Origin of the sequence: Amycolatopsis silviterrae (assembly GCF_042684085.1) — a bacterium.
GTDB classification, from domain to species: Bacteria; Actinomycetota; Actinomycetes; order Mycobacteriales; family Pseudonocardiaceae; genus Amycolatopsis; species Amycolatopsis silviterrae.
The window spans coordinates 242,906-355,163 of record NZ_JBHUKS010000008.1; the positions used below are offsets into that span (position 1 = coordinate 242,906).

Here is a 112,258-nt window from a genome sequence, read left to right on the forward strand (position 1 = left end):
GAAAGATCGAAATACTCCAGCACCGCGCCGGTCAGATCAAGGTCGGGACCCGGTCCGTCCACATCGGACGGCGGCAGCAGATCCCGGATCAGCCGCTGCGCGGTGAGCCGCACCTGCAGCTCACGCTCCTCTTCCGGCGTGCCATCGTGCCGGGAACCGCCGTAGCGGCCATGCGTGAACGGCCGCCGCAGATAAGAACACAGCACGTCCAGCACGGTCTGCCGATACTCCGGCCGCGTGCGCGCCAGCCCGGCCAGCGCGTGCAACGCCCCCACCCGCACCTGATCGGCCTCGTGCCCGAGCAATTCCACCGACTTCGCGAACCGCTCGTCGGAGATCCGCTCGCGGTCGACGTCGTGCCGCTGCTGCTCGATCGTCTGCCGCGCCTCCTCGACGCGGCGGCGGCGGTCGTTGAGCCACAACGCGTACAGCGCGACCACCGCGCCACCGGCGAGACCGGCGGTTTTGAGCGCTTCGCTGCGGCTCGTCGCGGGGTCGGTGAGCAGCCAGCCACCGACCCCGCACAGCAGTACCGCGGACGCGATCAACGTCCACAGCAGCGGCGAGCGCACTGGCTCAGAAGGCCAGGATCAGGTAAAGCCCCACGCAGTAGTTGCCGCCGCGCTTCATGATGACCATCGTGCCGCTGGCGTCCTTGCCCGACAGCGAGCCGGTGACCCGGGCGCTCGTCGTGGCGCTGCCCTGGGTGACCTTGCCCAGCGAGAGCTGCGGGTCGCCGCCGGTGGTCTCGTCGATGCTGCGCTTCGACATGCTCTCGGTGCCCTGGCAGGCCAGCGCGGTGGCACCCGCGGCGTCCTTGGCGTTGAGCTTCGCGAGGAAGTTGTCGATGACCTGCTTCGCCTCGCCCGAGGCCCCGCCGGAGCCAGGGTCCTCGCTCGAATCAGTGGACGGCGACGACGAGTCGCTCGGCATCGGCGCGTCCGAAGACTGCGACGGAGCCGGTGCGGGCGGCTGCGCCTGCGTGGTGCCCTTGTCGTCCTTGCTCAGGAAGAATCCCGGCGCGACGAACCCGGTGATGCCCAGCGCGACCACCACGACGACCGCGACGGCGATGCCGATCCACAGCCCGGTCTTGTTGCCCTTCGGCGGCTGGCCGCCCGGTCCGCCCGGTCCGCCCGGGTATTGCCCCTGCTGGTCCCAGCCCTGCTGCGGGAACTGCTGGGTACCGCCGTAGGGCTGCTGCTGATACCCCGGGTACTGCTGCTGCTGAGCGTTCGGGTCCCACCCTGGCTGCGGCTGGGCCTGGGCGTTCGGGTCCCAGCCCTGCTGCGGCTGGGCCTGGTTGGGGTCCCACCCCGGCTGCTGCGGCACCCCGCCGGAGCCGGGCTGCTGCCAGCCCTGGCCGTAGGGGTCCCCGCCCTGTCCGGGCTGCGGTGGGTAAGTCATGGTTCCGCCTTCCTGCTGCACCGACTCGCGCCGCGGTCTGACGCCCCGCCGGCTCAGGCGGTTCCGTCTCCGCCCCAGGTCTGCATTGTGCAAGGCGGGCAGACCGTGCACAAAAGCGGCTCCCGGCCGCCCCGCCCGGCAGGAGGAGGGGAGAACCGGGAGCCGCGTCTGTGCGCGCCCGTCAGGTCAGCCGTTGGCGAGTGCCTGCAGCCGGTCGTAGGCGCCGTTGAACGTGTCCTGGTCCAGCGGGCTCGAGGTGTACTGCCACACGGTGTAGACGCCCCAGTTGTACGGCAGCGTTCCGGGGGAGGACGCGTACCGCGCGACCCACAGCGGAGCGGTGCTGGAGAAATCGCCGCTGACGCACTGGTTCCACCAGCTCGTCGACGTGTAAATCACCGGCCAGCGGCCCGTCTTGGCGTGATAGGTGTCGTGGAAGTCCTTGATCCACGCCGTCATCGACGCCTTGCTCAGTCCGTAACAGGTCGCGCCGTAGGGGTTGTACTCCATGTCCAGCGCGCCGGGCAGGGTCTTGCCGTCCTTCGACCAGCCACCGCCGTGCGCGACGAAGTAGGTCGCCTGCGCCGCGCCGCTGGAGGTGTTCGGGGTGGCGAAGTGGTAGGCGCCCCGGATGAATCCCTGGTTGTAGGAACCGTTGTACTGCTGGGCGAAGTACGGGTTCGTGTAGTTCGTGCTCTCGGTCGCCTTGGTCCAGACGAATCGCTTGCCCTGGCTCCACCAGCTGGCCCAGTTGACGTTGCCCTGATAGCTGGCGACGTCCATGCCCGCGACGGTCGCGGCCACCTGGTTCGGAAGCGCGTACGCGGGCTGCGGCTGTTGCGCGGCCTTGATCGTCTCGGGGGTGGACTGATCCCCCTCGACGCGCCGGATCTGCGACCCCATGGCGTGGTTGTTCGCCTGGATGTCGGCGTTGACGGCGTTGATCTCCCGCGTGGAAAGCGGGGAAGCCGCCGGGGCGGCCATCGCCTCTGTCGAAGCGCCGAGCAGGAGCGCTACTACAGGGACGGTGAGTGCGGACAGCAGCGTGATACGCCGTCCTCTTCGGGAAGTGGACATCGTCGATCCCTTCACAGATACCCTCGCGGAGGGCGGCTATGTGCAGGTAGCCGCCACGGGGGAGATTCTTGAGGACGAATCGGCGTTTGTCATCAAGTTCCGTGAAGATGAATGGGCGAGTGGGTGATTTTCATCGGGCGGTGATGACTAATTCGTGACAACGTCACGAATGTTCACCCGAATGCCAGATTGCGTAGCGCCGCTTGGGTTCCGTTGAGCCAGTTCTGGTCTCCCGGCAGTGTCCCGCTGTTCGAGAACTGCCAGATGGCGTGCTGTCCCCAGCCCGCGGGCAGTTCGCCGATGAAGGAGTTGTAGCGCGCGATCCAGAGTGGATTCCCTCCGAAAGAAGGGTTGTTTCCGGTGCAGCGTTTCCACCAACTGGTCGAGGTATAGATCGTCGGCAGCCGTCCGGTGCGGGCGCGATAGGTGTCGGAGAACGCGCGGATCCACGCGACCATCCCGTTCGCGTCCTTGCCGTAACACGTTTCGCCGTAGGGGTTGTATTCCATGTCGAGTGCGCCGGGAAGAGTCTTGCCGTCGGCCGACCAGCCGCCGCCGTGGGAGAGGAAGTAGCGGCCCTGCGCGGCCCCGTCGGACACGTCCGGGCGCGCGAAGTGATAGGCCCCGCGGACGATCCCGGCTTGGTAGGAACCGTTGTACTGCTGGGCGAACTGCCCGCTGACGAACCCGGTGCCCTCGGTCGCTTTCACATACACGAATTTCGCGCCCGTTCGCGCCGCGGCCGGCCAGTCGACCGGGCCCTGGTGTCCGCTGACGTCGTGCCCGAGGTACTGGTCTTCCGTCGTGTACGAGATGTTCGGCGATCCCAGCACGCCTTCGTGCTTCGCGACTTGCGAACCGGCGTAGTTGTCCTCGGCCCCGGCGTAGCTCGGCGCCGCCTCCGCCGTCGCGCACAAGGACGTGCCGGTGACCCCGGCGAAGAGAACCGCGCTCCAGCGCAGCAGCAGACGACGCTTCACCCAGGGCTCCTCACCGGACGCGTGTACTCCTACTGCGTCACGATGCCCCGGTCGCGGGATTTCGGCGAATCATGATCACTCGGCAGAGTGGTCTGCCCAGGTCAGCGGCGTTCTTCGGCCAGCGCCTTCATCAGGTGCTCGGCGGGCACCACCGCGGTGATCAGGTCGTGCGGGTTGATCGCGAGCGGATGCCCGGCGAGCAGCCCGACGATGTCGCGGCCGAGTACCGCGCGGGCGTGCGGCCATTCGCGCGGTACCAACGACTTCGCCGTGTACGCCGGGACCATCACGCGGCCGTCGGTGTTGTGGAAGCCGATGACCGTGCGCTGCACCGGGGACAGGGCGTACACCAGCAGCGTCGAGTCGAGGATGACGCGCGGCAGGTCTTCGGCGGGCCGGTGCTCGGTCCGGACCATCTGCAGCAGCCGCTCGAGTTCGTTGCGCGGCTCGGGAAAACCGAGCGCCTTCGGCGAGGGCCGGTAACGGTCGTTGGGATGGAAGTCCTCGACGACCTCGCCCGTGCCGTTCACCGGATACGCGCCGACGACCGCCCACGACGGCACCGGCCCACGAGCGTCGAAGGCCTCGTCGATGACATACAGCCAGCTGTTCGGGTTGGTCCGCGCGTTGGCCCGCATCTCGGGAGTGATCTCAGGTTTTCCCTGCGGACCGCGGCGGGGATACGCGTTCCGGCGCGCGCGTTTGCCCGCCGGGGTCCGGGAAACCATCCGATCTGCCTCGTCCCGCTGCGCCATCGCCGTCCCTCGGTGCCGGGTGCCTGAAAGTCCGTCCGCGGCCACTCTACTGTTGTCGCATGGCCTCTTCGCGTTCGGTCGATCCCGCTCAGTTACGGGCGGCGGTGCTGGCCGTTTCGGACTGGTTGCGTGGTGCCGGACCGGATCCGGCGCGTCCCGAGCTGGCCGCCGCGGTGCGCGCGACTCTGCGCACCCTCGCCCAAGACGCTCCCGGGCACACCGTCGAGGTCCGGGTACCGCCCTACGCCGCGGTGCAGTGCATCGAAGGCCCGCGGCACACCCGGGGCACGCCGCCGAACGTCGTCGAGACCGACGCGCGGACGTGGCTCGAACTGGCCACCGGCCTTCTGGACTGGGACGACGCGCTCCGCGACGCCCGGGTAACCGCCTCCGGCAGCCGCGCGGACCTCGCGCACTGGCTCCCGGTCGTGCGGATCTGAATTTCCGCCGCGATTGTTCTCTCAGGAGTGTCATCTGAGGCACACACTCCGTAGAATCCCCTGAGCCGAGGCTGTGCCACGCTGTCCGGGGCAGTGCCTTGCGTGTACTTTGGGTAGTCGATTTCGATTCCCCGGGACGAACGAGCGGCGATGGAAGGGCCCTGGTCATGAACGCGGTAGGCGTGTCCGCCGGCGAGCAGAGCCTCGGCCCGACAGCGCGCCGCATGATCCTCGGCTCCCAGCTTCGCCGACTGCGCGAGGAAGCCGGGATCACGCGTCAGCAAGCGGGCTACAACATCCGCGGCTCGGAATCCAAGATCTCCCGGCTGGAACTCGGCCGCGTCGGCTTCAAGGAACGCGACGTCGCCGACCTGCTCACCATGTACGGCGTCTCCGACGAGGAAGAGCGCAAAGCCTTCCTCGACATGGTCAAGCAGTCCAACGAAGCGGGCTGGTGGCGCAAGTTCGGGGAAACGGTGCCCGCGTGGTTCACCGACCTCGTCGGACTTGAGGAAGCGGCGTCGCGGATCCAGATCTGGGAGCCGCTGTTCGTGTCCGGCCTGCTGCAGATCGAGCCGTACGCACGAGCGATCTTCAGCCACGGCCGTCCGGAAATGGCCGACGAGCGCGTGGACCAGCTGGTCGCGCTGCGCATGCGGCGGCAGAAGATGCTGGCCCGCCCCGACGCGCCGCGGATCTGGGCGGTGCTCGACGAATCGGTGCTGCACCGGCCGATCGGCGGGCCGAAGGTGTTCAAGCAGCAGCTGGAGTACCTGCTCGAGGTCACGACCCTGCCGCACGTGTCGGTGCAGATCCTGCCGTTCTGCCGCAGCGGTCTGTCGGCGGAGCACGCGTTCTCGCTGCTGCGCTTCGCGGAGGCGGAACTGCCGAACATCGTCTACGTCGAGTACCTGACCGGCGCGCACTACCTGGACAAGCGCGACGAGATCGAGAAGTACGGCCGCGCGCTGGACCTGCTCGCCGTCGACGCGGAGACCCCGGAACGAAGCCGTTCGCTGATCGCCAAGTACAAGGCAGACATCTGAGCGAGGCTCTGTCCCTCCCCGCCGGCGCACTCCGCTCGCCTGCGAATTTCCCCGCACCGAGAATTCCCGCCCGACCGTCCGAGCGACGAGTAACCGAATAGGGAACACGCCCGCCCGATTCCCATCACCGAGCGTGCATATCTCCGGAAACCCCTTTCCGCTGACCCGGTTCGTGGCCTTCCCGGTGCCTCGCCGGCCATCACGGTAAGTGTCCGACATTCACCCGCTGCGCCCGTCGGCGGCGACTCACGAACGCACTGCGTTATCAGGATGCCAATATAGTGACCGAAGGTAATAATTACCCCGTTCGGGTAGTGCTCGAATCACCTATCCGGGAACTTCTACTGAACCGTGTCGTCACGCAGTGAGAAATTTGCAGAAAATTCTGCACGTGCATTTACCGCTGCATGCGCGCGTGCTAGCGTCGAAGTCGCAGGCAGATGCACGTGCAGATTCCTGAGCTTTTCATCGTCCTTCTGGAAGGTGGCATCATGGCTGAACGGTTCGAGAACGGTATTCCGGCCGACCGGCTGACCGGCGCGCAGTGGCGCAAGGCGAGCTACAGCGGTGCGGTGGGCAACTGTGTAGAGGTGGCCCCGCTGACCTCGGGCGAGATCGCGATGCGGAACTCCCGTTTCCCGGAGGGTCCGGCGCTCGTCTACACGCGTGCGGAGATGGCGGCCTTCCTGGCCGGCGCGAAGGACGGCGAATTCGACGATGTCCTCGGCTGAGACAGACGTCGTCGGATCCGGCTTCGACATCGAGCAGGGCCTGCAACAGCTGATTGAGCGCGGCTACCAGTTCGTCCACCCGACGGACGGAGCCGGCGAGGTGCAGGCCGTGGTCGGAGTCCGAGTCCACGACAACGTGGTCGACGTCGTCCGGCTCAACGCCGAGGACGACGTGGAGGCAAGCCGCCTCCCCGGCAGCGAGCAGAACATCTTCGCCCCCGCGTCGACGCTGTGGCGCGCACGCGGCGAGGCAAGCGAGGTGTTGGGCGAAGTACTCGCGCTGCCCGATCGGCAACCAGCCGCCGCCGCCCCCGCGAACGGCTGCTGGGTCCCCGGCCGAGGCGGCCGCTCGAAGTGGCTAGCCGCTCGCTGACCCGCTCCACCAGCGCCTCCCCCGAGGCGCTCCCCGATTTCAGGCTCCGCACGAAGTGGCCCAATCCATTTCGTGCGGGGCCTGGCTCATTTCTGCCGCCCCCGTTGCCTGCGCAGCGTCCGTGAGGGCCACCTTCACAGCCCCTGATTCCCCCAGGGTTCCCCTCACGACCGCCAACCGTCCGTGAAGGGCTCCTTCCAGGACTTAGATTCCCTCAAGGAGTCCTTCACGACCCACCAGCCCAACCGGCACCCACGCGCCCAACCCACCCGGGCACCCAGATCCGGCCCTGCACCCCGATACGAAGCCTCCCTGCGGTTCGGTGGTGCTTGTCAAGGCATCTTTCCCGCCTTGACAAGCACCACCGAACCGTCAGCACAATCAGGCTTCGGGGTGCCCCACCGCAACGGCCGCCCAACGGACCCAACCCAAGACCCCCGCTCCCAACAGAGAGCACCGCTCACCAAAACCTCCCCCGTAGTGGTCAGAACCACGCCACAGACCGGTGACCCCCGCGGTCCAGCCCTTACACTTGGAGTCGGCCCGCCCGCGTCTTCCTGGGAGCTTCCCGGTGGTTTCCGACCCCTCCGCCAGTCCTGCTCAGCCCGAAGATCGACCCGAAGATCAACCCGAACCGGAACCCCGTGAGGAGTGCGGCGTCTTCGGCGTCTGGGCTCCCGGGGAAGAAGTCGCCAAGCTCACCTACTACGGCCTCTACGCCCTGCAGCACCGCGGGCAGGAGGCAGCGGGCATTTCCGTCTCGGACGGCTCGCAGATCGTCGTCTTCAAGGACCTCGGCCTCGTCAGCCAGGTCTTCGACGAGCAGGTCCTGCAGTCGCTGCAGGGGCACATCGCCGTCGGGCACTGCCGGTACTCCACGACCGGAGCCACGATCTGGGAGAACGCCCAGCCGATCTTCCGCACCACGGCCACCGGCAGCGGCCTGTCCTTCGCGCACAACGGCAACCTGGTCAACACCGCCGAGCTGCGGGACCGCACGGTCGAGGCCGGGCTGAAGCCGCACGCCGGGCTCACCGGGTCCTCCAGCGACTCCGACCTCGTCTGCGGACTGCTCGCCGCGAACGCCGCGGACAAGGGCATCGAGGCCGCCGCGCTGGAGCTGCTGCCGACCCTCAAGGGCGCGTTCTGCCTGGTCTTCGCCGACGAGAACACCCTGTACGCGGCCCGCGACCCGCACGGCGTGCACCCGCTGGTGCTCGGGCGGCTGGAGCGCGGCTGGGTCGTGGCGAGCGAGACCGCCGCGCTCGACATCTGCGGCGCGTCGTTCGTGCGCGAGGTCGAGCCGGGCGAGCTGATCGCCATCGACGCCGAGGGGCTGCGTTCGTCGCGGTTCGCGAACCCGGAGCCCAAGGGCTGCGTCTTCGAGTACGTCTACCTCGCCCGTCCGGACACGTCGATCGCCGGCCGCAGCGTGCACGCCACGCGCGTCGAGATCGGCCGCAAGCTGGCTGTCGAGCATCCGGTCGACGCCGATCTCGTGATGCCGGTGCCGGAGTCCGGCACCCCGGCCGCGATCGGGTACGCGCAGGGCTCCGGCCTGCCGTACGGCACCGGTCTGGTCAAGAACGCCTACGTCGGGCGCACCTTCATCCAGCCGTCGCAGACGATCCGGCAGCTCGGCATCCGGCTGAAGCTGAACCCGCTGCGCGACGTCATCCGCGGCAAGCGCCTGGTGGTGGTGGACGACTCGATCGTCCGCGGCAACACCCAGCGCGCGCTCGTGCGGATGCTGCGCGAGGCCGGTGCGCTCGAGGTGCACGTGCGGATCGCGTCGCCGCCGGTGCGGTGGCCGTGCTTCTACGGCATCGACTTCGCCTCGCGTGCGGAACTCGTTGCCAACGGCGTCGACCTGGACGGCATCCGCCGCTCGATCGGGGCCGATTCGCTCGGCTACATTTCGCTGGACGGCCTGGTCGCGGCGTCGGAACAGCCGAAGTCGCGGCTGTGCACGGCCTGCTTCTCCGGCGAGTACCCGATTCCGCTGCCCGAGGACGCGCTCATCGGCAAGCACCTGCTCGAAAGCATGGACGCGGCCGGTGGCGCGGCGACTCCCGTCAGCGCGGCCGGGTACGGTGCCGAAGACGCCGTCCGGCGTCCGTGAACCAAGCATGTCCAGTAGGGAGTCCGCTTCCGTGAGCGAGTCCACGAGCGCCACGTACGCAGCCGCCGGTGTCAGCATCGACGCCGGTGACCAGGCCGTTGAGCTGCTCAAGCCACACGCCGAGCGCGCCACCAGGCCCGAGGTGCGCGGCGGGGTCGGCGGTTTCGCCGGGCTCTTCTCGCTGAAGCTCGACAAGTGGAAAGAGCCGATCCTCGCGTCGTCCACCGACGGCGTCGGCACCAAAATCGCGGTCGCGCAGGCGCTCGACAAGCACGACACGGTCGGCATCGACCTGGTCGCGATGGTCGTCGACGACCTCGTCGTGACCGGGGCCGAGCCGCTGTTCCTGCAGGACTACATCGCGGTCGGCAAGGTGGTGCCGGAGAAGATCGCGGCGCTGGTCGGCGGGATCGCCGAGGGCTGTGTCCAGGCGGGCTGCGCGCTGCTCGGCGGCGAGACGGCCGAGCACCCGGGCCTGATGGGCGAGCACGACTACGACCTGTCGGCCACTGGCGTCGGCGCGGTCGAGGCATCCGCGCTGCTGTCGCCGGAGAAGGTCCGCCCTGGTGACGTCGTGCTGGCCATGGGCTCGTCCGGCCTGCACTCCAACGGCTACTCGCTGGCCCGGCACGTGCTGCTCGACATCGCGCGGATGCCGCTGGACGGGCACGTCGAGGAGTTCGGCCGCACCCTCGGCGAGGAGCTGCTCGAACCCACCAAGATCTACGCGAAGGACTGCCTCGCGCTGGTCGCCGAGACCGAGGTGCGCACGTTCGCGCACATCACCGGCGGCGGCCTCGAAGCGAACCTCGCGCGCGTGATGCCGCGCGGTCTGGTCGCGAAGCTCGAACGCGGCACATGGACGCCGGCTCCGGTGTTCGCCCTGATCGGGCAGCGCGGCAAGGTCGAGCGCGCGGAGCTGGAGAAGACGTTCAACATGGGCGTCGGCATGGTCGCGATCGTGTCCGCCGAGGACGTCGACCGGGCGCTGGCGGTCCTCACCGCGCGGCACGTGCCCGCGTGGATCCTCGGTGACGTCCAGCCCGCGGAAGACCCGGACGGCCCGCGCGCGGTGCTGTCGGGCGACCACCCGCGGTTCTGAAAGCCGCTTGCTCTGTCTTGAGACACTGAGGACATGGCGGAGGACGTACGCGTCGGCGCCCGGTTCGTGATCCCGGGCGCCGAACTGCGAGAGCGGTTCTCCCGGTCGTCCGGACCGGGCGGACAGGGCGTGAACACGACGGACTCGCGCGTCGAGCTGTCGTTCGACGTCGCGGGCTCCGCCGTGATCCCGCCCGCGCTGAAGGAACGCATCACGACCCGGCTGGGCACCCGCCTGGTCGACGGCGTGCTGACGATCGCGGCCAGCGAATACCGCTCACAGCTGATGAACCGCGACGCGGCGCGGGAACGGCTGGCCGACGTGCTGACGAAAGCGTCCGCGCCGCCGCCGGCCAAACGGCGTCCCACCAAGCCTTCGCGAGGCTCGAAGGAACGCCGGTTGGCCGCGAAGAAACGCCGCAGCGACGTGAAACGCGGGCGCGGCGGGCGGTTCGACGATTAGTTGTTGATCACTGCGGGTGATAGACGCACCTCGCGATATCGCTGAGGTGCCTTCTTGTGAATTCTTTTCCGTCTTCGCTATTTCTGGAGAGTGACGCGATCTCCTGAACGGCGAGTTCCCGCCGAAGTCGATTTCGACCACCTCGATCCTGCCGTCGCTGAGGATGTTTACGCACGTCTCGGAGCTATCCGGCGGGTCTGCCCGGTGGCGAAAAGCTCGGCACACGGCGGGTTCCACCTGGCGACCAGCTATGACGCGATCCGGGCAGTGGCCGGCGATGGCGAGGTATACAGTTCGTACGTATCCGGCCTTGGTGCTGCGGATGTCGTAGCTGAAGATGCTGGATCCGACGATAATCCGCCGCCGAGAGCGCCATTGTTCGAATTCGATGGACATTCGCACCGCACTTGGCGGCGCATTCTCCAGCCCTATTTCACGCCGGCCGCGGCGAAGGGGCACGAGTCACTCATCCGGCGGTTGTGCCGAGAGGCGATCGCCGGATTCGTCAACGAAGGTCGAGCTGACCTGGTTAGTGCTTACACGCAAGTGGTTCCGCCGCTTGTCGTCGCGGCGTTGCTCGGTATTCCGGAAAGCGGGCGGGAGTTGCTGGCGGACCAGGCTAAGCGACTGGTTGCCGCCGAAAGCCGGGAGGAGGCCGAGGAACGCGGTCGCGAGTACGCGAAGCTCCTGCTTAGTCACATCCGGGAACGTGCTGCCATGCCGCGAGACGACATGCTGTCTGACGTGGTTCACGCCGAAGTCGGCGAAGCGGCTAGCGAACGGCAGGTGCTGCGCTTCGCGTCACTGATGGTCGCCGCAGGGCAGCTGACCACCACCGACGCGGCAGCCACGATGGCACTGCTGCTGGCTGAAAATCCGGACTTGCGGGATCGGGTACGTGCCAGCCAAAAGGAGTTGGACGAGTTCATCGAGGAGGCCGTCCGGTACGAGCCGGCGGTGGCGGCGACCGGGCGGGCGGTCACCCAGCCGACCACTTTGGCCGGAGTGCTGCTCGACGTTGGCGATCGGGTGTTGATCACCTGGGGAAGCGCCAACCGCGACGAACGGTATTTCAGCGACGGCGACGTCTTCCGGATGGGGCGCGGGCGGACACGACCGGCGCACCTCGGCTGGGGTGCCGGCGCGCACCGGTGTCTCGGCCGGCACCTCGCCCGTCTCGAATTGCGCGTCATGCTGCAGGAACTGCTCACGGCGCTGCCGGGGATGCGGTTGCAGGCGGGCGCTCGGCCTCGACGTACGTACGGAGTGATCCGCGGGGTGCGGGAGGTACCGGTCGAGTGGTAACGGTTCCTTGCCGCCGCGACCGGCAGTGCGTCGCGGCGGCAAGGAACGAGCCATCAGCTCAGCGACAGGTGCACACACTCGCCGGCAACGCGGTACCCAGCCCGGCGATACACCGTCCCGATCCCCACATCTCCCGGCGTAAGGAACGCCAACCGCGCGCCGCGTTCGTGGGCGAGGCGGGTCAGGTGTGCGGTGATTGCCGCCGCGAGGCCTTGGCCGCGGTGTTCGGTGGCGACTGCGATGCCGACGATTTCCGTTGTGCCGGAAACGATGTCGAGCGCGATCCCGCCGCCCACAATGGTTTCGCCGTGTTCGGCTAGGACGGTCAGGTGTTTGCGGTTGCGTTTGACATCGCCGTCGGACACCTCTGGTGGCTCGCCGAAAGCGACGTTCTGCACGGACCGCAGGCGGCGGAATTCGTCGTCGGACGACGGTTCGCGCAGCTGAATGTGTTCCGGTGCAACGCAATCGACGCGGTCTTCGGTGCCGCAGGTCATCACGGGTACCCGACGTTCCAGAGTGAATCCCTCGGCGACGAGGGCTGCCTCGGCGTCCGGTGCGGCTTCAGTGAAGAACTCCAGCCGGGGCAGGAGGTTTCGTTGCTGGTAGGCGGAAATCAGGCGAGCGATGTCGGCGGACGAGGGCTGCGCGCCGTCGTCGGGGATGGCGTAGTTCTCCATCGGATGAGCGCTGTCCTGGGCGAAAGTCGCCAGGAACGGGCCGATTCGCTCGGTGTCGCGGCCGAGTGGCGCGGTCGCGCGGACGTATGCCTGAAGGGCGGACATCTCTGGTGGAAGCCTTTCGAGAGGAAGGAAGGTGCCGCCGTATCAGGGCAGCACAAAAACCGGGCAGGGCAACCCCACGCCGCAGGCCGAACAGCTCAGACCAGGCCGGAGTGGGCCGTGGCGGAGCACATAGGCATTCCTTCGTCCGAAACGAAACTTCCGCTCATCGTGTCAGACCGGGCAAGCGAATTAGCGAAGAGCGGCGCGTGCCTGGTCCACGATCCGCGCCAGGTGCACGCCCCGGCGGACGTCGCACGGGTGCGTGATCGTTCCGCACGACACCATCGCGGCGAAATCGTCCAGCAGCGCGGTGTACGCGTCGTTCGCGGTGCCGGTGCGGCCGAGAGTGCGCAGGCCGTGGTCGCCGAATACCGAGTACTCGACCACCGTCGGCTGCACCGGCAGGCGCAGGCTGAGCGTCGCGGTGCTCGTGATGCCGCCTTCGTGTTCGAGCAGCAGTTGCCACAGGTCGTCGGGGCCGCGGTGGGTGGCGAGGACGTCGGTGATCGGGCCGAGGGCCGCGTCGAGCAGGTCGAATGCGTGCGGGCCGATGTCGGCGAGTGCCCCGCCGGCTGGGTCCTGTCGCCACGTCGAGGACGCGTATTTGCCGCCGAGCAGGGCACCGGACAGCCAGCGCACGCTGCCGCCGCGCCAACCGCCAGCGGCGGTGACGCCCTCCAGCCAATCGCGCGTCTGCTGGGCGAACCGCAGCGTGAGCATCACCAGCGAGGCGACGCCTGCGGACGTCACGGCGTCGGCGAGACGTTGCGCGGAGGCCAGGTCCGGCGCGATCGGTTTCTCCAGGATCAGGTGCTTGCCCGCCTCGGCAGCGCGGGTGGCCAGTTCGGCCTGGACGGCCGGCGGTACGGCGAAGGCGAGCGCGTCGACCTGCTCGAACAGTTCGTCCAGATCGCTGGTGGGCACGGCGTCGTACGCCTGCGCCAGCGCGGAAGCCGCCTCCGGCCGACGGCTCCACACGGCACTGAGCACGGTTCCTGGATGATCCGCGAGCCCGGGGGCGTGCACCGTGGTTGCCCACGGTCCGGTTCCGACGAGGCCGACGCGCAACTGGTCCTGTCCCACGTCCGGAAGTGTAGGTGTGGTCGCGGTCGCTTCCGGCGGGGCCTGCGGTGCGTTAACGTCGACAAGTTCTTCGCCACGAACGGGGGAAGCCGGTGGGAATCCGGCGCTGGCCCGCAACCGTGAGCGGCCCCGCGAGGGACCGCGAGCCGGATCGCCCGTCGTGGTCCGATCGATGCGAGGTACATCTGACATGCGATTCGTGCACGCGCGGCACTGGGGGCGAGTCCTCGCCGGCTGCGCTCTTCTCGTCGCCACCGGTTTAGGCGGAGCCGCTTCCGCCTCGGCGACCACGCCCGGCAAGGGCGTCGCGGGGTACTGCCAGGACGACAACGGCGTCACGGTAATCGTCGATTTCCAAGGCCTTGGCGGCGAAACCCTGATCCGGTGCGCTCCTGGCAAACAGGAAAACGGCGTCACCGCCCTGCAGAACGCCGGGTTCGACCTCGCTGGCACCGGCAAGTACGGCCTGTCGGTGATGTGCAAGATCGAGGGCAAGCCCGCCGATCAGGCCTGCACGGACATGCCGCCGGAGAAGGCGTCGTGGAGCTTCTGGACCGCCACGAACGGCGGCAAGTGGGCCTCGGCGCAGGTCGGCGCGCAGAGCTGGAAGCCACCGGCCGGCGCGTTCGAGGGCTGGTCCTTCGCGATCGGCAAGGCGTACGCCGAGTATCCGCCGCCGCGCACCGAGCCGGTGCGCAAAGCCACTGCACCCGCGCAGACTCCGGCTCCCGCGTCCACTTCGGACAGTGGCTTCCCGTGGAGCCTGGTGATCGGCATCGTGGTCGTCGTGCTGCTCGTGGTGGCCGGGACGGTCGTCGCGGTGCGCCGCAGGCGTGCGGCGGAGTAGTCCGCGAGCGCTCCATCCCGGCGCGTGGTGGGTGTGGGCGCTCGCGCTCGCCGTCGCCGCGAGCCGGACCACGAACCCGCTCCTGCTCGCGCTGGTGATCGCGGTGGCCGGGTTCGTCGTGGTGCTCCGCCGCGGCGACGCGCCGTGGGCGCTCGCGTTCCGGATGTACGCCTGGGTCGCTGGCGTGATCCTGCTGTCACGCGTGCTTTTCCGGATCCTGATCGGCGGCGAGGACGGCGGGCACGTCCTGTTCACGCTGCCGACCATCCAGCTGCCGAGCATCGCCGCCGGCATTCAGCTCCTCGGCCCCACTTCGGCCGAGGAGTTGCTTGGCGGGCTGTACGACGGACTCCGGCTGGCCACGATCGTCCTCTGCGTCGGGGCCGCGAACGCGCTGGCGAACCCGAAACGCCTGCTCAAGGCGGTACCCGGGGCGCTGTATGAGGTCGGCACGGCGGTCACCGTCGCGTTGTCGGTGGCACCGCAGCTGGTCGAGAGCGTGCAGCGGGTGCGCCGTGCACGTCGGCTGCGGGCGGGCCGGACGCGTGGCCTGCGGTTCGTGAAGGGGATCTTCGTGCCGGTGCTGGCCGACGCCATGGACCGGTCGCTGCAGCTCGCGGCGGCGATGGATTCCCGCGGCTACGGACGGCGCGGCTACCTCTCGCCGCGGGTCCGGATGGTGATCGCGACCTGCGTCCTGGCCGGACTGGTCGGCGTCGCGGTCGGGGTCTACGGCGTGCTCGACGGGTCCGCGTCGTGGCTCGGCGTGCCGATGCTCGTCGCCGGTCTGGTGCTGGCCACCGCCGGATTCATCCTTGGCGGACGGCAGATCCGCCGCACGACCTACCGGCCGGACCCGTGGCGGCTGCCGGAGACGCTGGTCGCGCTGTGCGGCGTCGCGAGCGCGGTGCTCGTGCTGCTCGCCGACCCGGTTTCGCTCACCACCCCGGCCAGCCCGCCGACCTGGCCGGAGCTGCCGTTGCTGCCGGCCGTCGCGGTGCTGATCGGCATGCTGCCCGCTTGGTTCGCGCCACGCCCGGCGCTGGTGTCGGAGGTCGCCCGATGATCGAGTTTTCGCAGGTCAGCGTCACTTACGCCGGGGCTGACCGGCCCGTGCTCAAGGGCGTCGACGTGGCGATCGAGGAGGGCGAACTCTGCCTTGTCGCCGGACGTACTGGAGTCGGCAAGTCGACATTTCTGGGTGCGATCAACGGTCTCGTCCCGCACTTCACCGGCGGCGTGCTGAGCGGACGCGTCGAGGTCGGCGGGCTCGACACGGCGACGCATCCGCCGCGTGAACTGGCGTCGGTGGTCGGCGTGGTCGGGCAGGATCCGCTGGCCGGCTTCGTCACCGACACTGTCGAGGAAGAACTGGCTTACGCGATGGAGCAGCTCGCCGTCGCGCCGGAGGTGATGCGCAAGCGCGTCGAGGAAACCCTTGACCTGCTGGGCATCGCCGAACTCCGTGACCGTCCACTTCGGACGCTCTCGGGCGGGCAGCAGCAACGCGTCGCGATCGGCGCGGTGCTCACGGCGCATCCGAGCGTGCTGGTGCTGGACGAGCCGACGTCGGCGCTCGACCCGACCGCGGCCGAGGAGGTGCTGGCCGCGATCACCCGGCTGGTGCACGACTTGGGGACCACGGTCGTCGTCGCCGAGCATCGGATGGAGCGCGTCGCGCAGTACGCCGATCGCCTGCTCTACCTGCCCGGCGACGGCACCGTGGTGTCCGGCCCGCCCGCGGAGGTTTTCGCCCAGACCGACGTCGCGCCGCCGATCGTCGAGCTGGGCAGGCTCGCGGGTTGGTCGCCGCTGCCGCTCTCGGTCCGCGACGCCCGCCGCCTCGCTCGTCCGCTCCGGGAACGCCTGGCCGAGCGCCGCCCCAATGTGGCATTGGGTGCGTCAGATGCACCGAACGCCACATTGGGTGCGTCGCATGCACCCAATGCCACATTGGGGCGCTCTGGGGAGGCGGTGCTTAAGGCGAAGGACGTGCGGGTTCGCTACGGCGGCGTGAACGCTGTGCGCGGCGTTGACCTGCGGCTGAACCGCGGTGAGGTCGTCGCGCTGATGGGCCGGAACGGCTCCGGCAAGTCCTCGCTGCTGTGGGCGTTGCAGGGCAGCGGACCCCGGTCCGACGGCACGGTCGACATCCTCGGCGCGGACCCGAAGACACTCCGCACCCGAGCCGCCCGCACCCGGGTCGGGCTGGTTCCGCAGACCCCGTCTGACCTGCTGTATCTCGATTCGGTCGGGGCGGAATGCCGGCAGGCCGACGTCGAGTCAGGCGTCGACGCGGGCACTGCCCGGAAGCTGCTCGACCGCCTCGTGCCCGGCATCGAAGACGACACCAACCCGCGTGACCTGTCCGAAGGTCAGCGGCTGGCCTTGGTGCTGGCTGTCCAGCTGGCCGCCGCCCCGCCGGTCGTGCTGCTGGACGAGCCGACGCGCGGCCTGGACTACCCGGCGAAACGGCACTTCGCGACCATCCTCACCGACTTGGCCGCCGACGGACACGGAGTGCTGCTGGCCACCCACGACGTCGAGTTCGTCGCCTCCGCCGCGCACCGCGTCGTGGTCCTCGCTGAGGGCGAAGTGGTCGCGGACGGCCCGACCGCGGACGTCGTCGTGGCCTCGCCCGCCTTCGCCCCGCAGGTCGCGAAGATCCTCGCGCCCGAACCGTGGCTGACCGTGGACGCAGTGGCGAAGGCGCTGGCGTGACCGACTTCCTGGGCCCAGCCGTCCGCATCCGCCGTCGCACGGCGGTGGTGCTGACGGTGGCTGTCGTGGTCGGCCTGGCGATGTTCTGCTGGCCGTTGCTCGCCCGCGGCAGCGTCGGCACCTCAGCACACGTGGTCGACGCGCCGTTCGTTTTCCTCGCGACGCTGCCGGTGCTGATCCTGATCGTGCTGGCCGAGCTGTCCAGCGGCGGGCTCGACGCGAAGGCGCTCGCGCTGCTCGGCGTGCTGTCCGCGGTGAACGCCGCGCTGCGTCCGCTCAGCGCGGGCACCGGCGGGATCGAGCTGGTGTTCTTCCTCCTCATCCTCGCCGGGCGGGTGTTCGGACCGGGCTTCGGGTTCGTGCTCGGCTCGACGTCGCTGTTCGCGTCCGCGCTGCTCACCGGCGGGGTCGGGCCGTGGCTGCCGTTCCAGATGCTCGCGTCCGCGCTGGTCGGACTGGGGGCCGGGCTGCTCCCGCGCCGGGTCAAGGGCCGGTGGGAGATCGCGCTGCTGGCGGTCTACGGCGTGGTCGCCGCCTACTTCTACGGCCTCGCGATGAGCCTGTTCACCTGGCCGTTCCTGGCGAGCCACACCGCGCTGGACTTCATCCCGGGCGGCTCGCTCGGCGACAACCTGCACCGGTTCCTGGTGTTCACCGTGTTCACGTCCACGCTGGGCTGGGACACCGGCCGCGCGCTCACGAACCTGGTCGCGATCCTCGTGCTGGGCCCGGCGATCCTGACGGTGCTGCGCCGGGCCGCACGACGAGCGGCGTTCAGCTGACCGACTGGCCGACCTTGTCCAGCACCTCGACGAACTGGGCCATCCCGGCCGCGTTCGGGAAGTGCGAGGTGTCGATGTCGTGCACCTCGAACCGCGTGCCGGGCGTGCGCGCGTCGGCCTCGGCGATCATCCGGTCCTGCAGGGCGAGCGGCACCAGGTGGTCTTGGAGATGCCGGACGTAGTACCGCGGGACGCGCCCCCACCGTTCCGCCGTGCCGCGCGAGTCGGTCGCGCTGCGGCCGATGAGGTCGTCCGGGGCCATCGCGTTGAGCAGGGCGTAGAACTCGCCGTCGGTGGCGTCCGCGCAGAGCGCCGCTTTCGCCGCCGTCAACGCCTCAGCCGACGAGGACCGCCAGTTGAAGCGCATCGCGCCGATCACCGCCGGGTCGGCGGCGATGAACCCGAGCATCGCTCCGACCTGCGACGTCGCCGCCTCGGGCGTGGCCAGGTACTCCTCCGGGGTCGACAGATCGACGCAGCAGAAGGCCGCGTCGTAAACCAGCGCCGACACCAGCTCCGGGACCTCCTCGGCGACGAGCGTGACCAGCGCGCCACCGATGCTCGAACCGACCAGCACGACCGGACCCAGCGCGGCAGCCCGGCGGACGACGTCCACAGTGGTCGCGACCTGGTCGGCCACGGTCACGCCGGCCAGCGCGGACGGTTCCGTGGCGAACGCGCCAAGGTCCTGCGGAGCCTGGTACGACCGCCGGAACTGCTGCTCCGGCTGCGGCACCCCGACCCCGCGATACCCGCGCAGCACGAGTTCCGGCGGGGCGGCGGACACGCCGTTGGCGCCGGCGGCGAAGACGAACGTCGAAGTCATGCCGCACAGTCAAGCGGCCCGCCCGGGCTCGCACAGCGGGGAAAAGTTGATCAGACCCGCAACTAAAGTCAGGAGTACGAGTAGAACCCGCGGCCGGTCTTCTTGCCGAGCAGCCCGGCGTCGACCATGCGCAGCAGCAGCGGCGGCGACGAGTACAGCGGCTCCTTGAACTCGGCGTACATCGAGTCCGCGATGGCCTTGATGGTGTCGAGGCCGATCAGGTCGGACAGCCGCAGCGGACCCATCGGATGCGCCGTGCCCAGCTCCATCCCGCGGTCGATGTCCTCGGCCGAGGCGAAGCCCGACTCGATCATCCGGATCGCCGACAGCAGGTACGGCACGAGCAGCGAGTTCACGATGAACCCGGCCCGGTCCTGCGACCGGATCACCGTCTTGCCCAGCGCCCCGGTGGCGTGCTCCTCGGCGCGGCGGGCGGTCTCCTCGCTGGTCAGCAGCGACGGGACCAGCTCGACCAGCGGCAGTACCGGCACCGGGTTGAAGAAGTGGATGCCGACGACCTGCTGCGGACGGCCGGTGGCCATGCCGAGCTTCATGATCGGGATCGACGACGTGTTGGACGCGAACACCGCGTCCTCGCGCTCGACGATCTTGTCCAGCTGCCGGAACACGTCGACCTTGGCCTGCTCCTGTTCCAGGATGGCCTCGACGACGAGATCGCGGTCGGCGAACTCGGCGATGTCCGTGGTGAACCGCAGCCGCCCGAGCGCCGCTTCGGCTTCCTCAGCGGCCAGCTTGCCGTTGCGGACGCCGCGTTGCAGCGACTTCTCGATGCGTGCCTTGCCCGCATCGAGGGCGGGCTGGTTCACCTCGGTGACCAGCACGTCCAATCCGGACCTGGCGTGCACCTCGGCGATGCCGGAGCCCATCAGCCCGGCTCCGACCACACCTACTCGTGCGATGTCGCTCACCCGTCCAACTCCTTCGTCACCTCACCGGCAGCAGCAGAAAACGGGCAGCACACAACGCACGAGGGCGTCTCGGACCTCAGTCCGATTCCGCCCTCGCGTGTCGTGTGCCTGCGTCAACGGCGGCGGTACTCGTCGTACCCGTCGTCGTACGGGTCCTCGTACCGCTTGTCGTCCTCGTGGTTGTCCGAGGAACTACTCGACAGCTCGCGCTGCAAAGCATCGAAATCGGTGTCGTGGGAGCTGTACTTGAGCTCGCGCGCCACCTTCGTCTGCTTGGCCTTAGCCCGGCCGCGCCCCATGGCTCGACCCCCTCGCACAGGGGCGGGGCGGCCGGGGGAATCGGCGGCCCCGCATCGTCTCGACAGTTCTTTCCTGCTGACACCGTACCGTGTCCCGGGGGTTGGATGCGACGTGGCACGGTGTGCTCGTCACGACAGTGTCCGCCGGACGCCGGTTACCGGCACGTCGATGCCGATCGGCGCTGGTCGGCGTGCCACGATGCTCGGGTGCTCCGACCCTTCGTGGCCTATCTGCGGGTGTACGAACCTCTGCGCGCGCTGGGCGATCCCCCCGCGCAACAGCTGGTCGAGGCCGTTTCCGCGGGCGGGCTCAGCCGGGTCGCGATCGGCGAACGCGAACAGCGGATGTGGCTCAAGTCACAGGCGGCCGCGCCGGTGCGGCTGCTGCCCGCGCAGCTGCGCGACGGACGGCCCGCGCCGAGCCTCGTCACCGACGTGCTCGTGCTCGACCCGGCCGACCTCCCCGCCGGGCACTCGGCCGAGGGGCCGTTCGCGTGCCCGCTCGAACTGCGCGCCCGCTCCGCCGCGGCGTTGAGCACCTTCCTCGCCGACGCCGAGCCGGCGTTGCGGACCGCGGTCCTCGACTCCGGCGGCGTCACCGCGGATCGCGCCCGCGCGCAGACCAAAGCCGCGATGACCGACCTGACGGCCACCGCCGCGCACACCCTCACCACGACCTGGACCGTGCCGCTGCCCTGGTTCTCGCTGGTCGACCCGGACGAACGCAAGCTCGTGCTCGGCTCCGGCCCGGCCGACCCGGCGCGGGAAGCGTCCTGGCGGACGTCGATGTCGGCCGCGCTGCGCCGCGCGTCCGACGCGGGCGAGCTGATCGAGACGACCTTCGGCGACTCCGGCCCCGGCCGGGTGCTGTCGCAGACCCGGCAGTGGCTGGAGAGCTTCGACCCGGACTCGGTCGTCGAGCTGGACTACGGCGGCCTCGTGCAGCTGTTCGCCGACTCGCTGCTGGACGCCGACTCCACCGCGGAGGAGGTCCACGACATCCTCGACGCGCTGCGCACCGGGAACGTCGAGGAGCTGGCCGAGCTGTTTTCGCAGCTCCGTGAGTTCTGGGGCGACCTCGCGGCTAAGGAGCACTCCAACTGACCCGCAGCTCGCCGACTGGCTGACCGCCGCCGAGCACCGGTGGATTGACCAGGTCGGCCAGCTCTTCCGGGGCCGCGATGCCCAGCCGAGCGAGCACGGCCATGGCCAGCGGCGCGCACCCACGCTTATTGCCGTCTGCGATCTTGATCGCGCACGCGGTGCCGTCGCCCAGCGTGAACGCCAGAACACCTTCCGCGCCACTCTTCGACAGCAGCCCGGGCACGGCCTGCATCAGCCGGGTGTCCTCCCGGCCGGTGCCCGCGACCAGCCACGGGTGCCCTCGCATCGCGTCGGCCACTCGGCGCTCGTCGGAGCCCGGCTCGGCTTGCGCGAGCCGGCCGAACGACCGGGCGAGGCCGATCGGCGAGAACGCGAACAGCGGTGCGCTGCAGCCGTCGACCCCGACCGCGGCGATGGTTTCGCCGGTCAGCTCCTCGACCGTCTTGGCGAGCTGGACCTGCAGCGGATGATCCGGCAGCTGGTAGCCCTCGGTCGGCCAGCCGTTCGCGACGCACGTGGCGAGCATCGCGGCGTGCTTGCCCGAGCAGTTCATCGTGATCTGCCGCGGCTCGTCGGCCGCGTGCCGGGCGTCCTCGCCGATCGGCAGCTCGGCGGGGCAGGCAAGCGCCGACGGGTCGAGCCCGGCCCCGGACAGCATCGCCGCGACCCGCTCGACGTGTCCGGTTTCGCCGGAATGCGAGGCGCAGCCGAGCGCCAGGTCCGCGCCGTCGTAGCCGAGCCCGGCGCGGAGCATCCCGACGCCCTGCAGCGGCTTGTTCGCCGACCGGGGGAAGAACGGGCTGGTCACGTCGCCCGCGGAGAACTGGACGGAGCCGTCCGGGGCGGTGACGACGAGGCATCCGTGGTGGACGCTCTCGACGAATCCGTTCCGGACGACCTCGACGAGGATCGGCTGGCCGGTCATTCCTCGACGCGCCCCAGTTCGCTGTCCAGCAGTTGGTCCACAGTGGCCGCTCCGCTGCTGTAGCGCGCGGCGATCTCGGCGTTGAGCGTGTCCATCACGCCCTGGACCTGGCGGCGAAAGGAGGACACGGACGCTTCCTCGGCCGCGTACGTGTCCAGCGCGGCGGCGAGTTTGTCGTCCGAGAGCGAACCGACGTCGGTGAGCCCGGTGTCGCCGATCAGTGCCTCCGCGTGCCTGCGGTGCTCGCCGGCGCGGGACGGTTCGAGCTGCTGATGCCTGCCCGAACCGGCGGCCGGGCCGAGCGCGTTGTCGGCGAGGATCGACGCGAGCCGGTCGACGATGCTGCTCTGCCCGCCGGACGACCTGCGTTCCTGTTCGGCGCGCACGATGTCGATGCGGGCGTGCAGGAGCCGGCGCAGGTAGGACAGGTCTGTCTCTTCCTGCGCGGCTTCGTCGCGCCGCTCGCGCAGCACCGGGAGCGGCAAGTCGCCTAATCCGGTGAGATATCCCGGGCCGAGGACGCGGTCGATCCGTCGTCGCCCGCCGGGACGCACTTCGATCACGGGCACATCCTGCTCCACATTCCGCGACGACGCTACCGTCGAGTTCACTTCAGCCCCGCAGTCTCTGCGCTGCTTCCCGTCCGGGCGCCGCGTGCTCGCCCGGCACCGAGTCCGGATCGACAGTGGCCTGGACCACTCGGTCCTCGTCGCCTGCCAGCAGCTCCGCCCCGCCTGGCACCGAGCGCTTGACCAGCGCGAGCGCGATCGGGCCGAGTTCGTGGTGCTGCGCGACCGTGCCGATCCGGCCGACCACGCGTTCGCCGAGCTTCACCGGGTCGCCGGTCTCCGGCGTGATCTCCGGCGAACCGTCGAGGTGCAGCAGCGCGAGATAGCGCGGGGGACGGCCGACGTTGTGCACCTTCGAGACGGTCTCCTGACCGCGGTAGCAGCCCTTCGCGACGTGCGCGGCCGAGCCGATCCAGCCGACCTCGTGCGGAATGGCCCGCTCGTCGGTGTCGACGCCGAGCCGCGGATGCCGCGATTCCACCCGCAGCGCGTCGAAGGTCCACGAACCGGCCGGACGCGCGCCGGCGTCGGTGAGCCGTTGCCACCATTGAGTGAGCTGCGCGCGCGGCACCACGAGGTCCGCGCCCGCTCGCGTCGGCCACGGCATCCGGCGGGCGAAACCGCCCTCGGGCAGCGCGGCCACCGAGTACGGCTCGGCGCCAAGCTCGACCCCGAGCACGCTGTCGGTCTCCGGGCCGAGCACCGAAAGAACGGCCAGTTCTTCCGTCGCGTCGCGGATTTCGACCTTGGACCAGAACTTCATCGCTTCGAGGTAGTCACGCAGGGTTTGCTTGCCGCCCTTGGGCAACGCGCTCGTGGCGACCGGATCGGGGTCGCTGTCGAGGTACACCGTTTCGCCGGTGTGCGCGAGGACGAAATGGGCGTCGACGTGGCCTTGGCTGTCGAGGACGAGGGCTTCGGTGCCGGTGCCCTCGGCGAGTTCGGTGACGTGTTGCGAGATCACCAAATGCAACCAGGACAAGCGTTCCGGTCCGGTGACGGCGAGGATTTCGCGGTGGGAGCGGTCGATCACGACCACTCCCCGGGCGGCGGTGCGCTGCTCGGCGAACGGATCGCCCCAGTGCCACGGAACTCCGGCTTCCGGGTGGCCCTCGGGCGCGGCGACCGCGCGGGGGATTTCGAGCAGCGGCGAGCGGTACGGCATAGCTCTAAGGGTAACTCCGCCTTCCTCCCCACCCCCGCCCTCAACGGAGTGGCTGCGCCACACAGTGTTCGTACTACCTTGTGGGGATGCGCGTTCTCGCCTTCCTCGACGGTTCACTGGCCGACCCCGAAGCCGCTCACCTCCGGGTGGACGACCTCGGCCTGCTGCGCGGAGACGGGGTGTTCGAAACGATCCTCGTGGCGGTGAAAAAGCCGCGGGAAATGCGTCCGCACCTCGACCGGCTCGCCCGTTCCGCGGCGATGCTGGACCTGCCCGCCCCGGACCTGGACGGCTTCGCGCGCGCCGCGCAGGCGGTCGTCGACGCGTGGCGGGGCGGGCCGGAGATTGCCCTGAAACTCGTGTACACGCGGGGTGTCGACGGTGATCCGGAAGGAAAGCCGACGGCGTTCGCGATGGGCCTGGAGGTCGACGAGAAGGTGCTGCGGGCGCGCACCGAGGGCGTCTCCGTGGTGACCCTGGAACGCGGTTTCGGCCCCGAACTCGCCGAGCGCGCACCGTGGCTTTTGCTCGGCGCGAAAACGGTTTCCTACGCGATGAACATGGCCGCCCTGCGCGAGGCGGCTCGCCGTGGAGCGCAAGATGTGATCTTCACCGCTACCGACGATTCGGTGCTCGAAGGACCCACCTCGACGGTGGTACTGGCGAAGGACCGGACGCTCTACACGCCGCCGTCCACGGTTGGCATCCTGCCAGGAACGACGCAGTACGCGTTGTTCCGCGGCGCGGAGAAGGCTGGCTGGTCGGTGAAGGTGGAGCAGCTGTCGGTGGCTGACTTGCTGCAGGGGGACGGGGTTTTCCTGACGTCGTCGGTGCGGAAGGTGACCCGGGTGCACACGCTGAACGGGACCGCGCTGCCGGACGCGACGGCGCTGCACGGGGAGCTGGTGGCGGCTTACGAGGGCGAGTACTGAGGGCCTCGTGAGTGTTTGTGCCGGTTAGAACCGGCACAAACACTCACGACCCGCTGATCAGCACCACCGACGGCGTGACCCCCTCCGCCCGATACGCGCTGATCTTGTGGTGTCCGTCCAGCAGAAACGCCTGCGTACCGGACAAAACCACCGCTACCGGCCGGTGTCCGGAGCGGATCGCCGTGCGGTAGTACGTGACCCGGGCATCGTCGTCGTCCGGCCAGGGGCTCGCGGGGACCAGGTCGAGCGCATCGAGCCGTTGCGGGCCGCTGATCCGGTACTGGCCGTCGACGAGCAGGGCCAGCAGGTCGCGCAGGGTTTCCGCCAGCGGGAGGCGTACCTGGCCGGTCGCGAGCGCGATGCGCAGCGACTGCGGCAGCTCCGCTCGCCCTCCGGTGTTCAGCTCCAGGAAACCCGCGCCGCCGGTGATCGTTACCCGTTCCACGCTCAGAAGGACGCGTGGAACCGCACCAAGGTTCCGGGGAGTGCTTGCGCGAGTGCGCCGAGTGACTCCCGTCTCACGACCGCGACCACTGGATAACCGCCCGTGGTCGGATGGTCGGCGAGGAACACCAGCGGCAATCCGTTCGGCGGGACCTGGATCGCTCCGGTGAGCACGCCCTCGCTGGGTAACTCCGAAGTGGACACTCGGCGTAGCGGCGGCCCGTCGAGGCGGACCCCCACCCGGTTGGATTCCGCGGTGACTGTCCACTGTGTGTTGAGCGCGGTCGCGGCGTCGGCGAACCAGTCGTCGCGGGGGCCCAGCAGGACGGGCACCGTCAGCCGCGAGGGCACGGGCGCGGCGGCGACCACGTCGGCACCGGACGGAACACCGGTGACCGGGCCGAGCGGGACCGTTTCGCCGTCGCTCAACGGCGCGGGGCCGAGTCCGGAAAGGACATCAGTGGAACGGCTGCCCAGCACCGGTGGCACGGCGATTCCGCCGGACACCGTCAGGTAGCAGCGCAGTCCGGTGACCGGTCGGCCGATCCTCAGTTTTTGGCCTGGCCGCAGCGAAATCGGGGTATGCGAGCCGGTTTCCCGGCCGTCCACGAACACCGAGACCGGCGGTCCGGTCACCGCCGCGGTGCACGACGCGGCGGCCCGGATGGTCAGCCCGCCGAGCAGGGTTTCGATCCCGGCGGCGTCCTCGTTGTTGCCGACCAGTCGGTTGCCCAGCCGCAGCGCCGCGGCGTCGAGAGCACCCGACGGTGGGACCCCCAGATGTGCGTAGCCAGGGCGGCCGAGGTCTTGCACCAGCGCCTGCGGGCCGGTCGAGACGATCTCCACCGCGCGCATCAGACGCTCCGGAATCGCACGCGCAGACCAGGCGCGAACAGCGCTGGTTGCGCAGCGGAGGGGTCGAAGAGCGTCGCCTCGGTGTGTCCGATCAAGCGCCAGCCACCGGGGGATTCTCGTGGGTAGACGCCGGTGTACTCGTCGGCGATGGCCACGGCACCGGCGGGAACGCGGGTTCGCGGGGAGGCAAGGCGGGGTTGCTGCAGCTTGGCGGGAAGCCCGGCGAGATAGCCGAAGCCGGGGGCAAAACCGGTGAACGCCACCGTGTAGGTCGCGTTGGTGTGGAGGGTGACGACCTCGTCCACGCTGAGGCCAGCGTCCTCCGCGACCAGCGAGAGGTCTTCGCCGGAGTAGTGCACGTCCAAGACGACTTCGCGAGGCGGCCCGGCCGGTGGATGCGCCAGATCGGCCGAGGCCAGCAAAGACCGCGCGGCTTCCAGCGCGCCGGAGCCGGGCGTCGCGACCACCAGCAGAGTGCGGGCCCCGGGAACGATCTCCGCGACGCCGTCGAGCGCGGCTTCGGTGAGCGTCGCCCGGGCCGCGCTCATCTCGTCGAGCGAGGCACAGTCGAGCAGGGCGGCGTGTTCGCCGTACCGCCGCCAGCGCACGGCGTCTCCCGGAGCCTCAGCCCACCACGCGGCGCAGCAGCGCGGAGGCGTGCGGCTGCATTTCCTGGCCGACCATCGCGCGTTCCTCGACGTACCCGAGGTCGCCGTTCACCAGGCCGTACAGCCGCTGCGCGCCGGTGACCTCCTTGGCCGTCGCGGTGCGGATGACCGCGTCGGTGCCGAGTTCCCAGGACGTCTGGCTGCGCGGCTTCCCGTAGTACAGCTCGACGATGCCGGAACTGTGCGTGAGCAGCAGCTCCAGGGTGTCGTCCTCCTGCGGCCGCCAGAACCCGGTTTCGCGGGCGGCCGGCCGCAGCACGCTGCCGTCCTCGTTCAGCAGCCACGAGCGTGCCTCGTGGAACAGGAACGGGCGGCCGTCGTGCGAGACAGTGAGCTGCTGCGCGAACTTGATCGGCCCGTCGATCGTCGGGTAGTCGATCTCGCCCTCGCCGCGCCAGACGCCGACGAGCGGCAGCAGTGCCAGGCACGCGTCGTTCAGGTTCGGGCCCTCGCGCAGGTTCGCCGTGTCGTTCGGGATCGGCAGGTCGTCCCACAACGGCAGGTTGCGGTCGCGCGTGCTGGCGGCCCGCTCCTCAGCTGCTGCGATGGCCTCGTCGCCACTCGTCATGCTGATCAGCGCTGGTCGGCGTACAGCCGGTAGACGACGTAGACCGCGAACCACACGGTGGCCACGCCCGCGATGATCAACAGGGTCGTAAACAAGGTCTCCACAGCGAGGACAATAGTCCGCCCCGGCTCATCCGGCCCTGCGCAGGGTCACGGCGGTGAGGACGGTCACCGCCAGCAGCGCCGCGCCGCCCACCGCCATCGCGGTCCGCAGCCCGGTCGAGAGCGTGCTGCCGTGGTCGAGAAGCGCCCCGAGCGCGGCGATGCCGAGCGCCATCCCGACCTGCCGCGCGGCGTTGACCGTGCCGGCCGCGGTGCCGGTGCGCTGCGCTGGAAGCCCGGCGAGACCGACGACGTTGGTCGGGGTGATGCTCAGCCCCAGCCCGACGCCGGACAACGTGAGCGGGACGCAGAGCAGCCAGTACGGCATCGCGGTGTCGACCAGCAGGAAGGCGAAGCTGCCCGCGGTGGTGATGACCAGTCCGATCGGCAGCACGCGTTCCGCGGTGAAGCGAGCGGAGAGCTGGCCGGAGAAGAACGCGAGAACCGCGTTGGTGATCACGTACGGCAGCATCTGCACCCCTGCGGTCGAGGCGGTGCTGCCCCAAGCCTGCTGCAGGTACACGGCGATCAGGACCGGCAGCGGGTAGCACGCGAAGCCGATCACGAACGAGGTCAGGATCGAGGTGGCGAAGCGGAGTTTGCCGAACAGCCGGATCGGCAGCATCGGATGCGGGGCCCGCAGTTCCACGACGATGAACGCGGCCAGCCCGAGCGCGCCGACCACGGCGACGACCGCGTCGGACGCGATCACGGCGTAGGTGAACGACCCGATCCACAACGCGCCGAGCACCTGTCCCGGCAGGTCCAGCGCCCCGTGCGCGGGATCGGACGACTCGCCGAGACCCCGGTAGCTGGCGAACACCGCGAAGGCACCGATGGGCAGGTTGATCAGGAAGATCGCGGGCCAGCCGAACGCGTCGGTGATCGGACCGCCGACAAGCGGGCCGATGACCAGCGCACATCCGGCTACGCAGCCCCACGCGCCCATCATCCGGGCCCGTTCCCGCGGCTCCGGGTACGCGTGGGCGAGGAGCGCGATGCCGCCAGGGATGACCGCGGCGGCCGCGATTCCTTGCACCACGCGTGCGGCGATCAGCAGCCCGAGCGTCGGGGCGAGGCCGCACGCCAGCGAGGCGATCGTGAACACGGCGAGCCCGCCGAGGTAGATCCGCTTGCGGCCGTACCGGTCGCCGAGGATGCCGCCGGTGAGGATCACCGCGGCGAGCGCGACGGTGTATCCGTCGACAATCCATTGCAGGTCAGTGAATTCGGCGTGCAGTTCGCGCTGGATGGTCGGCAGCGCGACGCTCACCACGCTCGCGTCGAGCAACGCCATGAAGCTGCCGACGAACACGGCGACCGCCAGCAGCGGGCTACGGACAACGGTTTTCGTTTGGGACACGTCCGCGAGCTTGGGTCCTCAAGCCGCCTTGAGGTCAAGATTTTCGTGCCCCGGATACCGATGCCGGGGACTTAAGCTGCATGGCTCCATGGCTGCGGACCATCCACAAAGGACGCCAGGACCGACGATTTGCCCGATTGGCACCGGTGTGACCATTTTCGAAGGTCCGTGAGGGGAACCCTGAGGGAATCAGCGTCTGTGAAGGTTCCCTTCACGGACGACCCAGCCCCGCTCCCGCCGTCAACCTGGCACCGCCTGAAGGTCCCGGCATTGCCCCGGACACGAGGAAGGGCCCCTCGGAAACCGAGGGGCCCTCCTGGGAAAAGCGTTGTCAGGCAACCGAAATTGCCAGCTGATGCAGGCCCGGGCCTTCCGCGGTGACGTTGGCCTCGCCGTTGCCCGTGCGGTGCAGTGCGCGCACCGTCCAGGACCCGGCGGCCGCGTAGAAGCGGAAGTCGCCGTCGGCCGAGGAAACGACCTCGCCCGCGAAGTCGCCGCCGCCGTCGAGCAGCCGGACGAACGCGCCGCCGACCGGACCGCCGGTGCCGGTGACCTTGCCCGCCAGCACGACCTGGCCGTTGGTGTCGAAGTCCGCCGGGGTCGCTTCCTGCGCCGGTGCGCTGCAGCCGTCTGCCATTACTTAGCTCCCAACTCGACCGGAACGCCGACCAGCGAACCGTATTCCGTCCACGAACCGTCGTAGTTCTTCACGTCCGCCTGGCCGAGCAGCTCGTGCAGGGCGAACCAGGCGATCGAGGAACGCTCGCCGATGCGGCAGTAGGCGATGGTCGCCTTGCCCTCGTCGTAGCCGGCCTCGGCGTAGAGGTCCTTGATCTCCTGCTCGGACTTGAAGGTGCCGTCCTCGTTGGCGACCTTTGCCCACGGCACGTTCAGCGCGCCCGGGATGTGGCCCGGCACCTGCGACTGCTCCTGCGGCAGGTGCGCCGGGGCGAGCAGCTTGCCGGAGAACTCGTCCGGCGAGCGCACGTCGATGTAGTTCTTCGCGCCGATCGACTGGACGACCTCGTCGCGGAAGGCACGCAGCGACAGGTCCTGGTCCTTGGCCTTGTACGTGGTGGCCTCGCGCTTGACCTCGTCGGAGTTCAGCTCACGGCCGTCGAGTTCCCACTTCTTGCGGCCGCCGTCGAGCAGCTGCACGTTCTCGTGGCCGTAGAGCTTGAAGTACCAGTACGCGTAGGCGGCGAACCAGTTGTTGTTGCCGCCGTAGAGGATCACGCGGTCGTCGTTCGAGATGCCCTTCTCCGACAGGAGCTTCTCGAAGCCTTCCTTGTTGACGAAGTCGCGGCGGACGCCGTCCTGGAGGTCGTTGCGCCAGTCGAGCTTCACCGCGCCGCGGATGTGCCCGTTGTCGTAGGCGGTCGTGTCCTCGTCGACCTCGGCGAACACCACGCCCGGGGTGTCCAGGTTTTCCTCGGCCCACTGGGTGGTGACCAGGACGTCTTCTCGGCTCATGGAGCGAACTCTCTTTCTTGGTTGGGTTTACGAGGACGCCCGCGCGGGGCTGAAACGCTTGATCAGCAGGTACACCTGGCACCCGAGGCAGTAGTTGAAAGCCGCGTTGAGGAACGCGGCGAAGAGCGCGAACGCGGTCGCGACGATGCCGAGCGGCGTGACGCCGAAGGCGAAGCCGAGCGTGCCGACGAGCGCGAACACGAACCCGACCGCTTGGGCGAACCGCAACGGGGCGGCGTCCTCGCGTTCGGTCGGCGGCCCGAGTCGTGGGGCGACCACGAGCCGGTACAGCACCGAGTACGGCGCGGGCTTGAGCCCGACGAACGCACCGATCGCGAAGACCACGGTCTGCAGTGCGAGCAGCGGCCACCACTGCGTGATCAGCACGACGGCGAGCACCACCGTGGTCACGATCGCGGCGAACCTGGGACCTCGCGGGTCTACGGCCGGTCCGGCGGACATGGGTTCCTCCTGCTCAGTGCGAGGGGAAGGGCGTGCGTGACTGCACGCGGCGAAGACGGGCGGAGCTGGACGGGACGGCGCGAGACGTGCTTCAGCGCCGACCGGGAGAAGACAGACACAAGCTGCTGCGCACGCGGCAGAAATCGACCGCGCGGCGCTGCGTCAGAAGGGTGATGGGCAGCTCGTCCACAGGGGGGAGGGTACCCAGGCTCGCTCGCTCCCGGAACCATGTTCATTCCTTGGGACGAGGTCCGGATCTTGAGAATCAACCGCCGCGGTCAGCTGGGTGGGGCTTCCCCGTGACCGGATGGGCCTCGTGAGGGGAACCCTGCGGGACTCAGTGTCAATGCCAGGAGCTTGAGACACCACCCTGTGCGCGGTTGAGGCGCCTCTGCGCAGGTCAAGCGACGGACCCGTGCCGGGGCCAGCGCTGGCGGCGGAAGCGAGTCGTTCGTCCGTGAGGGGACCCCTGAGGGAGTCAGATTCCAATGCCAGGGACTTAAGGCGGGTGGCCTGACACCTGTTTGCAGTCCACAAAGGACACCGGGAGCGCCGAAATGCCCGATTTATGGTCACATGACCGGTTATCGTCGTCTGTGAGGGACCCCTTGAGGGAATCTGATTCCCTCAAGGGGTCCCTCACAGACGACGAACCCGCATGTCGGCGACGCGAACGAGGTCAACCCGAGCCCTGCCCAGACCTTCGGCCGGGGGCAGGCGCGCCTCAAGCACACCCACGGCCCCGGCATGGGGACTCGGAGTCCGCGAGGGGACCCCGCACGGACGTCGGCGGAACAGGGCGGCGAGAGTCAGCGAGGCGCGGCCGCGAGGTGCGGGCGGAGCGCTTCCAGCAGCTCCGGGCCCTTGGGCACGCCGCCCACGCGCAGCAGTTCCCGGCCTTCCGGGTCCAGCGCGAGCGTGGTCGGCGTGCTGAGCACCGACAGCGCCTGCGCGACCTCGGGACGTTCGGTGACGTCGAGGTCGACGTGGTGCAGGCCGTCGGTCTTCTCCGCGAGCGACGACAGAATCGCCCGCGTGTGCCGGCACGGGGTGCAGAACGTGGTGGAGATCTGCACCAGGGTGACGGCGGATTGCGGATCAAGGGCTTCGGCGACCGGAGCGGGGAGAGCGCGGGTCGTGGCGGCCGGCTTGGCCGCGCGGATCCGGCCGTTGCGGGCGCGCATGACCAGGCCGGCGGTCGTCGCGACGACCAGCGTCGCCAGCAGCACCCACACTCCGGTCACCGGGATCAGCCTCCGTGGTTGGTGGACAGGTCGGCGAAGTTCACGTCGCGCGCTTCGCCCTTCAGCGTCACCGAACCGCTGTCGACGCGGACCGCGGTCGGCGTGACCGACATCGGCAGCCGGGCCGTGTTGATGCTCGCCCGGAAGTTCGGCAGCAGAGCTTTCTGCACAGCTTCCGGAACGATCGTGGTGCTCTGGTCATTCCCGAACTGCAACCGGTAAGGCACGATCGAGATCGACTTCTCCTTGAGCTGGATCAGCGCGAAGCAGAAGATCTCCACCTTCTGGCCGGCCACCTGGACGTCGCCGGAGATCCGCAGTCCCGCGCTGGTGCCGTCGGCCGGTTCGCCGTCGGCGTTGGTCGGCGTCGGGTCCGGCTGCTTGCCCTGGTCGGTGTCGCCGTACTTCACGTACGCCTGGGTCGACTGCTCGATCTTCAGGTTCTGGATCTTGTTCAGCGGCGAGACCCGGGCGAGGTCGGCGGCCTTGATCGTCACCGCGCCGGTGAGCTTGCCGATCTTCACCGCCTTGGTGTTGCCGGACGTGAGGTCCGACAGCGGCGCGGTGACGTCCTCGAGTTCGGCGCTCACCCGCAGGTCGCGAAGTTCGCTGCCGACCGGGACGCCGTCCGCGGAAACCGTGATGTGACTGTAGTCACCGGACAGCGCCTGCACGGTGAACGGGAAGCCGTGGATGGTGACCGACGGATCGTCGCTCAGGCCGAGCTGCGCGCGGGCTTTCTGCGAGATCGTGTGCTCGGCAAACGCCGCCGCTCCGAAATCCGCACCAACCAGCACGAGTACCAGCACTCCCAGCACGATGAGCCACCGCCGTACGCGCCTGCCGCGGCGGCCGTCGCCGGGGTTGCTGGCCGGTCGGTCGTCCCGGGTCACGGGCCTGCTCGCCATCGCCTCGGTTCTCCTGTTCGGGTGGATTTCGTCGTGGTGCGGGTCACGCCTGGACTGTTCGACCAGGTGTGATCGATCCAGCACGAGCTAGGTAGCGGGGTGTTCACCCGCTATTCTCACTTAGCACCGACCGACGCCACGTTCGAGGCGACGAATCTGAAGGCGGTGCGGATCATGAGCTTGGACCTGCTGGTGCTGACGGGGGAACTCGACGCTACCTCCGTACTACCCGCGCTGGACCTGCTGCCGCACACCGTACGCGTACGCGAGCCGGAAGTGACGGCCCTGCTCGACGCGGGTCACCGGGACGTCATTCTCCTCGACGCGCGAAGCGACCTCGCGTCCGCGAAGAGCCTGTGCCGCCTGCTTAAAGGCGCGGAGGACGAATCGGGCACACCGGTTATCGCGGTCGTCGGCGAAGGCGGCCTCGTCGCGGTCAATGCCGAATGGCGCACTGACGACATCCTTCTGCCCACCGCAGGCCCCGCTGAGGTCGACGCGCGGCTGCGGCTGGCCACCACTCGCGACGGCATCGGCCTGCAGGCAGACGCTGAGCTGCGCGTAGGCGACCTTGTCATTGACGAAGCGACGTACACGGCGAAGCTGCGCCGTCGCACGCTAGAGCTGACGTACAAGGAGTTCGAACTCCTGAAGTACCTCGCCCAGCACGCTGGCCGGGTGTTCACCCGTGCGCAGCTGCTGCAGGAAGTGTGGGGTTACGACTTCTTCGGTGGCACGCGCACCGTCGATGTCCACGTACGGCGGCTTCGCGCGAAGCTTGGTCCGGAGCACGAGCAGATGATCGGCACCGTGCGAAACGTCGGCTACAAGTTCGAGCGGCCGGCGAAAGGCGCGAAGCCGGTTGTCGCCGTTCCGTCCGACGCTTCGGAGCTGACCTCCCGCTGACTTTCGCCGGTAAGGTCGGTTTGTGGCTATCGACCTTGGCGACTGGACGACCGAACTCGACGACGACGCGGTGCGCGAAGTGCTGCTCGCGGTCAAAGCAGCAGACGGTCGTCCCGAGGTCGACGCGACCGGGCCGTTGCCGCGTGAATTCGAGGGCGGGCTGCATCTCCTCGCCCGTCTCGACGGCGTGCCCGCCGGGTACGTCCACCTTGATACTGCAGGCGATTCCCACGGCCACCAGGTCGCGGAGCTGTTCGTGCACCCGGCTTACCGGCGTCGCGGCGTCGGCACCGCACTCGCGCAAGCGGTGGTCGAGCGCGCCGGCGCCGGACTCCGCGTCTGGGCGCACGGCGATCACCCTGGTGCGGCTGCGATCGCGGCGAAACTCGGCCTCGGCCGCCAGCGCGAACTGCTGGTCCTGCACGTCGAGGTCGCCGGTGCGGATTGGCCAGAACCGGTGCTGCGCAACGGTTTCCGGCTGCGCACCTTCGTGCCCGGACAGGACGAGGACGCGACGGTCGCGGTCAACGCGCGCGCGTTCGACTGGCATCCAGAACAGGGCGCGCTGACCGCCGCCGAGGTGCGCGCCGAGGAACTCCAGGCCTGGTTCGACCCGGCCGGCTTCTTCCTCGCGGAGAACGAGAGCGGCGAGGTCGTCGGTTTCCACTGGACGAAGGTGCACGACCCGGTGCCCGGCCGGTTCGACGGCGACCCGGTCGGGGAGGTCTACGTGGTCGGCGTGGATCCTGCTACTCAGGGTAGTGGCCTCGGTAAGGCGCTGACCCTGGCCGGACTCCGCTACCTGCGCTCTCGGGGACTACCGAGGGTCATCCTGTACGTCGAGGGCGACAACGCCGCGGCATTGGCTGTGTACAACAAGCTGGGGTTCCAGCGTTTCGAGACCGACGTCCAGTACGGTGAGTGATCACCGTCGACGCGATCAGTGGCCCGTGTTACTTTCTGCGTACTAGCAGGTCACGACCAGGCCACGGCACCCATTCGGGGTAGTAGTCCTGCTCACAAACGGTGACTTGTTCACCTCCCGTTCATGCAACCAAGGACGACCGTCCACCGAGGCTGCCTAGTGTCCGGTTCCGGTGCGGCTCCCCGCCGCCAATCCCGACCGGATTCAAAAAGGCACATCTCCGAGTGGAGGAAATGCAGTGAAGATCATGCGGCCCCTGGGTGCCGTCGGCATCGTGGCGAGCGCCGCGCTCGTGCTCGCCGCTTGTGGCTCCGACCCTTCGGCGTCGAACAACGCGGGCTCGAACTCCGCCGCTCCCGCCGCCACCGGAACCGCCCAGGTCGACTGCGGGGGCAAGAGCCCGCTTTCCGCTGAGGGCTCGACGGCCCAGAAGAACGCCATCGAGGTGTTCAACCAGGCCTACGGCAAGAAGTGCTCCGGCCAGAAGGTGAACTACAACGGCACCGGTTCCGGCGCCGGCGTCAAGCAGTTCAACGCCAACCAGGTCGACTTCGGCGGTTCGGACTCGCCGATCAAGGACGCCGACCTCGAGGCCGCCACCAAGCGCTGCGGTTCGCCCGCGCTGAACATCCCGCTGGTCGTCGGCCCGATCGCGGTCGGCTACCACCTGTCCGGCGTGGACAACCTGACGCTGACCCCGCAGGTCATCGCCAAGATCTTCAACGGCGGCATCAAGAACTGGAACGACCCGGCCATCAAGGCGGTCAAGGGCAACGAGAGCCTGAACCTGCCGGACAAGCCGATCCAGGTCGTCTCCCGCTCGGAGGAGTCGGGCACCACCGACAACTTCCAGAAGTACCTCGGCGCGGCTGCCAAGGACGTCTGGACCCAGGGCGCGGGCAAGAAGTTCGCCGGCGGCGTCGGCAACGGAGCGCAGGGCTCGAACGGTGTCGCGAGCACCGTCAAGGGCGCCGACGGCTCGATCACCTACGTGGAGAGCGCGTTCGCCAAGGACGGCGTCACCCCGGCCAAGATCGACAGCGGCTCCGGCGGCGTCGAGCTGAACGCGGAGAACGTGGCCAAGTCGCTTGACGCCGCCAAGTTCGCCCACCCGGGCACCAACGACCTGGCGATGGACCTCAACGGCATCTACGCCAGCAACGTGCCGGGCGCCTACCCGCTGCTGCTGACCACGTACGAGATCGTGTGCTCGAAGTACTCGAACCCGGACGTCTCGAAGGCCGTCAAGGCGTTCCTGTCGGTCGCCGCGACCGACGGCCAGCAGCCGCTGTCGGCCAAGGGCTACGTGCCGATCCCGCAGAGCCTGCAGGACAAGGTGCTGAAGGCCGTCAAGGAAATTTCCTGAATCGGCAGAGCGACTGCCTAACTGGTACGAAGGCTGACAGAGACTGTCGATGAGCGACCAATCCTCGACGCGAACGCCCACCGGCGACCCCGGTGGGCGTTCGTCGTCCGCCCGAGCGTTCCCGGAGGATCCGATTTCGGACAAGCCACCCGCGCCGGCGCCGGAGACGCCGCCCGCGCGGAAGAAGCCGACGAAGGTGCGAGCCGGTGACCGCATCTTCCAGAACCTGACCACCGGGGCCGGGATCTTCGTCGTCGCCCTGATCGCCTTGATCGGGATTTTCCTGGTCGTACAGGCGATTCCGGCGCTGAAGGCGGACAAGGTCAACTTCCTGTTCAACCACGGGTGGTCGACGAACGACCCGGCGAACATGGCGTTCGGGATCGCCGACCTCGCCGAGGTCACCGTGGCGACCTCGCTGGTGGCGCTGATCATCGCGATGCCGATCTCGCTGGGCATCGCGCTGTTTCTCACCCAGTACGCGCCGCCGAAACTGGCCCGGCCGTTCGCCTACATCGTGGATCTGCTCGCCGCGGTGCCGTCGATCATTTTCGGCCTGTGGGGCATTCTCGTGTTCGCGCCGACGATCGAGCCGTTTTCCGAGTGGGTGAACAGCACCTTCTCGTGGATTCCGATTTTCGCGCCGGGCAACATCGCGCCGAACGTGCGCGGCACCATTTTCACCGCCGGAATCGTGCTGGCGGTGATGATCCTGCCGATCATCACGTCGCTGACCCGCGAGGTTTTCGAGCGCACGCCGACCGCGCAGGTCGAGGGCGCGCTCGCACTCGGAGCCACGCGCTGGGAGGTCATTCGCACCACGGTGCTGCCGTTCGGCAAGGCCGGTTTCGTCGGTGCGTCGATGCTCGGTCTCGGCCGCGCGCTCGGTGAAACCATTGCGCTGGCGGTGATTCTGCTGATCCCGCAGGGCCGCAACTTCGACTGGAGCCTCTTCGACGGCGGCGCGACGTTCGCCTCGAAGATCGCCCAGAACTACAGCGAGTTCAACAACCCGACCTCGGCCGGTGCGTACATCGCGGCCGGCCTGGTGCTGTTCGTGCTGACGTTCCTGGTCAACTTCGCCGCCCGCTCGATCGTCGGCAAGAAGGGGGAGTGACCATGTCGACCACCCTCGAACGACCCGCGACGACACCGGCTTTCCAGCAGGTGAGCGCGGGCCGCAAGGTCAAGAACGGCGTGGCCACCGTCCTGGTGTGGCTGTCCTTCCTGATCGCCGTGATCCCGCTGGTGTGGGTGCTGTACACGGTGATCGCCAACGGGATCAAGCGGATCCCGTACAGCAACTGGTGGGGCCAGGACTTCGGTTCGGTGCTCGGCGACGAGGTCGGCGGCGGCGTGCTGCACGCGGTCATCGGCACCCTGCTGCAGGGCCTGGTGTGCGCGGTCATCTCGGTGCCGATCGGCCTGCTGGTCGCGATTTACCTCGTCGAGTACGGCCGCGGCAAGCTGGCTAAGGCCACCACGTTCATGGTGGACATCCTCTCCGGTGTTCCGTCCATTGTGGCCGCTCTGTTCATTTACGCGCTGTGGGTCACCACGCTCGGCCTGCCGCGCAGCGGGTTCGCGGTGTCGCTCGCCTTGGTGCTGCTGATGATTCCGGTGGTCGTCCGCTCGGCGGAGGAAATGCTGCGGATCGTGCCGGACGACCTGCGCGAGGCGTCGTACGCGCTGGGCGTGCCGAAGTGGAAGACGATCATGAAGATCGTGCTCCCGACGGCGCTCTCGGGCATTCTCGGCGGCATCATGATGGCGCTCGCCCGCGTGATGGGCGAAACCGCGCCGCTGCTGGTGCTCGTCGGCTACACGTCCTACGTCAACTGGAACATCTTCAGCGGGGAGCAGGCGTCGCTGCCGTTGGTGATGAACAACGAACGCGCCACCAACTCGATGGACCCCGGCAGCGTCGGCTTCGACCGGATCTGGGGAGCCGCGCTCACCCTGGTGCTCATCATCGCCGTGATCAACCTGCTCGCCACGGTCCTTTCCCGCATCGTCGCCCCGAAGAAGAAGTGAGTCATGGCCAAGCGAATCGACGTCAAAGACCTGGACATCTACTACGGCAAGTTCCACGCCGTGGACAGCGTCACGCTGAACGTCCCGCCGCGGAACGTGACCGCGTTCATCGGGCCGTCGGGCTGTGGCAAGTCGACCGTGCTGCGCACGCTCAACCGGATGCACGAGGTCATTCCCGGCGCCAGGGTCGACGGCCAGGTGCTGCTCGACGGTGAGGACATCTACGCCTCGGCGGTGGACCCGGTGCAGGTGCGCCGCACCATCGGCATGGTGTTCCAGCGGCCGAACCCGTTCCCCACGATGTCCATTAAGGACAATGTGGTGGCCGGTCTCCGGCTCGGCGGGGTGAAAAGCCGCAAGCAACTCGACGAGATCGCCGAGCGCGCGCTGCGCGGTGCGAACCTGTGGAACGAGGTCAAGGACCGGCTGAACAAGCCGGGCGGCGGCCTTTCCGGCGGTCAGCAGCAGCGGCTCTGCATCGCGCGGGCGATCGCGGTGCAGCCGGACGTGCTGCTGATGGACGAACCGTGTTCGGCGCTCGACCCGATCTCGACGCTTGCGATCGAGGACCTGATCGGCGAGCTGAAGAAGGACTACACGATCGTCATCGTCACGCACAACATGCAGCAGGCGGCGCGGGTTTCGGACCAGACCGCGTTCTTCAACCTGGCCGGCGTCGGCCAGCCCGGCAGGCTGATCGAGCTGAACGACACGGAGAAGATCTTCTCCAACCCGGACGAGAAGGCCACCGAGGACTACATCTCGGGCCGCTTCGGCTGATTCCACTGTGGACGGCCGCCCTGGTTTCCTTGCCGGGGCGGCCGTTTTCCGGGCATGAAAAAACCGCCACCCTGATGTCCGGGTGGCGGTTTCTTTAGCGGCGGGTCAGATGGTCAGGTCCTCGTCGTCGGTGCCGTAGCCGGGCATCCGGCCGGTGACCACGAAAATCATCCGCTTGGCGACGGACACCGCGTGGTCCGCGTACCGCTCGTAGAAGCGGCCGAGCAGCGTGACGTCGACCGCGGACGCGACGCCGTGCGGCCATTCGCGGTCCATCAGCACGGTGAACAGGTGCCGGTGCAGGTCGTCGACCTGGTCGTCCTCGGCCTCGAGGTCCTTGGCGGCGGACACGTCCTTGGTCTTGATGACCGCCTCGACCCGGCGGGCGAGCCCGACCGCGGCACGGCCCATCTCGGCGAAGTACGGCTTGACCGCGTCCGGCAGCACCGGGTCGGGGTGCCTGCGGCGGGCGGCCTTCGCGACGTGCAGGGCGAGATCTCCCATGCGCTCCAGGCTTTCCGCCGCGTGGATGGCGGCGAGCACGGTGCGCAGATCGGTGGCGACCGGGGCCTGCAGCGCCAGCAGCGCGTACGCCTGCTCCTCGCATTCGGCGCGCGCGTCGTCGACCTTCGCGTCGTCGCTGATCACCTGCTCGGCGAGGCCGAGGTCGACCTCCAGCAGTGCCTTGGTGGCCCGCTCCATGGCGTCGGCAACCTGGACCGACATCGCGGCCAGGTTTTCGGCGAGCTGATCGAGTTCGACATGGTAGGCCTCACGCATGAGCACACCCTACGACGTGGACTGTCCGAATACCGCATCGCTGGGTGAACCGCATATGAACCCCGCCTAACGAATCCGAGTGCTAGCCAGTCGTGCCCGATCCAGCGTTGGCCGGCGGCGCACTGGCCGCGGTTCCGGCGGGCTGGTTGCCCGGGAGCGGCGTGTTGTCGCGCAACGCGTCGAAGAGGCTCTTGGTCTTTTCCGGGACCAGGACCTCGTTGCCGCGCTTGTTCGGCAGGCCGACGGTGGGCACGGTCAGGAAGTTGATATTGGCCGGATCGAGCCCGCGCATCGACTGCGCGAGCGTCATCATTTGCTGCACACCGAGGTTGTCGCCGAACGTAGCGTGCGCGAAAGCGGTGATGAAGCCGGACAGTTTTCCTGGATCCAGCACGACATCCGAAGACATGACCTTCTTGAGCAGCGCGCCGATGAACGCCTGCTGCCGCTTAATCCGGCCGTAGTCGGAGGTCGGGTCGCCCTTGACGTGCCGGGCCCGCACGTAACTCAGCGCCTGGTCACCGGAAATGGTCACGTCACCGGTTTCGGTCAGCACCTTGCCGAGGGTGGTGTCGTCGATCGGTTTCTCGTTGTGCACGGTCACTCCGTGCACCGCGTCGACCATTTCCTTGAACCCGTTGAAGTCGATGCCGACGAAGTGGTTGATTCGCAGGCCGGTGACTTTCTGGATCACCTTCGTCATGCATTGCGGCCCGCCGACCGCGTAGGCCGTGTTGAGCTTGGCGATCTTCTGCCCGCGCACTACCTCGTCGGTGGTGGCGGATTTAGCCGGATCCCACCGGTTGCAATCCGGCCGTTCGATTTCCAGATCGCGCGGGAACGAAGTGACCACGACGCGTTTCCGGTCCGCCGGCACGTGCGCGACCATCACCGTGTCCGACCGCGCGCCCGGGATGTTGGACGCGTCCCCGACGTTTTCCTCGGCCGACGCCCCGTCCCGGGAATCCGAGCCGACCATGAGGAAGTTCTCGTCGTTGGCCTGCCCTTCGGCGTTCTGGATGTCCGCCGAATTCTCGTCCAGTGCGGAAACCTGGGCGAATTTGGCGTCGAACCAGGTCACCGCTCCCCAAGCGACCCCGGTGCCGATGAAGATCAGCACGACCACCACGATCAACGCGATCCGCCCGATCCGGACATTGCGCGCGGTATGCCGCTGTTTTTTCTCCTGCAGCCGCGTCTGCTCGGGCTTTTCCGCCGGTTTCTCTTCTTCTTCGTCTTCTTTGTCCAGCAAAACGACCCGCTGCAACGCGGTACGGGTCTGCTCGAACAACGCCATCGAACGGGTAGTGAGCCGCTCCCGCCGTTCGCGGCGCTTGGCTTCTTCCGCCGCCGCGTCGTCATGCGCGGCCGAGAACCGAGCGAGACTGTGGTCGATCTTGCGACGGTATTGAGTTGCTTCGTCGATCGCCTCCATCTCGTCAGTCATGGTGAGCGGATCCATCTCCGCGCGAACCGCCGCGGCCGGCCTAGCCGGAGCCCGCCGAGGCCGCTTGCCGTTCGGCCCCTCGACAGCCGGGCTCAGCTGAGTCCGCTCGGGGTCGGCTGCCGGACTGAGCTGGGTGCTCTCGGGGTCGGCCGCCGGGCTGAGCTGAGTGCTTTCCGGATCCTTCGCGCCGAGACCGATCCCCTTGACCGGCGTGAACTGCGTCCGGTCCCCCGCGAGCGCAGCACTGATCGGCGGCTGCGCACCGTCCAGGACCGGACTGAGCTGAGTCCGCTCGCCCGCCACCTCCGGACGCTCACCATCCGGCACCGGGCTGACCGGGGGCCGCCCGACGCCCTGCTTCGGCCTGCGTACCCCGTTGCCCCGCGGTCCATTGCGCCCGGCCTCCGGCTCGAGCGCCGCGCTCAGCTGGGTCCGCTCGAGTTCGTCCTCAGCCCCGTCGGCGGGCATCCCGTCGACACCGGGACGTCGCCCGCCCGGGCGCTGGGCAGCCGGGCCAGGCACCCGGGGCCCGCCGGAGCCGCGTTGCCCAGGAGAGTCCGGCATCCGTTGCTCGACCGGGGCGGGTCCACCCGGCGTGTTCAGCTGCCCGGGACCGCGTTGTTCACCTGATTCCGGCCCGGGCAGCCGGTGCCCACCAGAATCGGACGTCCGTTGCCCGGACGGGGGTGTCTTCAGCTGGGCCGAATCCGGCTGGCCGGGACCGCGTTGTTCGCCCGGTTCCGGGCGGGGCATCCGCTGCCCGGCGGGGCCTGGTTGTCCGGCGGGCTGCGCGCCTGACTCTGGTCCAGGCAGCTGATGCCCACCGGAGTCCGGACCGGGCATCCGCTGCCCAAGCGTGTTCTCGGCACCGTGCGGCCGCCGAGGCCCAGGCGGCTCCGGCGGAACCGGAACACCGCCCCCTTGCCGAGGCCGAGGCGGAAGCCCATCCGCCCGCCGACGCCGAGGCCGCATCCCCGGCTCCGGAGAACCCAAGTCCGGCCCACCGGCCTCGGCGTTCCCCGGCCCACCGGCGGCGCGACGTCCCGGCCGTCCGCCAGGCTCGCCAGGACCAGGTTGAACCAGACCACCCGGCTCCGGACCCGTCGGACCCGGTTCGCCACGACCGTCGAGCCCATTCACCTCACCAGGCCGACCAGCAGCCCGGCGACGACCAGGTTCGGCTACCTCACCAGGACGTCCAGGCATGTCCTGCGCGGCATGCCGAGTCGGCACCTCGCCAGCCCCAGCCCGCCGACCGTTCGGCGGCACCACAGGGCTGCCAGCCTCGCCAAGCCCATCACCGCGCTCAGCCCCAGTCTCCCGACGCTGCGCACGCCCACTCGGCCGAGGATCTTCGGTCGCCCCGTTGTCCGGCACCGGGCCACCAAGAAGCGCCCGCCCGCCGACTCGCGCAGGCCCCGCGCCCTCGACACCACGCTGATTACCCGCCGCCCGACGGCCACCCAGATCAGCATCATCCGCAGGCCCGCCGCGCCGGGTCCCCACACCATTCGCACGTTCGTCGGCCGGAGCGGCAATGCCTTCGGGATTCCGGTCGCCACCCCCGTTGGCCCTTGCCCGGCCTGGCGCGTCGCCTACCGGCCCAGGCCCGGCATCCTCGACCGCCCGGCTGTGCCGATTGCCGATCCCCCGACCACCGGCCAAGTCAACGTCGGGTTCCGGCGGTCCACCGGGCCGGCTGCCGTTCGCCCGCCTGCCGCCGGAGTCCTCGCCCTCGGCTGGCGCGCTGTGCCGGTTGCCAACCCCGTTGACGTGCCCGTTCGCCCGCGCACCGTCGTCCACCGCGGGCTCGCCGTGTCGACCGCTGGCACCGTTCGCGAGCCCAGCGTCTCCCGCAGGTTCGCTGTAGCGGTTGCCGATGCCGTTTGCCCGCCTGCCAGCCTCGCTTCCGGCCGGTTCCCTGCTGACAGCTCCGTTGGCGCGCCCGGAAATGGGCGCGGCGTCGTCTCCTGGCTCGCCGTGCCGGTTGCCGATCCCGTTGACGTGCCCGTTCGCCCGCCGACCGGTCGACGCGGCGTCGCCTTCAGCTGGTTCGCCGTGTCGGCTGCCGACTCCGTTAACGAATCCGTTAGTTCGTCGGCCGGTCGCGCCAGGGACGTCGTCGGCTGGTTCGCCGTGCCGGTTGGCGTGCCCGTTAGCTCGTCGGCCGGTTGGGCTGGCGTCGGCGTCGGCCGGTACAGCTCCATTGACGTGCCCGTTCGCCCGGCCGCCACCCAGCTCCGAACCGTCCTCCGGCTCGCCGTGCCGGGTACCAACCCCGTTGACCTGCCCATTCGCCCGCCGTCTGCCGGGCTCGGCGGAGCGGCTGGCGTGCCCGTTCGATCTGGGATAACCAGCGTCCGGCTCGGCCCGTCGCCGTCCGGGCTCGGGGCGGTCGGTGTCGGCGCGGCGGCGGCCCGGTTCTGCCCGGCGGGTGCCCGGTTCCGCGAGCCTGCTCACCGGTTCCGCGTGCCGAGTCCCGGGATCGTCGGCGAAAGTGGGGCGTTCGCCGGTGTGCCGCGCGACCACGTCGGACACGCTGATGCCGCCGTGCGTGTCCATCGAGCGGCGGCGTCCGCCGCGGGAGCGTGCCGTGGTGTCGGAATGGCGACCGGTGCCGGGGGTGTTGCGCTCGTCGGGCACTCGGTCTCCTCTCGCACGTCAGGCGCCAGGCTGGGGCGGCTTACCTTTGAACACCCGGCGGGGTGCGCCGGGTCTCCCAGGACTCGTCGTACCGGGGGAGCTTTTCGTTATCGTACGGATACCCGCCGTTCGTGACGACACCCTCCCGCGAATTTCTTCACCATGCGTCGTTCTAAGGCGCACTGAAGCGGACGAACAGGTGAAGATCGGGTTCAGTGAATGGAGTAATCGCAGACGTGCGTTACTCAGAGTGCGTAATTACCTGGGCGGTCTCGCGGTCGTGAAAAGCGACCTTGTTGCGGCCGGCCCGCTTCGCGGCGTAAAGGAGATTGTCGGCCCGGTGGAGCTGCCGCGGCCCGGATCCGGTGCCGTGCGCGAGGCCGACGCTGATCGTAACCCGCAGGCCTGGCTGGAGTTCTGACCAGGGATGACGGGCGACTCGCAGGCGGGCGGCGTTGGCGAGGAGGACGGCGCCCCGGTGATCGATTCCCGGCAGGACGAGCGCGAATTCCTCGCCGCCGTACCGTGCGCAGAACGCATCGGCGGGCAGCCCCTCCTGCAGGAGATCGGCGACCCGGCAGAGGACGCGGTCGCCGAGAAGGTGACCGTACGTGTCGTTCACGGACTTGAACCGGTCGAGGTCGACCAGCGCGACGGCCATCGTGGCGGGAAGTTCGGGCAGTCGCTGGTCGAGGTAACGGCGGTTGTAGCTCGAGGTGAGCGGATCGCGCAGACTGCCTGCTCGGGCGATGTCCAGGGCGGAACGAAGGTGCTGGTAGGCCCGCCGCCAGTCGCCGCGCGTCGCGAACAGGTCCGCGATGGACTCGTGCAACGTGAGCAGGTCTGGTGCGGTGTCCCCCGTTCCGACTTCGTCGTCCGCCGACACTCTGACCTCCGCCACTCCATCGTTTTCGTCGTAAAGGAGCGGTGGCTTGAGTCATCGGTACGTACGAAGGTGAATTTCGCTCAAGTGGACGACGAACATCCGATGATGTCACGCAGCGGAGTTCTCCGCTCAGAGTGCCGAGAAGGGCTTTTTGTCCTTGAGCTGGGCAAATTGATCACGCGCCCAGTAACTCGCGTCAGTCGCCGGATCTTCTATCCACCGTGCGTAATCAGCCCAGGAAATCCATCGCCATCCGCCGACTTCCTCGGGATTCGGCCGCGGATCGACGTCCGCCCACGCGGCGAACACCGGGCAGAACTCGTTCTCCACGATCCCCTGGAAGGGCGGCGTGCGGTAGCGGTACGTGGGCAGCACGCACTCGAGGTCTTCGAGTCCGGACAGCCCGAGTTCGTACGAAGCCCGCCGGCGCACGGCGGTCTCCAGCGCCTCGTCGGGAGCCGGGTGGCCGCACACGCTGTTGGTCCACACCCCCGGCCACACCTTCTTGTGCAGCGCACGTTGGGTGATCAGCAGAGCGTTGTCCGAACGGCGCAGGACGTAGCAGGAGAACGCGAGGTGCAGTCGCGTCTCCGCGTGATGACTGGCGAGCTTCGGCCCGGTCTCCCCGGTGGGCACGCCGTCCTCGGTCACGAAGACGACGCGTTCGGTTTCGGCTTCAGTGCTGGTGTCCACTCCGGATACTGAACACCACGCGTCTACCGGTCGATACCGCGAGGCGGGTGGCCGTTTCGCCCGAATCGAGTGTCGGTTCTTCACTCAACGCTCGAATCCGCAGCCCCTCGGACACCCAGCCGAACGAACCGGGCGGGCGACCTGGGCTAGCCGCCGGATCACCGGCTGCCGAGATGCTCGACGATCAACGAGGTCAATGCCTCCGGCGCTTCCTCCGCGACCCAGTGCGACACCTCCTCCAGCATCTCGAACCGGTACGGCCCGGTGCACCAGTTCGCCGTGTCGAGCGCGGCGGTGGAGCCGAAGGCGACGTCCTCCGTGGACCACACGTACATCGCCGGGACCGAGATCTTGCCGATCTTCCCGCCCGGACGCCCGGCTCGGTACCAGTTCAGGGCGGCGGTGAGCGCGCCCGGTTCGGACAGCCGCTGCACGTACTCGTCGATCTTGCTCGGCGGGATGCGCCGGTCGAAGATGTCGCGCAGCGCCTTGGCGTTGTCGGCCAGCATGCGCCGCTCGGTGGCGGGCGTCTGCCGCCACTCCGTCATGTACGCCGACCGCACGTGCTGGTCCTCGTCCGTGCGCATCGCCTCGGCGAGCGCGCCCGGGTGCGGCGTGGACACCACGGTGAGGCTGCGCAGCCGGTCCGGGTGCTCGTCGGCCGTCCACCACGCGACCGCGCCGCCCCAGTCGTGCCCGACCAGATCGAACGTGCTCCAGCCGAGTGCGTCGGCCATCGCCACGACGTCGGACACCAGCGTCGCGATGCCGTATTCGGCCGGGCGCTCGGGCCGCACGTCCGGGGAATAGCCCCGCTGGTCCGGCGCGACCGCGCGGTAGCCGAGCACGCCGAGCGTCGCCACCTGGTGTTCCCACTCCACGGCGGCCTGCGGAAAGCCGTGCAGCAGCAGAACCGGGCGGCCGTCATCGGGGCCGGCGGCGATGGCGTCGAAGGATCCCGCGTCGGTCGGGATGGTCAGCTGGTCGATCACGAGACGCACTCTACGGACCGGCACCGACAGTTTTGGCCGGTCTCGCGCCGACACTGTGATCTGAGCTACGCGGGAACAAATAAGTTGAGTCCTACGTTGGCAACTTTGTAGGCTTGGTCAGCACCCGAGCAGCTGACCGCAGTTGTCCGAAAGGGGACTCGACAATGCTGATCCGGACCGACCCGTTCGCCCAGTTCGACCGCCTGACCCAGCAGTTCTTCGGCGGTCAGGGCACCGCGCCGCGCTCCGTCCCGATGGACGCGTACCGCGCTGGCGACGAGTACGTCGTCCAGTTCGACCTCCCGGGGATCGCCCGCGACTCGATCGACGTGAGCGTCGAGCGCAACGTGCTCACCGTTCGCGCCGAGCGTTCCGCCGTCGCGGTCGAAGACGCGCAGGTCCAGGTGTCCGAGCGGCCGCGCGGCAAGTTCTCGCGCCAGCTGTTCCTCGGTGACACGCTCGACACCACGCGCATCGCCGCGGACTACGTCGACGGCGTCCTGACGCTGCGCATCCCGGTCGCCGAGAAGGCACAGCCGCGCAAGATCACCGTCGGCGGAGCGCCGCAGGAGATCGACGCCTGAGGCCGTGCACCCAAGTTGTCCCCAGGTTGTCCACAGTGGGTTGTGGATAACCTGGGGACAATTGCTATCTGAGCAGGTCAGCTGGGGATATCCGCCGCCTGCCGCTTGCGCACCAGCGGCGCGACCGTCCGGTTGATGACGAAGTACTCCGCGACCACGACGCAGACCATGATCGAGCCCCACGCGCTGGTCGAGTAGATATCGGCGAAGCTCAGCGTCGGAACGATGCTCTTCGCCGCCGCGCCGATGCCGAGGAACCCGCGGAGCACGACCGCGGCGAAGCTCAGTGCGTAGTTGCGGATCATCCAGATGCGGTGGAGCTGGATCTGGCCCTGCCGGATGAAGGTGTAGCCGCGGTAGAGCGTGTAAAGCCATGCGACGGCCAGCAGGTAGAAGGCGATTTGCGCGGAGATGCCGTCGACCGAGAACGTCGCCGCCGCAAGCGCGGCGGCCGCGGCGAAGATCATGCTCACCACGTAGATCCGGCCGAGGACACGGTGCAGTTTCGGCCGTCTGGTCCGCAGTTTCGCGGCGAACTGGAACGGCCCGATCAGCAGCACCAGGCTTGCGGGCAGCGCGTGCGCCACGATCGTCAAGTAGTGCAAGGCGATCGCCGGGTTGAGCGGAATCCGGCTCAGCGTCGGGTCGCCGGTCAGGTAGGTCACGGCGGAGAACAGCGCGACGCCGACGGCGGACACCGCGACCGCGGTCCAGGCGATCCGGCGACGGCTGCGGCGGGAAACGGCGAAAGTCATCACGAAACTCCTGCTCGGACTGGGTCTGTGCAGTGAGCGTCTCGTGGTGGCGGGGTTGGCCGCGTCGGCGAGAATTGCGTAAGTCAGGTGGTACGCGATGTGCTCCGGCGTCCTCGCCGGCTGGACGACTGTCAGCCGCCCGAGTGCATGTCTTCGGCTTCGGGGACGCAGTCGTCGTCGGGGTCGTCGAGCCAACCGTGCGGAAGCGTGACCTTGCCCGGCGAGCCCTGCCGCCCGCGCGGACCGGTCGCGGCGGTCGGGAACGGAGCGTCGTGGTCCAGCTGCGCGATCAGGTCGTCCAGCTGGTTCATGCTCGTCACCATCGCGAAGCCGCGGCGGAGTTCGGAGCCGACCGGGAAACCCATCAGGTACCAGGCCATGTGCTTGCGGATGTCGCGCATGGCCTTGTCCGGGCCGTCGTGCTCGACCAGCAGTTCCGTGTGCCGCCGCAGGACGCGCGCGACCTCGCCGAGGTTCGGCCCCGCCGGGATTTCACGGCCTTGGAACGCCGCCTCCAATTCGCCGAACAGCCACGGCCGCCCGAGACAGCCGCGCCCGACGACTACGCCGTCGCAGCCGGTTTCGGCGACCATGCGGAGCGCGTCGTCCGCGCTGAAGATGTCGCCGTTGCCCAGCACCGGAATGCTGGTGACCGCCTCTTTGAGCGCGGCGATTTTGGTCCAGTCGGCCTGACCGGAGTAGCGCTGGGCGGCCGTGCGCGCGTGCAGACTGACGGCAGCCGCGCCCTCGGCTTCGGCGATGCGTCCGGCGTCGAGGAACGTCTGGTGGTCGTCGTCGATGCCGACGCGGAACTTCACGGTGAACGGCACGCCGCCCTCAGCCGCCGCCTTCGCCGACTCGCGCACGATGTCCGCGAACAACCGCCGCTTGAACGGCAGTGCCGCGCCGCCGCCCTTCCGCGTTACTTTCGCTACAGGACAACCGAAGTTGCTGTCTACGTGGTCCGCGAGCCCTTCCCCGACGATGATGCGCACGGCCTCGGCCATCGTCTTCGGGTCGACCCCGTACAGCTGCATGGACCTCGGCTTTTCGTGCTCGCCGAAGGTCATCATGTGCATCGTGCCGGGGTGGCGTTCGACGACCGCGCGGGCGGTGATCATTTCGCACACGTAGATGCCCGCGCCGTACTCCTGGCAGAGCCGCCGGAACGCGACGTTGGTGATGCCGGCCATGGGAGCGAGCACCACTGGAGGATCGACCTGGTAGGGGCCGATCTTGAGGGCGGGCTTGCTGAGGGTGGCAGTCACGTCCTCCATTGTCGCCTGTGGTGTCGAACACGCTAGGCCGGGCCGGCCGATGGTCGGCATCGCTTGCCCTTGCTGCCTGGCTCGGCCGGTGTCGTCAACAGCTGACGTGACGGCTGTTTTCGCAGGTAGGCCCCGACGTCAGATGGGTCCCGGCGCTGAACCTGCCGCAGTCCCGTAGGCGTCAAGGACTTCCTGGGACCGCGCCACGGTCGGAGCTTCTCGATCCGTTCGCGTTCGCCGTTCGCGATGGACTGCCCGGGAGCGAGGGTACGGCCACGATCCGCGATGCCGTCGTGGACAGGTCCGGCTGATCAGCGCCACCGAGCTGCCGCCGCGCGTGCGTAGTCGGCGAAGGAGACCGGCGGCCGGCCGGTGATCCGCTGGACCTCGCCGGTCACGTCGGCGGCCCAGTTGTTGCGGATGCCTTCGTACATGGTGGCGTAGAAGTCGGCGACTTGACCAGGAGTGCCCCCGCAGAGCATGGCTTCGCGGAACTCGGCCGGGTCCATCGCCTGGTACTGCACCGGTTTTCCCGCGGCATCGCCGACGATCGCGGCCATGTCCGAAAAGGACAGTGAATCGGGTCCGGTCAGGGAGTAGGTCTTGTGCTGATGTCCGTCCTGGGTCAGGGCGACCGCGGCTACGGCGGCGATGTCCTCAACGGAGATCGGGGCCACCCGGCCATCGCCCGCGGGAACCGCGACGACGCCGGTGCGGATGCCCTGCAGGATCGCGGGGTGTTCGGAGAAGTTCTCGGCGAAGACGTTGGGACGCAGAATTGTCGCGGGCACCGGCCCCGTTTCGAGGAATCGTTCGACCCAATACATCGGGAATTTTTCACCGGATAGATGCGCCGGTCTGTTGGACAGGTGCACGACCCGGCGAACCCCGGCGGTTTTGGCGTCGTTCAGCAGCGCCGCGACCTCTGCCGTGGGGTCGGGGGTGGTCGGCAACCACTGGTAGATCGCGTCCACGCCCTCCAGCGCGGGCGGATAGGTCGCCGGGTCGTTCCAGTCGAAATGAACCGGTGTCACCGCACCTTCCGGGCTCCCCGGCGTCCGGCTCGCCGCCCGAATCGTGTGTCCCTGCTTGGCCAGCAGGGACACCACGCAGCGTCCGGTGCGGCCGGCCCCGCCGAGAACAAGGACAGTGGTGGGCACACGTTCCTCACAAGGTAAGGTCGAATCGGTAACACCATCAGCGTATGAATGGGTTATCGACGCGCGCCATGACAGTTCTCGACAGATTTATGTCCGATCGGTGCCATGCCAGAGCGAATCGGGCGTGGCGGTGACGGAAAGAGCGGTCGGTCGTGAGCGTGACCATGTGGCCGACATCGTGGGCCAGATCGTCGCCGCCCTGCGGCGCGGCGGCGTGGTCTATGGAAGGGCGCTGCTGAGCGCCCCCTGGGGCATCGCGTTCGAGTCACGTTCGATCGCCACGATCTACGTCGTAATCGCCGGTTCTTACGTGCTCGTCCCCGACGGCGGACAAGCTCTGCATCTCGCCCCAGGGGATGTCGCGTTGCTGCCGTCCGGCGCTGGTCACGTTGTCGCCGACACCTCAGGCCGGCCGGCTACCACCGTGCGAGAGTTGTTCGGTGCCGACCTGGAGGAGCTGTCGGCCACCGACCTCGTCATCGAGGGAGACGGTCCGGAGACCGTTCTGGTCTGCGGCGCGTACCTGCTCGAACCGGCACCACAGCACCCGTTCATCGCATCCTTGCCCGACGTCGTGCACGTCACGGCGGACCAGATGCGCGGCACCAGCCTCGCCGCCGCCGTCCAGCTGCTCACCACCGAGGTCGACCACGCTGGCCGCGGCACGCCCGCCGTGGTGGCCTCGCTGCTCGACCTGCTCTTCACCTACACCCTGAGGTCCTGGTTCCTCGGCCGGCCCGACCAACTGGCCGGGTGGGCCCACGCGCTTCACGACCCTGCGGTAGGCCCCGCGCTCGCGCTCCTGCATGACGACCCCGCCAAACCCTGGACCGTGGAAGCACTCGCGCACGCCGTCGGTGTCCCGCGCGCCCGGTTCAGCCGCCGATTCACGTCGACGACCGGGCACACCCCCATGGAGTACCTCGGCATTTGGCGGATGACCGTGGCCGCGCGCCTGCTGCGTGAGGGTCAAGCCCCTCTCCGGCAGATCGCCCGGAAAGTCGGCTACGACTCGGAGTTCGCGTTCGCCCGCGCTTTCAAACGGATCGTCGGTCAGGCTCCTGGGCGTTATCGCGCGATGCACCATCGCGATGCGGTGCTCCACGGCGATGACTCGTAGGCATGGTGCCTGGTTGATCCCCGCCATCGGAGCGAGCACGACGGGAGGATCGACCTGGCAAGGGCCGATCTTCAACGTGGGCGCGCTCACCGTGGCAGCTACGGCCGGTGGCCCGTGACGTCCGGCACACGCAGCCGGGCCGCTCCGCGCGGTTCGCGCCGTGGCGGTGACCATCTCGTGTCCAGCCTTGAGTAGTGCTACGGATCCGATCATCGTGCGGTTTCGCCGAGGCTGTCCGGTATGACCACGGAAGCTGCAACGCTCCATCGCCTGGCCGGCGAACTGGACGACCTCGGCCGCCGCCTGACGCACGTAGGAGCCGAACTCCGCGCGGTGCACCTCCAGCCCGAGCCAACCGCCGACCAGCCCACACTGGACGCAGCGGCAGACTCCCCGCTGGCACCGGGCCAGGCGGGCAGCCCCGCCGAGACCGCAGGGTCGGCCGGTGAGGCGGGGGCCGGGAACTACCCGGCTGGCGTCACTCAGCCCGTCAGCTCCGACTACTCGGCTGCGCAGGGTTCGCCCGACTCGGCGGCCGCTTCCGCAGCGCAGGGGCAGACCTCCACGCCGGGCCACCCTGCAGCGCCGGGCCACCCTGCCGGGCAGGGCCAGGGAACCGGGCACGACCACGTAGTCGAGCCGGACCACGTAGCCGAGCGAGGCCTGGGAGCCGAGCAGAGCCACATTGCCGAGCGGGGCCTGGGAGCCGAACGGGACCACACAGCCGAGCAGAGCCAGGGAGCCGAGCAGCGTCGGACGTCCGAACCGGGCCCGGCAGCCGAACCTGGCCAGAGCGCTGAGTCAGGCCGGCCTGCCGCGCCAGGCCAACCCTCTGCACCCGGTCACCTTCCCTCGCCCGGTCACCCTGCACCGCAGCCTCACCCGACCGCTCCGGGCTACCCAACAGCGCCGGGCGCCAGGTCGTACCCGGCCTACTCAGCCGCGCACGGGGCAGCGTTTCACCCCCACCCGGGCTACTACCCATACAACCCATACGCAGCTTCGTTTCCCGCCCAGCCCACGGCCGGCGCGGCCCACCCGTCGACGCCGCAGCCCGGCACCGGACTGCCCGCCGACGCTGCCGCAGCCGGCCCGTTCGCCGCCCAGCCGGGCCACGGACAGCCCACCGCTGACCAGTTCGCCGCCGGACAGTCAACCCACGGGTACCCGCAGGCAACCGCGCAACAGCCGCCGTACGGCCAGCTGCCTTACGCGCCGCCGCCATACACCCCGCCTCCGACGCTCCGTGAGCGGCTCGGCCGCGAAGGTGCCGGTTCGCGACTGCTGGCGTGGATCGGCGGCGCGGTGACGCTGCTCGGGGTCGTCCTGCTGCTGATCCTGGCCATCCAGCGTGGCTGGCTTGGCCCGCTGCCACGGGTGGCGGTCGGAGCTGCGTTCGGCGGAATCCTCGTCGGCGCGGGTGTTTGGCTGCACCGCAAACCGGCTGCGCGCACTGGGGCGTTCGCCCTTGTCGCCACTGGGATCGCGACGCTTTACCTCGACACTGTCGCTGCCACCTCCTTGTATGATTTCCTGCCGGTTCCCGCTGGGCTCGCGGTCGGTTTGGCGATCGCGGTGGGCGGGCTTTTGCTTGCGGTCAAATGGGATTCCTCTCTCCTGGCGAATGCTGTGGTGGGAGGATGCGGAGTGTGCGCGCCCCTGATCACGTGGGGCTTCACCGGTGAACTCGTGACGTTCCTTCTCATGATCCAGATCGCGACGGTCCCTGTCCAGCTTCGGCGGTCATGGTCGCCCCTTTCGTTTACTGCAGCCATTCCTCCCTTGACAACAGCACTGATCGGCATCGGGCTGCGCACCTTGCCGGTTTGGGTGGTGATCATCGCCAGCGTGGTCAGTGCGGCTGCGGCGCTAATCCTGTTGCGGCGTAACGACAACGAGCCGTACTCGCTGGCCATTCTCGCGATCGCACCGCTGCCGGTTCTGGTTGCCGCGCTGCTTCTGCACAAGCCGGAATCCGTGTTCCTGGCGGGAGGAACGGCTGTCGTGCTCGTCGCGACATGGACCATCGTGCGGGGGAATCCCGGTACGGTCGCGGGAATCGCTGGCCTTGTCGCGGCGATGCAGACGACGCTCACGCAGTTCGATGGCGGAACGGTCCTGCTGGGCGAAGCGGTGGTGCTCGCGTTCGCGGCGAAGTTCTCTCGAAACCGGTTCGCGCTAGGCGGTTCTCTCGTCTTCGCGGTGATCGGCGGATTGTTCGCGCTCGGATCGGACGTTACCCCGGCCTTGCTGGTGCTTCCGCGCTGGCATCCGAGCGCCCTGTTGCTCACCGCGATGGCTTCGTCCGCGCTCCTCCTTGCCGCGGCGATCGTGTTGCCGTGGGCGGCAATTCGGCTGAGCGTGGTGAAATCGGCCAGCCTCGCCCCTTGGCTGCCTGCGGGCTTGTGCGCGCTTTACGGTGCTGCCGGGCTGGTGCTCGCCGCGGCCATGCTCGTCGTTCCTGGCCGGGCTGGATTCCTGGTCGGCCACACGATCGTCACTGTTTCCTGGACGATCGTGGCGTTCATCCTTCTCCTGCGCGGAATCGAGGTGGTTGCCTTGCGGATCACGGGCTTGGTGCTGGTCGCGGCGGCCGTCGCCAAGCTCGTCTTGTTCGACCTTGCCGCACTGGACGGTTTGGCCCGAGTCGGTGCGTTCCTCGGCGCCGGAGTGATCCTGCTCGTGGCGGGTGCGCGGTACGCGCGCGTTGTCGCGTCGCGCTGATCTTGAGGAATCCCCCGATCCGGGGAATCGGAGACGATGTCGGATCGGGGAATTCCCTTTTGTAGGAACAAAAAACGGTCGCATGGGCTGTGGTCGGAGGCAGCTCGTGCGGACTGTGATTCGGGCTGTTGGGTCGGAACTGTCGGTGGCTCGTGGTTACCTGGGAAACCTACCGAGGAGGTAACCGACCATGACCTACACCCACGATCCGAAACTCATTGAACGCGCTGGTGAATCCGTCGCATGGCTCACCACCGTGACGCCGAGCGGTCGCCCGGCGCCACGGCCGGTGTGGTTTGTGCTCGACGGCGAAGACATCGTGGTCTTCAGCCGGCCGGGCACAGCCAAACTCCGGCACCTCGCCGCCAATCCAGAGGTGAGTTTCCACCTGAACAGCGACGAGTACGGCGGCAGCATCATCGTCGTCAACGGACGTGCGCACATCGGCGAGGCCAAAGCCTCTGAGGCACCTGGCTATCTCGGCAAGTATCAGCGGCACTACGCCGGCATCGGATTCGCCGACGCGGCTGCCTTCGACGCCGACTACTCGGTCCGGATCCGGATCGTGCCGGAGAAATCCTGGGGGTTCTGACGACTGAGATCGGCTCCAGGTTCAGAAGCCGACGTTCAGGCAGGCCAGCCGTCCACCCGCGGTTCCGGCGTGTCCGGGGTCGGTGTGGGTGTGGGTTTCGTGGATCACCACGGACTTCGCCCGCCGTCCGTCGAAAGTCCAGTTCACCGTGGAGGTTGCATGACCGATTCCTGAGCGGTCGGTGGTGAAGTCGAGCCAGATCTCGTTGCGCGGGTTGGCGTAGGCCGGATCCACCGAGGGCTTCACCGGGTCCGGCACGTGCTGGAAGTGCCCACCCGCGGCGTCACCGGTGGCGCCGCAGGAGTTCACGTGCGCGTGCGCACCGTATTCGTGCTGCGGCAGGAGGCCGCTGATCACCAGCACGGTGGTGGTGCCTACGCGACTGGCGGACAGGGCGGCGACGTGCGCCTTGGCCCCGGCGGGTACGAGATCCGGGCGGTACGTGACGGCTTGGCTGCTCGGTGTGTACGCCGCGAACGTGCCGTGAGCGGCGGTGAAGTGCAGTGGCGGGGCCGGAGCTGCTGCGGCGGAGGTGGCGGTGAGGCCAGTGACGGAGAGACCGGCGGCGAAGGCCGTGGAAAGGAGCTTGGGGAGGAAACGCATGAAACTTCTCTAACTAGTCGGCGCGAGCCGTGCCATGTTCTCCACTCGAACGTGTGGAGGTTGCCCGGATCTCGGGATGGGTGGCTTTCCGTGCGGACGTGAGGTGCGCTGGGTGTGGCCGGGTGCTGGCGGCGGGTGGATCGGGCAGATCCGGACGTGAGTCGGGCGTGAGTCGCGGACAAGGTCCGGGGCCGCCCGGGTCAGGGCGTGCTTCGGGCTAGGCCCGCGCGTGGGGTCAGGGCGAGCCGTCGGCTGGGCCTGCGCGTGGGGCCAGGGCGAGCGATGGGCCAGGCTCGGGCTGGGTCGAACGGTGGGTAAGGCCCGGACGGGGCTCCGGTAGGAGAGGAGACTGCTGGGCCTTAGCCTCAGGCGCTGTCCGGGTGCGAGTGCGTTCCAGCCTGCGGGTCGACCCAGGTCTTGGCCGACCGAGGTCTTGGTGCCGTTCCGAGTTCGAGCTCGATCCAGGTTTAGGCGCGAGCATGCGGTTTAGCCTGGCTGCGTGCGACGGACGTTCCGGAGAGGACGGTCGGGCCGGGCTCGGACGGTGGTCGCGATCGTCGCTCGACCAGAACGGGTGAGTTTTCGGGCGTTGACGCGTTGGGTACTACGCAGCGTGGCAACGTCGGACTTGCCCGGCGATGCTGCGGCGAGCACCAGTGGAGCCCGACATGCCTGAAGACCCGAACAGCGCTATGGGGTTTGACGGCCGTCGTGCGGATGCCGGCGGACCGGCAGGCTCCGGCGGACTGCCGGACGGCGGTGGGTCGGCGGCGGTCGGCGGGCCGGCTGGCAGCGGCGGACCGGCTGGCAGCGCCGGGTCGGCTGGCAGCGGCGGGCTGCCGGACGGCGGCGAATCGGCGCGGGTCGGCGAACCTGCGGAGGTCGGCGACGACGTCGAGCACACGGGCGAGACGCGGAACCAGATGCTGCAGCGGAACGTCGGCGAGCTGTTGCAGGCGTTGCGTGTCGCGCAGGCGGGCGTGCAGATCCTCTTCGGGTTCCTGCTGTCGGTGGTCTTCACAGGCCAGTTTCACGACGCCAGCGGGTTCGAGAAGACGCTGCATCTGCTCGCGGTGCTGCTCACCGTCGCGGCGACGGCGTTGCTGATCGCGCCTGCGGCGTGGCACCGGATGCTGTTCCGGACCGGGCGGCGGGAGCAGATCCTGCGGGTCGGGAACCGGGTGGTGCTGGTTGGCTTCGGGTGTCTGGCCGCGGCGATCACGGTGACCGTGGCGCTTATCGCGAAGGTCGCGTTCGGGTCGGTGGCGATGGGGCTCGTCGGCGGGATGGCGGTGCTGCTGTTCGGGCTGCTGTGGTTCGCGGTGCCGGGCATGCTCGGTGGCGACCAAAGGCGACGCGACGGTCACTGAGCGGCGTCGGTGCGGACCGCCTTCTGTCCTGCGCAGGACAGAAACGCCTTGAGCGCGGAGGTGTTCATCGAGCCGTCGGCAATTGTTGCCGCAGCGGTTGGGGCTGGCCCGTAGCTTCCTGCTCGTGACTGACTCTTCACGGCGGAACTTCCTGCGCGGTGCCGGAATCCTCGGTGCCGGCGCGGCCGTGTCCGCACTTCCTGGCCTGAACGGGATCGCGGCGGCCGATCCCAGCGTCGCTCGCCGGCCGGACGGTGACAGTCCGCGGTTCACGATCGCGGTCATGCCCGACACCCAGTACCTCTTCGACGAGGACCGGGGCGACTCGGCACCGGTGGACGCGTCGTTGTCGTACGTGCTGCGTCACGCGCACGACGACAACGTTGTCTTCCTCGCGCACCTCGGCGACCTCACGCAGAACGGGCAGGCTCGGGAGTTCGCCGGCATCAGCCGGTCGTTCCAGACGCTCGACCGGTTCCGGTTCCCGTACAGCACGCTCGCGGGCAACCACGACATCGACGGCTCCACCGACGACCAGCGCGGGCGGACGCCATACCTCGACGCGTTCGGGCCGCAGCGGCAGCGGAACTCGCCGACGTTCCGCGGCGCGTCGAAGGACGGCTACAACACCTACCACGTGTTCCGGGCCGCTGGCCGGGAATGGCTGGTGCTCGCGATGGACTGGCGTCCGTCGGCGGGCGGGTTCGCCTGGGCCAAGCAGGTTCTCGCGCGGCATCCGCGGATGCCCGCGATTCTCACCATCCACGAGCTGGTCAACTCCGACGAGCAAGGCAAGGCGTTCCTGTCGGACTTCGGCCAGCAGGTCTGGGACGAGTTCGTCAACGAAAGCGACCAGATCTTCCTGACCCTCAACGGTCACTACTGGCCGCCGGGCCGCCTGGTGAAGCGCAACGCCGCCGGCCACGATGTCCACCTGCACCTCACGAACTACCAGGACCGCTACTACGGCGGCAGCGGCATGATCCGGCTATACCAGTTCGACGTCGCCCGCGGTGTCATCGACGTCCGCACGTTCTCGCCGTGGCTCGACGGGCGGCGTGATCTCACCGAACTCGAGCGCATCGAAGCTGAGCGCAGCACCGATGTCGACTACTTCAGCATCGACATCGACTTCGACAAGCGGTTCGCTGGCTTCGCGCCGGTCCCGGTGCCGCCGGCTCGCCCGGTGAGGCCGCAGCTCGTGCCCGGCACCGTCGCGTACTGGCGGTTCGAGGGTGGCCGCGCGGGTGCTCCGGTGCCGGATGACGTGCTGATCAAGGACCTCACCGGCCGCGGCAACGACCTGCGCCGCGCGACCGTGGCGGGCAGTGGGCCTGATGCGCTGACCTATTCGGCGGACTTCTCGCCTCGCCAGCCGTCTCGGGCGAGCCTTCGGTTCGACGGCGCTCGCAATCCCGGCCGCGGCGCGTACCTCCAGACTGTCGACAGCGCGCCCATGAACAGGTTGACCTTCCAGCGCGGCTACACAGTCGAAGCGTTCATTCGCCTACCGGAGGACTTCCGCAACGGGACCCACGGCTGGTGCGGCATCTTCGCGCGCCTCGGCAACGGCGGCGCGGCCGGTAAGTCCGGCGACGACCCGAACGAATCGGCCGCGACGTTCAGCGTCTCGGACGGCGCGGAGCTGCAGTGGGCGGTGTTCCCGTTGAACCAGAACGGGATCTCGACCAACTGGGGGCACGAGTTGCCGCTGGCGAAGTGGTGGCACGTCGCGGTGGTCAACGACGGATGGCGCAGCACGCTGTACGTCGACGGCTGTCCGCTGCTGCGCAACCCCAAGACTCCGGCGATCGGCCTGGCCAACCCGGGCGGCAGCTGGCTGGTCGGCGCGTCGTCGTACCGGGGCAAGGTCGAGCGCAGTTTCTACGGCGAGATCGGCGAGGCCAGGGTGGTCGACCGGGCGCTGGCTCCGCGGGAATTCCTGCTCGGCTGACCGGCCGGGCGATTGGCGTCTCGGCAATTGCGGTTCGCGGAAGGTGGCCGGGCCTGGGGATTGCGGGGTTCGGCCGGGCGGGGAGTCAGCTCCTGGCGTAAGGCCGATTCGGGAATCCAGCAGGTGCTATTCCGATTCAGCTGGAGGCGAATTCGACGGGTGCGGCCGTTCGGGGGTATTAGCGAAACTGATGACTTCGGCCAGTCGGGCTAATCTTGAGATGGCTTTGTAATGGGTGCCGGTGCTGAGTGACGGAGCTGCCGGTGGCGAATTCGGGTACGGGCGAGTGCTGGCCCCGGGGGGAATTTCCGAGGCCAGCACTTTGCCGGTGAGTGGGACTGGTCTTGCCGCGCGGAAGACGCGCGAAGTCGGCGAGCGTTCCCTTGCCGGGGACTGGGGCAGGGAACGTCGGGTGGAGCCGGCGGCGGGGACCAGCGTCAGTGCTGGGACCGCTGCCTGTGCCGGTGCCGTTGCCGGACCGGTGGGGCTGAGCCCGGTTGCCGGGTCGACACAGGTGCCGAAGCCTCGTTGCCTGGTCGGCACGAATGCCGGTGGCTGGGTCTCGGAGACCGGTGCCTGGTCGGCATGAATGCCGGTGGTTGGGCCGAGACCGTTGCCTGGTCGGCACGGGTGCCCATGGGTGGAGCCCGGTGCCGGGACCAGCATGGATGCTGGAGCCGGTGGTCGAGTCGCGCCAGGGCGGGTCAGCGTCGTTGCTGGGACCGATGGTCAGGCTGGAGCCTGTTGCCGGGGTCAGCGTCGTTGCTGGAGCCGCTGGGGCCTGTGCCAGGGTCAGCGTCGTCGCTGGGCCGGCGGCTGGGCGGGGAATCCCGTGGCGAGCCAGCGTCGTTGCTGGAGGGAACCCCTTGCCGGGCCAGCGCCGTTGCTGGGCCGGGGTCTGGCCTCAATCCGTGCCGGGGTTTGGCGTTTGGGCCGGGGCCCGTTGCCGGAACGGACGGAACCTCGGTGCCGGGACGGGCGGTGTGCTGTCTTCCGAAACCGGGACCAGCGCTGATGCTGGAACCGGAATTCCGGAGCCAGTGCTGGTACCCGAAATCCGGACCACGGTTTGACCCGGGCTGGTCCCGCCCCGAACTCGGACGATCCAGTCCCAACGGTGCCGGTCGGGCGCCGCGGGGTGAGGATCGTGCGTCGGGGACCAGCCGAGCCAGCCCGAGGATTGCTCCTCTCGGAACCGACTTGGTCCAGGCTTGGAACCAGTCGGCCCGACCTGATCCGCCGGGGACTGAGCCTGCGGAACCGGTTTGACCCGGTCCGAGAACCAGTCGGCCCTGCCTGCGAACCAGGTCCGGTCCGTCCTGAGGGCCGTGCCCGCGGGACGGTTGGTCCAGCCGGTCCGATCCAGTCCGGAGACCGGCCGAACCCGCCTAGGAAACCAGGCTGGTCCAGTCCAATGGCCTGGCCGACGCAACCGGGGTAGCGGCCCGATCCGGTCCGGGCGGGACGGTCCGAAAGCCGGGGCCGAAGACCCAACCCGAACCTGCCAGTCCACGAACCGCGGTCGATAAGCCCAGGCCAAGGACCCAGTTGGGCAACCAGCCCGCCCGTGTTGAGCCAAGGGCCTGACCCGGACACCGGGTCCGTCCGCGGCGAGCCGGGAAGCCTGCCGGGCAATCGGCCCGTGCCGCGCCGAGGACTTAGTCGAGCTGCCGAATCCGCGCCGATCCGAGAACTCAACCGAGCAGCCAGTTCGCCCATGCCGAGCCGACAACCTTGCCGGGTAGCCGGTCCGTGCGTGCTGAGCCGAGGACTCGACTGGGCGACCGGTTCGCCCGTGCCAAGCCGAGAACCCCGCTGGGCAGCCGGTTCGTCCGCGTCGAGCCGAGGACTCAGCTGGGCAACCCGTCCGCTCGTGTTGAGCCAAGGACTCGACCCGGCGAGCAGTCCGCCCGTGCCAAGCCAAGCGCCCAACCGCGCAACCGGTCCGCTCGTGTCGAGCCAAGCACTCGACCCAAGCCGAGCACTCAGCCGACCGACCAGCCCGCCCGTGCCAAGCCGAGGACTCAGCCCGAGAGCCAGCCGGACCCGTCAGACCGAGGTCCCACCGCGAACCCCGCCCGCACCCGCCGGCCATGAACCCAGCCGGAGAACCAGCCGGACCCGTCAGACCGAGGCCCCACCGCGAACCCAGCCCGCACCCGCCAGCCATGCACCCCGCCACGAACCCAGCCCGAGAACCAGCCCAAGAACCAGACCCGCGGATCAGGCGGTCAGCCGTCCCCATGAATAGTCCTGTTTCGCGAGCTTCAGGTACACGAACAGCTCCGTCGAGGAGACCCCGGCGATCGGCCTTACCTCGTCGCCCAGTACGGACAGGAGGTGGTCGTCGTCGCGGCACAGGAGTTCTGCCAGCAGGTCGAAGCGGCCTGAGCAGAGGGCTACCTGGTGCACGTCGGCGACCTTGGCCAGTTGCTGGGCCACTTCGCGGGCGTCTCCGTCCACCGTGATGCCGACCATCGCCCTTCGGGTCAGGTCGACGTGTTCTGGTGAGGTCACGGCGACTATCTGCACCATTTCCTCTCGCAGCAGCCGTTGTACTCGCTGCCGCACCGCGCCCTCCGAAAGACCCACCGCTTTGGCCAGCGCCGTGAACGACGCCCTGCCGTCTTCCTGTAACAGCGTGATGAGCGTCCGGTCGGTCCCGTCTAGCGCTCTCGGAGCACGCGGTTCCTCGATTTTCGTACGGTTTTCGTCACCCATGCCGTCCCTCCCTGTGTTTCGGCATGTGATTTGTCAGATGCGCAGCGTATCGGCCGAAGCCGGAGAGCAGGAGACCCTTTCCCGTTTTCTTCTCCAGATGGCGGACATCGCACCGGGACACACCGCCGTTCTGGTGCGGGCTAACTGCGGGTACGGTCGCGGACCGCCACTGACTAGGAGGAATATTCCAATGAGTGAAGCCGTCGCCGCGCCCGTGGTGCCGGCCAAGGGGCTCCGTTCGAACGCGCTGGGCCTGGTGTCTTCGACGGTGATCGGGTTGTCGTCGACCGCCCCGGCCTATTCGATCGCCGCGACGCTCGGGTTCGTCGTGCTCGCGGGCACGGGGTTCAAGGCCGCCGCGTTCGTGCTGCTGTCGTTCGTCCCGGTGCTGTTCGTCGCGGTTGCCTTCCGGGAACTGAACGCGGCCGAGCCCGATTGCGGGACCAACTTCACCTGGGCCACCCGCGCGTTCGGCAGTCGCGTCGGCTGGATGACCGGCTGGGTCGTCCTGGTGGCGCAGTTGCTGGTGATGAGCAGCCAGTCGGCGCTGACCGGCCGATACACGCTGCTGCTGTTTGGTCTAGACGACCTCGCGAACAACCGAGCGGTGACGACCGCGATCGGCTGCGTGTGGCTGCTCGCGCTCTGCTGGCTGTGCTACCGCGGCATCGAGGTGTCCGCGCGGGCGCAGTGGATCCTTCTCGGGATCGAACTCGCCGTCCTGGTGATCTTCTCCGTCGTCGCCCTCATCCGCGTCTACACCGGCACTGCGGGCCCGCAAGCGACCACGCCGCAATGGGACTGGCTGTGGCCGGGCGGGGTCAGTGCCGGGACGGCGGTGTCGGCGGTGCTGCTCGCGGTCTTCATCTACTGGGGCTGGGAGAGTTCGCTTTCGGTGAACGAGGAATCGGCGGATCCGCGGCACGCGCCGGGGCGGGCGGCGATCCTGTCCACCGTGCTGCTGGTGCTCAACTACCTGCTGGTGACCGTCGCGGCGCTGGCGTTCGCGGGTGTCGGCGAGCACGGGATCGGGCTGGCCAATGCGGCGAACGCCGAGGACGTGCTCGCCGGGCTGGGCGGCGCGGTGTTCGGGACGTCCGGGTTCGGCAAGGTCATGGGGGTGCTGCTGATCGTGTCGGTGCTGACCAGCGGCGCGGCCACGAGCCAGGCGACGATCATGCCCGCCGCGCGCACGACGTTGTCGATGGCCAGCTACGGCGCGCTGCCGAAGGTGTTCGGCCGGGTGCATCCGAAGTATCAGACGCCGTCGGTGACCACCTGGGCGTTCGGGCTGGTGTCGCTCGCCTTGTATGTGCTGCTGGCGTTGTGGAGCCGCAACGTGCTCGCGGATTCGGTGGACGCGGTCGGGCTTACGATCGCGATTGAGTTCACGGTGACGGCGCTGGCGTGCGTGTGGGTGTTTCGCCGGACACTGTTGTCGAGCGTGCGCAACTTCTTGCTACGCGGGCTACTGCCGTTTGTCGGTGGCGTGTTCTTTCTGGCAGTACTGGTGTTCGCCGCGATCGCGTACGCGAAGCCTGACGCCGGAGAGACCACAGTGTTCGGTGTCGGCGGCGTCGCGGTGATCGGTGTTGTCGCGATCCTCGTGGGCTTTCCGTTGATGTTCGCCGTGCAACGCGCCTGCCGTGACTTCTTCGCGGGGCGACGTCTGACGCGTGGCGCCGTTGCCCGCGACGGTCAGACCATCGAGAGCTAGCAGCGGCGAAGCAGGTCTTCTTCGGTTTCGCGGCGTACGAGGAGCGTGGCGTGCCCGTCGCGTACGCCGACGAGCGGTGGGCGGCCGACGAGGTTGTAGTTCGACGCCAGCGAGTGGTGGTACGCGCCGGTGCACGGCACGGCCAGCAGGTCGCCGACGTGGATGTCGTCGGGCAGACAGACGTCCGCCAGTACGTCGCCGGACTCGCAGTGTCGTCCGACCACCGTCATCGGCGTACGCGCGGCCTTCGTGCGACGGCCGACGAGACGAGCGGTGTAGCGCGCGCCGTACAGCGCGGGGCGCGGATTGTCGCTCATGCCGCCGTCGACAGCGACGAAGGTGCGCGCGCCGCGTTTTACCGCGCATACGCGATACACTGTGATCCCTGCTGGTCCGACGATCGCGCGGCCGGGCTCGATTGTCAGGCGTGGCAACGGGAAGTCATGTGACGAGCACTCGTAGCCCAACGCGACGCGTAGGCGTCGGGCGTAGCCGTCGAGGTCGAAGGACGCTTCGCGGTCGGCGTACGGCACCGCGTGACCGCCGCCTAGATCCAAGTCGCGCAACGTAATTCCGTACTGGTCGCGGATGCGTACGAGCACTTCGACCATCTTTCGCGCGGCTTCCTCGTAACGGTCCACACGGGACACTTGCGAGCCGATGTGGCAGTGCAGCCCGGTCAGTTGCAGGCTTGGCTGCGAAAGCACTGCTGCGACAGCGCGATCCACGTTGTCGCGTACGTCTCGGCGTAGCGAGAAGCCGAACTTCTGTCCTTCGGTGCCTGTCGTGATCGCAGCGTGCGTATCGCCGCTGACGCCGGGCGTGACGCGGATGAGGACGCGTTGTGCGCCATGCGCGAGTGCGCCGAGCTGTTCGACTTCGTCGAGAGAGTCGAGGACGATGCGGCCGACGCCGTACTGCAGCGCCGCCTTCAGGTCTTCCGGCGTCTTCGCGTTGCCGTGCAACAGAATGCGCTCCGCGGGGAACCCGACAGCGCGCGCGACGGCGATTTCTCCCGCGGAGCAGGTGTCGAGCGACAGTCCTTCTTCGGCGACCCAACGCAACACTGCTCGCGTGCAGAGCGCCTTGCTTGCGAAGGCGACGTCGGCCTCAGGCAGCGCACGGCGGTAAGCGCGGGCCGTTTCGCGCACGTGTTCCTCGTCGAGGAGATAGGCGGGCGTACCGAAGCGCGCGGCCAGGTGACTGACCGGCGCGCCGGCGAAGAGCAGCTCACCGCTTTCGCCGAGCTTCGTGCCTTGCGGCCAGAGTCCCGGTTCTAGGTGGTCGGCGGCCTCGCAGCCGAGACTCGGGAGCAGCTCGCTGAGCGTCACGGTTACCTCCGGTCGATGTCGATCGCGGCGAACATCGCCAGCACACTGCGCCGACACCGGCCCGGAACGTCCCGGAAACGGGCCCCTGATGGTCCGGGCGGTCGTGCTGACGCGTTCTTAACGCGTGAGTAACGTCCGCCACACCCCGGTTGAGCTGGGCTTTGCTGAGTTTTCCGCCGGGCGGCCGTCTTATCGGACATGGTTGAACAGATGACGGACTTCGCGAGCGAGACCGAGCAGTACCGGCACGAACTGCGGGTGCATTGCTACCGGCTGCTGGGCTCGTTCGACGAGGCGGAAGACCTGGTCCAGGAGACGTTGCTGCGGGCGTGGCGGGGTCGTTCGACGTACGAAGGCCGCGCGAGCTTGCGTGCCTGGCTGTACCGGATCGCGACTAACGCGTGTCTCGACTACCTCGAAGCGCATCCGCGGGAACTGCCGGTGCTCGACCTTCCGGTCGTCCACGACTCGGATCTCGCGCCGCGTCCCGACGTCGCGGTGCCATGGCTGCAGCCGGTGCCGGACAGCGTGCTCCAGCCGGACGCTGTCGTCGTCGCGCTGGAGACGGTCGAGTTGGCGTTTCTCGCGGCCATTCAGCATCTCTCGCCGCGACAGCGGGCCGCGTTGGTGCTTCGCGACGTACTCGGCTGGTCTGCGCGCGAGACGGCGTCAGCGCTCGGCACGACGCCTGCTTCGGTGAACAGCAACGTGTTGCGGGCGCGTGCCGAGTTGAAGGAGCACTTGCCTACGCGACGTACGGAGTGGGCGTCTGCGTCGGCGAGCGACGAGGAACGCGCAGTTGTCGCGAAGTACGTGAAGGCGCTTGTTGACCACGATGAAGCGGCCTTCACGGAGCTGTTGCGTGAAGACGTGCGTTGCAGCCACGCTCCGGGCGCTGGCGGGCATATGGGGCCGGAACCGACGTGGTACGCGGGGCGGGCCGTAGTGCTCGAAGGCTGGGCACCGGCGTTCCATGGCGACGCCGCTGCCGAGTTCCGTGTTGTCGAGACGCGCGCGAACGGCCTGCCTGCGCTCGCCACGTACGCGCGCACAGCCGGGGAGTTCCGGGCCTTCGGGCTGGTGACGCTGCGGCTGGACGGCAGTCGCGTCGCGGAGGTGACGACCTTCGGCCCGGAAGTGTTCCGGGCTTTCGACCTGCCCCCGACTCTCGCCTGAAGCGCTACGAAAGCCCCCACGAGGACAGGATTTCGAACAGCTGGTCCCGTTCGGCGGTCGTCAGCAGCCTGCTCGGCGGCCGCACGTCGGGGCGGCACAGGCCGAGCTGGGAGAGCGCGTCCTTGACCACGCTGACGTTGTTGGCGTTGCCCTCCGCGGCGCGCATCTGCTCGAACGGGCGGATCCGGTCCCAGATCTCCATCGCTCCGGCGAAGTCGTGGTTGCGCAGGCGGCGGAACAGGTCCAGCGAGATCTGCGGGGCGACGTTCACAAGGCCGGAGGTGAAGCCCGTCGCGCCGACCGCGAAGTACCCAGGGGCCGACAGCTCGGCGAGACCGGCGATCCACACGAAGCGCTCGTGCCCCGCGTCGCGCGCGACAGTGCGGAAGCGCACTGGGTCTGGCACCGCGTACTTCACGCCGAGGACGTTCGGTGCGGCATCGGCGAGCTGCGCCAGGTCTGAACCCTCGATGGCCGGGTTGCGCACGTACAGGACAACCCCGAGCTCGGGCACTTCGTTCGCGATGGCGCGGTGGTAGTCGATCCAGCCCGCGCGCGAGACGTACGGGTGCACGGGCTGGTGGATCATCGCCATGTCCGCGCCGGACGCGCGCGCGTGCTTCGCCGCCTTCACGGCTGTACGCACGTCATGGCCGACGCCAGCGAGGACGCTCGCCTCGCGCGCGGCCTTCGTGGTGGCTTCGAGGCACTGTCGCGTTTCTTGCTCGTCGAGTGCGTAGAACTCGCCCGTGTTGCCGTTCGGCGTGACGACCTCGACGCCGCTCAGCACGAGCCGTTCGACTAGCCGCTCGTACGTCTCGGCGTCCACGTCTCCGGCCGCGGTGAACGGGGTCACCGGGATCGCCACCACGCCGGCGAGCCGCTGTCGCTGTTTCTCGAACGCCACGAGCAGATCCGATCTGATATATGATGTCTCGACGACCGGAGCCTAACACGAGGCCAACCAGGACAATCGTCCTGATCTTTGGGATAAGCGTCCTAGATCAAGCTCGAAAAAGTCGGCACGCCCCTGGGGCGGGGCGTGCCGACCTGGGGATCAGCGCAGGGCGTCCAGCGCGAACGCGGTGTACATGGCCACCCCGGCGGCCATCGCCGGTTCGTGGAACCGCACCCGGTTCGAGTGGTTGTCCTCGGTAGTCGCCGGATCGGCGCCGGGCTCCCGGGCACCGATGAACGCGAACGTGCCGGGGACTCGTTGCAGCACATACGAGAAGTCCTCGGCACCCATGATCGGCGTGGCCAGCTCCTCGACGCTGTCCTCCCCGAGCACCGCCGCACCCAGCGCCAACACCTCAGCGGCGACCTCTGGGTCGTTGACCGTCGTCGGGTAGCCCGGGTCCACACCGGCCGACACGCGACAGCCGTGCGCCGCTCCGACCGCCTCGCATACCTTCGGCAGTTCCTCGCGGACGAAGGAGCGCGTCGACTCCGACAGCGTGCGAATGGTCCCCTCGAGCACTGCCCGCTCGGGGATGATGTTCGTCGTCGTACCGGCCTCGATGCGGGTCACCGAGACCACCGCCGGGTCGAAAACGCTGATCCGGCGGGTGACCATCGTCTGCAGCGCGCCGACCATCGCGGCCGCGGCGGGCACCGGGTCGATGGCGTCCTGCGGGGCCGAACCGTGGCCGCCGCGGCCGATGACCTCGACGCTGAACGTGTCGGCCGACGCCATCATCGGCCCGCCGCGCACCTGAAGGACGCCGCTCGGGCTGTTGGCGATCGTGTGCAGGCCGAAGGCTCGTGTGACGCGCGTGCCCGCCGCGTCCAGCACCCCCTCGTGGATCATGTGCCGCGCGCCGTGGAGACCCTCTTCGCCCGGCTGGAACATGAACACCACCGAGCCGGCCAGGTCCTCGACCCGCTCCGACAGCAGCCGTGCGGCGGAGGCGAGCATCGCGACGTGCGTGTCGTGTCCGCAGGCGTGCATCGAACCGTCGACCTCGGACGAAAACTCCAGGCCGGTGTCTTCGGTCAGCGGCAGCGCGTCCATGTCGGCCCGCAGCAGCACGGCCGGTCCGGGACGGGCTCCGCGCAGTACGCCGGTGAGCGACGTCGTGGAGCGGCCGTCGGTGAGTTCGATCGGCAGGTCGGCCAGCGCGGCGCGGATCGCCGCCTGGGTGCGTGGCAGCTGCAAGCCCTGCTCGGGGTGCTGGTGCACAGCGCGGCGAAGCTCGACAGTGCGGTCCTGCAGCTGCCGTGCGGCGTCGAGCAGCCCGGCGTGCCGGTTGCCGGGCAAGGTGGGGAGGTCGGTGGGTCCGGTCATGGCTCGATAGTGGCACCTCGCACGCTTCGGGCGCACCGTGCGTGCGTTCGCCAGCGAGGCGGAATACGGTGTGCGCATGGCGGTGCAAGAGCCGGTCACGGGCTTCGCGATAGCTGTGGTCCGTGAAGACGGTCGGTGGCGGTGCAGTGCGCTTGATTCTTCGGCGCTCACAGAGTTGGACGCGGCGATCACCGAGCTGGGGAAGCTCCGGTCGACCGGGGCGGCGTTCGGCCTGCTGGCCGTCGACGACGAGTTCTTCGTGATCGTCCGGCCGAGCCCGAGGGGACCGTCGCTGCTGCTGTCGGACGCCGCCGCGGCGCTCGACTACGACATCGCGGCGGACGTCCTCGACGTGCTGCGGGTCGATCCGCCCGACGAGGACGACGACGCCGTCTGGCCCGAGGGCGACCTCGAGATCCTGGCCGACCTCGGCCTGCCCGGCGGCGAGCTGGAGGTGATCGTCGGCGAGGTCGACCTCTACCCGGACGAACAGCTCCAGATGATCGCCCAGCGGTGCGGCTTCGAGGCCGAGTTCTCGAAACTGCTGGACCAGCTCTGAGACGGCCGGACGACATCGAGGCCGTGCGGGCCGCGCTGGACGCGGCCCGCGCTCCTGGTGCCGACGTGCCGATCGGCGCGGTCGTTTTCGACCCGGACGGACGTCCGCTGGCCGCGGCCCGCAACGCGCGCGTCGAGCTGGCTGACCCCACCGCGCACGCGGAGGTCCTCGCCCTGCGCGCGGCGGCCCGCGAGTTCGGCGACGGCTGGCGGCTGGAGGGCTGCACGCTCGCGGTGACGCTGGAGCCCTGCACGATGTGCGCCGGCGCGCTCGTGCTCGCGCGGGTGGCGCGGCTGGTGTTCGGGGCCTGGGAGCCTAAGACGGGCGCGGTGTCGTCGCTGTGGGACGTCGTACGCGACCGTCGCCTCAACCACCGGCCGGAAGTCCGCGGCGGGGTGCTCGAAAGCGACTGCGCGGCCCTGCTCGAGACGTACTTCGCGGACCGCCGCCCGGGGGCCGAGTAACCCCCGCCGCGAGCCGTGGAGGGGGTCCGGTATTGTTCTCGGCGGTGGCGTGTCCGAGCGGCCGAAGGAGCACGACTCGAAATCGTGTGACGGTTAATCCCGTCCGTGGGTTCAAATCCCACCGCCACCGCGTGCGAGTGGGCGAGCTGTGCCGACGGAAAACGTCGGCCCGGCTCGCCCGCCGTGTTTCTGGGGGTGCAACCCCCAGGCCCCGCCCGGCGGGCTTCGCCCCTGGACCCCCATCGGTGGTCGCCTTGGGTGGGAAGGTCGCTTTGCTTTTGCTGGTGCTGAGGGCACTTTTGGCTGCGGGCGTTCGTTGAGTCTTCGGTAGCTGGTCCCCGTACGGAGGTGGCGCTTTGTACATCTACGCTCGCCGTCGCTCGCTTGCCTTCAGCGGCAAGCAGGTGACGATCAAGGCCGCGATCAAAGACGGACTGTTCGGTGCGAACAAGCGGCACAGCTTCGCGGTCAGCAGGATCAGCGGAGTCAGCAACACTGAACCTGGCGCGTTCAGCCCGGGCTGTCTCAAGTTCAAGGTGACTGGGGCGTCGACGGCGGTGCTCGAGAACCCGGCCGCTGGCGGCGACAAGGCCGATTTGTGCACCTTTTACTACAGTTCGTCCGACAAGAAGAAGGTGCGGCAGCTGGTCGAGGCCATCAAAGCGGCGATTCCGAAGTAGCTTGGACGCATGAGCGAAGAGTTGCCGCCGGTGGGTAAGACCGCGGTTGGGGTCGCTGGGCTTCGGGCGCTGGAGAGCGGGCGGCCGGACAGGTTGTTCGAGGATCCGTATGCCGGGGCGTTCTTTCACGCTGGGCGGGCGATCTTCGAGGGCCACCCGAACCCGGATCGCCGGCTCGGGATGGTGTTCGCGCAGCAGGTCGCGGTCCGGACCCGGTTCTTCGACGACTTTGTCGCCGGTGGCACGCAGACGGTGCTTCTCGCGGCTGGGCTGGACGCCCGGGCGTTCCGGCTCGACTGGGCGGACGGTGCACGGGTGTACGAGATCGATCTGCCGGATGTGCTCGCGTTCAAGGAAACCGTGCTGACCGAGCAAGGTGCGCGGCCTCGGTGCGAGCGGACCGCGGTTCCGGCGGATCTGCGGGAGGATTGGGTCACTGCCTTGAAAAACGCGGGATTCGATCCGGGACGGCCGACCGTCTGGGTTGCCGAGGGGCTGCTCGTCTACCTGGGGCGGGAGGAGGCGGAGCGGCTGCTCACCGACGTTACCGCGTTGTCCGCGCCGGGTAGCCGGATTTCCTTCGAGCACCGGCCGGACGGCGAGAACGACGGTCTGCTGGCACAGGCTCGCAATGTCGGTGCCGAGGTCACCGCTCTTTGGCGCGGCGGTCTCGGCAGTGACGCTCCGGAATGGCTCTCCGCGCACGGTTGGCAGCCGGAAACCGTTACTGTCGCGGAACTTTCGGTCCGTTACGGGCGAGAGCCGATGGACAACACCCGCGGCGGATTCGTGACCGCGACCCGCTAGTTCTCGTCCTGCAGCACCGGAGTTCCGAAGGCGTCGAGGAAAGTCGTTGCCTCTCCTATGGTCGCGACGCCGCGCGCGACCGCTTCCGCGATGGTCCCGCACGCCTCCCGCACCGCCGGCTCCGCGGAACGGTCCCCGGCCAGCAACGCGACGGCTGCCGGGGACACTCCTTCCGCGATCAGCATGACCCGCGCCGCCGTCTGATCTGCCAGCCGGTCAAGCAAATCCGCTAGATCCAAGCCGACCGACGCGGTGCGCGCGGCGGCTTCGGCGGCCTGCCGGTAGTGCGCGTCCAGTTCGTCGGCGCTGCCGCGGAATCGCGCGGCTGGTTCGCCGCCCCATTTGCGTTCCGCGCTGTGCGCCCCGCGCTCGAACTCCAGCCGGGCCATCACCAGAACGTCTCGGCCGCTGGACAGCGTGCGCGCGGATTCGCGGATCGTCTGCGGGGAACAGTCGATCTGGCGCAGTGCGGTAACCGGGTCCGGCGCGCCGATCGCGGTGGCCGCGGCACTCAATGAAGCAAGCCCGGCGGCCGCGTTTTCCAGCGCCGGGTGAAGGAACGGCATCAACTCAGCAGCGCCGTCGCGATCGTCGGACGCGGGTGCGGTCCGCGCGCGGCCATCCGCAGCTGACCGGCGAGATCGGACGTCGCGTCGCCGAGGATGCGCGCGTCGATGTCCCGCGCGGCGAGCGCGGCTTCCCACCGGGAGGCGATTTCCCTGGCCGGCGCGGAAATCCCCCACGGCGTCGATTCGAGCCGGGCTTCGGCGAACCGGCCGGCCGCCCGGTCCGCGTCGGCAGCCGCTCGATCGAGCGCGTCCGCGGCGGCGTTGAGCCGCTCGCTCGTCGAACCTGCCATCGGGACCTCCGCTTCCGGGAGAGCGCGAACCGCGGTCCGCCACCCTCTGAGGAGATCTAACCCCATCGAGGTTGCCCGGGTCACTCGGCCGGGCGTGCGACGATTCCACATCGTGGGGACCCTTGACCGTAAGTTCCGTATCCCGCCAGAATTGGCGTTATGCCAGAGACCCGGGAAGTGCCGCTAGCCGGCCGTGCCCCGGCACGGACGGACGGCGAGGGCGTCGCCGCTCTCCTCACGCGTCGCGGGCGTCTCGGCTCTCCTCCCGCTTAGGCGATTTTCCGCTGCTGCAGCCGAATTCACCTATTCTTCCGGGAGTACCGCCATGTCTGTAGACCTGCCTGCCCGCCTGCGCTCGTCCGTCACTCCGGACAACGGAATCGTCGAAGGCCCGCGCGTGCTGAGCCGGCTTTCCGCCGCCGAAGCGCCCTACGAGCTTTTCACCCTGCGCCCGCTCGGTCGGGTGATCGGGGCCGAACTCTCCGGAGTGGACCTCGGCGCACCGGTGTCGCCGGAACTGCGCGCGGAGCTGAACCGCGCCCTGCTGGAGTGGAAGGTGCTGTTCTTCCGCGACCAGCACATCACGTCCGAGCAGCAGCGGGCGTTCGCCGCGAACTGGGGCGAGCTGGAGACCAACCCGTTCATCGCGCGGGGCGATTCCGATCAGGTCGTGCGCTTCACCCGCACCGCCGGGATGCCCGGATACGAGAACATCTGGCACACCGACGTCACCTGGCGGCCGAATCCGGCGCTCGGCTCGGTGCTGCGACTGGTCGAGGTCCCGCCGGTCGGCGGCGACACGATGTGGGCCGACATGGCCGCCGCCTACGACAATCTGCCCGCCGACGTCCGCGAGCGGATCGAGGGCCTCACCGCGGTGCACGACTTCGTCCCCGGCTTCGACCGCTTCACCGACCCGGACCTGCTGGCCCAGTGGCAGGACGCGTACCCACCGGTGGAGCACCCGGTGGTGCGGACGCATCCGGAGACCGGACGGCGGACGTTGTTCGTGAACCAGGCGTTCACCACGCACATCGTCGGCCTCGACCGCGCGGAGAGCGACCGGCTGCTGCGGTACTTGTTCCTGCAGGCGCACACGCCGGAGTTCCAGGTGCGGTTCCGCTGGGAGCGGGATTCGGTGGCGTTCTGGGACAACCGCGCGACCCAGCACTACGCGGTCAACGACTACCACCCGCACGTCCGGATCGCGGAGCGCGTCGCGATCGTCGGGGATCGGCCCTACTGACCTCGTGAGTGCTAATCCCGGTTAGAACCGTGATTAGCACTCACGAGACCCCAGTGAGGACAGTGTCGACAAGTCGTTCGAGGTAGGCGTCGTCGGCGGATTTCGCCCGGATCAGCGTGTGGAACCAGAGGTTCCCGCCGAGCAGATCCATGACCATCTCCGAATCCGCGGCGTCGGCCAGTTCGCCTCGGCCGTGCGCACGGTCGAAGACGGCCTGCTCACGGCCGAGGCGGTCGGCGAAGAAACGTCCGGCGGCCTCGGCGGTGGCGGGGCGGTCCGGCAGCGCTGACACGACGGCCGTGATGACCCGCCGGTTCGCCGGATCGGACAGCAGCCGGTGGATCTGCTTCGCCAGTTCGAGGAGATCGCCGCGCAGGGAGCCGGTGTCGGGGATCGCGACGGTCAGCTCCGGGGCCTGCACGAGCGCGTCGGCGAGGACCTCGTCCTTGGTCGCCCAGGTGCGGTAGATGGTCGTTTTGTGCACGCCGGCCTGCGCTGCGACCGCCTCGACCGTCAGTGCGTCGTAACCGCGTTCGGCCAGCAGCGCGAGGGTCGCGGAGAAGATGGCGTCCGCTTTGCGCGGGCGGGAGGCAGTCCGGTCCATGGGCCGATCCTAGCCTGGTTTGCAACGGTGCGTTGCATTTGTTGCCGGAGGCGTGTACACCCAAATGCAACGGTCCGTTGCATTCGAAGGTGGAGACATGAGCGACGTAATGCCGGTGGTTTTCGTGCACGGCCTTCGGTTGTCCGGGGCGTGCTGGCAGCAGCAGGCCCGCCTGGCGCGCGGCCCGGTCGCGGCCCCGGATCTGCCTGGACATGGGGCACGACGCGGGGAACGGTTCACTCTCGACGGTGCGGTCGACGCGGTCGTCGAAGCCATTGACGAGGTTGGCGGCCGCGCGGTCCTGCTCGGACATTCGCTCGGCGGCTACGTCTCGATCGCGACGGCGGCCCGGCATCCGGAGCGGGTCGCTTCCCTGGTGGGAGCTGGATGTTCCCTCGTGCCCAGCACTGTGCTGCGCGGCGGGTTCCGGTTCGCGCGTCGCGGGCTGGCGAGGACTTCGGACGATGGGGCTTCCTTCAGCGCGTGGATGTTGCGGCGGGTTCTTCCGGCGGAGGTGGCTGAGCCGGTGATCGCGGCGGGGATCGCGTCCGAAGTGATCCCGGACGTTATGGCGGCAGCTGGTGGGATGGATCCGTTGGCCGACCTGGCGCGCTACCCCGGGCGGGTACTGCTGCTCAACGGGCGGCACGATCACTTCCGCCTTGGCGAGCGCCGGTTTTTGGCTGCTTGCCGGGAAGGGGCGTTGCAGGTGGTGCCGGGGGCGGGGCATTACCTGCCGCTGAACCGGGGCGAGGTGTGTGCGCGGGTGGTGGAAAGGGTCGTGAGTGGCGTTGCCGGTTAGAACCGGGATTGCCACTCACGACTTGTGCTCACGAGTGGCGAGGCGCGTCGCCTTCCTCCCCCTCCCGCGCTCCCCCGCGCGGATAAGGCGGCACCTCGCCACTCGCGAGGCTTCCCCGGGGCAAATCCGTGGAGCCGCGGTCGCGGGCGAAGCGGAAATTCCCGCGCCCGCGGCTGTTTCCCGGGTGGTGGCACCTGCGCACTCGACGACGGTCAACCCCCACGTGACCGTGTCGCCTCCCCCGCGAGGTGCTACCCGTGAACGCCGGAAAAGTGGTCTGGGCCACAGTTTCGGTGCTCATCGGTAAGGTACTCCCGCCCGGTACCCGCCGACCCCGGGCTTGAGCTGCATTTAAGGCAGATGCGCCGTCCGGGTGACGACGGAATCGGCGGGTCAGCCGCGAAGTCCTTCGACGGTCGCGAAGCCATCACTGACCGTCACGCTTGTGCCGCGGCGCGCGGAAAGCTCCACGAGCCGTTGGAGCGCTTCGTCTCCTTCGGCTCCCGTCAACGGTACGCATTCGTTGTCTTCGTCGCGGCGGATCGGCACTAATTCGACCCGCAGCTGCTCGCCGACGACGCAGCCAGCGAGCAGGCCGTCGCGGTACCGGTCGTGCATGGCGGGCCAGTCGAAGACGAGGTTGCCCAGGCTGTAGAGGATCGGGCGGCCCCGGTAGACCTCGACCGGCTGCACGGTGTGCGATCCGTGTCCGACGACCAGGTCGGCACCGGCGTCGATGATCGCGTGCGCGTAGGTGACCTGGTATTCGGCCAGTTCTTCGCCGGGGAGGCCCCAGTGCATCGACACCACGACGTGGTCGGCCTCGGCGCGGGCACGGCGGATGTCGGCGAGCAGGAGTTCCAGATCGCGGCGGACCGGCGTGGTGTGCACGATCGGCGGGCGGCCGGGGACGTCCAGGACGCGTGGATCCGGTTGGTACGACGTGTAAGCGCCCGCCGTGGCGACGCCGGGGGAATCGTCCGTCGCTTCTTGCCCGACGGGCCAGCACAGCGAGGTGTAGGCGAGGAACGCGATCCGGCCGCCGGGACGTTCGAGGATCGCTGGCGCGTGCGCTTCGGCGAGGTTCGCACCGGCGCCGCAGTGCGCGATTCCGGCGCGGTCCAGCACAGCGAGGCTCGCCATCGCCGCGGCCGGCGGGTAGGTGACGTCGTTGGCCACCGACACGACGTCGATCTCGGCGGCGGTCAGCGCGGCGACCATCTCCGGTGGCGAGTGTCGCCAGTTCGGTTTGTGCGGGATGTCCGTGCCGGTCGAGCCGGACAGCGGCCCTTCGAGATTCACGAATCGGACGTCGGCACCGGTGAGCAGCGAGGTCAACGGGTGGAACGCCGTTTCCGGGTTCGCGCGGCCCTGCAGGTTGACGTCTCCGCCGAGTACGAGCGTGATCATTGCGTCAACCCGTCCAAAGGAGGAAATCCCTCCAGCTCGTTACGAATCGTTGCCCTTTCGTCTTCCTCCGCTTCGCTTGTTCGGGGGACGATGCCTCGACCGTTGACATGCAGAGGGGACTCAGGGTGACCATATCCCGTCGTCCTGCCGGGGGCCGAAGCGCCGGTGGGACAAGACTGACCAGAGGCGCGGTTGCCGTCTCCGCCGCTGCTCTCGTGCTTGGCGGACTGGCCGTGCCCGCCTCGGCCGCACCCAGCGCGGACGCCCTGATCGCCGAGGTCTTCGGCGGTGGCGGCAATTCCGGCGCCACGCTCACCAACGACTTCGTCGAGCTGGCCAACCACGGCGGCGCGCCGGTCGCGCTCGACGGTTACAGCGTCCAGTACCTGCCGGGTTCGGCGAGTGCGTCGAGCAAGTGGCAGGTCACGCCGCTCGCCGGGTCCGTCGCGCCGAACGGCCGCTACCTCGTCGCGGAGGGGAAGGGCAACGGCGGCACGGTCGCGCTGCCGACGCCGGACGCGACCGGGGCGATCGCGATGTCCGCGACCGCGGGAACCGTCGCGCTCGTGTCCGGCAGCGGGCCGCTGACCTGCAAGACCGCCGCTGACTGCTTGGCCGACAGCCGTGTCAAGGATCTCGTGGGCTTCGGCGATGCCGTTGTCCGCGAAGGAGATCCGGCCGCCGCGCCCTCGAACACGACCTCGGTCGCCCGCGCGGCGACGCTCGCCGACACTGACAACAACAGCGCGGACTTCGCAGTCGGTGCCCCGACGCCCACCAACACCAAGGGCGAGACCACCGGTACCCCGCCGGACGAGCCGGGCGTTCCGGCGAAGATCCACGACATCCAGGGCACGACGCGGATTTCGCCGTTCAAGGACAAGCAGGTCGAGGACGTCACCGGCGTCGTCACCGCGGTGCGCGGCTTCGGCTCGGCGCGCGGGTTCTGGCTGACCGACCCGCATCCGGACAGCGACCCGCGCACCAGCGAGGGCCTGTTCGTGTTCACCGGATCGACCACGCCGGACGTGGCGGTCGGCGACGCGGTCACCGCGCAGGGCAAGGTCAAGGAGTACTACCCGGACGCGCCCGCGACCTCGAACTACCAGTCGCTCACCGAGCTGACGAGTGCACAGTGGACAGTCGGTTCGACGGGCAATCCGCTGCCCGCGCCGACGGTGCTGACGCCGGACCAGGTGCCGGACGTGCTGGCCCCGAATGCCGGTGGCAGCATCGAATCGCTGCCGCTTGAGCCGTCGAAGTACGCGCTGGACTTCTGGGAATCGCACGAAAGCGAGATCGTCCAGGTCTCCGACGCGCGCGTGGTCGGCCCGAGCAACAAGTACGGCGAGCTTTACGTGACCACGAAACCGCAGCAGAATCCGACGCCACGCGGTGGGACGGTGTACCTCGGATATGACAAGATCAACACCGGGGTGCTGAAGGTTCAGTCGATCATTCCCGCCGCGCAACAGGCGGCTCCGAAGGTGAACACCGGCGACGTGCTCGCCGGTGTCACGTCCGGTCCGGTGGAGTACAGCAACTTCGGCGGGTACACGCTGCTCGCGTCGAAGCTGGGTGCGGCCAAGGACAACAAGCTGCAGAAGGAAACCACGCGCAAGCAGCGTCCGGGCGAGCTTTCGGTGGCGACGTACAACGTCGAAAACCTCGCACCGTCCGATTCGGACACCAAGTACGCACAGCTCGCGCACGGCATCGTCGACAACCTCGCGACGCCGGACATCGTTACCCTGGAAGAAATCCAGGACAACACCGGCGCGACCGACGACGGCACCGTGGACGCCGACGCGACGCTGAAGAAGTTCACCGACGCGATCGTCGCCGCCGGTGGCCCGCAGTACCAGTGGCGGCAGATCAACCCGGTGAACGACGAGGACGGCGGACAACCGGGCGGCAACATCCGCGTCGGCTTCCTGTTCAACCCGTCGCGAGTGTCCTTTGTGGATCGACCGGGTGGCGGGCCGACGTCGTCCGTCGGCGTGGTTTCCGATCACGGAAAGGCGCACCTGACGCAGTCGCCGGGCCGGGTCGACCCGGGTAACGAGGCGTGGGAGGACAGCCGCAAGCCGCTGGCCGGCGAGTTCGTGTTCCGCGGCCGCACCGTGTTCGTGCTCGCGAACCACTTCAACTCAAAGGGCGGCGACCAGCCGACGCACGGCCGGTACCAGCCGCCGAAGCGCAGTTCCGAGGTCCAGCGGCAGAAGCAGGCGACGGTGCTGCAGGGGTTTGTGGGGCAGCTGCTGGGTGCGGATCCGCAGGCGAATGTGGTGGTTGCTGGGGATTTGAATGACTACCAGTTCTCGCCTGCGTTGGCGAAGCTGACGTCGGGTGGGTTGAAGGATCTGATCTCGACGTTGCCCGCGGCTGAGCGGTACAGCTATGTGTATGAGGGGCAGTCGCAGGTGCTGGACCATATCCTGGCGTCGGCTGCGCTGCGTGGGGTGGATTACGACGTGGTGCATGTGAATGCTGAGTTCGCGGATCAGGCTAGCGATCATGACCCGCAGGTGGTCCGGTTCCGGCCTTCGGCGGGGAATCCGTTCGCGGACTTTGCCAACGACCTGCTGGACCAACTCGACCGGTTCATGCACCGCACTGCGTGATTGTCCGTGAGGGGAACCCTGAGGGACTCTGATTCCCTCAGGGTTCCCTTCACGGCTTTTAGCGTTTCGCCCGCCAACCGAGCCCCAGCACGGCCTGGACCAGCTCCTGATAACTAGGCTTGACCTCTTCCAGATACCGATCCAAATACTGCGGCCGAGCAGTAGTAACCGGCTGCGGATCATCCAACGCCTCGACGAAATTCAGCCGCGAAACATTGTGCAGCGCCATTTTCCACCACCGGCCAGCCCGTTCGCGGGTCTTCTCTTCCTGATCCTGCGCGGCGACCACCGCGGCCTGTGCGTCCGACAGTTGCCGCTCGATCTCGTCCGCCCGCGCCAGTTCCCACGCGCGCAGGCTGTCCGCCGAACCGCGGGCCAAGCCCACGATTTCCTTGTACCGCATGGCGGGGCTGGTGGTTCCCTCGGTCACGGCGTGCCTCCCGCGGTCGGCTCGGTTTCTGGGCGCTGGAACGGAATGATGACTTCCGGCGCCCCGTGCGTAGTGCGGTCGAAGAACAATGCCCGGCCCGGCCGTGGCGACCAATGCACGACCTGTCCGGCGGCGAACGGCGACAGGTCGTTGCCCTGGACATCCAAGGCCGCCCACGTGCCGATGTCGTCCGTGCCGCCGAAGCCGAGGGTGTCCTTGAGCCGGGCGGTACTGCGCCACCAGCCGATGGTGTGGACGCCGTGTGCGGGGCCGTTTTTGAGCAGCGTGCGCAGGTGGTCGAGGCCGCTCTTCAGCTGACCGACGCCCTTTGCCTCCAGAGCGGGCAGCGCGGCATCCACTCCGTACAGCAGCAGGATGCGCGGAGTCGTCGTGGCGAGCGATTCGACGATGGACTCCAGCTCAGCCGACAGGTCGTCAGTGAACGTCGCCAGGTGATCCTCGGCCACCAGCCGATCCTTGAGATCCAGGACTGCGGACGAACTCGCCACGATCGGGCAATGCAGCAGGAACTCGACCTCCCCGACCTTCAACTGCCGGGCAAGCGACCGCGCTGCGGAGTCCATAATGGACAGAGCCTCCGCGGTCGCGCCGCCGAGTACCGCGATGTTCCGGCCCGGCACCCGGGGCAGTTCGACTCCGCAGGCAGCCTCGGTGACGTCGATCGACTGGCCCAGGATCGCTCGCGGCTGCGGGCTCGGCTTGAGTTCCATGAACGCCGGGAACTGTTCCAGCACCGGCGAATGCGCGCCGTCGAACAGCCGCGGCCGGGCAAAGCGTCCGGAGTAGAGTTCCCACAGTTTCTGCTGCAGGTTCACGAAAACGTTGCGAGTGCTCGAATCCGGCACGTGCGCGAGCTGGTTTCCGTGCGCGACTCCGGAATCGTGGTTGATCACCGCGTGCCACTTCGGGGCGGAAACGGCGGCGTTGTTCGTCTCCGCGAGCACCCGGCGCGCCTTCGGCATCGCGATCCGCAGGGTGCACTGCTCAAACACCGCTGGCTTGCCCCAGAAGGCTTCGATGCCGGCGACGTCCTGGCTGGCCAGCACCAGGTGAATGCCCTGCGAACGGCCGCGTCGCGCGATGTCTTCCAGCAATTGCGTGGCCTGCGCAGTGACCTGGTCGCGACCCGCGAAGAGGTACTGGAATTCGTCGATCACCGCGACGATCCGCGGCCAGTGTCCGCTCGGGTCCTGCTCGCGCAGGTCGGCGAGGTTCGTGACCTCGTGTTCCTTGGCCGCGGCGGAGCGGCGACGCAATTCGTCGGCGAGGAAACGCAGTAATGCCAACCCGAATTCGCGGTCGGTGTTGACGTTGACCCCGACCAGTTTCGCGTGCGGCAGCCAGCTGGAGTCCTTGCGACCGGGCGCGAGACCGGCGAACGACACGCCTTCCTTGAAGTCCAGCAGGTACAACGCCAGCTCGTCCGGCGTGTAGCGCGCGGCGAGGCTGCCCAGCAACGCGTACAGGAAGTTCGTTTTCCCCGAACCGCTCGGCCCGCCGATGAGCGCGTGCGGGCTCGCGTCGCCGATGACTACTTCGACGGCTTCGCCCTCGTGGAACCCGATCGGCGCGCGCAATTCCCGCGCGGAACTTTCCTGGCCGATCTCGGTCGGCATCAGGTCGGCGAACGACCGCGGGCCGCCCTGGCGAGCGATCAGTGCTTCGGCGATGCGGTTCGCCGCGCGGATGACCTGCCCGGACGGCATGGGCGGATCCAGGTCCACGACCAGGTCGCTGCCGGTCATGCTGCTGACCGCGCGGCGTTCGTCGAGAAGGCTGAGCGTTTCGATCGACGCGCTCACCGCGGTGGGCACGTCCACCAGGATCAGGCAGATCCCGGCCGCGAGCGCGCCGCTGGCGACGCGTTTGAGGTCGCGCGCGCGTTCCGCTTCGAGGGTTTCGCCGTTGCCGTACAGCACCGCGATCCGGTACGGCTCCAGCCGCTGGTTGGTGGCTTTTCGCAGTTCCCGCAACGAGGTGTGGCCCGCTTGCATGCCGGTGGCGTGGATCCGGCGGATGTGCCCGGCGAGTTCGTCGAGCAGATCCTCCAGCCGCGTCGGGTCGTACAGCGACAGCGCGCTCGTGCGGCTGAGCGGGTACAGGTCCGGCAGGATCGCGGTGAGCTGCCCGACGTCCCAGAGATGGATTTTCACCGCACCGGGCTCGAACGCCGACAGCACGCGCATCAGCAGGCCCTGCACGATCCCGTCCACCACCGGCCGCGTTTTCGGCGCGGACGTGATGGCCAGGTGCGATTCGTCCAGCAACGGCACGGCGACGTCGAACGTGCGCGAGATGTCGCGCCCGGCCGAGGTCGCGGAGCCGACCCGCCACAGGCCCGGCGCGGCGACCCCGGGGTTCGTGCCGACGCGGCCGAGCCATTCGCCCGGCGGCCGTCCGGCCGGTCCCGGCGCGTGCGCGGCGACGAGGTCGCGCAGCTCGCCGGGACCGGCGCTCCAGTCGGTGTAGAAGGCGGCGCGGGTGCCGCCGAGCGAGGCGAACACCTCGTGCGCCGCCGGATGCCGCGCCCACTCCGTCTGCTGTGCCGGGTCGGCGTGGTCCATGCCGACCCGGACGATCTCCTGTTCCAGCGTCAGCCGGGCCACCTCGGCCTCGGCCATTTCGCGCGCGCCGGCCGCGGCCCCGAGCACGAGCCCGATCTGGTGCCGGACCCGGTCGAGAGCGGTTTGCACACGATTGCGTTGCTCGGCTGACTTGCTGGCCATCTCATCCCTACAGGCGTGACTGGTATCCGCCCACCAGATCGTCGGCGGCGGCTAAACGGGTGAGGAGGTTCTCGAGCGCCTCGTCGGCCTGCGCCAGTTGCTGCGGCAGCCAGGGATCGGCCTTGGCCTGTGCGTCGACGAGTGCGCGCCGGGCGTCGCCGAGCAGAGCTTGCGCCCGCTCGGCATGCGCCCGTCCGTCGCCGACCCCCGCTCGCGCGGCGGTGAGCAACTGATGGATTTCGGCGAGCCCCGACATCGGCGTTAAAGCCGCGCCGAGTAGGAATCGGCCGACGAGATGCCGGCCTGGATGGTGCTCTGCATGCCGGTGATCCCTTGCAGCGCTTCGGCGAGCAGGCCGTGCGCCTGGTTCACCTCGTGCTGGCTGCTGCCCTGGGTGGCTTGGGACAGCGACAGCTGTGCTTCTTCGAGTGCCTGCGCTGCCTGCTGCAGCGCGGCGATGCTCGCGGACGCCTTCTCGTTCGCGAGCGCGATACCAGCGCGGATCTCTTCCACTCCGGCCATGGGGGCGGACTCCTCGGTACGTCAGGGGCTGGAACGACCACGTACAAACTTAGCGTGATCAAGTGTTTTCGGTAAGTAAGTGAGAACGGGAGAATCGACAAAGCCCCGGACGCGGGTGGCGGTCCGGGGCCTGTCGGGCGTTGGCTTCATGGGTGCGCACGCGGGGTCCGAAACCCGCGTTTCAGCTTGCTGACCTGCGGGTTTTTGGTGTGTGCGCGACGGCCAACGCCCAGGTCAAAACGGTATTCGTGACACCGGGGAACCTCTCCGGACAGCTGCGATCAAGTCTGCGGCGAAGCCTAGCGGGTGGGACCGTTCGGCCGATCCCAGCCCCTGCCGCGGTTGCGGACAGCGACGACCCGCCGCCCGGTTCAGCGAGTCCCGGCCGGGTTCGGGTCGTCGCCGAGGTAGGTGCCGTAGCCCTCGACCACGAGCGGGCCGTCGAAGACCAGGACCTCGTTGACCAGCCCGCCCTTCTGATTGCGGTAGTTGATGACGAGCGCGCCGAGCCCGGCGTAGACGCCGACGACCTCGAAACGCAGATCGGGAATCCGGCGCAGTCCTTCGGCCCAGTACGCGCGCAGCGCCGCCTTGCCCTTGATTACGCCGTCGCCGCCGAGCACCTGGACGGCGACCGGCGACCGGAAGGTCACGTCGTCGGCGAAGTGCGTCATCAGGGCGTCGAGATCGTGGGCGTTCCAGGCCCGCACCCAGTGGTCGGCGAACTCTTGCGCCGCGCTGTGCTCCATGAACGAATTCTGCCAGGGCAATATTGTTGCGTGGCAAGGAATTTTACGGGGAAACGACGAAGGTCCCGGCCTCTGGGAAGCCGGGACCTTCGTGGTGTTGCAGCGGAGGATACAGGATTCGAACCTGCGAGGGCGTGAACCCAACACGCTTTCCAAGCGTGCGCCTTAGGCCGCTCGGCCAATCCTCCGTGGGGAAGAATACCGGATGGCCCCCGAGCCTTCCGCAGGTGGTCCGACCTGCGGAGACGGCTCAGGCCGGGACGACGTCGGCGACCACGATGGTGATGTTGTCCGGGCCGCCGCCCTCGTTGGCCAAGGCGATGAGCCGCGGCACGATTTCCTCGGGGGTGCCGTCTGCGAGGACCTCCTGGACGGCCGGCTCGCTGGCGCCCGCGGTGAGACCGTCGGAGCAGAGCAGGTAGCGGTCGCCCGCCTCTGGGGTGAATTCCCAGACGTCCGGTTCCGCCGAGCCGGTGCTCAGGAGTGCCTTCATCAGCATCGAGCCGCGCGGGTGGTGGTCGGCGTCGGCGGCGCTGATGGTGCCGTCTTCGACCAGGGCCTGCGCCAGGGTGTGGTCACGCGTGATGCGCCGCAGTTCGCCGTCGCGCAGCAGGTAGCCGCGGGAGTCGCCGACGTGGGCCGCGGCGAAGTGGGTGCCGTCGAACAGCAGGGTGGTCAGAGTGGTGCCCATGCCTTGGGTGGCGGGGGTTTCCTCGGCCACCTTGGTGAGCTGTTCGCCGATACGGTGGACGCCGTCGGACAGCAGGTTCGACAGGTTGTGCGCGGTGAGGTCAAGGGTGCGCAGCTCCGCGTCCAGCGAGGCCAGCACGCTGACCGCGGTCGAGCTGGCGACCTCGCCGTGCGGCTGGCCGCCGATCCCGTCGGCGACGACGAGCATCCGCCCGCTGGCGTACACGGAGTCCTCGTTGTTGGTGCGTCGTCGCCCTTGGTCTGAGCCCGCGGAGTAACGCAGGGCGAACCGGGTCTGCTCGGTGGCCATGTCCCCATAAAACCATTGGTTGACTGAGTTAACAAGCAAAACGATGGAAACCTCTGTCGTCGGCTATCGTGCTCGCATGGCAGACGACGCGGCGGTGAGTGCGGCCGACATCGCGCGCCTGGCGGGCGTGCGCCGGGCGGCGGTGAGCAACTGGCGGCGCCGCCATGACGATTTTCCCAAACCGGTGGGCGGCACGGCGTCCAGCCCGTTGTTTTCGCTGCCGGAGGTGCAGGCGTGGCTGCGCGGACGTGGCCGTCCGTTCGAGCTGGCGCCGATTGACGAAGCGTGGCAACGGCTGCGCGCCCTCGGCGATGACCTCGACCTCGGCGCGCGGCTGGCCGCAGTCGGCGAGTACCTCGCGGACGCCGCTGAAGGGCCTGACGATCCGGAGCTGCTGACGCTGATCACCCAGCTCGCCGAGAGCGAAGGCGCGGCGGAGACGTTTGAGCAGCTCTGCGAACGCTTCTTCGAGGCGCATGCCCGCCGGCTCTCCACGACGCCGACTGCGTACGCCGACCTGATGGTGCGGCTGACCGGCGCGAAGGGGGCCAGGGTGTTGGACCCGGCGTGCGGGTTCGGGTCGCTGTTGCTCGCCGCCTCGGCCACGCGTGCGTGGGGGCAGGACGTCGACCCGGACACCGCGCGGATCGCGGGGATCCGGTTGCGGCTGCACGGCGCGGACGCCGAGGTGCACGACGCTGATGCGTTGCGCGCGGATGCTTTCGCCGATCGCCTGGCTGACGTGGTGCTGTGCGATCCGCCGTTCAACGAGCGGGGCTGGGGGCATGAGGAACTCGTCGGCGACGCGCGGTGGGAGTACGGCTTGCCGCCGCGCGGGGAGTCGGAGCTGGCGTGGGTGCAGCATTGCCTGGCGCACGTGAAGCCGGGCGGCGCGGTCGCGGTGCTGATGCCGGGCGCGGCGGCCGGGCGGCGGAGCGGGAAGCGCATCCGGGCGAATCTTCTTCGCGCTGGCGCGTTGCGCGCGGTCTGCACGCTCGCGGCCGGCACGGATCTTTGGCTGCTCACGCGGCCGGAGCCGGAGCAGCGTGCGCCGGCGACGGTGTTGATCGCCGACACCACCGCGGACGACGTCGAGCAGGTGTGGCAGGACTATCTGACCGACCCGGAGACCGGCGAACGCATCATCGACGTGCTCGATGACGACGTCGACCTGACGCCGTCGAGCCGCCGCGCCGGCAGCGATTCGGGCGAGGCGTTCCTTGCCGCGCAACGGCTTTTCCAGCAGATCGGGATCGAGCTGCCGCGGCTGGAACCGGCTTCCGGCGAACTGGCGCACACGACCGTCGGCGAGCTGGTGAAGGCGGGCGCGCTGCGGATCACGCACGCACCGCCGCGTACTGCCGACGGCGACGAACCCGTGCTGACCACCGACGACGTCCTGATCGGCGGTCCGCCGACCGGCCACGCCGCACCCGATCCGGCGGCGGTTTTCGCGCAGGAGGGCGACGTGGTCGCGTCGGTCACCGGTGCGGTGATCGTCCACAGTGGAGAGCCGGTGCGGCTCGGGCCTGCCCTTTCCCGTTATCGCGTGGATCCGGAGCTGCTGGACGCGCAGTTCCTCGCCGGCTGCCTGCGCGCCGCGGACTTCCCGGTGCACAGCGCGTCGACCAGGATCGACGCGCGCCGGCTGAAGGTGCCGCGGCATCCGCTCGAAACGCAGCGTGCGCACGGCGTCGCTTTCCGCGCGCTCGCGGACTTCGACCTGGCTCTGCGGCAAACCGCGGAAATCGGCCGCGACCTGGTGCGGCTAGGCTTTGCCGCACTCGCCGAAGGACGGCTGAAGCCCGGTGGCGGGTGAGCGCTGTGAGGGGGCCCATGCTGATCGCGGACCGCTATGAGGTCGACGATCTGCCGCTCGGGCGGGGCGGCATGGGTTCGGTGCACCGCGGGCTCGACCGGCGGCTCGGCCGGCACGTCGCGATCAAGCTGTTGCGGCTGCCGGGCGGTGACGAAGAGCTGGAAGAGCGCTTCGCCCGCGAAGCGCGGATCCTCGCCACGCTCGACCATCCCGGCGCGCCCACGCTGTACGACTTCGGCGCGCACGACGACCGGTTGTTCCAGGTCATGCAGTTCGTCGAAGGCGTGACGCTGGACGATCTGCTCGCCGAGCACGGTCCGCTGCCAGTGTCCTGGGCGGCGGCGATCGCAGCGCAAGCGGCCGCGGTGCTGTCGGCGGCGCACGCGCACGCGATCTGTCACCGCGACCTCAAACCAGCCAACCTGATGCTCTGTCCGGACGGCAGCGTGAAGGTGATGGACTTCGGCCTCGCTGTGTTGCGCGAAGCCGACACTGCCCGCTTCACGCGCGCGGGTCAGCTGCTGGGTACGCCGTCGTACATGGCACCGGAACAGATCCAGCGTGGACACGCGGAGCCGCGAAGCGATCTGTACGCGCTGGGTTGCGTACTGCACGAGATGCTCACTGGACGTCCGGTCTTCACCGGGCCGACGGCGTATGCCGTGTTCGACAAGCAAGTGAAGGAACCCGCGCCCGTCGTGCCTGGGGTACCGCGGGAGCTGAACGAGCTTCTCGCGGCGACGCTGGCGAAGGATCCTTCGGTGCGACCGTCTGGGGCAGAAGTGCTGTACGCGCATCTCGTGCCTTTCGCGCGGGACTTGCCACCGTTGCCGGGATTCCTGCACCCGGCAACGGTGTTGAGTCCTTCGCGGATGTACGCGCGCATGGTGGGGCTTAGCGGCTGATGCTCGCGGGCGTCTGCTCCGAAAGCGGCAGGCCGAGCTTCTGGATGCGGTAGTAGGTGAAGGCGTTCTGTACGCCGATGCTGACGCCGATCGTGAGCATGATCGTCGAAGACGTCACGGTGTTGCTGACGCCGAGCGCGGCACCGAGGACAGAGAAGCCGACGCGTAGGGCGATGGTGGCGAACCAGAGCACCAGCGTGAGCGGAGTGCCCTTCACGAACGTCGTGCCTTCGCGAGCGCTGAGGACCGAGGTGGAGCTACGCACGACGCCCAGGAGGCCGAGGATCACGACGTCGCCAGCCAGCAGCGCGTATTCCGTCGCGGTCGCGCTTTGCAACGCGGTGGCGGCGGAGAACACGCCGATCGCGGTCAGGATGAACGGCAGCGTGAGCAAGCGTTTGCGGCTCAGCAGCGTGCCGCGCCACTGGCGGTAGACGACGCGGTACAGGACGAGCGCCGCGAGCGCGACGTAGAGAACGATGGTGAGCGGGCCGAGGTTCACGGTCTTCCTTCACTGCGGTGGTCGGCTTCGCCCGGCCGGCGGCGGGTGCCGGGAGGCTGCCCGGCGTGCTTCCAGCCTCGCCGGGATCAGTGCGGTTTTCGTCGGCGCACGGGCTGGTGCTGGGTGGATCCGCGGCTCAACCCGGGGGTGGAGACGCCGGATCGTGACCATTGCCGAGCAACCACGTGGGGGTGATGGTCGTCTATTCGGGTGATACGGGTCCTGCCGAATGCGACCCGACCGAACGCGGGGGTATCGGATCGTGAAAAGGGTTCTGGTGGGGATGGCGGCGCTGGCCGCGGCTTTCGGGCTCGTGGCCTGCTCCGGCGGCACGGCCGGATCGGCCTCCGGCGGCGGCGCGGTTCCCGCCGCGGCGAGCGTGCCCACTACCTCGGCGAGCGCGCCGACCAGCAGTTCTGCTGCCCCGGCGACCAGCAGCACCCCGCAGAGCACTACCTCGACGCCGAAGCCGGCTCCGAAGCCCAAGCCGAAGCCGAAGGCCGAGCCGGTGAGCACCGCCGACGTCCCGTGCGCGGCGGCCGCCGCTGCTTCGGGTACCAGCGCCTGCGTGGACATCTCCGCGCACCGCGCCTGGCTGCTGCAGGACGGCAAGGTGATCTACGGTCCCGTCTCGATGCTGCCCGGGCGCAAGGGGCACGCGACCCCGACCGGCACGTTCCACGTGCTGTCCAAGGAAAAGATGCACCTCAGCAAGCAGTTCGACAACGCGCCGATGCCGAACTCGGTCTTCTTCTACCCTGGCGACGCGTTCCACACCGGCAGCCTGAAGGTGTACTCGCACGGCTGCATCCACCTGTCGGCGACGTCGTCGCTGCGGTTCTTCAACACCCTGCACATCGGCGACGTGGTCCAGGTCGTGCCCTGACCCGGGGTGTCACGTTCGGATAAACATCACCCGATAGAGGCAACTTCATCCCCCTTCTGAGCGATTACCGATCGCTCAGAAAGGGGGCCATGGATGGCCTGGCGCAAGCTCCGTTCCCTGCTCGTGGCCGCACTCGCGGTCGTCGCCGTCCCCGCCGTCGCCCCGGCGGCAGCAGCCGATACTCCGTCGCTGCCGCCAGGGTTCGTCTTGCGGGACCTGCCCACCGGGCTCGGGCAGTACGAGTTCACCGACTTCGCCTGGCTACCTGATGACAGCGTGCTGGCGCTCGGCAAATCCGGCGTCGTCAACTGGGTCCCGGCGGCGGGTGGCGGCGCGCCGGAGCGGATCGCGACCTTCTCGGTCGAAACGCAGGGCGACATGGGCCTCACCAGCATCGCGCTCGCGCCGGACTACGCCGTCTCGCACCAGGTCTACCTGAACCGTTCGGTGTCGCTGGGCAATGGCCAGTACACGCTGCGCGCCGCGAAGTTCACCGTGCAGCTGGATGACGACGGCCATCCGTCCGGACTGACCGGCGAGCAGGTGCTTTTCGACCTGCCCGGCAGCCCGTATTACATCCACGGCCTCGACACGGTCTATCCCGCGCCGGACGGCACGCTCTGGTACTCCGTCGGCGACAACGGCGACGCGGGCAAGACCAACCCGGTCGCCTTCGTCGCGCAGGACCTCGATTCGCCGTTCGGCAAGATCCTGCACCTCACCGCGGACGGCAAGGGCGTCCCGAGCAATCCGTACTACAACGCCGCCGCGCCGGATTCGGCTCGCAGCAAGGTTTTCGCCAGCGGGTTCCGCAATCCATTCCGCTTCAGTCTCGATCCGAAGAGCGGTCTGCCGGTGGTGGGTGACGTCGGCTGGTACACCTGGGAAGAGCTGGACGTCGTGCAGCCTGGCGCGAACCTCGCTTGGCCTTGTTATGAGGGAAACCATCTCACGCCGGGGTATTCGACTGACGCGCGTTGTGCTTCGGTGGTGAACACTCCGCCGTTGTGGGACTACCAGCACGGGACTGGGCCGGCGCAGGGCAACAGTGTCACGGGCGGGATTGTCTATGGGGGCAGCACTTATCCCGCTGCTTACCAGGGTGCGTACTTCTTCGGGGACTACGCCGGGCAGAAGATCTGGACGCTTCGTTACGACGCTCAGGGGCGGCTCACGCAGGCACCGGTGAGTCCCGCGCCGTTCCAGAATGTCGGTGGGGTTACTCGGGTCTCTGCCGCGCCCAATGGGGATATCGTCTTCACGGATCTGAACTCCGGGGTGCTGCGTCGGCTGAGCTACTCGACGAACAACGCTGCGCCGGTGGCTAAGGCGACGTCGGCTACGGATCCGGACACCCGGACGGTTTCCTTTGATGCCAGCGGTTCTACTGATGCTGACGGTGATCAGCTCACGTATTCCTGGAACTTCGGGGACGGCAGTACCGGTACTGGTGTTCAGGCCAGCCATCGGTATGGGGCTGGTGCTGCGTTTACCGCAACGTTGACTGTCACGGATTCGCTTGGGGCGGTGGGGACTTCGACCGTTGCGGTCGCGCCGGGGAATCACTCGCCGGAGCTTGCGTTGTCGGCTCCGGACAAGGACTTCGCGGTGGGCGAGCCAGTTTCGTTGTCTGCCACGGCTACTGACGTTGAGGATGGCAGTCTTCCTATTACGTGGACGACTTTGATTCGGCATTGTCCGGATCTGGGTGCCTGTCACGTGCATCCTGGCGATGGCGCGAGCGGTCCGACGCTGACGACGTCGTTCACTGATCACACGGATTCTCGGATGGAGTTCACCGCTACGGTCACTGATCATGCTGGGGTGCAGGCTAGTAAGACTTATGTCGCTTACCCGCGCCAGCATCGGTTGACGTTGGTGGGGACGCAGCCGGCCGCGCTGAGCATTCCGAGTGAGGGCGGGGTCAGCAGTGCGATGGTGACTGAGGGCGCGACGTTCGACGTGACCGCGGCGTTGGTCGGGACTGATGGGGTTTCGAAATTCACTGGGTGGCAGGGTGGTCCGGCTACCTCATCGTGGTCGGTCACGGTTGGCTCTGGTGATATGACGCTTACGGCTAATTACGTGACGGCTATTGATCAGCGGTATGCGGCTGAGCCTGGGTTGCGGAGTTTGCTGGGTGCGGCGAGCGGGCCTGAGGTGGTTGATGGGCCGGTGCGGTATCGGGCGTATGCGAATGGCCGGTTGTACTGGTCCGCGTCGAGTGGGGTGCGGGAGATCGGCGGGCAGATCCTTGCTCGGTATCTGGCTATTGGCGGGCATCAGGTTTATGGGCCGCCGGTTACTGACGAGACCTCTACTCCGGACGGAGTGGGGCGGTATAACCATTTGATGGGGACGCCGGGTAGTCAGGCTGCTTCGGTTTACTGGACGTCGGCTACCGGGGCGCATTCTGTGCAGGGGCAGATTCGGGTTAAGTGGGCTGCGCTGGGGTGGGAGCGGGGGGTCGGGTATCCGACTACCGATGAGTCTGGGACTCCGGATGGGGTCGGGCGGTTTAATCACTTTACCGGGGGGTCGGTTTATTGGACGCCTTCTGGTGGGGCGCATCAGGTTGGTGGGGCTATTCGGGATAAGTGGGCTGCGCTGGGGTGGGAGCGTGGGCTGGGGTATCCGACTACGGATGAGACTGCCACTCCGGATAGGGTTGGGCGGTTTAATCACTTCGCCGGGGGGTCGGTCTATTGGACGCCTTCTACTGGGGCGCACCAGATTGGTGGGGCTATTCGGGATAAGTGGGCTGCGCTGGGATGGGAGCGTGGGCTGGGGTATCCGGTTACTGATGAGACTGGGACTCCCAATGGGGGTGCTCGGTATAACCACTTCACCGGGGGTGGGTCGGTTTACTGGAGTGCGGGTACCGGGGCGCATATGGTGCAGGGGGAGATTCGTAAGCGGTGGGCTGCGTTGGGGTGGGAGAAGGGGTATTTGGGGTTGCCTACCTCGGATGAGTATGCGGTTAGCGGGGGTGCCCGTAGTGATTTCCAGGGTGGGTATGTTGTTTATCGTAATGGGCGGGCATCGGATTATCGGTGGTGAGTGAGGGGCGCGTGGGGCACCCCGAAGCCCGATTGTGCTGACGGACGGTGGGTGCTTGTCAAGGCGGGAAAGATGCCTTGACAAGCACCCACCGTCCGCAGGGAGGCTTCGTATCGGGGTGCGGGGGTGGGTCTGGGTGCATCGGCGGCGGTCCGATGGGGGTGGGGCTTGCACCCCAATGTGGCATTGGGTGCGTCAGATGCACCCAATGCCACATTGGTTGCGTGGGCGGCGGGGCGCGGGCGGTCCGTGAAGGGGTCCTTGAGGGAATCAGAGTCCAAGGCCGGGGACTTAAGGCGGCGTTATGGGTGCGGCTGAGGCGTGTCCGCCCAGGCCGAAGTCGCTGGCGAACCATTGGCTCACGTCGGGACCGAACGCGGACGGCTGGAACTGAGCGTGTCGTCTGTGAGGGGAACCCTGAGGGAATCAGATTCCCTCAGGGTGCCCCTCACAGACTTAAGGAAACGGGCATGCTGGCATTAATAGGGCATTTCACTGACCTTGGCGTCCACTATGGATAGTCAGCAAGCTGACGCCACCCGACTTAAGTCCCTGGCATGGGAATCTGGGTCCGTGAAGGTGCCCCTCACGGACATCGCGGAGCCAGCGAGGGGCACTTGTCCGGTTAGGACTGTCCAAAAGCGTCAGGCTAGATCCGCCGGGCGGGTGCCGGTGGAGGAGAGCGGCAGGCCCAGCGCTACTCGTTCGGTCAGCCAGGCGCTGGGGCGGTATCGCGGGTCGCCAGTGGCGCGGAGGAGGCCGTTCAGGATGCGCAGGACTTTTTCCGGCCCGACTAGGTCGCCCCATTCCAGTGGGCCGCGGGGGTAGCCAAGGCCTAGGCGCACGGCGGTGTCGATGTCGGTCGGGGCGGCCAAACCCTGGTCGGCGATGTAGCAAGCAGTGTTGATGATGGACGCCAGAAGGCGCTGTGCGATGGGGGCGGCACCGTCGCGAACTACCGTTACTGGGGTGCCGGTCGCGGCTAGGGCACCCCAGGCGGCGCGGCCGTAGTGCGGGTCCAGTCCGGGGTGGACGGACAGGGTGAAGCGTGCTTCGTAACCCAGTGCGTCGATTCCGCAGACACGGTCAGCGGGCAGTTCCAGGTTCCGCGCAGCCTCCACAGTGGACTCTCCGCGCAGGGTCACCAGAAGCACGGTGTCTGGGTAGGCGTCCGGAACGACGTCGACGCCGGCTGCGGACAGGAGGCGGCCCAAGCGTTCGTCCGCGGCGTAGACCGGTGACGTCGGGACGGGCGGGGCGGTGGGCTCGGCGGGGAGTTCTTGTTTTCCGTCGGGATAGCGGTAGAAGCCTTCGCCGGTTTTGCGGCCGAAGAGCCCGGCGGCGACGCGCGGGCGGGTGAGCCAGGACGGGCGCAGGCGTGGTTCGGCGTGGAAGCCGGTCCAGATGCTTTCCAGCACTGCGTGCGAGACGTCCAAGCCGGTGAGGTCCAGCAGTTCGAACGGGCCGAGTTTGAGACCGAGCACGTCGCGTGCGATGCGGTCGATTTCGGCTGGTTCGGCGAGGGATTCGGAAAGGATTTGCAGGGCCTCGGTATTCAAGCCGCGGCCCGCGTGGTTGACCAGGAAGCCGGGGGCGTCCTTGGCCAGTACTGGTTCGTGGCCCCAGCTGCGCACCAGGTTGAGCGCTTCGCCCGGAAGCCAGTTCGCGGTACGCGCGCCGGGGATTACCTCGACCAGGCGCATCAGCGGGACCGGGTTGAAGAAGTGCAGGCCGATCATCCGGGCCGGGTCAGCCAGCGCCGAGGCGATTTCGGTGACGGACAGCGAGCTGGTGTTGGTCGCGAAAACCGTGTCCGGGCCGCAGATTTTCTCGAGATCGGCGAAGAGCGTGCGCTTCGTTTCGAGGTCTTCGCGGACGGCTTCGAGCACTAGGTCCACGCCGTCGGCCGGGGCGAGCGGGCCGTCTACCGGGACCAGGCGGTCTTTCGCGGCGCGGCCGGCCTCTTCGGTCAGCTTGTCCTTGGCGACCAGCCGGTCGATCATCGCGCTGACGTGCTCGATCGCCGCGCCGACCGCGCCCGGCTGCACGTCCGCGAGTTCCACGGTGGCTCCGCCGGTCGCGGCGAGCTGGACGATGCCGCGTCCCATCACCCCAGTGCCGATCACCCGGATCCTGCCGACCCGCTCGGCCCATCCAGTCACGTCGAACCCACCTTTCGTTGTGGCGCGCCAACGGCGAACCTACCCCGGACTACAGGCCGACGAAGTCCGCCATCTGCCCGATCAGGTGCTCGAAGTACGCGTCGGCCGGGTCGACACTGCCGACGTACTGGCCGAACAGCTCAAAGTTGAGCGCACCGAACAGCTGCGTCCACGCGGCTATGGCGCGCATCACGACCTCGGCTGGCGCGTCGAGGTCCAGCAGCTGGGTCAGCTGATCGGCCTGCGCCCGCAGCTCCGCCGACATCGGCGCGGTGACGGCCGGCTCGTGCGGTTGGGCGTCGCGCAGCACCGCGACCAGCGTGAACGCGACCCGTCCGGCGGGTGTGACGGTGTCCTGCGGTGCTTGGTAACCCGGGATCGGCGAGCCGTAGATCAGCGCGTACTCGTGCGGGTTCGCGCGGGCCCACTCGCGGGTCGCGCGCCAGATGCTTCGCCAGCGTGTGCGCGGGTCGCCGGTACGCGGGTCGGCCTGCTCGGCTGCCTCGCCGATGGCGTTGTACGCGTCGACGATCAGCGCCGTGAGCAGCTGATCCCGGCTCGGGAAGTACCGGTACAGCGCCGACGAGACCATCCCGAGTTCGCGCGCGACCGCGCGCAGGGACAGCCCGTGCGCACCGACCTCGGCCAGCTGACGGCGGGCCTCGTCCTTGATCTCGCGGGTCATCTCGGCGCGGACCCGTTCGCGGGCGGTCCGGGGGGCGGCAGTCATGCGATCAGTGTGCCTCGGTTGAGAGCGCTGCGCAAAACCGAGAGCACTGCTCTTGACTCGGAGCAAGGGAGGGTGTTCACTGTTCACAACAGAGAGCACTGCTCTCGAAAGCCGAGGAGGAACCCCATGACCAGCACCCGCTACCTCGAACCGAGCAAGTCGATGGCGGCGTTCAACGGCGTCGTCCGCGGGCTCACCAAGCTCGGCCTCAGCGTGTGGGGCAGCCGGGTGCTGGGCGTCCGCGGCCGCAAGTCCGGCGAGCTGCGGGAGGTGCCGGTGAACCTGCTGCCGTTCGAGGGCAAGCAGTACCTGGTGGCCGCGCGCGGCGAAACCCAGTGGGTGCGCAACCTGCGTGCGGCGGGCGAGGGCCAGCTGACCGTCGGGCGTCGCACCCAGACGTTCACCTACCGCGAGCTGTCCAACGAGGAGAAGCCCGCGGTGCTGCGTTCGTACCTCAAGCGCTGGGCGTTCGAGGTCGGCGCGTTCTTCGAGGGCGTGAACGCGAAGGCTCCGGAAGAGAAGCTGCTGGAGATCGCGCCGGGCTACCCGGTGTTCGAGGTTTTCCCCAGGTGAGTCAGCGCGTGCGTTTCCGCAACGTGGTCGCCGCGACGAGGACCACGCCGACCAGGAACGCGACCAGCCCGATCAGGAACCACAGCTTCTGCCCGGTCATGAAACTGCCGGTCAGCACGCCGACGCCCTGCAGCACCCACACCGCGCCGACGAGCACCAGCACCACACCGCAAGCCAGCGTGATCCACCGTTTCACGACCGCCTCCTCGCTTTCCGTGAAGGACTCCTTGAGGGAATCAGATTCCCTCAAGGAGTCCTTCACGGACCACCCGCCCCGGCGCAGCGCGGGTTAATTGCGGCGGCGAGGTTGGCCGTTGCCGAACTGCTGGGCTTCGCCGAGCGAGGTCGCGGTGGCGGTGGTGCCCTGTACCTTCGCGACCACCGTGACGTTGTCGCCGGATTTCAGCGAACCGGTCTTCTCTGTAGCCGAATCCAGCGTGTAGGTCTGCTTGTAGCCGTCCTTGCTCGTCAGAGTCACTGACGTGGCACTGAGTTCGGTGATCGTCCCGGTCTGCATCCGCTCGGTGATGTATCCGCCGCCCGGTTCTGCCACCACGAAATCGCCGTGCAGCGCCTCGCGCATCATGGTCATCCCGCCGCCGTTCCTGGTGAACCCGCCAGGACCGCCCGGCCCGCCGAACCCGCCGGGCCCCTGCTGCGCGGACGCGTCATTGCCGCTGGTCCCCGCCCAGATCGCGAGCCCGCCGCCGACCGCGATCACCACCGCGACGCCAGCCGCGATCGCGGTCTTGCGGCCCGACCACGACTTCCCCGGCCCGTCGCCGGGTGCGGGAGCGGGCTGCTCTCCCCAGGTCGCGTCCTGTGCTGGATCGGTCGTCATGGTCTCCTCCGGAAACGTTCGCGCTTGTCCTTCCGAGCGTCGGGGCGACCGCTGTGCGGAGGCTGTGCCGGACGTGGGGGACACCTGTGCGCGAGGTGCACAGGAAACACACAGCCGGGGCACAGCTCGACCTGAAGACCGGCCCCGAAGATGGCACCATGAGCAGCGTGAGCCGGGGCAAGGCCGAATTGCGCCGCGCGGACGGCAGCCCGGTCCGCGTGCTGGTTGTCGACGACGAGTCGACCTTGGCCGAACTCGTGTCGATGGCCCTGCGGATGGAGGGCTGGGAGGTGCGCAGCGCGGGCACCGGGGCCGAGGCGGTGCGCGTCGGCCGCGATTTCCGTCCGGACGCGGTGGTGCTCGACGTGATGCTGCCCGATTTCGACGGGCTCGAGGTGCTGCGCCGGATGCGCGCCGAAACGCCGTATCTGCCGGTGTTGTTCCTGACCGCGAAAGACGCGGTGGAGGACCGGATCGCCGGGCTCACCGCGGGCGGCGACGATTACGTGACCAAGCCGTTCAGCCTGGAAGAGGTGGCGCTGCGGTTGCGCGCGCTGCTGCGCCGGGCGGGCGGAGTCTCCGGTTCGGCCGGGTCTCAGCTCGTGGTCGGCGACCTGACCCTGGACGAGGACAGCCGCGAGGTGCATCGCGGCGGCGACCTGGTGCCGCTCACCGCGACCGAATTCGAGCTGCTGCGTTACCTGATGCGCAATCCGCGCCGGGTGCTGTCGAAGGCGCAGATCCTCGACCGCGTGTGGAGCTACGATTTCGGTGGCCAGGCCAATATCGTCGAGCTGTACATTTCCTATCTCCGCAAGAAAATCGACGCCGATCGGGAACCGATGATCCACACCATGCGCGGCGCCGGGTATGTCCTCAAACCCGCCGCGGGCTGAGCGCCGCCGTCCGTGGTCCCTGCGCCGCAGGCTGATCGTGCAGCTGGCGGCGCTGCTCGCGCTGGTCTGCCTGGTGGTCGGCGTGGTCACCGAATTCGCGTTGAACAGCTTTCTCGTCGGGCAGCTCGACGGGCAGCTCGAGGCGGCGAGCGATCGCGGGTTCCGGCACGGGGCGCCGCGCCCGCCCATCATCACTCCCGGGAAACTGCCGCCGGATCCGCTGCGCGTGCTCGGCCAGCCGGAGGGGACGCTCAGCCTGACTGTCCACAACGGAATCGTCAACGGGCAGGTGATCGGCCCGCTCGGCCTCATCCCGCTGAGCCCGGACCAGGACCGGGTGCTGCTCACGCTCGCGCCGAACGGCCAGCGCCGCACGGTCGATCTGTCCGGAAAACTCGGGAAGTACCGCGTGGTCGCGACCTATTCACCGCGCGGCGAGTTCACCGTGATCGGGCTGCCGATGAATCGGGTCACGGAAACGTTGTGGCGGCTGGGATTCATTTTCGGCGGGGTCGCGCTCGGCGGCATTCTCGTCGCCGGGTTCGCCGGCGCGGTCACGATCCGGCGCACGATGGCTCCGCTGGACCGGCTCGCCGCCACCGCTTCCCGGGTGTCCGAACTGCCGCTGGACCGCGGCGAGGTCGCGCTGTCCGAGCGAGTGCCCGAAGTGGACACTGACCCGCGGACCGAGGTCGGCAAGGTCGGTTCGGCGATCAACCGGATGCTGGGCCACATTGCCGACGCGCTCTCCGCGCGCCAGGCCAGCGAAAGCCGGGTGCGCCAGTTCGTCGCGGACGCGAGCCACGAATTGCGCACGCCGCTCGCCGCGATCCGCGGGTACGCGGAATTGACCCGGCGCAGCGGCGAACAGGTGCCGCCGGACATCGCGTTCGCGATGAGCCGGGTGGAATCCGAATCGGCGCGGATGACGACGCTGGTGGAGGATTTGCTGCTGCTCGCCCGGCTCGACTCCGGACGTCCGGTGGTCCACGAACCGGTCGATTTGTCCCGGCTGGTCGCGGACGCGGTCGCCGATTCGCACGTCGCAGGCCCGGAACACAAGTGGCTGCTGGAACTTCCCGGCGAACCGATCACGGTGCTCGGCGATTCCGGGCAGCTGCACCAGGTGGTGCTGAACCTCCTCGGCAACGCCCGCACGCACACGCCCGCCGGGACCACGGTGACGACCGCGCTGTCCGCCCAGGACGGATGGGCCACTTTGTCCGTTGTGGACGATGGGCCGGGAATTCCGCCGGACGTCCTGCCCGAGGTGTTCGAGCGGTTCGCCCGCGGCGACAATTCGCGTTCGCGCGCTGCCGGGAGTACCGGGCTGGGGCTGGCCATTGTCGCCGCGGTGGTGGCCGCGCATTCCGGACGGGTGCATGTCGCCAGCCGGCCGGGGCGTACCGAATTCGTGGTTTCGTTCCGGCAGTCGTGAAGCGTTTACCTCACGCGAAAGTGACCGAGGTGTTGGCTCCGCACAAGACAAAACACGGCAGCTCGGCCGGAACGCGACCGGCGAGCCAGGCGGCCAGCGGTGCCGCGGCGGCCGGTTCGACGACGAGCCGGAAGTCGCGCCACAGCAGGTCGCGCGCGGCGAGGATTTCGTCGTCGGACACCAGCACGGACGTGACGGACGGCGAGTTAAGGATGCCGAAGGCCAGCTCGCCGACGCGGGTCGCGCCGAGTGCGGAGGAAGCGATGGAGTCGATGGTGACGTCCACCGGTTCGCCCGCGTCGAGCGCGGCGTGCAGTGCCTGGCAATTCTCCGGCTCCACTGCGAACACCCGGCGGCCGTCCGCGGCCAGCGTCGCGCCGGAGGCCAGCCCACCGCCGCCGACCGCGACTGCGATGGCATCGACGTCCGGTGCGTCGGCCACGATTTCGGCGGTCGCGGTTCCTTGTCCGGCGATCACGTCGGCGTCGTCGTATGCGTGCAGGTAGCGGGTGCCGGGTTCCTCGGCGACCGCCAGCGCGGCTGCCGCGGCTTCGGCGTACGTCGTGCCGTGCCGGATGAGCTTCGCGCCGGCCGCCTCGATGCCGGCGGCCTTCGCTTCGGGCACGGTCTGCGGCACATAGACCACCGCGGGAATGCCCAGCATTTGCGCGGCGGTAGCGACGCCGAGGCCGTGATTGCCGCCCGACGCGGTGACCACGCGCTTCGGTGCGGGCCCGGTGAGCAGGGCGTTTACCGCACCGCGGAGCTTGAACGAACCAGACCGCTGGAGCTGCTCCAGCTTGAGGGCCAGCGGACGGCCGTCGATTTCAGTGCGTAACAGCGGCGTCCACCGGACGTGTGGCTTGAGGCGGATCGTGGCAGCGGCGACGTCGGCCGCGACAGGAGCGGTGCGCATAACGGTCATTCTCCTCTCCGCAGGTCCTCGGTGCGTGCCGCTCGCCGGGAAAACCCCAGCGTGTCAGGGCGCGACACGGTACAAGAGGGCATTGTCTAGATCTTGCAAGCCTCGCTAAGCTCTGCGCAGACGTGGGGTGTCCGACCATGTGCGTACCGCGACGAGTACTACCGAGAGTAGTAGCGTCCTGCGGGTGTCCCCGTTCGGTGCACTCCACGCCTCGGTCTCGTCGGGACTCCTCGGGAACGGAAGGTGACGTGGATGCGCGACGGCTTGGTCCGGTCGCACGAATCCGCTGCGCGGCTGCTCGACCGCCTCGGAATCCGTACGGTGCAGGCGAGGGTGACCGTGCTGGTCGTAGCTCCGCTGGTCCTCGTCGTGGCGGTGGCGGTCCCTCTCGGGTTTACCCAGGTCAACGCCGTATCGGCGGCGCAGGCCACTTCGGACACCGCGACCCGGGCGCAGCGAGCGGGCGGGCTGGTCGGGCAGTTGCAGCGGGAAAGCCTGCTCGCGGCCGCTTTTGTCGCTGATCCGTCGGCCACCAACGCGGCGCTCGTCCGGCAGCAGCAGACCGTGGACAGTGCTGCAGGCGGCCTGATCAGCCAAGGCGGCGCACTGTCGAAACTGCGGCAGAACGCCATCGCCAGGCAGATTTCCGTAGTCGATATCGCATCTGGCTACGATTCCGTGTCCACTGACGTGATCGACGCACTGGGGCTGGCCAAATCGGACAGTCCCGAGGCCCGAAAGCTCGACGCGCTGCTGCGCGCGAACGAGCAGCGAGCGGCCCGGGCGACCGCGCTGATCGCGGCCACCGGAGTTGATCGTGCAGGTCAGCGCGCCGCGGTCTACGGGGAACAGTTCGCCCGGCTGGCCGGAAACCAGGACGCGGCACAGGTAACCGCGGTCGAGTCGGGAGCGACGGCGCAGCAGTTCGACCGGCTGGCCGCCGCGCCGCGCCAAGACCGGCAGTTTGTGTCCGATGTGGTCACTGCGGGTACTCAGCTCGCCGATCAGCGCGGCGCGGTGGAGGCTCGGCTCACTGGAGCGATCGCCGACGACGCCGCCGCGAAAGCGTCCAGCGCGACCCGGACAGCGTTTATCCTCGGCGGCGCCGCGATTGTCCTTTTCGGACTGGTTGCCGCGTTGTCCGTACTGGCCGCGCGATCCGTCGCCCGGCCGTTGCGCAGGCTGAGCGGCCAAGCCCGCTCGACCGCCGACCTCGCCGCTGCTGAATTGGTTCAGGTCGCCGAGCCGGAATCGGGTCCGCCGCAACCGCTGCTGCCCGAACTCGACGCCGGGACCGGCGGGGAACTGGCCGAGCTGGCCGCCGCGTTCAACCGGCTCCGCGGCACGGCGGTGGAAGCGGTGACCGGACAGGCGAACTCGCGCCGCGCCGGGGTGCAGCTGCTGGTCGGCGCGGCCAAGCGCACGCAGAACCTGGTCGCCGGGCAGCGCACGGTGGTCGAGGAACTGGCGCGCGGGGCCGACGATCCGGTGCTGCTCGCCGGGCTGCATCGCGTCGAGCACGCCGCGCTCCGGCTGCGCCGCACCGCCGACGATCTGCTTGTGGTGACCGGGAACCGCGACGAAACCCGGGTCGGCGGCCCGATCGAACTGGCGACCGCGCTGCGCTCGGCCGCCGCGGAAATCGACGACGAATCCCGGATCAAGCTCGCCGAACCGGCTGAGGCGCTGCTCGCCCCGTCGCTGGGGATCGACCTGGTGCTGCTGTTCGCCGAGCTGCTGGAAAACGCCGCCGCGTTCTCGCCGCCGGAGTCCCCGGTCGAGGTCACGACGGAGTTCCAGCCGTCCGGCGACCTGCTGGTGCGCATCGCTGACCACGGCATCGGACTGCCCGCGGACCGGCTGGCCGAGGAGAACCGCCGTCTCGCCGAACCGGTCGACGCGGCGTCCGGGCAGCAACTCGGCCTCGCCGTGGCCGGACGGCTCGCGCGGCGGCATTCGCTGCGCGTGGAACTGGAGTCCACTCCGGACGGTGGGGTGACGGCACGCGTTTCGGTGCCGCAGGCGTTGTTCACCCGCGACGTCGATTTTCGGCGCGGGCCAGGGCTTTTCGAGCCGGGACAGGTGCCGGACCCGCGACCGGTGCTGCTGCCGGCACCCGCGATCGCCGCGCTGTCCGCGCCGACGCCCGCCGGGTTCCGGTGGTTCATCGATCCGCCCGAACTCGAAACCGAAACTGAAGCCGCCGAACCGGAGCCGGAAGAGGCTCCGGAATGGCCGACGGCCGAACCCGAGTTCGCCTCCCGCACCGGGACGCTGGAGCTGCCCGAAGAGTCCGCTGAGTCCAATGAGTCCGCTGAGTCCAATGAGGACACTGCGGACCCGTCGCCGACGCATCAGTTCACCGTGGTCGCACCGGAATCCCGGGACGGCGTGTTCCGCCGCGTCCCCGGTGCGCAGCTCGCGCCCGGGCTCAAGCTGCCGCAGATCGTCCGTACTCCGTTGCCGCGCCGCGAGTTGCGCGACCCGGCCGCCGAGCGGGCCACCTTCGACGCCTTTTCCGACGGCGTCGCCAAAGCACAGCAAGTCACCGCCCAGCAGGCCGATCAAGGAGGATCATGACCGTTCCCGCCGCCGCGCAGAACTTCAACTGGCTCGTCAACCGCTTCGCTCTGCACACCGCAGGCGCGATCGCCGCGCTCGCGGTGTCGGCGGACGGGCTGTTGATCGCCGCGTCGCAGGACCTGGACCGCGCGGACGCCGACCGGCTCGCGGCCACCTGTTCGGCGATGCTCGCGCTGGCCCAGAGCGTGTCCGAAAGCCATCCGCTCGGCGATCCGGACAAGGTCGTGGTCGAACTGGAACGCGGCTACCTCGTGGTCTGCACCATCAGCATCGGCTGCTCGCTCGGCGTGCTGGCGAACAAGCAGGCGAGCCTCGGCACGATCGCCTACGAGATGGCGATGTTCGCCAACCGCGCGTCCGAAGTCCTTACCCCCGCACTGGTCGAGGAGCTGAAGAACACCGCGCTCGCCTGAACTCGTGAAGATTCTCGTGCTTGGCCCGGCAGGAGCCGGGAAGACGACAGTGGTGCACGCTGTCTCGGAAATCGCGCCGGTGCGCACCGACGCCGGCGAAACGACCGCCGCGCTCGACTTCGGCAGGCTCGGCGAGGGCGAGCGGCGGCGGTACCTGTTCGGCGCGCCCGGGCAGGCCCGGTTCTGGTTCCGCTGGCCGGACCTCGTCCAGGGCGCGGACGCCGCGCTCGTGGTGGTCGACCCGCGCCGGATCGCGGACGCCTACCCGGTGCTCGACGCGGTCGAAGGGCTGCGGCTGCCGTTCGTCGTCGGGGTGAACTGCTTCGACGGTCTGCTCACCCGACCGCTGCACGACGTGCGCTGGGCGCTGACCGTGCGCGACGGCGTCCCGGTGCATCCGTTCGACGCGCGCGACCCGGCGTCCGTGCGAGAGGTGCTCGACCTGGTCGAAGCCGGGGTGGCGCGGGGGTCGGAGGCGCGGCAACCGAGTCCGCTATAGTCGTCTGCGGGGACCCCCCGTGGCGTCCACCCTGTGAACTTCCCCAGGGCCGGAAGGCAGCAAGGATAAGCGGGCTCTGGCGGGTACGGGGGGAACCCGCTTTTTTTATGCCCTTTTAGAAGAGGCCGAGCACGTCTTCCGGCGGCGTCGGCGAGGGCAGCGATTCAGCGTCGAAGACCGGTGCGGCCTTGCCCTGCAGTTGGCGCAGCTCAGCGCCGTGCACCACCCGCGCCGGATAAGGCGACGACGCCGCGCGCCGGGTCAGTTCCGCGGTCGGCAGTTCGAGCCGCGAGGCGGCCAGCACGAGATTGCCGAAGCGGCGGCCGCGCAGCACACCGGGTTCGGCCAGCAGGACGACGTGCGGAAACACCTCGGCCAGCGTCGCCAGGAACCGGCGCGCGAAGGGCAGGCCAGGGCCGTCGGAGATGTTCGCCAGCATCGCCGCGCCCGGCCGCAGCACGCGGGCCACGTCGGTCACGAACTCGACGGTCGCCAAGCCGCCGGCCAGCGTCGCGCGTTCGAAGGCGTCGATCACGATCAGGTCCGCCGACGCGTCGTGCCTGCTGCGCACACCCGCGCGACCGTCCTCGATCCGTACCCGCAGCTTCGGGACACTGCGCAGCTCAAGCTGTTCGCGCACCAGGTTGATCAGCGGCTCGTCGGCGTCGAAGACCAGCTGCCGCGAACCCGGTCGCGTCGCGGCGACATAGCGCGGCAGCGAACAGCCCGCGCCGCCGACGTGCAGCGCGTCGAGCGGTCCCGGCGGAAGGAAGTCGACCAGATCGCCGAGCCGGCGCACGTAGTCGAACTCCAGGTTCGTCGGGTCGTCCAGATCGACGTAGGACTGCGCTACTCCGCCGACCGAAAGCATCCACGCGTTGGGCCGATCGGCGTCCCGCAGCAGCTCCGCGGTCCCGAACCGCACCGGGTAAGTGCCCGGCTGCGGGCCGCTCGGCGCACGGCCGCGACCGGAACGGGAGGGGCTCACCCCGCTCACTGTAGTCTCGGGCACGTGGCTCTCGCGCTGTACCGGAAGTACCGTCCGGCGACCTTCGCCGAGGTCGTCGGCCAGGAGCATGTGACCGAACCGCTGCGGACGGCGCTGGCCGCCGGGCGCATCAACCACGCGTACCTGTTCTCCGGGCCACGCGGCTGCGGCAAGACGTCGAGCGCGCGGATCATGGCCCGCTCGCTCAACTGCGCCAAAGGCCCGACCCCGGATCCGTGCGGCGAGTGCAACTCGTGCCGCGCGCTCGCGCCGGAAGGTCCCGGCAGCGTCGACGTCACCGAACTCGACGCGGCCAGCCACGGTGGCGTGGACGACGCGCGCGAACTGCGGGACAAGGCGTTCTACGCGCCCGCCGAATCGCGCTATCGCGTGTTCATCATCGACGAGGCGCACATGGTCACCACGCAGGGCTTCAACGCTCTGCTGAAGATCGTCGAAGAACCGCCAGAGCACCTCATCTTCATCTTCGCCACCACCGAGCCGGACAAGGTGCTCACCACCATCCGCTCGCGTACGCACCACTATCCGTTCCGGCTGATCCCGCCGAGTTCGATGCGGGAGCTGCTGGAGCGCAACGTCGCCGCCGAGGGCGCGACGGTCGAGGCGTCGGTGTACCCGCTGGTGATCCGCGCTGGCGGCGGTTCGGCCCGGGATACCCAGTCGGTGCTGGACCAGCTGCTTGCCGGGGCCGGTCCGGAAGGTGTCCAGTACTCGCGGGCGGTGTCGCTGCTCGGCGTCACGGACACCGCGCTGATCGACGCGGTGGTCGACGGGCTCGCGAACGACAACCCGGCCGAAGTGTTCGGCACTGTCGAAAAACTCGCCGATGCCGGGCACGACCCGCGCCGCTTCGCCACCGACCTGCTCGACCGGCTCCGCGACCTGCTGCTGATGCGCGCGGTCCCGGAGGCCGGCGAACGCGGGCTGGTCGCCGCACCGGACGACGAGCTGAAGCGGATGACCGAGCAGGCCGACAAGCTCGGTCCGGCCACGCTGTCCCGCTACGCCGACATTGTCCACAGTGGACTTCTGGAGATGCGCGGCGCGACGTCGCCGCGGCTCGTGCTCGAACTGCTCTGCGCGCGGATGCTGCTGCCGTCGGTCACCGAGGCGGAGAAAGCCTTGCTGGCGCGGATCGAACGGCTGGAGCGGCGTCCGGCTGGCGCGCCCGCTTCCGCTGGTCCCGCTGTTGCCCCTGGTCCGGCTCCCGTGCCCAATGCCGGTCCCGCGCCTGCCCCGGCCGCTTCCGCTGGTCCGGCGGAGGCTCCGGCTCGGTTCCAGCGGCCTTCGCAGCGTCCGGCGCAGGAAGCTCCCGCCGCCGCACCGGCTCGTCCGGAGGTCAGCCGTCCGGCTCCCGCTGAAGCGCCTGCCGCGGCCCCCGCTGTTGATCCGGCTCCGGCTCCGGCCGCTCCGGTCGCTCCGGCGGAGGAAGCCCCGGCGGCGGGCGGGATCGACGCGGCCAAGGTGCGCGAGAAGTGGCCGCAGCTGCTGGCGTCGTTGCGGAAGTTCACCGGCGGGCGCGCGCTCGAAGCCATGCTCACGCAGGCCACGGTGGCCGAAGTGGACGGTTCGGCGGTCACGCTGACGCACAAGTCCGAACCGCTCGCCCGGCGGCTGAGCGACCAGGGCAACGCGAGCAAGATCGCGGCCGGGCTGAGCGAGGTGCTCGGCGGCGAATGGCAGGTCCGCTGCGTGCACGGCGCGGCCGCGGCCGCCGCTCCGGCGCGGCAGGCACCCCGGCAGCAGGCGGCGGCACCGGCTCCGGAACGGTCGTTCACGCGTCCGTCCGCGTCCGCGCAGGCTCCGGCCGCCGCTGCTCCGCCGGCCCCGCCGAAGCCCGCGGAAGCACCGAGCCGTCCCCGCGTGACGACGAGCGAACCGGACATCCCGCTCCCGCCCGAACCCTCGGACGAGGACGACGACATCTACTCCGAGGACTCCAGCCCGGTCCCGCCGCCCCCGCCGCCGCCCGCGGAGGAGGACCCGGAGCAGATCGCGCGCAAGCTGCTGTCCGACCACCTCGGCGCACGCCCGCTGGACTAGGGCCCTCGTGAGTGGCTGCGCCGGTTCTAACCGGCGCGAACGCTCACGAGGCCTGGCCAGTTCGCGTCCGCAGCAAGCCTCGCGCGAGTGGGCCTCGTGAGTGCTAATCCCGGTTAGAACCGGGATTGCCACTCACGACCACCTTCAGGCGCGGTCAGCTCGCCCGTCGCGTTAGGTTGCGCCGTAAGGGCTTCCGCGCGCGGCCCGCGGTGTCAGGAGCCAGCCAGGTAAGCCTCGATCGCCTTAGCGATGGCCTGTGCGTAGCGCAGCCGTCCCGCCGCCGATGACATCTGCCCGGCCTCGTCGGCGTTGCGCATGTTGCCGCACTCCACGAGCACCGACGGGCGGGTCGACAGGTTGAGCCCGCCCAGGTCGTTTCGTGGCGAAAGGCCCGCCGAACCGATGTAAGTGGAGGTGGCGAAGCCGTCGTCGCGGATTCCGTCGCGCATCGTGCGGGCGAGCTTCAGCGACGGTTCGCCCTGCGCCGCGTTCAACGGCGGCGCCGAGTAAGCGACGTGGAAGCCGTGCGCGGTCGGCGAAGTGGAGCCGTCGGCGTGGATCGACACCACCGCGTCGGCGTTCGCGTCGTTGCCGATCCGCGCGCGCTCGTCGACGCAAGGGCCGACGCCGGAGTCGTTCTGCCGCGTGTAGACGACCTTGATTCCCTTGGCCGCCAACGCATTCCCGATCTCCTTGGCGACCGCGAAGGTGAACGCGTGCTCCGGGTACCCGGCGTTGGTCGACGTGCCGGTGGTGTTGCACGGCTTCGTCTGCCCGCGCCCGGCGGGCACCTTCCGGTTGATCTCGCCAGGGTGCGCCGCGTTGCCGCCGTTGTGCCCGGGATCGAGGACCACGACCTTGCCCGAGCCGACCGGCGGCACCGCGGAGGTCGACGGCGGGCTCGCGGAAGAGGAGGACGGCGGCGGTGGCGGGCTGGACGACGTCGGGCCCGGGGTCGCTGAGCCCGGCGATGACGTCGGCGCGGCGGCCGGGGACGGAGGCGTTCCTCCGCCGCCGGAACACGCTGTGAGCAGCAGGATCCCGGTCAGCAACGGGAGTGTCTTGGCTCGCACGCGACCACGGTGCCACAGCACACGCGTGCCGCCAGGACGGACTCGCCGGGTACGCGGCTAGGCTGGGAGAGAACACCCAAACGCGGAAGGACCGAGTGCGATCATGGTGCAACCCGGCGGCGGCTTCGACCTGTCGCAGATCATGCAGCAGGCCCAGCAGATGCAGCAGAAGCTGGTGGAGGCCCAGGAAGAACTCGCCAACACCGAGGTCACCGGCACCGCGGGCGGCGGGCTGGTCACCGCGACGGTGTCCGGCGACAGCCAGCTGAAGGGCCTCGTCATCGACCCGAAGGTGGTCGACCCGGACGACGTCGAAACCCTGGCCGACCTGGTGGTCGCCGCGGTCCGCGACGCGTCGGCGAGCGCGCAGAAGCTCACCGAGCAGAAGCTGGGCCCGCTGGCGGGCGGCCTCGGCGGCGGCATGCCCGACCTCGGCAGCCTCGGCTTCGGCGGCTGACACTTGTACGAGGGTGTCGTCCAGGACCTGATCGACGAACTGGGCCGGTTGCCCGGCGTCGGTCCGAAGAGTGCCCAGCGCATCGCGTTCCACCTGCTGGCCGCCGACCCCGCGGACATCGCGCGGCTGCAGGACGTGCTGGGCAAGGTCAAGGAGGGCGTGCAGTTCTGCGAGATCTGCGGCAACGTCTCGGAACAGGAAACGTGCCGGATCTGCCGCGACGAACGTCGTGACCTCACGGTCATCTGCGTGGTCGAGGAGCCGAAGGACGTGCTGGCGGTCGAGCGGACCCGCGAGTTCAAGGGCCGCTACCACGTACTGGGCGGCGCGCTGGACCCGCTGTCCGGGATCGGGCCGGAGCAGTTGCGGATGCGGGAGCTGTTGAAGCGCATCGGCGAGGCGGACGTCCGCGAGATCATCATCGCGACGGATCCGAATACTGAGGGCGAGGCGACCGCGACGTACCTGGTGCGGATGCTGCGCGATTTCCCGGGGCTGTCGGTGACGCGGCTGGCGTCTGGGCTGCCGATGGGCGGGGATCTGGAGTTCGCGGACGAGTTGACCCTGGGGCGCGCGTTGTCTGGGCGGCGAGCGTTGTAAAAGCTCGTGAGTGTTTATCCCGGTTAGAACCGGGATAAACACTCACGAGGCTCAGCAGTAGCCCAGCTGCGCCAACGAATTCACCACGATGTCCGACGGATGGTACTTGTCCATCCACGACTCCCCGCGCCGATTTTGGTACGTGGCAAGGAATTCCCGCAGCAGGTCGCCGCGCATCTCGGTCAGCATGACGTTCTCGCCGATCCCCACGTGCCGCTCCGTGCGGGCACGGTGGACCGCGCACGGCAGGCCGAGGTAGCCGCATTCCTCCTGCAGCCCGCCGGAATCCGTGACCACGTACTCGGCGCGCGCGACCAGCGGCAGGAACTTCAGGTACCGCATCTTCGGCTGCGCGATGAACTTGTCGTCGAACAGATTGTCCAGGCCCAGCGCGCGGATCTTCTCCCGCTCGGGGGCACCGGCCAGGTACAGGATCGGCATCTCGCGGCTCTGCTCGCGCAGGATTTCCAGCACCTCACGGTACTTGTCCGCGCGCGACACCAATTCGAACCGGTGCAGCGTCGCCAGTCCGAACTTCTCCGGCAGGCCCGGCACGTCCAGCGGCTGGTCGATGACCTGGCGCATCGAGTCGATCGCGGTGTTCGCCTCCGTGTTCACCACGACACCGCGCGCGTTGCGGAGGTTGTGCACCTCGCGGTCGCTCGGCGAGAAGTGGATGTCCACGAGCTTTCCGGCGATCTTCCGGTTCAGTTCCTCCGGCAGCGGCGACAGAATGCTGCCCGACCGCGTGCCCGCCTCGATGTGCCCGACGCGGGCCTTCAGGATCTTCTTGCCGATCAACGCCCCGTACGGCGTGGTGAACGTGTCGCCGTGCACCAGCACCAGCGGCGGGCGGCCGTCCTCGGCCAGGCGGGCGCGCAGTTCGGCGCGGCGGCTCCACGCGGTGCGCATGACCTGCGCCGCCCAGCCCGGTACCTGCGCCGGGGATTCGAGGTTGTGCGCCTGCGCCCGCGGCACGAACCACACGTCCGGTTCCGGCAGCCGCAGATCGGCGAGCACGTCGGCTACCTCGTCCACGTGCTGTGCGGTGAACCAGAGCTTCGGCGTCGCGCCGCGCTCGGCGATCCGGTGGAAGACCGGCGCGATCTTGATCAGTTCCGCGGTGGTGCCGACAATGAAGGAAATCACCGTGGAAGCCCAATCACCGTAAGGTCAACGACGGCGGCCAGGATACTGGGCATCCCGGCCCGGCAAGTACAGGGTAGCCTCGCCGCGTGAGTGCGAACCCGCTCCTCCCGTCGCTCAGCGTCGTGATTCCGGTCTACAACGAACAGGACTGGATCGACCGCAGCGTGGGCGCGCTGATCGCCTCCGCGGAGGCGGCGCGGTGGCCGGTCGAGGTGCTCGTCGTGGACGACGGGAGCACCGACGGCACGCCGCGGCGGCTCGCCGGGCTGCGCGAGAAGTACGGGATCACTGTGCTGACCCAGCCCAACGGCGGCCGGTTCGAGGCCCGCCGCGCCGGGATGGCGAAGGCGTCCGGCGACTGGCTGATGCTGCTGGACAGCCGGGTGATCGTCGATCCAGGCAGCCTCTCCTTCCTGCGCGAGCAGCTCACCGAGCACCCGGAGCGCGCGGTCTGGAACGGCCACATCCACGTCGCCTCCGAGCGCAATCCTTACGCGGGCTTCATGGCCGGCCTGGTCACCGTCGGCTGGCGGCGGTACTTCCAGGACCCGAAGCTGACGTCGTTCGGCATCGAAGAGTTCGACGTCTACCCCAAGGGCACCACGTTCTTCTGCGCACGCCGCGACCTGCTGGAAGGTTCGGCCGCCGCGTTCGAGTCGCTGTTCGACGACGTCCGGCTCGCCAGCGACGACACCCGCATGCTGCGCTGGATCGCCGAACGTTCGCGCATTTTTCTGGCCCCGCAGTTCTCCGCGATCTATCACGGGCGCGATTCGTTCAAAAAGTTCTACGCACAGTCATTTTTTCGCGGCACTACCTATGTCGATTCTTACCTAAGTTCACCCGGTCCAGCGAGAAACGCGTTGTTTGGCTCGCTCGCAGTAGGCGCGGTCGGCCTGGGACTGGCGGTGAAAAAGCCGAAGACGACCGCCGCGCTCGGGGTGGCCGGAAGTGTCGCGGCCGCCGCGGTGGTGAAGAAGTGCGGGGCCACCAACGCTGAGGCGCGTGCGGTCAGCACCCTGCTGCCGGTTTTCGCGGCCGGCTTCGGCTCGGGGGTGCTGCGCGGGCTGTATCTCGCGCTGCGCGCACGGCTGCGGCGCCGATGACGGTGACCGGCACCGAAGAGACGGCCAACGGCGTCGTCCGCGACACCCACCGCACCGCGGGAAAACTCGGCGGCTCGCTGATCGCGTCGATCATCCTCGGGTACGTCCTCACCGTCGCCTGCGCGCGGCTTCTGCCGCCGGACCAGTACGCCACTTTCGTCACCTTCTGGGGCCTCCTGATGGGCCTCGGCAGCGCGCTTTCCCCGCTGGAGCAAGAACTTTCCCGGCAGTCCGCGGTGGCCGCGCTCACCGGTGGACTGGCCGGGCGGGGCGCGCTTCGTGCCGTCGCCACCGCCGCCGCGGTCGCCGCCGCGTTCGGGCTCGCGCTGCTCGTCCCGCCGATCAACGACCGGCTTTTCCACGGCACCTGGGAACTCGCCCTGATCGTGCTGGCCGGCGGCGTCGCGTTCGCCTGTCAGTTCGGCATTCGCGGGTTGCTGATCGGGCAACATCAGGTGAAACATTTCGCCTGGCTCGTGGTCGCCGAACCGGCGGTCCGCGCGCTGGTGCTGGGGTTGCTGGTCGTCGCGACGGCCTACCAGCTGGTCCCGCTCGCGCTGGCGGTGGCGGCGGGTTCGTTCGCCTGGCTGCTGTTCGTGCGCCAGGGCTGGCGGCTGCTCGACGTCCGCGCCGACGGCGACGGCTGGGCGGTGACCGTCCGCCGGATGCTGATGCTGCTGCTCGGTGCCGCGCTCACCGCGAGCGTCATCACCGGTTATCCCGCGCTGGTCGGCCTGCTCGCGCCGGGCGGCGACCGCGAACGGCTCGGTGCGGTCTTCGCCGCGCTGGTCATCGCGAGGTTGCCGCTGACCCTGATCGGGCCGGTGCAATCGCTTGCGGTGCCGTTCGTCGTACGGCTTTCCACCAGCGAGGCCGGACGGCACCGGTTGCGTCGCGTGCTGCTGCTCGGCACGTTCGCCTCGCTCGCGCTGGCCGCCCTCGGCGCGCTGGTCGGCACGCTGATCGGCCCGTGGGCGGTGCGGTTCGTCAACGGCCCCGGCTACCAGGTGGACGGCTGGGCGGTGGCCGGGCTCGTGTGGTCCTCGGTGCTGCTGGTGCCGATGCAGTTGCTCACCGCCGTGCTCGTTGCGCGCGCCCATGCCAGGCGCGTGTTGATCACCTGGGCAGTGGTCGCGGCCACTGCGTCGGTGCTGCTGCTGGCCGTGCCGGGCGACACCGTGCTGCGCGCGGTGATCGCACTCGCCGCCGCGCCAATGACCGGCCTCGCGGTCGTGCTCACATTCGTTCTCGCTAATTCGTCCGCGGGCGAGTCCCGTGAAACGTCGGCATAGCGCCGCAGTAGTGTGACTTCGCAGCCGCCGGCATCGGTGTGCGGCGAACGTAAAATGCCGATCAGGTTTGGACCGCGAATTCGATGAACGTTCTTCTGGTGCTGCTCGCATTCTGGGTGCCCGGGCTCGTCTTCGGGGCCGCCATCCGGCTGCGCGGGTGGACTCTCGCGGCCACCGCGCCGCTGCTCACCTTCGGAGTCGTGGCGCTCGGCGTCCCGGTGCTCGGCGGGCTCGGCGTCCGCTGGACGATGCTGTCGGTCGCGCTCTGGACGCTCGTCCTCGCGGTCGTCGGCTTCGGCCTCGCCTTCGGGGCGCGCCGGCTGCGCGCGGCCCGGCACCCGGACTGGACCGTCGACGAGCTGCCGAAGCTCCCGCTGCGCGACCACGTCGTGATGGCGGTCGGCGTCGTGGCGGGCATGGCCGTGGGCGCGGTCACGTTCCTGCGCGGCAGCAGCGGGATCAACACCGTCCAGCAGGGCTGGGACGCGCCGTTCCACGGCAACCTGATCCGCTGGATCGCCGAGCACGGCGACGCCCGGCCGTCCACTGTGGGCACGATCGCGAATCTGCCGAACCAGACCAACTACTTCTACCCCGACACCTATCACGCGCTGCTCTCGCTGGTCTTCGGCAAGGGCGGGCTCACCATGATGCCCACGCTGAACCTGGCCGCGCTCGCGGTGATCTTCACCGTGCCGGTCGGTGTCGCGGCGCTGTGCCGGGTGTGGGGCATGCCCGCGCTGGGCACCGCCGCGGCCGCCGCGGTCACCACGTGGTTCAGCGCATTCCCCTACGACTCGCTGTGGCGCGGTCCACTGTGGCCGTACGTCGCGGGCGTCGCGCTGATCCCGGCGATGCTCGTGCTCGCGCGGTACCTGCTGAAGCCGGACGGCATCGCGGGCCCGGTCGCGATCGGGGTCGGCGTCGCCGGGCTGTGCGGCCTGCACACCAGCGTCGTGTTCGTGCTCGTCGGCTACTTCCTGCTGATCCTGCTGGCGGTGCTGTTCCGCTACGAGAAGATCGAATGGCGGCGCAGCGCGCCTTCGCTCATCGCGACCGTCGGGCTGGCGATTGTCCTCGGCGTACCGCTCGTGCTGCCGTCGCTCTACAACGCGAGCGGCGTGACGAGCGCGCATTGGGCACCGGAGGCGACGCTCGCCGGCGGCCTCGGCGAGACGCTCACCTTCTCCCCGATGTCGGAGTTCCCGCAGTGGTGGGTCGGCGTGCCCGCGTTCATCGGGATCGTGCTGATGGTGCGGCACCGGCGGATGATGTGGATGGTCGGCGCGTACGTCGTGTTCGGCGGCCTGTTCATGGTCACCGTGGCGCTCGAATCGGGCATCGTGCAGACGGTCACGAGCGTCTTCTACAACGACCACTGGCGGATCGCCGCGCTCGTGCCGCTCGCCGGTGCGGTGGCGTTCGGCGAGTTCGCGCACACCGCTGTCGCGTGGCTGGTCCGCAAGATGCAGCCCCGGGTGAAGCTGAAGCCGGTCGCGCTCACCGGGGTCGCGGTGCTGCTGCTGGCCGTGGTGCTCGGCGGGCTGAGCGGGGGCGGCTACGTCGGACGCAACGCGGTGCGGCTGTCGACCACCTACAAGGACGGGCCGACGGTGTCCAAAGCGGAGGAAGCCGCGTACGCGTGGCTCGGCCAGCACACCGTGCCCGGCGAACACGTGATGAACAACAAGGCCGACGGCTCGGCGTGGATGTACGCGCTGTCCGGCGTGATGCCGGTCGAGTGGAACTACTACGGCGCCGAAGGGAACACCAAGGCCGCGTACCTGAGCGCGTGGGTGGACCAGGTCGACAAGTACCCACAGGTCCGCAAGGACCTCACCGACCTGCACGTCCGCTATGTCATCCAGGGCAAGGGCCTCGCCGCCGACAACGCCATCCAGTCGGTCGGCGTGGCGCGGATCACCGAAGGCCCGATGTTCCGGGTGGTCTTCCGCAACCCGGACGCGACGATTTACCAGATCGCGGGGCAGTCCGGAGTGACCGGATCCGCCGCCGCGCCCGGGGCTAGCACTCCGCACGGGGAGTGAGCGGTTATGGTGGCTGTCGTGTCCAGCACACTCGTGAGCACCCGCCGCGTGCTCATCGTGATGCCGGCCTTCAATGAGC

General features: G+C 68.9%; 109 protein-coding genes, 2 tRNA genes, 1 other RNA gene and 1 riboswitch (2 of these 113 cut by a window edge). Of the genes, 55 read left to right on the forward strand and 57 right to left on the reverse strand.

What is annotated here, in order from left to right:
- The 3 genes from ACFSVL_RS13110 to ACFSVL_RS13120 form a co-directional block, all read right to left on the reverse strand.
- Nucleotides 1-572, reverse strand: partial view of a pentapeptide repeat-containing protein gene (locus ACFSVL_RS13110; RefSeq protein WP_378303808.1) — the 5' portion only. It extends 370 nt beyond the left edge of the window; only the first 572 of its 942 coding nucleotides appear in the window; its start codon is at nt 570-572; its stop codon lies off the left edge, out of view.
- A gap of 4 nt (nt 573-576) precedes the next feature.
- Nucleotides 577-1,407 (reverse strand): hypothetical protein, encoded by an 831-nt coding sequence (locus ACFSVL_RS13115; protein ID WP_378303810.1) that lies wholly within the window; start codon nt 1,405-1,407, stop codon nt 577-579.
- A 186-nt stretch (nt 1,408-1,593) separates the two neighbouring features.
- Nucleotides 1,594-2,484: a lysozyme gene (locus ACFSVL_RS13120; RefSeq protein WP_378303812.1), complete on the reverse strand. Its 891-nt coding sequence runs from the start codon at nt 2,482-2,484 to the stop codon at nt 1,594-1,596.
- Here ACFSVL_RS13120 and ACFSVL_RS13125 point away from each other — a divergent pair.
- Nucleotides 2,477-2,611 carry a hypothetical protein gene (locus ACFSVL_RS13125; RefSeq protein WP_378303814.1) on the forward strand — a complete coding sequence of 45 codons (135 nt, stop codon included), beginning with the start codon at nt 2,477-2,479 and terminating at the stop codon, nt 2,609-2,611. The genes ACFSVL_RS13120 and ACFSVL_RS13125 overlap by 8 nt on opposite strands.
- 46 nt (nt 2,612-2,657) lie before the next feature.
- Here ACFSVL_RS13125 and ACFSVL_RS13130 read toward each other — a convergent pair whose 3' ends face one another.
- Nucleotides 2,658-3,464, reverse strand: coding sequence for a lysozyme (locus ACFSVL_RS13130; protein WP_378303816.1), 807 nt, complete (start codon nt 3,462-3,464; stop codon nt 2,658-2,660).
- Nucleotides 3,465-3,565: 101 nt separating this feature from the next.
- Nucleotides 3,566-4,219, reverse strand: coding sequence for a type VII secretion system-associated protein (locus ACFSVL_RS13135; protein WP_378303818.1), 654 nt, complete (start codon nt 4,217-4,219; stop codon nt 3,566-3,568).
- Between the two features lie 59 nt (nt 4,220-4,278).
- Here ACFSVL_RS13135 and ACFSVL_RS13140 point away from each other — a divergent pair, with 59 nt between their 5' ends.
- From ACFSVL_RS13140 to ACFSVL_RS13175, 8 genes are all read left to right on the forward strand, one after another.
- Nucleotides 4,279-4,659, forward strand: coding sequence for a sterol carrier family protein (locus tag ACFSVL_RS13140; RefSeq protein ID WP_378303819.1), 381 nt, complete (start codon nt 4,279-4,281; stop codon nt 4,657-4,659).
- 167 nt (nt 4,660-4,826) lie between these two features.
- Nucleotides 4,827-5,705, forward strand: a complete 879-nt coding sequence (locus ACFSVL_RS13145) for a helix-turn-helix domain-containing protein (RefSeq protein WP_378303821.1) — start codon at nt 4,827-4,829, stop codon at nt 5,703-5,705.
- A gap of 491 nt (nt 5,706-6,196) precedes the next feature.
- Entirely contained in the window at nt 6,197-6,436 is a 240-nt protein-coding gene (locus tag ACFSVL_RS13150; protein ID WP_020664000.1) for a DUF397 domain-containing protein, read from the forward strand.
- Complete coding sequence (locus tag ACFSVL_RS13155; protein WP_378303822.1) at nt 6,423-6,809, forward strand: hypothetical protein; 387 nt, start codon at nt 6,423-6,425, stop codon at nt 6,807-6,809. Before ACFSVL_RS13150 ends, ACFSVL_RS13155 begins: the two co-directional genes overlap by 14 nt.
- Nucleotides 6,810-7,380: 571 nt before the next feature.
- Nucleotides 7,381-8,931, forward strand: a complete 1,551-nt coding sequence (purF, locus tag ACFSVL_RS13160) for an amidophosphoribosyltransferase (protein ID WP_378303824.1) — start codon at nt 7,381-7,383, stop codon at nt 8,929-8,931.
- A 31-nt stretch (nt 8,932-8,962) separates the two neighbouring features.
- On the forward strand, nt 8,963-10,033 hold the full coding sequence (gene purM, locus ACFSVL_RS13165; RefSeq protein WP_378303826.1) for a phosphoribosylformylglycinamidine cyclo-ligase: 1,071 nt from the start codon (nt 8,963-8,965) through the stop codon (nt 10,031-10,033).
- 33 nt (nt 10,034-10,066) lie between these two features.
- Nucleotides 10,067-10,495: an alternative ribosome rescue aminoacyl-tRNA hydrolase ArfB gene (arfB, locus tag ACFSVL_RS13170; protein ID WP_378303828.1), complete on the forward strand. Its 429-nt coding sequence runs from the start codon at nt 10,067-10,069 to the stop codon at nt 10,493-10,495.
- 204 nt (nt 10,496-10,699) lie between these two features.
- Nucleotides 10,700-11,800 carry a cytochrome P450 gene (locus ACFSVL_RS13175; RefSeq protein WP_378303829.1) on the forward strand — a complete coding sequence of 367 codons (1,101 nt, stop codon included), beginning with the start codon at nt 10,700-10,702 and terminating at the stop codon, nt 11,798-11,800.
- A 53-nt stretch (nt 11,801-11,853) separates the two neighbouring features.
- On the opposite strand, the gene ACFSVL_RS13180 is transcribed toward ACFSVL_RS13175, so the two are convergent.
- Both ACFSVL_RS13180 and ACFSVL_RS13185 read right to left on the reverse strand, forming a co-directional pair.
- Nucleotides 11,854-12,585: a GNAT family N-acetyltransferase gene (locus ACFSVL_RS13180; protein WP_378303831.1), complete on the reverse strand. Its 732-nt coding sequence runs from the start codon at nt 12,583-12,585 to the stop codon at nt 11,854-11,856.
- A gap of 189 nt (nt 12,586-12,774) precedes the next feature.
- Entirely contained in the window at nt 12,775-13,668 is an 894-nt protein-coding gene (locus ACFSVL_RS13185) for a Gfo/Idh/MocA family protein (RefSeq protein WP_378303835.1), read from the reverse strand.
- Nucleotides 13,669-13,751: 83 nt separating this feature from the next.
- Nucleotides 13,752-13,809: riboswitch (cobalamin riboswitch) on the forward strand.
- A 49-nt stretch (nt 13,810-13,858) separates the two neighbouring features.
- On the opposite strand from ACFSVL_RS13185, the gene ACFSVL_RS13190 reads away from it, so the two are divergent.
- The 4 genes from ACFSVL_RS13190 to ACFSVL_RS13205 are packed head-to-tail and all read left to right on the forward strand — an operon-like array spanning nt 13,859 to nt 18,018.
- Nucleotides 13,859-14,515 carry a hypothetical protein gene (locus tag ACFSVL_RS13190; protein ID WP_378303837.1) on the forward strand — a complete coding sequence of 219 codons (657 nt, stop codon included), beginning with the start codon at nt 13,859-13,861 and terminating at the stop codon, nt 14,513-14,515.
- Nucleotides 14,502-15,581, forward strand: coding sequence for a CbiQ family ECF transporter T component (locus tag ACFSVL_RS13195; protein ID WP_378303839.1), 1,080 nt, complete (start codon nt 14,502-14,504; stop codon nt 15,579-15,581). The genes ACFSVL_RS13190 and ACFSVL_RS13195 overlap by 14 nt, the downstream gene beginning before the upstream one ends.
- Nucleotides 15,578-17,236 carry an ABC transporter ATP-binding protein gene (locus tag ACFSVL_RS13200; RefSeq protein ID WP_378303840.1) on the forward strand — a complete coding sequence of 553 codons (1,659 nt, stop codon included), beginning with the start codon at nt 15,578-15,580 and terminating at the stop codon, nt 17,234-17,236. The genes ACFSVL_RS13195 and ACFSVL_RS13200 overlap by 4 nt, the downstream gene beginning before the upstream one ends.
- A complete protein-coding gene (locus tag ACFSVL_RS13205; RefSeq protein ID WP_378303842.1) occupies nt 17,233-18,018 on the forward strand; it encodes an ECF transporter S component in 786 nt (261 codons plus the stop codon). Before ACFSVL_RS13200 ends, ACFSVL_RS13205 begins: the two co-directional genes overlap by 4 nt.
- Here the strand turns inward: ACFSVL_RS13205 and ACFSVL_RS13210 are convergent.
- The 3 genes from ACFSVL_RS13210 to ACFSVL_RS13220 all read right to left on the reverse strand — a co-directional run bounded on the left by ACFSVL_RS13210 (nt 18,011) and on the right by ACFSVL_RS13220 (nt 20,072).
- Entirely contained in the window at nt 18,011-18,844 is an 834-nt protein-coding gene (locus tag ACFSVL_RS13210; protein WP_378303844.1) for an alpha/beta fold hydrolase, read from the reverse strand. The two genes, ACFSVL_RS13205 and ACFSVL_RS13210, sit on opposite strands and share 8 nt — an antisense overlap.
- A 68-nt stretch (nt 18,845-18,912) precedes the next feature.
- On the reverse strand, nt 18,913-19,773 hold the full coding sequence (locus ACFSVL_RS13215; RefSeq protein WP_378303846.1) for a 3-hydroxybutyryl-CoA dehydrogenase: 861 nt from the start codon (nt 19,771-19,773) through the stop codon (nt 18,913-18,915).
- A 113-nt stretch (nt 19,774-19,886) separates the two neighbouring features.
- Nucleotides 19,887-20,072: a DUF3073 domain-containing protein gene (locus ACFSVL_RS13220; protein WP_378303848.1), complete on the reverse strand. Its 186-nt coding sequence runs from the start codon at nt 20,070-20,072 to the stop codon at nt 19,887-19,889.
- 207 nt (nt 20,073-20,279) lie between these two features.
- On the opposite strand from ACFSVL_RS13220, the gene ACFSVL_RS13225 reads away from it, so the two are divergent.
- Nucleotides 20,280-21,176: a hypothetical protein gene (locus tag ACFSVL_RS13225; RefSeq protein ID WP_378303850.1), complete on the forward strand. Its 897-nt coding sequence runs from the start codon at nt 20,280-20,282 to the stop codon at nt 21,174-21,176.
- Here the strand turns inward: ACFSVL_RS13225 and ACFSVL_RS13230 are convergent.
- Genes ACFSVL_RS13230 through ygfZ form a run of 3 tightly spaced genes read right to left on the reverse strand, consistent with a single transcriptional unit; the run spans nt 21,157 to nt 23,835 of the window.
- A complete protein-coding gene (locus tag ACFSVL_RS13230; RefSeq protein WP_378303852.1) occupies nt 21,157-22,101 on the reverse strand; it encodes an asparaginase in 945 nt (314 codons plus the stop codon). The two genes, ACFSVL_RS13225 and ACFSVL_RS13230, sit on opposite strands and share 20 nt — an antisense overlap.
- Nucleotides 22,098-22,664 carry an RsiG family protein gene (locus ACFSVL_RS13235; RefSeq protein ID WP_378303854.1) on the reverse strand — a complete coding sequence of 189 codons (567 nt, stop codon included), beginning with the start codon at nt 22,662-22,664 and terminating at the stop codon, nt 22,098-22,100. Before ACFSVL_RS13235 ends, ACFSVL_RS13230 begins: the two co-directional genes overlap by 4 nt.
- Nucleotides 22,665-22,713: 49 nt before the next feature.
- Nucleotides 22,714-23,835, reverse strand: a complete 1,122-nt coding sequence (gene ygfZ / locus ACFSVL_RS13240) for a CAF17-like 4Fe-4S cluster assembly/insertion protein YgfZ (RefSeq protein WP_378303856.1) — start codon at nt 23,833-23,835, stop codon at nt 22,714-22,716.
- An 86-nt stretch (nt 23,836-23,921) separates the two neighbouring features.
- Between ygfZ and ACFSVL_RS13245 the strand changes: the two genes are divergently transcribed.
- Entirely contained in the window at nt 23,922-24,767 is an 846-nt protein-coding gene (locus ACFSVL_RS13245) for an aminodeoxychorismate lyase (RefSeq protein ID WP_378303858.1), read from the forward strand.
- A gap of 43 nt (nt 24,768-24,810) precedes the next feature.
- On the opposite strand, the gene ACFSVL_RS13250 is transcribed toward ACFSVL_RS13245, so the two are convergent.
- The 10 genes from ACFSVL_RS13250 to ACFSVL_RS13295 form a co-directional block, all read right to left on the reverse strand.
- Complete coding sequence (locus ACFSVL_RS13250) at nt 24,811-25,212, reverse strand: hypothetical protein (RefSeq protein WP_378303859.1); 402 nt, start codon at nt 25,210-25,212, stop codon at nt 24,811-24,813.
- Nucleotides 25,213-25,214: 2 nt separating this feature from the next.
- On the reverse strand, nt 25,215-26,066 hold the full coding sequence (locus ACFSVL_RS13255; protein WP_378303861.1) for a 5-oxoprolinase subunit C family protein: 852 nt from the start codon (nt 26,064-26,066) through the stop codon (nt 25,215-25,217).
- A complete protein-coding gene (locus tag ACFSVL_RS13260; protein WP_378303862.1) occupies nt 26,066-26,674 on the reverse strand; it encodes a 5-oxoprolinase subunit B family protein in 609 nt (202 codons plus the stop codon). Before ACFSVL_RS13260 ends, ACFSVL_RS13255 begins: the two co-directional genes overlap by 1 nt.
- 16 nt (nt 26,675-26,690) lie before the next feature.
- Nucleotides 26,691-27,302, reverse strand: a complete 612-nt coding sequence (locus ACFSVL_RS13265) for an FABP family protein (protein ID WP_378303864.1) — start codon at nt 27,300-27,302, stop codon at nt 26,691-26,693.
- Nucleotides 27,303-27,431: 129 nt separating this feature from the next.
- On the reverse strand, nt 27,432-28,766 hold the full coding sequence (locus ACFSVL_RS13270) for a DHA2 family efflux MFS transporter permease subunit (RefSeq protein WP_378303866.1): 1,335 nt from the start codon (nt 28,764-28,766) through the stop codon (nt 27,432-27,434).
- Nucleotides 28,767-29,097: 331 nt separating this feature from the next.
- Nucleotides 29,098-29,403: a DUF1416 domain-containing protein gene (locus ACFSVL_RS13275; RefSeq protein WP_378303868.1), complete on the reverse strand. Its 306-nt coding sequence runs from the start codon at nt 29,401-29,403 to the stop codon at nt 29,098-29,100.
- On the reverse strand, nt 29,403-30,239 hold the full coding sequence (locus tag ACFSVL_RS13280) for a sulfurtransferase (protein ID WP_370933254.1): 837 nt from the start codon (nt 30,237-30,239) through the stop codon (nt 29,403-29,405). The genes ACFSVL_RS13275 and ACFSVL_RS13280 overlap by 1 nt, the downstream gene beginning before the upstream one ends.
- Before the next feature lie 27 nt (nt 30,240-30,266).
- Nucleotides 30,267-30,701: a DUF4395 domain-containing protein gene (locus ACFSVL_RS13285; RefSeq protein ID WP_378303870.1), complete on the reverse strand. Its 435-nt coding sequence runs from the start codon at nt 30,699-30,701 to the stop codon at nt 30,267-30,269.
- Nucleotides 30,702-31,510: 809 nt separating this feature from the next.
- Nucleotides 31,511-31,945: a TlpA family protein disulfide reductase gene (locus ACFSVL_RS13290; protein ID WP_378303872.1), complete on the reverse strand. Its 435-nt coding sequence runs from the start codon at nt 31,943-31,945 to the stop codon at nt 31,511-31,513.
- 5 nt (nt 31,946-31,950) lie between these two features.
- Nucleotides 31,951-32,853 (reverse strand): LmeA family phospholipid-binding protein, encoded by a 903-nt coding sequence (locus tag ACFSVL_RS13295; protein ID WP_378303873.1) that lies wholly within the window; start codon nt 32,851-32,853, stop codon nt 31,951-31,953.
- Nucleotides 32,854-33,027: 174 nt separating this feature from the next.
- Between ACFSVL_RS13295 and ACFSVL_RS13300 the strand changes: the two genes are divergently transcribed.
- The 6 genes from ACFSVL_RS13300 to pstB all read left to right on the forward strand — a co-directional run bounded on the left by ACFSVL_RS13300 (nt 33,028) and on the right by pstB (nt 38,864).
- Nucleotides 33,028-33,759 carry a winged helix-turn-helix transcriptional regulator gene (locus ACFSVL_RS13300; protein WP_354745946.1) on the forward strand — a complete coding sequence of 244 codons (732 nt, stop codon included), beginning with the start codon at nt 33,028-33,030 and terminating at the stop codon, nt 33,757-33,759.
- Nucleotides 33,760-33,787: 28 nt separating this feature from the next.
- Nucleotides 33,788-34,684, forward strand: a complete 897-nt coding sequence (mshD, locus tag ACFSVL_RS13305; protein WP_449224377.1) for a mycothiol synthase — start codon at nt 33,788-33,790, stop codon at nt 34,682-34,684.
- A gap of 238 nt (nt 34,685-34,922) precedes the next feature.
- Nucleotides 34,923-36,050 (forward strand): phosphate ABC transporter substrate-binding protein PstS, encoded by a 1,128-nt coding sequence (gene pstS, locus ACFSVL_RS13310; protein ID WP_378303877.1) that lies wholly within the window; start codon nt 34,923-34,925, stop codon nt 36,048-36,050.
- Between the two features lie 196 nt (nt 36,051-36,246).
- Entirely contained in the window at nt 36,247-37,167 is a 921-nt protein-coding gene (gene pstC, locus ACFSVL_RS13315) for a phosphate ABC transporter permease subunit PstC (protein ID WP_378304266.1), read from the forward strand.
- Nucleotides 37,168-37,169: 2 nt separating this feature from the next.
- On the forward strand, nt 37,170-38,084 hold the full coding sequence (gene pstA / locus ACFSVL_RS13320; RefSeq protein WP_378303879.1) for a phosphate ABC transporter permease PstA: 915 nt from the start codon (nt 37,170-37,172) through the stop codon (nt 38,082-38,084).
- 3 nt (nt 38,085-38,087) lie between these two features.
- The gene (gene pstB, locus ACFSVL_RS13325; RefSeq protein ID WP_378303880.1) at nt 38,088-38,864 is read left to right on the forward strand and encodes a phosphate ABC transporter ATP-binding protein PstB; all 777 of its coding nucleotides are present in this window, start codon (nt 38,088-38,090) and stop codon (nt 38,862-38,864) included.
- 105 nt (nt 38,865-38,969) lie between these two features.
- Here pstB and phoU read toward each other — a convergent pair whose 3' ends face one another.
- The 6 genes from phoU to ACFSVL_RS13355 all read right to left on the reverse strand — a co-directional run bounded on the left by phoU (nt 38,970) and on the right by ACFSVL_RS13355 (nt 46,305).
- Nucleotides 38,970-39,644: a phosphate signaling complex protein PhoU gene (gene phoU / locus ACFSVL_RS13330; protein WP_378303882.1), complete on the reverse strand. Its 675-nt coding sequence runs from the start codon at nt 39,642-39,644 to the stop codon at nt 38,970-38,972.
- A gap of 82 nt (nt 39,645-39,726) precedes the next feature.
- Complete coding sequence (locus ACFSVL_RS13335) at nt 39,727-41,106, reverse strand: LCP family protein (RefSeq protein ID WP_378304268.1); 1,380 nt, start codon at nt 41,104-41,106, stop codon at nt 39,727-39,729.
- Between the two features lie 677 nt (nt 41,107-41,783).
- Nucleotides 41,784-42,227, reverse strand: a complete 444-nt coding sequence (locus ACFSVL_RS13340) for a hypothetical protein (RefSeq protein WP_378303884.1) — start codon at nt 42,225-42,227, stop codon at nt 41,784-41,786.
- A gap of 1,748 nt (nt 42,228-43,975) precedes the next feature.
- Entirely contained in the window at nt 43,976-44,635 is a 660-nt protein-coding gene (locus tag ACFSVL_RS13345) for a GGDEF domain-containing protein (protein WP_378303886.1), read from the reverse strand.
- Between the two features lie 114 nt (nt 44,636-44,749).
- Nucleotides 44,750-45,313 carry an isopentenyl-diphosphate Delta-isomerase gene (gene idi, locus ACFSVL_RS13350; RefSeq protein WP_378303888.1) on the reverse strand — a complete coding sequence of 188 codons (564 nt, stop codon included), beginning with the start codon at nt 45,311-45,313 and terminating at the stop codon, nt 44,750-44,752.
- 158 nt (nt 45,314-45,471) lie between these two features.
- The gene (locus ACFSVL_RS13355; protein ID WP_378303890.1) at nt 45,472-46,305 is read right to left on the reverse strand and encodes an alpha/beta fold hydrolase; all 834 of its coding nucleotides are present in this window, start codon (nt 46,303-46,305) and stop codon (nt 45,472-45,474) included.
- 164 nt (nt 46,306-46,469) lie between these two features.
- Here ACFSVL_RS13355 and ACFSVL_RS13360 point away from each other — a divergent pair, with 164 nt between their 5' ends.
- Nucleotides 46,470-46,889, forward strand: a complete 420-nt coding sequence (locus ACFSVL_RS13360) for an Hsp20/alpha crystallin family protein (RefSeq protein WP_378303892.1) — start codon at nt 46,470-46,472, stop codon at nt 46,887-46,889.
- A gap of 77 nt (nt 46,890-46,966) precedes the next feature.
- Here ACFSVL_RS13360 and ACFSVL_RS13365 read toward each other — a convergent pair whose 3' ends face one another.
- The 3 genes from ACFSVL_RS13365 to ACFSVL_RS13375 form a co-directional block, all read right to left on the reverse strand.
- Nucleotides 46,967-47,644: a DUF2306 domain-containing protein gene (locus tag ACFSVL_RS13365; protein WP_378303894.1), complete on the reverse strand. Its 678-nt coding sequence runs from the start codon at nt 47,642-47,644 to the stop codon at nt 46,967-46,969.
- 131 nt (nt 47,645-47,775) lie between these two features.
- Complete coding sequence (gene dusB, locus ACFSVL_RS13370) at nt 47,776-48,921, reverse strand: tRNA dihydrouridine synthase DusB (protein ID WP_378303896.1); 1,146 nt, start codon at nt 48,919-48,921, stop codon at nt 47,776-47,778.
- 302 nt (nt 48,922-49,223) lie between these two features.
- Nucleotides 49,224-50,072, reverse strand: a complete 849-nt coding sequence (locus ACFSVL_RS13375; RefSeq protein WP_378303897.1) for an SDR family oxidoreductase — start codon at nt 50,070-50,072, stop codon at nt 49,224-49,226.
- On the opposite strand from ACFSVL_RS13375, the gene ACFSVL_RS13380 reads away from it, so the two are divergent.
- The 3 genes from ACFSVL_RS13380 to ACFSVL_RS13390 all read left to right on the forward strand — a co-directional run bounded on the left by ACFSVL_RS13380 (nt 50,065) and on the right by ACFSVL_RS13390 (nt 54,508).
- Nucleotides 50,065-51,192: an AraC family transcriptional regulator gene (locus tag ACFSVL_RS13380; RefSeq protein ID WP_378303899.1), complete on the forward strand. Its 1,128-nt coding sequence runs from the start codon at nt 50,065-50,067 to the stop codon at nt 51,190-51,192. The two genes, ACFSVL_RS13375 and ACFSVL_RS13380, sit on opposite strands and share 8 nt — an antisense overlap.
- A gap of 1,305 nt (nt 51,193-52,497) precedes the next feature.
- Nucleotides 52,498-53,916, forward strand: a complete 1,419-nt coding sequence (locus ACFSVL_RS13385) for a DUF2339 domain-containing protein (RefSeq protein WP_378303901.1) — start codon at nt 52,498-52,500, stop codon at nt 53,914-53,916.
- Between the two features lie 190 nt (nt 53,917-54,106).
- Nucleotides 54,107-54,508 (forward strand): TIGR03667 family PPOX class F420-dependent oxidoreductase, encoded by a 402-nt coding sequence (locus ACFSVL_RS13390; protein WP_378303903.1) that lies wholly within the window; start codon nt 54,107-54,109, stop codon nt 54,506-54,508.
- A 21-nt stretch (nt 54,509-54,529) separates the two neighbouring features.
- On the opposite strand, the gene ACFSVL_RS13395 is transcribed toward ACFSVL_RS13390, so the two are convergent.
- On the reverse strand, nt 54,530-55,111 hold the full coding sequence (locus tag ACFSVL_RS13395) for a superoxide dismutase (RefSeq protein WP_378303905.1): 582 nt from the start codon (nt 55,109-55,111) through the stop codon (nt 54,530-54,532).
- An 836-nt stretch (nt 55,112-55,947) separates the two neighbouring features.
- Here ACFSVL_RS13395 and ACFSVL_RS13400 point away from each other — a divergent pair.
- Nucleotides 55,948-56,481, forward strand: coding sequence for a DUF6328 family protein (locus ACFSVL_RS13400; RefSeq protein ID WP_378304269.1), 534 nt, complete (start codon nt 55,948-55,950; stop codon nt 56,479-56,481).
- Between the two features lie 124 nt (nt 56,482-56,605).
- Nucleotides 56,606-58,435 carry a LamG-like jellyroll fold domain-containing protein gene (locus ACFSVL_RS13405; protein WP_378303907.1) on the forward strand — a complete coding sequence of 610 codons (1,830 nt, stop codon included), beginning with the start codon at nt 56,606-56,608 and terminating at the stop codon, nt 58,433-58,435.
- 2,223 nt (nt 58,436-60,658) lie between these two features.
- On the opposite strand, the gene ACFSVL_RS13410 is transcribed toward ACFSVL_RS13405, so the two are convergent.
- Nucleotides 60,659-61,156 (reverse strand): Lrp/AsnC family transcriptional regulator, encoded by a 498-nt coding sequence (locus ACFSVL_RS13410; protein WP_378303909.1) that lies wholly within the window; start codon nt 61,154-61,156, stop codon nt 60,659-60,661.
- Nucleotides 61,157-61,346: 190 nt separating this feature from the next.
- Here ACFSVL_RS13410 and ACFSVL_RS13415 point away from each other — a divergent pair, with 190 nt between their 5' ends.
- Nucleotides 61,347-62,873 carry an APC family permease gene (locus ACFSVL_RS13415; RefSeq protein WP_378303911.1) on the forward strand — a complete coding sequence of 509 codons (1,527 nt, stop codon included), beginning with the start codon at nt 61,347-61,349 and terminating at the stop codon, nt 62,871-62,873.
- Here the strand turns inward: ACFSVL_RS13415 and lysA are convergent.
- Nucleotides 62,870-64,204 carry a diaminopimelate decarboxylase gene (gene lysA, locus ACFSVL_RS13420; RefSeq protein ID WP_378303913.1) on the reverse strand — a complete coding sequence of 445 codons (1,335 nt, stop codon included), beginning with the start codon at nt 64,202-64,204 and terminating at the stop codon, nt 62,870-62,872. The genes ACFSVL_RS13415 and lysA overlap by 4 nt on opposite strands.
- 210 nt (nt 64,205-64,414) lie before the next feature.
- On the opposite strand from lysA, the gene ACFSVL_RS13425 reads away from it, so the two are divergent.
- Entirely contained in the window at nt 64,415-65,380 is a 966-nt protein-coding gene (locus ACFSVL_RS13425; protein WP_378303915.1) for an RNA polymerase subunit sigma-70, read from the forward strand.
- Between the two features lie 4 nt (nt 65,381-65,384).
- On the opposite strand, the gene ACFSVL_RS13430 is transcribed toward ACFSVL_RS13425, so the two are convergent.
- Both ACFSVL_RS13430 and ACFSVL_RS13435 read right to left on the reverse strand, forming a co-directional pair.
- Nucleotides 65,385-66,287, reverse strand: a complete 903-nt coding sequence (locus ACFSVL_RS13430) for a dihydrodipicolinate synthase family protein (RefSeq protein WP_378303917.1) — start codon at nt 66,285-66,287, stop codon at nt 65,385-65,387.
- Nucleotides 66,288-66,437: 150 nt separating this feature from the next.
- Nucleotides 66,438-67,667 carry a M20 metallopeptidase family protein gene (locus ACFSVL_RS13435; protein ID WP_378303919.1) on the reverse strand — a complete coding sequence of 410 codons (1,230 nt, stop codon included), beginning with the start codon at nt 67,665-67,667 and terminating at the stop codon, nt 66,438-66,440.
- 76 nt (nt 67,668-67,743) lie between these two features.
- On the opposite strand from ACFSVL_RS13435, the gene ACFSVL_RS13440 reads away from it, so the two are divergent.
- The 5 genes from ACFSVL_RS13440 to ACFSVL_RS13460 all read left to right on the forward strand — a co-directional run bounded on the left by ACFSVL_RS13440 (nt 67,744) and on the right by ACFSVL_RS13460 (nt 70,177).
- Nucleotides 67,744-68,226, forward strand: coding sequence for a tRNA adenosine deaminase-associated protein (locus tag ACFSVL_RS13440; RefSeq protein WP_037354362.1), 483 nt, complete (start codon nt 67,744-67,746; stop codon nt 68,224-68,226).
- A 23-nt stretch (nt 68,227-68,249) separates the two neighbouring features.
- Nucleotides 68,250-68,690: a nucleoside deaminase gene (locus ACFSVL_RS13445; protein ID WP_378303921.1), complete on the forward strand. Its 441-nt coding sequence runs from the start codon at nt 68,250-68,252 to the stop codon at nt 68,688-68,690.
- A 43-nt stretch (nt 68,691-68,733) separates the two neighbouring features.
- Nucleotides 68,734-68,820: transfer RNA gene (locus ACFSVL_RS13450), tRNA-Ser, on the forward strand.
- Between the two features lie 226 nt (nt 68,821-69,046).
- Nucleotides 69,047-69,370, forward strand: coding sequence for a hypothetical protein (locus ACFSVL_RS13455; RefSeq protein WP_378303923.1), 324 nt, complete (start codon nt 69,047-69,049; stop codon nt 69,368-69,370).
- Between the two features lie 9 nt (nt 69,371-69,379).
- Complete coding sequence (locus tag ACFSVL_RS13460; RefSeq protein ID WP_378303925.1) at nt 69,380-70,177, forward strand: SAM-dependent methyltransferase; 798 nt, start codon at nt 69,380-69,382, stop codon at nt 70,175-70,177.
- On the opposite strand, the gene ACFSVL_RS13465 is transcribed toward ACFSVL_RS13460, so the two are convergent.
- Nucleotides 70,174-70,743, reverse strand: coding sequence for a hypothetical protein (locus ACFSVL_RS13465; RefSeq protein WP_378303927.1), 570 nt, complete (start codon nt 70,741-70,743; stop codon nt 70,174-70,176). The genes ACFSVL_RS13460 and ACFSVL_RS13465 overlap by 4 nt on opposite strands.
- Nucleotides 70,743-71,036, reverse strand: coding sequence for a hypothetical protein (locus tag ACFSVL_RS13470; RefSeq protein WP_378303929.1), 294 nt, complete (start codon nt 71,034-71,036; stop codon nt 70,743-70,745). The genes ACFSVL_RS13465 and ACFSVL_RS13470 overlap by 1 nt, the downstream gene beginning before the upstream one ends.
- Nucleotides 71,037-71,361: 325 nt before the next feature.
- Between ACFSVL_RS13470 and ACFSVL_RS13475 the strand changes: the two genes are divergently transcribed.
- Nucleotides 71,362-72,282, forward strand: coding sequence for a TauD/TfdA dioxygenase family protein (locus tag ACFSVL_RS13475; RefSeq protein WP_378303931.1), 921 nt, complete (start codon nt 71,362-71,364; stop codon nt 72,280-72,282).
- A 40-nt stretch (nt 72,283-72,322) separates the two neighbouring features.
- Here ACFSVL_RS13475 and ACFSVL_RS13480 read toward each other — a convergent pair whose 3' ends face one another.
- Nucleotides 72,323-72,886, reverse strand: a complete 564-nt coding sequence (locus tag ACFSVL_RS13480) for a TetR/AcrR family transcriptional regulator (protein WP_378303933.1) — start codon at nt 72,884-72,886, stop codon at nt 72,323-72,325.
- A 97-nt stretch (nt 72,887-72,983) separates the two neighbouring features.
- Between ACFSVL_RS13480 and ACFSVL_RS13485 the strand changes: the two genes are divergently transcribed.
- On the forward strand, nt 72,984-73,688 hold the full coding sequence (locus ACFSVL_RS13485; RefSeq protein WP_378303934.1) for an alpha/beta fold hydrolase: 705 nt from the start codon (nt 72,984-72,986) through the stop codon (nt 73,686-73,688).
- 393 nt (nt 73,689-74,081) lie between these two features.
- Here the strand turns inward: ACFSVL_RS13485 and ACFSVL_RS13490 are convergent, their stop codons facing one another.
- Nucleotides 74,082-75,098, reverse strand: a complete 1,017-nt coding sequence (locus tag ACFSVL_RS13490) for a CapA family protein (RefSeq protein WP_378303936.1) — start codon at nt 75,096-75,098, stop codon at nt 74,082-74,084.
- Nucleotides 75,099-75,331: 233 nt separating this feature from the next.
- Here ACFSVL_RS13490 and ACFSVL_RS13495 point away from each other — a divergent pair, with 233 nt between their 5' ends.
- Nucleotides 75,332-77,722, forward strand: a complete 2,391-nt coding sequence (locus ACFSVL_RS13495; protein WP_378303938.1) for an endonuclease/exonuclease/phosphatase family protein — start codon at nt 75,332-75,334, stop codon at nt 77,720-77,722.
- Between the two features lie 58 nt (nt 77,723-77,780).
- Here the strand turns inward: ACFSVL_RS13495 and ACFSVL_RS13500 are convergent, their stop codons facing one another.
- The 7 genes from ACFSVL_RS13500 to ACFSVL_RS13530 all read right to left on the reverse strand — a co-directional run bounded on the left by ACFSVL_RS13500 (nt 77,781) and on the right by ACFSVL_RS13530 (nt 83,170).
- Complete coding sequence (locus ACFSVL_RS13500) at nt 77,781-78,152, reverse strand: hypothetical protein (protein WP_378303940.1); 372 nt, start codon at nt 78,150-78,152, stop codon at nt 77,781-77,783.
- Complete coding sequence (locus tag ACFSVL_RS13505) at nt 78,149-80,899, reverse strand: FtsK/SpoIIIE domain-containing protein (RefSeq protein WP_378303942.1); 2,751 nt, start codon at nt 80,897-80,899, stop codon at nt 78,149-78,151. The genes ACFSVL_RS13500 and ACFSVL_RS13505 overlap by 4 nt, the downstream gene beginning before the upstream one ends.
- A gap of 7 nt (nt 80,900-80,906) precedes the next feature.
- On the reverse strand, nt 80,907-81,155 hold the full coding sequence (locus tag ACFSVL_RS13510; protein ID WP_378303944.1) for a hypothetical protein: 249 nt from the start codon (nt 81,153-81,155) through the stop codon (nt 80,907-80,909).
- Between the two features lie 5 nt (nt 81,156-81,160).
- Complete coding sequence (locus ACFSVL_RS13515; protein ID WP_009084635.1) at nt 81,161-81,421, reverse strand: hypothetical protein; 261 nt, start codon at nt 81,419-81,421, stop codon at nt 81,161-81,163.
- 371 nt (nt 81,422-81,792) lie between these two features.
- Entirely contained in the window at nt 81,793-82,170 is a 378-nt protein-coding gene (locus tag ACFSVL_RS13520) for a nuclear transport factor 2 family protein (RefSeq protein WP_378303946.1), read from the reverse strand.
- Between the two features lie 103 nt (nt 82,171-82,273).
- A tRNA-Ser gene (locus ACFSVL_RS13525) sits at nt 82,274-82,358 on the reverse strand.
- Between the two features lie 62 nt (nt 82,359-82,420).
- Nucleotides 82,421-83,170: a PP2C family protein-serine/threonine phosphatase gene (locus tag ACFSVL_RS13530; RefSeq protein WP_378303948.1), complete on the reverse strand. Its 750-nt coding sequence runs from the start codon at nt 83,168-83,170 to the stop codon at nt 82,421-82,423.
- A 76-nt stretch (nt 83,171-83,246) separates the two neighbouring features.
- Between ACFSVL_RS13530 and ACFSVL_RS13535 the strand changes: the two genes are divergently transcribed.
- Nucleotides 83,247-84,989, forward strand: a complete 1,743-nt coding sequence (locus tag ACFSVL_RS13535; RefSeq protein WP_378303950.1) for an HsdM family class I SAM-dependent methyltransferase — start codon at nt 83,247-83,249, stop codon at nt 84,987-84,989.
- Nucleotides 84,990-85,006: 17 nt separating this feature from the next.
- Entirely contained in the window at nt 85,007-85,894 is an 888-nt protein-coding gene (locus tag ACFSVL_RS13540) for a serine/threonine-protein kinase (protein WP_378303952.1), read from the forward strand.
- On the opposite strand, the gene ACFSVL_RS13545 is transcribed toward ACFSVL_RS13540, so the two are convergent.
- Nucleotides 85,884-86,396, reverse strand: a complete 513-nt coding sequence (locus ACFSVL_RS13545) for a hypothetical protein (RefSeq protein WP_378303954.1) — start codon at nt 86,394-86,396, stop codon at nt 85,884-85,886. The genes ACFSVL_RS13540 and ACFSVL_RS13545 overlap by 11 nt on opposite strands.
- A gap of 262 nt (nt 86,397-86,658) precedes the next feature.
- Between ACFSVL_RS13545 and ACFSVL_RS13550 the strand changes: the two genes are divergently transcribed.
- On the forward strand, nt 86,659-87,282 hold the full coding sequence (locus ACFSVL_RS13550) for a L,D-transpeptidase (protein WP_378303956.1): 624 nt from the start codon (nt 86,659-86,661) through the stop codon (nt 87,280-87,282).
- Nucleotides 87,283-87,375: 93 nt separating this feature from the next.
- On the forward strand, nt 87,376-90,342 hold the full coding sequence (locus ACFSVL_RS13555) for a PQQ-dependent sugar dehydrogenase (protein ID WP_378303958.1): 2,967 nt from the start codon (nt 87,376-87,378) through the stop codon (nt 90,340-90,342).
- A gap of 644 nt (nt 90,343-90,986) precedes the next feature.
- On the opposite strand, the gene ACFSVL_RS13560 is transcribed toward ACFSVL_RS13555, so the two are convergent.
- Entirely contained in the window at nt 90,987-92,504 is a 1,518-nt protein-coding gene (locus ACFSVL_RS13560; protein ID WP_378303960.1) for a 3-hydroxyacyl-CoA dehydrogenase, read from the reverse strand.
- Nucleotides 92,505-92,553: 49 nt separating this feature from the next.
- Nucleotides 92,554-93,234, reverse strand: coding sequence for a TetR/AcrR family transcriptional regulator (locus ACFSVL_RS13565; RefSeq protein WP_378303962.1), 681 nt, complete (start codon nt 93,232-93,234; stop codon nt 92,554-92,556).
- Nucleotides 93,235-93,360: 126 nt separating this feature from the next.
- On the opposite strand from ACFSVL_RS13565, the gene ACFSVL_RS13570 reads away from it, so the two are divergent.
- A complete protein-coding gene (locus ACFSVL_RS13570; protein ID WP_378303963.1) occupies nt 93,361-93,807 on the forward strand; it encodes a nitroreductase family deazaflavin-dependent oxidoreductase in 447 nt (148 codons plus the stop codon).
- 1 nt (nt 93,808) lies between these two features.
- Here ACFSVL_RS13570 and ACFSVL_RS13575 read toward each other — a convergent pair whose 3' ends face one another.
- Nucleotides 93,809-94,003, reverse strand: coding sequence for a hypothetical protein (locus ACFSVL_RS13575; protein WP_378303965.1), 195 nt, complete (start codon nt 94,001-94,003; stop codon nt 93,809-93,811).
- Between the two features lie 93 nt (nt 94,004-94,096).
- The gene (locus ACFSVL_RS13580; RefSeq protein ID WP_378303966.1) at nt 94,097-94,648 is read right to left on the reverse strand and encodes a hypothetical protein; all 552 of its coding nucleotides are present in this window, start codon (nt 94,646-94,648) and stop codon (nt 94,097-94,099) included.
- A 158-nt stretch (nt 94,649-94,806) separates the two neighbouring features.
- Here ACFSVL_RS13580 and ACFSVL_RS13585 point away from each other — a divergent pair, with 158 nt between their 5' ends.
- Nucleotides 94,807-95,544: a response regulator transcription factor gene (locus ACFSVL_RS13585; RefSeq protein WP_378303968.1), complete on the forward strand. Its 738-nt coding sequence runs from the start codon at nt 94,807-94,809 to the stop codon at nt 95,542-95,544.
- Nucleotides 95,519-96,982, forward strand: coding sequence for a sensor histidine kinase (locus ACFSVL_RS13590; RefSeq protein WP_378303970.1), 1,464 nt, complete (start codon nt 95,519-95,521; stop codon nt 96,980-96,982). Before ACFSVL_RS13585 ends, ACFSVL_RS13590 begins: the two co-directional genes overlap by 26 nt.
- Nucleotides 96,983-96,992: 10 nt before the next feature.
- On the opposite strand, the gene ACFSVL_RS13595 is transcribed toward ACFSVL_RS13590, so the two are convergent.
- Nucleotides 96,993-97,898: a serine/threonine dehydratase gene (locus ACFSVL_RS13595; RefSeq protein WP_378303972.1), complete on the reverse strand. Its 906-nt coding sequence runs from the start codon at nt 97,896-97,898 to the stop codon at nt 96,993-96,995.
- A 261-nt stretch (nt 97,899-98,159) separates the two neighbouring features.
- On the opposite strand from ACFSVL_RS13595, the gene ACFSVL_RS13600 reads away from it, so the two are divergent.
- The 4 genes from ACFSVL_RS13600 to ffs all read left to right on the forward strand — a co-directional run bounded on the left by ACFSVL_RS13600 (nt 98,160) and on the right by ffs (nt 101,507).
- Nucleotides 98,160-100,487, forward strand: coding sequence for a sensor histidine kinase (locus tag ACFSVL_RS13600; protein WP_378303974.1), 2,328 nt, complete (start codon nt 98,160-98,162; stop codon nt 100,485-100,487).
- Complete coding sequence (locus ACFSVL_RS13605; protein WP_378303976.1) at nt 100,484-100,903, forward strand: roadblock/LC7 domain-containing protein; 420 nt, start codon at nt 100,484-100,486, stop codon at nt 100,901-100,903. Before ACFSVL_RS13600 ends, ACFSVL_RS13605 begins: the two co-directional genes overlap by 4 nt.
- Before the next feature lie 4 nt (nt 100,904-100,907).
- Nucleotides 100,908-101,402 (forward strand): GTP-binding protein, encoded by a 495-nt coding sequence (locus ACFSVL_RS13610; RefSeq protein ID WP_378303978.1) that lies wholly within the window; start codon nt 100,908-100,910, stop codon nt 101,400-101,402.
- A gap of 5 nt (nt 101,403-101,407) precedes the next feature.
- Nucleotides 101,408-101,507: signal recognition particle sRNA small type (gene ffs / locus ACFSVL_RS13615), an RNA gene on the forward strand.
- Between the two features lie 10 nt (nt 101,508-101,517).
- Here ffs and ACFSVL_RS13620 read toward each other — a convergent pair.
- Nucleotides 101,518-102,390, reverse strand: a complete 873-nt coding sequence (locus tag ACFSVL_RS13620) for a spermidine synthase (protein ID WP_449224375.1) — start codon at nt 102,388-102,390, stop codon at nt 101,518-101,520.
- Between the two features lie 24 nt (nt 102,391-102,414).
- On the opposite strand from ACFSVL_RS13620, the gene ACFSVL_RS13625 reads away from it, so the two are divergent.
- A complete protein-coding gene (locus ACFSVL_RS13625) occupies nt 102,415-104,454 on the forward strand; it encodes a DNA polymerase III subunit gamma and tau (RefSeq protein ID WP_378303980.1) in 2,040 nt (679 codons plus the stop codon).
- A 212-nt stretch (nt 104,455-104,666) separates the two neighbouring features.
- On the opposite strand, the gene ACFSVL_RS13630 is transcribed toward ACFSVL_RS13625, so the two are convergent.
- Nucleotides 104,667-105,527 (reverse strand): N-acetylmuramoyl-L-alanine amidase, encoded by an 861-nt coding sequence (locus tag ACFSVL_RS13630; protein WP_378303982.1) that lies wholly within the window; start codon nt 105,525-105,527, stop codon nt 104,667-104,669.
- Between the two features lie 103 nt (nt 105,528-105,630).
- On the opposite strand from ACFSVL_RS13630, the gene ACFSVL_RS13635 reads away from it, so the two are divergent.
- Together ACFSVL_RS13635 and recR are read left to right on the forward strand one after the other, a co-directional pair.
- On the forward strand, nt 105,631-105,984 hold the full coding sequence (locus ACFSVL_RS13635; RefSeq protein WP_378303984.1) for a YbaB/EbfC family nucleoid-associated protein: 354 nt from the start codon (nt 105,631-105,633) through the stop codon (nt 105,982-105,984).
- Nucleotides 105,985-105,987: 3 nt separating this feature from the next.
- Nucleotides 105,988-106,584 (forward strand): recombination mediator RecR, encoded by a 597-nt coding sequence (gene recR, locus ACFSVL_RS13640; protein WP_037808499.1) that lies wholly within the window; start codon nt 105,988-105,990, stop codon nt 106,582-106,584.
- Between the two features lie 51 nt (nt 106,585-106,635).
- Here the strand turns inward: recR and ACFSVL_RS13645 are convergent, their stop codons facing one another.
- A complete protein-coding gene (locus ACFSVL_RS13645; protein WP_378303986.1) occupies nt 106,636-107,733 on the reverse strand; it encodes a UDP-N-acetylglucosamine 2-epimerase in 1,098 nt (365 codons plus the stop codon).
- A gap of 86 nt (nt 107,734-107,819) precedes the next feature.
- Here ACFSVL_RS13645 and ACFSVL_RS13650 point away from each other — a divergent pair, with 86 nt between their 5' ends.
- The 4 genes from ACFSVL_RS13650 to ACFSVL_RS13665 all read left to right on the forward strand — a co-directional run.
- Complete coding sequence (locus ACFSVL_RS13650) at nt 107,820-108,839, forward strand: glycosyltransferase family 2 protein (protein ID WP_378303988.1); 1,020 nt, start codon at nt 107,820-107,822, stop codon at nt 108,837-108,839.
- On the forward strand, nt 108,836-110,131 hold the full coding sequence (locus tag ACFSVL_RS13655) for a hypothetical protein (protein WP_378303990.1): 1,296 nt from the start codon (nt 108,836-108,838) through the stop codon (nt 110,129-110,131). Before ACFSVL_RS13650 ends, ACFSVL_RS13655 begins: the two co-directional genes overlap by 4 nt.
- Nucleotides 110,132-110,214: 83 nt before the next feature.
- Complete coding sequence (locus ACFSVL_RS13660; protein ID WP_378303992.1) at nt 110,215-112,179, forward strand: DUF6541 family protein; 1,965 nt, start codon at nt 110,215-110,217, stop codon at nt 112,177-112,179.
- 6 nt (nt 112,180-112,185) lie between these two features.
- Nucleotides 112,186-112,258, forward strand: the beginning of a protein-coding gene (locus ACFSVL_RS13665) for a glycosyltransferase family 2 protein (RefSeq protein ID WP_378303994.1). 686 nt of this gene lie beyond the right edge of the window; the window shows 73 of its 759 coding nt (coding positions 1-73); its start codon is at nt 112,186-112,188; its stop codon lies off the right edge, out of view.

Bases quoted from the DNA above. Each gene is read 5' to 3' on its own strand.
- ACFSVL_RS13115 (WP_378303810.1), bottom strand. From the start codon at position 1,407: ATGACTTACCCACCGCAGCCCGGACAGGGCGGGGACCCCTACGGCCAG.
- ACFSVL_RS13120 (WP_378303812.1), bottom strand. From the start codon at position 2,484: ATGTCCACTTCCCGAAGAGGACGGCGTATCACGCTGCTGTCCGCACTC.
- ACFSVL_RS13135 (WP_378303818.1), bottom strand. From the start codon at position 4,219: ATGGCGCAGCGGGACGAGGCAGATCGGATGGTTTCCCGGACCCCGGCG.
- ACFSVL_RS13140 (WP_378303819.1), top strand. From the start codon at position 4,279: ATGGCCTCTTCGCGTTCGGTCGATCCCGCTCAGTTACGGGCGGCGGTG.
- ACFSVL_RS13145 (WP_378303821.1), top strand. From the start codon at position 4,827: ATGAACGCGGTAGGCGTGTCCGCCGGCGAGCAGAGCCTCGGCCCGACA.
- ACFSVL_RS13150 (WP_020664000.1), top strand. From the start codon at position 6,197: ATGGCTGAACGGTTCGAGAACGGTATTCCGGCCGACCGGCTGACCGGC.
- ACFSVL_RS13155 (WP_378303822.1), top strand. From the start codon at position 6,423: ATGTCCTCGGCTGAGACAGACGTCGTCGGATCCGGCTTCGACATCGAG.
- arfB (WP_378303828.1), top strand. From the start codon at position 10,067: ATGGCGGAGGACGTACGCGTCGGCGCCCGGTTCGTGATCCCGGGCGCC.
- ACFSVL_RS13180 (WP_378303831.1), bottom strand. From the start codon at position 12,585: ATGTCCGCCCTTCAGGCATACGTCCGCGCGACCGCGCCACTCGGCCGC.
- ACFSVL_RS13190 (WP_378303837.1), top strand. From the start codon at position 13,859: ATGCGATTCGTGCACGCGCGGCACTGGGGGCGAGTCCTCGCCGGCTGC.
- ACFSVL_RS13200 (WP_378303840.1), top strand. From the start codon at position 15,578: ATGATCGAGTTTTCGCAGGTCAGCGTCACTTACGCCGGGGCTGACCGG.
- ACFSVL_RS13210 (WP_378303844.1), bottom strand. From the start codon at position 18,844: ATGACTTCGACGTTCGTCTTCGCCGCCGGCGCCAACGGCGTGTCCGCC.
- ACFSVL_RS13220 (WP_378303848.1), bottom strand. From the start codon at position 20,072: ATGGGGCGCGGCCGGGCTAAGGCCAAGCAGACGAAGGTGGCGCGCGAG.
- ACFSVL_RS13230 (WP_378303852.1), bottom strand. From the start codon at position 22,101: ATGACCGGCCAGCCGATCCTCGTCGAGGTCGTCCGGAACGGATTCGTC.
- ygfZ (WP_378303856.1), bottom strand. From the start codon at position 23,835: ATGCCGTACCGCTCGCCGCTGCTCGAAATCCCCCGCGCGGTCGCCGCG.
- ACFSVL_RS13245 (WP_378303858.1), top strand. From the start codon at position 23,922: ATGCGCGTTCTCGCCTTCCTCGACGGTTCACTGGCCGACCCCGAAGCC.
- ACFSVL_RS13255 (WP_378303861.1), bottom strand. From the start codon at position 26,066: ATGCGCGCGGTGGAGATCGTCTCGACCGGCCCGCAGGCGCTGGTGCAA.
- ACFSVL_RS13265 (WP_378303864.1), bottom strand. From the start codon at position 27,302: ATGACGAGTGGCGACGAGGCCATCGCAGCAGCTGAGGAGCGGGCCGCC.
- ACFSVL_RS13275 (WP_378303868.1), bottom strand. From the start codon at position 29,403: ATGGCAGACGGCTGCAGCGCACCGGCGCAGGAAGCGACCCCGGCGGAC.
- ACFSVL_RS13280 (WP_370933254.1), bottom strand. From the start codon at position 30,239: ATGAGCCGAGAAGACGTCCTGGTCACCACCCAGTGGGCCGAGGAAAAC.
- ACFSVL_RS13285 (WP_378303870.1), bottom strand. From the start codon at position 30,701: ATGTCCGCCGGACCGGCCGTAGACCCGCGAGGTCCCAGGTTCGCCGCG.
- ACFSVL_RS13295 (WP_378303873.1), bottom strand. From the start codon at position 32,853: ATGGCGAGCAGGCCCGTGACCCGGGACGACCGACCGGCCAGCAACCCC.
- ACFSVL_RS13300 (WP_354745946.1), top strand. From the start codon at position 33,028: ATGAGCTTGGACCTGCTGGTGCTGACGGGGGAACTCGACGCTACCTCC.
- pstA (WP_378303879.1), top strand. From the start codon at position 37,170: ATGTCGACCACCCTCGAACGACCCGCGACGACACCGGCTTTCCAGCAG.
- pstB (WP_378303880.1), top strand. From the start codon at position 38,088: ATGGCCAAGCGAATCGACGTCAAAGACCTGGACATCTACTACGGCAAG.
- phoU (WP_378303882.1), bottom strand. From the start codon at position 39,644: ATGCGTGAGGCCTACCATGTCGAACTCGATCAGCTCGCCGAAAACCTG.
- ACFSVL_RS13335 (WP_378304268.1), bottom strand. From the start codon at position 41,106: ATGGATCCGCTCACCATGACTGACGAGATGGAGGCGATCGACGAAGCA.
- ACFSVL_RS13340 (WP_378303884.1), bottom strand. From the start codon at position 42,227: ATGGGCTCGACGGTCGTGGCGAACCGGGTCCGACGGGTCCGGAGCCGG.
- ACFSVL_RS13360 (WP_378303892.1), top strand. From the start codon at position 46,470: ATGCTGATCCGGACCGACCCGTTCGCCCAGTTCGACCGCCTGACCCAG.
- ACFSVL_RS13365 (WP_378303894.1), bottom strand. From the start codon at position 47,644: ATGACTTTCGCCGTTTCCCGCCGCAGCCGTCGCCGGATCGCCTGGACC.
- dusB (WP_378303896.1), bottom strand. From the start codon at position 48,921: ATGGAGGACGTGACTGCCACCCTCAGCAAGCCCGCCCTCAAGATCGGC.
- ACFSVL_RS13390 (WP_378303903.1), top strand. From the start codon at position 54,107: ATGACCTACACCCACGATCCGAAACTCATTGAACGCGCTGGTGAATCC.
- ACFSVL_RS13395 (WP_378303905.1), bottom strand. From the start codon at position 55,111: ATGCGTTTCCTCCCCAAGCTCCTTTCCACGGCCTTCGCCGCCGGTCTC.
- ACFSVL_RS13410 (WP_378303909.1), bottom strand. From the start codon at position 61,156: ATGGGTGACGAAAACCGTACGAAAATCGAGGAACCGCGTGCTCCGAGA.
- ACFSVL_RS13415 (WP_378303911.1), top strand. From the start codon at position 61,347: ATGAGTGAAGCCGTCGCCGCGCCCGTGGTGCCGGCCAAGGGGCTCCGT.
- ACFSVL_RS13425 (WP_378303915.1), top strand. From the start codon at position 64,415: ATGACGGACTTCGCGAGCGAGACCGAGCAGTACCGGCACGAACTGCGG.
- ACFSVL_RS13435 (WP_378303919.1), bottom strand. From the start codon at position 67,667: ATGACCGGACCCACCGACCTCCCCACCTTGCCCGGCAACCGGCACGCC.
- ACFSVL_RS13440 (WP_037354362.1), top strand. From the start codon at position 67,744: ATGGCGGTGCAAGAGCCGGTCACGGGCTTCGCGATAGCTGTGGTCCGT.
- ACFSVL_RS13460 (WP_378303925.1), top strand. From the start codon at position 69,380: ATGAGCGAAGAGTTGCCGCCGGTGGGTAAGACCGCGGTTGGGGTCGCT.
- ACFSVL_RS13465 (WP_378303927.1), bottom strand. From the start codon at position 70,743: ATGCCGTTCCTTCACCCGGCGCTGGAAAACGCGGCCGCCGGGCTTGCT.
- ACFSVL_RS13470 (WP_378303929.1), bottom strand. From the start codon at position 71,036: ATGGCAGGTTCGACGAGCGAGCGGCTCAACGCCGCCGCGGACGCGCTC.
- ACFSVL_RS13475 (WP_378303931.1), top strand. From the start codon at position 71,362: ATGTCTGTAGACCTGCCTGCCCGCCTGCGCTCGTCCGTCACTCCGGAC.
- ACFSVL_RS13480 (WP_378303933.1), bottom strand. From the start codon at position 72,886: ATGGACCGGACTGCCTCCCGCCCGCGCAAAGCGGACGCCATCTTCTCC.
- ACFSVL_RS13485 (WP_378303934.1), top strand. From the start codon at position 72,984: ATGAGCGACGTAATGCCGGTGGTTTTCGTGCACGGCCTTCGGTTGTCC.
- ACFSVL_RS13490 (WP_378303936.1), bottom strand. From the start codon at position 75,098: ATGATCACGCTCGTACTCGGCGGAGACGTCAACCTGCAGGGCCGCGCG.
- ACFSVL_RS13505 (WP_378303942.1), bottom strand. From the start codon at position 80,899: ATGGCCAGCAAGTCAGCCGAGCAACGCAATCGTGTGCAAACCGCTCTC.
- ACFSVL_RS13510 (WP_378303944.1), bottom strand. From the start codon at position 81,155: ATGTCGGGGCTCGCCGAAATCCATCAGTTGCTCACCGCCGCGCGAGCG.
- ACFSVL_RS13515 (WP_009084635.1), bottom strand. From the start codon at position 81,421: ATGGCCGGAGTGGAAGAGATCCGCGCTGGTATCGCGCTCGCGAACGAG.
- ACFSVL_RS13520 (WP_378303946.1), bottom strand. From the start codon at position 82,170: ATGGAGCACAGCGCGGCGCAAGAGTTCGCCGACCACTGGGTGCGGGCC.
- ACFSVL_RS13530 (WP_378303948.1), bottom strand. From the start codon at position 83,170: ATGGCCACCGAGCAGACCCGGTTCGCCCTGCGTTACTCCGCGGGCTCA.
- ACFSVL_RS13535 (WP_378303950.1), top strand. From the start codon at position 83,247: ATGGCAGACGACGCGGCGGTGAGTGCGGCCGACATCGCGCGCCTGGCG.
- ACFSVL_RS13540 (WP_378303952.1), top strand. From the start codon at position 85,007: ATGCTGATCGCGGACCGCTATGAGGTCGACGATCTGCCGCTCGGGCGG.
- ACFSVL_RS13555 (WP_378303958.1), top strand. From the start codon at position 87,376: ATGGCCTGGCGCAAGCTCCGTTCCCTGCTCGTGGCCGCACTCGCGGTC.
- ACFSVL_RS13565 (WP_378303962.1), bottom strand. From the start codon at position 93,234: ATGACTGCCGCCCCCCGGACCGCCCGCGAACGGGTCCGCGCCGAGATG.
- ACFSVL_RS13570 (WP_378303963.1), top strand. From the start codon at position 93,361: ATGACCAGCACCCGCTACCTCGAACCGAGCAAGTCGATGGCGGCGTTC.
- ACFSVL_RS13580 (WP_378303966.1), bottom strand. From the start codon at position 94,648: ATGACGACCGATCCAGCACAGGACGCGACCTGGGGAGAGCAGCCCGCT.
- ACFSVL_RS13585 (WP_378303968.1), top strand. From the start codon at position 94,807: ATGAGCAGCGTGAGCCGGGGCAAGGCCGAATTGCGCCGCGCGGACGGC.
- ACFSVL_RS13590 (WP_378303970.1), top strand. From the start codon at position 95,519: ATGTCCTCAAACCCGCCGCGGGCTGAGCGCCGCCGTCCGTGGTCCCTG.
- ACFSVL_RS13595 (WP_378303972.1), bottom strand. From the start codon at position 97,898: ATGCGCACCGCTCCTGTCGCGGCCGACGTCGCCGCTGCCACGATCCGC.
- ACFSVL_RS13600 (WP_378303974.1), top strand. From the start codon at position 98,160: ATGCGCGACGGCTTGGTCCGGTCGCACGAATCCGCTGCGCGGCTGCTC.
- ACFSVL_RS13605 (WP_378303976.1), top strand. From the start codon at position 100,484: ATGACCGTTCCCGCCGCCGCGCAGAACTTCAACTGGCTCGTCAACCGC.
- ACFSVL_RS13635 (WP_378303984.1), top strand. From the start codon at position 105,631: ATGGTGCAACCCGGCGGCGGCTTCGACCTGTCGCAGATCATGCAGCAG.
- ACFSVL_RS13655 (WP_378303990.1), top strand. From the start codon at position 108,836: ATGACGGTGACCGGCACCGAAGAGACGGCCAACGGCGTCGTCCGCGAC.
- ACFSVL_RS13660 (WP_378303992.1), top strand. From the start codon at position 110,215: ATGAACGTTCTTCTGGTGCTGCTCGCATTCTGGGTGCCCGGGCTCGTC.